Below are 115343 nucleotides of genomic sequence, written 5' to 3' on the forward strand. Positions count from 1 at the left end.
TCTATAAATTGTTTGGGATGCGATGACCGGCTTATGGGCCAGAAACGGCTCCCGATGCCGCCTGCCATGATGATCGCATAGTTGTTTTTATTCATCGGTAGTAAGAGGGGTTAATAACATGTAATATATGTTGAATACAAATATCAGGGCTAAAAATACAGAATAAAAAAGCAGTTACGAATTTCGTAACTGCTGGTAAACTTAAACTTCTTCAGGTGCAATAGATCACTTTTCTAAAACATTAGTACCTATTGATCGTACCTGGAATCCTATAGCCCTTAATTTATCAGCGTCAAGTAAATTCCTTCCGTCAAATATTTTAGCGGGCTTTAACATATTGTCATAGATCCTTTGCCAGTCGTAACCTTTAAATTCATCCCATTCTGTTAAAACAGCAATGGCATGCGAACCTTTGCAGGCCTCATAGGGATCTTTGAAAACACTAACTCCTTTTTTATTCTCCTCCTGCTCCCGGGTACGCAAATAATCCAGATCGGCATACACCTGGCTTTCAGGAACTTTTGGATCATAAACAGCAATATCGGCCTGTTCATATAATAAATGATCGGCCACATAAATAGCTGCGGATTCGCGGGTATCGTTTGTATCTTTTTTAAACGCCCAACCTAAAAATGTTATTTTTTTGCCGTTAACTGTATTATACAGGTTTTTGATGATCTGGTTTGCAAACCGCCTTTTCTGATGATCATTCATAATAATTACCTGCTCCCAATAATCAGCTACTTCCTGTAAACCATAGCTTCGAGCTATATAAACAAGGTTTAGAATATCTTTTTGAAAACAAGAACCGCCAAAACCTACCGAAGCTTTTAAAAACTTAGGCCCAATTCTGCTATCAGTTCCAATTGCTCTTGCAACTTCATTAATATCCGCTTCTGTTTGTTCGCAAATTTCGGTAAGTGAATTAATGGATGATACGCGTTGCGCCAAAAATGCGTTAGCAGTTAGTTTTGACAGTTCTGACGACCAAACGTTGGTGGTTAATATACGCTCTCTTGGTATCCAGTTGGCATACACATCAACCAATGCCTGTACAGCCATTTTGCCTTCGGGGGTGCTGTCGCCGCCTATTAATACACGATCAGGAGCATCCAGATCTTCTATAGCTGTTCCCTCGGCAAGAAATTCCGGGTTTGACAATATTTGAAACTGAACATTATTGCCTGTATGAGTCAGAATATCTTTTATGGCGCTTGCGGTTCTTACAGGCAGGGTAGATTTTTCAACAATGATCTTGTTATCCTTTGCTACACTGGCAATTTGCCTGGCACAAAGTTCAATCCATTTCAGATCCGCGGCTTGTCCTTTGCCCGCTCCGTAAGTTTTAGTTGGCGTATTAACTGATATAAATATCATCTGCGCCTCATGAATGGCTTTATCTACCTCGGTAGAAAAAAACAAATTGCGACCTCTCGCTTCAGCTACAACATCACTTAAACCTGGTTCATAAATAGGGATATTATTTGTATCCTTATCATTCCAGGCAGCTATCCGGGCCTCATTAAGATCTACTACTGTAACTTGAATATGAGGGCATTTTTTTGCAATTACGGCCATTGTAGGACCGCCAACATACCCGGCGCCAATGCAACAAATCTTGGTTACCTCAGTCATATATTTACGAAATTATAAGTATTGATTTTTATTTGATTGTAATAGCAATACTAACTCAAATAAATAACAAAATACATTAATTATTTTTTGTCAAATAGTCTTTATAAGCTAAAGCTATTCCTTCTTCTAATTCAATTTTATGTTTCCAGCCTTTGCTGTGTAATTTTGTTACATCCATCAGCTTACGGGGGGTTCCATCCGGTTTTGAGGTGTCAAAAGTTATATTTCCTTCATAACCTACAATTTTTTTGATAAGCAATGCTAAATCTTTTATGGAAAGATCCTCACCTGTACCAATATTCACCAGGCCCTGCTCATCGTAATTCTGCATCAGGTAAAAGCAAGCTTCTGCCAAGTCGTCTGCAAATAAGAACTCACGCTTAGGTGAACCGGTTCCCCAGATAACAACCTCGGGTAACTGTTGCTTTTTGGCCTCATCAAACCTACGTATAAGAGCCGGCAATACATGTGAATTTTGCGGATGGTAATTATCATTATATCCGTAAAGATTTGTAGGCATTACTGATATAAAATTGCATCCATACTGATCTCTGTACGCATCGCACATTTTTATACCTGCAATTTTGGCTATAGCATAAGGCTCATTAGTTGGCTCAAGTAAACCGGTAAGCAAATATTCTTCCTTTAACGGCTGGGGAGCGAGTTTAGGATAAATACAGCTTGACCCAAGAAACATGAGTTTTTTTACTTTATTCAAGTACGCGCTATGAATAACGTTATTCTGGATTTGCAGGTTTTCATACAGAAAATCGGCCCGGTAGGTATTATTAGCTACAATGCCACCAACTTTGGCGGCAGCTAAAAACACATAATCAGGTTGTTCATTTGCAAAAAAATCAGAAACCGCCTGTTGACTCCGCAGATCAAGATCAGCAGAGTTGCGGGTGATAATATTGGTAAAACCTTCTTTGACTAATTTACGATGTATGGCTGATCCTACCATCCCCTTATGGCCGGCAATATATATTTTGGAGGATTTATCCATTACAATTATTCAAATTGGTTTTTAATAACATAACCTGAATCTTTGAGTAATTTTTCTCTTTGGAAAAGCTCCACATCTGAAGCAACCATCTCTTTTACTAAGCCTTGCAGATCATATTTAGGTTTCCATCCCAATTTTGTTTTTGATTTAGTTGGATCGCCTATAAGCAGATCTACCTCGGTAGGTCTGAAATATTTCGCATCAACGGCAACTACTTCTTTACCAATTTCAATTTGAAAATCGGGATTGGCACAACTTACTACATATCCTTTTTCGTCTGCTCCTTCTCCCTTAAATTCAACAACAATGCCCACTTCGGCAAATGCCAATCTAACAAATTCACGTACACGGGTAGTTACGCCGGTAGCTATAACATAATCTTCGGGGGTATCCTGTTGCAGGATCAGATACATAGCTTCGACGTAATCTTTAGCGTGTCCCCAATCCCTTTGCGCATCAAGGTTACCCAGGAATAATTTATCCTGCAATCCCATGGCTATTTTAGCTGTTGCACGTGTAATTTTACGCGTTACAAAAGTTTCGCCACGCAGCGGGCTTTCATGGTTAAACAAGATACCATTACATGCATAAATACCGTAGGCTTCACGATAGTTTACAGTGATCCAGTAAGCATACATTTTAGCAACAGCGTATGGCGAACGCGGGTAAAACGGAGTGGTTTCTGATTGCGGAACCGCTTGTACCAAACCATACAGTTCTGATGTAGATGCCTGGTATATTTTAGTTTTCTTTTCCAGACCTAAAATACGGATAGCCTCCAATAAACGTAAGGTACCTATACCATCAGCATTGGCTGTATATTCAGGTGTATCAAAGCTCACCTTAACATGCGACATGGCACCTAAATTGTAAATTTCATCAGGTTGTACCTGCTGAATAATACGTATCAGATTGGTTGAATCACTTAAATCACCATAATGCAGAATCAATTTAAGTTCAGAATCGTGCGGATCCTGGTATAAATGGTCAATTCTGTCAGTATTAAACAATGAGCTGCGTCGTTTAATACCATGAACCTCATATCCTTTTGATAGAAGCAATTCTGTTAAATAGGCACCGTCCTGTCCGGTTATACCTGTAATAAGTGCAATTTTCTTCATAGTTAATATAGCAGTGGCTTAATTTGTAAGCGTTAACAGCATTTATATTGAAAAGTTTTTAAATTTTACAATTAATATATTTACCAACAAAAACACTGCAATATAACAACAAATTTACTATTTTATTGAAATATTTACAATTCCAGGCAATTTAGTTGTTTTGTAAGGCTATTCATTACATTGTTAATATTCAAATATTTTAAAGCGTAATCTCTGGCATTGTTCCTTTTTATCTCTATATCACTTTCCTCATTTATTTTCTGAATGGCTTCTGCCAAAAGCTCGTCATTTCCCGGCTCAACAACATATCCTACCTCATAATTATTAACAAGGTTGTACAATGATGTACCGCGGGCAGAGGTGATTAAACTCACCCCTCCAACGGCTAATATGGTTGTAAGTTTTGACGGCATTACAAGATCGCTTGCTTCGCTCTTTTGTAATATCAGATGCACATCTGCCATATTCAGGAATTCATTAAATACTTCTTTCTCCTGTACTGGTAAAAACTGAATATTTGTTAGATTATTATGCTTAGCCATCTGAACAAGTTTTTCTTTGTATGGCCCTGATCCGCAAATAATGAATTTGATATCCGGAGAGTTTTGCAATAGCCCGGCAACGTTTAGTATAATTTCAAGCCCTTGTTTTTCACCTATGGCTCCAGAGTACAGGCAAACTGTATCGTTTTCCTGGTATCCCCATTTCTTTTTAAGTAAATGTCTTGATGGTAAAGGGTAAAATAACGAGGTATCTACCCAATTCGGAAAAAACAAAACATCTTTATCTATTTTGGCCCTAATTTTATTGAGCATACCTTCAGAAATACTGCTTACATAGTCGGCTTTTAGCAAAATCTTTTTTTCGATCTTAAATATCCAGTTAAATAACCTTTTACTTGAAATCATATTAAGATCCTGGGCGGCTTCTATCTGGAGGTCCTGAATGTGGTACAATAGTTTACCCCCGTTAAATTTCCTAAGCCATAAACCCAAATAGGCTAAATGGAAAGGAGGAGCTATGGTGATAATAAGATCGTATTTTTTTCTGGTTAAAATGAGTTGAAAAACCTTCCATAGCATCGAACTCCAGAAAGAGAAATCCTGAATGATCCTTTTTTTACCTGTTGGATCAGCAGGCACATAAGAGGGACAACGATAAATAGTTAAAGTAGAATTACTTTCCGGATAAGTAACAACTTCTTTTTTATACCAGACATTTTTATAAGGTGGTTGAACCTTCCAATATGGATAATATGGGAAGGTGGTTACGACAGTACAATTATAACCTTCCCGGGCTAACCAATCCATCATTTCACCATTGTATCTTCCAATACCAGTAGGTTCAGGGGAAAAATTATGACTAATGAGAAGAATGTTTTTTTTATCCATATGTTATTTTGAAACAGTATATAAAATTAACAAAGCCGATGTAGTAAGGGGGCTGTTATTTATAGTGAGTAATTAATTTTTATGGTTAGAATAATGATTGTAAGTTGTTTTTAAACAATTAAAAAACATAAGCATTTATTATGATTTTAGCTAATTTAATCTGTGTAAAACCTGCATGTTAATTATTAAATAATATGGCTAAAAGCATTATTTTTTTCAATTCATAACCACTTTTGATAAAAATTTTAAAAAAAAAATGATTTTTATTTTACAAAATAAACATTTTAGATGCATTTTTACACCATAAAAAAAAGAAATTTAATTGACTTAATTTTTGTAAATGTTTAAAACTTTAACGCCTATTAATTCAGCACTAAACTTCTTTCTTCAAGAAAAAAATCCTTATGGATAATCCGTTCTTATGAAAAATTATAATTTGTTGAGGTTACAGCTTAACGCTATTATCAACTCAAATAAATAACACAAATAATTTAACTCTAAGCCCCTGTAGATAAATTTAATTATGCTATTCAACTCCTTACATTTTGTATACTTTTTCATAGTTGTAACAACATTATACTTCATAATCCCCCATAAATTAAGATGGTTTTTGCTTCTGATAGCCAGCTGCTATTTTTACATGGCATTTTTACCTATTTACATCTTAATATTAGGGTTCACGATTGTTATAGACTACTTTGCCGGTATCTACATTGAATTATCATCCGGAAGGAAAAGAAAATTATTCCTGATATGTAGTTTGATAGCCAATATAGGCGTGTTATGTATTTTTAAGTACTATAACTTTTTAAATGACAACCTATCGTTACTGCTAAATGATCTGGGCTATGCAAATCGCATCCCAAATCTTTCAATTTTATTACCAATAGGCCTTTCATTTCATACATTCCAGGCAATGAGTTACACGATTGAAGTTTATCGTGGTAACCAGAAAGCTGAAAGAAACTTTGGTATTTACGCATTGTATGTAATGTTTTACCCGCAGTTAGTAGCCGGGCCTATAGAAAGACCCCAAAACATATTACACCAGTTTTATGAAAAGCACAAATTCAGTTATGATAATGTAACTAATGGCTTAAAACTCATGACCTGGGGATTTTTTAAAAAAATTGTTATTAGTGATCGTCTGGCCGACCTGGTTAACCAGGCATACAGCGACCCTCATCGTTACCAGGGCTTTCCGCTTATTTTATCAACTATCTTTTTTGCTTTTCAAATATATTGCGACTTTTCAGGGTATTCAGATATAGCGATAGGCGCGGCAAGGGTGATGGGATTTGATTTAATGAGAAACTTCAATAAACCTTATTCGGCAAAGTCAATAGTTGAATTCTGGCAAAGATGGCATATCTCGCTTTCTACCTGGTTCAGAGATTACCTTTATATTCCATTGGGCGGCAGCAGAGTAAAAATGAGCCGACGCTACCTTAATTTGTTAATTACTTTTTTAATTAGCGGTTTATGGCATGGGGCCAACTGGACGTATATTGTTTGGGGGGGGTTAAATGGTGTTTATCAGATCATTGATATTTCAACAAAAAAAGCAAGAGGTAAAATAGAAAGTATCATATCATCAGGGTTTAAACCAGCTTATTCGATCCTGTGCCAACTGGTTACTTTTCTTCTCATTTGTACAACCTGGGTGTTTTTCAGAGCAAGAAGCGTTCAGGATGGCTGGTATATAGTAAGTCATTTTATTACCTCTGTTCATGGAACCACCGCTTTATATCTATCAGCAAAAAACATGATGGATATTCTTTTTGCACTGATTGCTTTATTCATCCTGTTTGGAGTTGAACATTTACAGAAAAATCAATCTTTTGTTGATTTTGTAAATAAGAAATCTCCGGCTATCCGATGGGGATTTTACTATGGCCTTGTACTGATCATATTTTTACTCGGAAAATTTGAGGGTAACCAGCAATTTATTTATTTCCAGTTTTAGATTATGAAAAAATTTCTCATTAGAGCTATTCTTTTTAGCTTGTTGATCATAGTATCTCTTGTTGCAATTGTAGTATTAGTTAGCCCCTTAGTACGGGGTAAGAATGATTACGTAGCAGCAACAATTGACAAAGAAAGCAGGCTTCATTCCCTCCCTTCCCCAAAGATTATTTTTGTAGGAGGATCAAACTTAGCATTTGGTATAAACAGTAGTGCCATTAGCAAAGAATTCAATTATCCGGTGGTTAATATGAGCCTACATGGGGGCTTAGGCCTATCGTTTATGCTTAACGAAGCGTTAGATGGGGTCAAGAAATCAGACATTGTACTTTTATCAACAGAGTATTACCTTGATAAACCAGAATTAAAATTGCTTACTCAATTAATGGATGCCAATCCAAATGCCAAAAAATATATCACGCTTAAGCCCGAAGAACTGATACCTTTTTATATTAGCGATTTACAAAGATGTGTAACAAGCTCTGTAAAAGTGATAGGGAAACAATTTTCCGATAATATTTACATAAGAAACGGCTTTACAGTTGAAGGAGATCTTGTTTCTCATTTAAATAAAAAAAATGTGCCCCTTGTTTCTCCAAGGTTAAAGGAAATAGACTACACAGATGATCTGCAATTAATAAACACTTTTATTGATGCAGTAAAGAAAAAAGGTGCAACTGTATACTACCTATTCCCTACTTATCAACAATCTACTTTTACATTAAATAAAAAAGTCGTTACTGATTTTGCCACCCTATTTCATAAAAACTTAAAATGCCCTATTATAAATACGCCTGATACTTTTGTTTATAACGATAGTCTTTATTTCAATTCAGAATATCACCTGAATAAACAAGGAAGAGAAATAAGGACACAAAAATTAATAGAAATATTGGGCAAAACATTTTAACAAAATAATCGTTTAAAATATAATCTGTCACCTGCCGAGTAATAACAACATCAATTTATCTTGCCTGCTTCAAGACAAATGAAGAACATAATAAATAAATATTTGTTATGCTAAAAAACTAAACTATTTGTCGATCGTAATTTACATTGTGTACACTATGAAAAAGTTATTAAACTGCAGGGCTCTGTTTGTACTGGTTATATTAATTCAGTTTTGTTGGCTACCCGTAAGGGCTCTTGATATTTATGTAAGCAGTACCGGCAATGATGCCTGGGACGGAAAAACTGCCATTCATAATAACAATGCCGGTCCATTAGCAACTTTACAACGGGCTTTTTTTATTGCAATTAAAAGCGATCCCCAATTAGCTAATGGAGAGGCTATTAATATATTCATCATGGATAGCAAATATCTAATTGCAAGTCCTGTTAAGTTAAGCGCCGTAAATCAATCTTTTTTCATACATACATTAACTATTAAGCCATATAAAATTCCAACAGTAACGTTTACCGGCTCCATTGCATTTAATGATATAAGCTCATCAAAGCTTCCACTAAATAATATAAAATTTGATGAAGTTTTTACTGATAACTCCCTTAAAAATTATGTTCGCAGTCCCAAAACATCCTTTTTTACCTTAACAAACTTTGAGACTAAAAAAACCGGTACAGGCTTATATAACAACAAGCAGCTATTTTATTACGACCCAGAACAAGTAAACAAAGCAATAGGGCTTTCTGATTTAAAAAGCGGACATTTTGGAATAATTATTTATGCTAACTGGACATATTGCTACAGGAAAATAGATAGCATCAATTTCAAAACACATGTATTATATACCACCGGGCTCAATAATAGCGATTACTCTCCCTGGAAAAAAGGGGTAAGGTTTAAGCTAGTTAGTCTTTCATCCGCTTCTATAGCAAACGCTGATGCATCTGTACTTTCACAATACTTTAACGTATCGCCTAACAATGGCCCGATATATATTCCAGTTAACGATCGGATATTTGATATAGCAGGTTCTGCCCTGAATAAAATAAAAAATATCCGTTTTGAAAATATAACCTTTGAACATTTTGGTTACAGATATACAGACCAAAGCATAGATCCCAATCCTTCTGCTTTTACTGAAAATGGAGCTATAATGATAAACTTTACGGACAACGTTGTTTTTAATAAATGTACGTTTAAAGGAATAGCTAAAAGTGCGATCTGGTATTATAAGTCTAACAGTAATGTGTCGGTTACTAATTGCACTTTTAACAATATGGGGGCCGGATCTGTTAAAGTTGGCAGCCCGGGCTCTGAAAATGATACAAAAATATTGAATAATAAAGTCAATATTGATAATAACAAAATTACCAACAGCGGCCTCGTTGTCCCTGCTGCCAACCCAATTTTTGTTGTTAATGGTAATAACATCAGCATCAGCAACAATAGCATTAATAAAGCAGAATACTCTGCTATTGGAATAGGCTGGGGATATGGCACAATCCCAAATATCCTGAGCAATGTAACTATAAGTAAAAACAGGATTGAAAATATTGGAACCGGTTTATTAGATGACCTGGGCGGTATATATACTTTAGGAATGATGGAAAATGTTGTTATATCCAATAACATTGTAAGAAACCTTAAATTTAATAGCTATGGCTCCTGGGGTATATACATTGATCAGGGATCGAAAAACATTACCGTTACCAACAACATTGTTGACCATTGCCAATCGGCCGGTTATATGCAAAACAGATGTCAGAACATAACGGTGACCAATAATATATTTGCAAATAACACGGGGGGGCAGGTTCAATTTGGAAATTTTAAAGACAATATCTCTTTAAAATTTGCTAATAATGTTCTCTATCAGGAAAACAACAATCCAACAAATATAAACTGGAATTCCACTTTTATTCAGAGTGATTACAACGCCTATTTAACTCAAAACAAACCAGGCAATCAATTAAACAAGCTTAGCCGGACAGCTACGGCAGCTACTTCAGGTGCCATAAGTACTGATAAAGATTTGCATTCAAAACGTGAGCAGGTTTCATCCAAGGTCAATATGTCATCTTTAAACATTGACCGGGCTTCAAATAATTTCAAACAAATTGACACAACCAAAGTAGGTTATCAATAATCAAAAGCGCTGCAAAAGCGTTTCCTTACTTCTGTTTATGGGGGAATTTTGAAAATTTGATTTTCATTTTTCCTTCATTTTTTTCTTTGGCAGCTTTACCCTTCAAATATATTGAACAGCCAATTTTAAAACTTAAGAACCGTTACCAGGTTAAAAAACCAGAATCTGTTCCTGCTAATTGATTCTACGAGGTAAATATAAATAGTGTTAAATGCCGGGGTATCTTTGGTTTTAAATATTATATCATCAGTTTGAGGTAAATGCCATTACCCGTAATTAAGAATATCGCTTTATCAAACCAAAGAAATCATCCCACCCGGTTTCATAATTAGGCAGGTATGAATCAAAACTTGCGGCATGATTTATATTATCTAATAATGCTTTAACCCAGGCGTCTTCATCTGTAAGTGGTATCATCTGCAGACCATCATAATCTGGCAAAACTTCAGATACAAAAGAAAGGTCAGACGCCAGTATCTTTTTTCCAAAAAACGCGGCTTCAATCAAAGGTAAGCCAAAGGTTTCTATATAGCTTGGGAATAAAATCAATTTTGACTTTTGATAATATTTCATCGCCTCGTTGTAAGAGACATGCCCTGTGAACAGGAAATACTTTTCAAGCCCTCTTTGTTTAATTATTTGGTATATACTGCTTGTATTTACATCAAGGGTGAAAATAATTTTCCAGGTACTAAGTAATGGTTCCTCATTAGGGGCAGTCTGTAAAAGCCTACTTAAAATATTTACAATAAACAAATGATTTTTATAAGGATATTCAGTAGCCGGAAAATATATATAATTCGGATCGGACTGATGAGCACCGTTATCATTCAAAAAATGAATCCGATTTTGGAATGAGGAGATATCAGGCTTGATAATATGAATCTGATCACCATTGATATAAAAAGTATCTTTTAGCGCCTGTTCTACCCATTTAACCTGCGCTATGAATACCGAATTATCATTATATGACCATCTCATTATTTTTTTAAAAATGGTTTTATATATCCACAATTTTGTCTCGTTCTTTTTCCAGATATTCCATCGTTTGGGATAAACAGGAATTGGATTATGATAATATATTAATTGATTTTTATCGTTGAAGAAAAACCCAATGCTCTGCAGGGAAACAAAAAGCGAAACGTTTAGGTCCTTCTCTTTGATCCATTTTCGTAAACCAAATACCTCCCAATTTACTCGTTCAACAATGTTATTGACAGGTAAATGCACAATCTGTAATGATATTGGTATATCCCTGGCATCTAACTCAACCCCATCGCATATAAATAAATAAAAATCAAAGTCTCTAAAATCGTTCTGTTTAAGAATCAATTGATTAAAAAACTGTAAAAGTATAGTACGTGCACCTCCATTTTTAAGGGATACAGCATTTACAATAATATTTTTTTTAATTACACTCTCCATCTGTTCCCTTTTATTAAAGCCGGATTGCCTTTATAAATAACATTTGCTTCGGTTGTGCTTGTTACTACACCACCTGCGGCAATTACGGTATTTTTACCAACAGTGACACCAGGCCCAACAAATACGGATGCTCCTACCCAACATCCGTCATTTAAAATAATAGGCTGGTTGCGGTAATCCATGCTTGGTTTTCGATAATCGTGGTTCCCGGTGCACAAAAAAGCACGTTGAGATATGCATACGTCATTACCGATAGTAATTGGAACCAGGTTTAATAAATAAACTTCTTCTCCAATCCAAACATCATTGCCTATGGACAGATGCCATGGCATGTGAATATTGACTCGGGGTTTTATAACTATATTCTCCCCCATTTTTGCGCCAAATAACTTTAGCAAGAATCTTTTAAAACGATACGGATATGGAAGCGCGCTTAAAAAAAATATCATCTTGATGATATACCACGCTGATTCTTTTAAAACACCGGCTCCCCTAACATATCCGACACCCGAATTAAACTCCTTTAACTTAACCTGATGTTGAGCGTTTTCTTCGAAATCCATGATGTAACTATTTGATTGAAATCATCAACAGAATAATTGACGATCCTGTTAAAATAATATAGAAAAACAAAGAAGTACATTTCGGGTGAAAAGTAATTTCCTTCTCTAAACAATTTATATATAAAATAAATAAGCAGGGCCCTTGATATGATACTGCTATATAAATTTTTATTTGAATAATCCTTGATCAGGAAAAGCACCACGAAAAAGATTCCGGTTAGGCCAAGCTCTGACAAAATCCTTAAAAATAAAGAGTTAGCATCGTCAGCGTTAAGATTGGCTAAGTTACTTCCTTTATCAATAAAAGTTTCCTGACCGGGAAGCTTTGAAATGTACAATTTATGGCTCTCGGGGTGCGAGCCCAAACCAGCTCCCAAAACAGGATTATTTTGAAAAACCTGCTCAGTAACAAACATATTAGATATTAAGGCGTATGTGCTTAAATTGGCCCCCTCAACATCATTAGAAACATAGGATTGCGTAGTATCATCAACTCTTAATCTAAAATCATCAACAAATACATAGGCAAGCGTTACCGATAGGTATATGATCAGAAAAATAAATAAATTACGAAAGGCGAATTTATTTTCCTGGTATAAAAATAAGGAAATAAATATACCAAGGTAACCAACAGAAGAGAAGGTAAGGATCAACGAAAAGAGTATAACGTAAAATTTAATGGAATTAACCTTCTTATTCTTCATTAATATAAAGAATGCAGGGAGCACTATACCCGCAAAGTGGGCCGGTTCGGCCATAATGCTATGCAACCTGTATGTTCGCTCTCCTAATAATCCAAAAATTACAACAAACAATACTATCCCCAGTATACTAACCCAATAGGCATATTGCAAATAGGTTTTAATTACTAATAAAAACCAGCCGTTTTGTGAAAAGTACCTGATAAGATTGTAAAAATACAATGAAACAAAAGTTATACCTATAAGCTGAAAATATCCTTTTGTTGGACTGTTATATAGAAACACTATCGAGAACAAGCACGATAGAAAAAGAAAACCAAAAATATAGCCAAAGTATTGAGGGAACTTTAAATTACCTTGTTTAAAAATAAGCAGGGCAAAATTTATTGGCAAAATAAAATAGAATAGTTTAAGGTCGACACCATTACCCCTGCCGTATAATGCCAAAGCCTCGCTAAAAACACATAAAAGCGTACTATGCAATAAGTATTTATTCATAATTACGGATAGTTTTTCGATAAAAATACTTTAACCTGGCTATCAAATCGTCAATAAAACAATTTAAAAAGCTCACCCCTCCTGATGTATTTTTTGCTTTAAAAGTTTCTTTAAAGACCCTTGTACTTGCTGTACTAATACCACCATATCCCATTTTTGCGTTTACTTTATCAAAGAATTTAGCTTTCAAGTTATGCTTTGCTCGTAAAAGCAGCTCGTAATCACCCGCTATTTTATAACTGTCATTAAAAATGCCGTATTTTTCAAAATACAATTTATGATGCAGGGCACCAACATGTGCCAAATTCATATATTTTTTAAAAACATTCCAGGTCCACTCGCCACCTAAAGTTTTTAAATTTTCACCTTTATTATTCAGCAAAACATTTCTTGATGAAATAAAATCAATTGTTTCTAATTTATGCTGAATAATAAATTCATGATATGACTGTAAACAATCGGGGAATAACTGATCATCAGAACCCACAAACATAATCCAGTTTCCCGAAGCTAATTTTAATCCTTTATTCCACGCATCATATACTCCCTTATCAGGTTCAGAAACTATATGAGCAATATGTGAAGAAAATTTATCAGCCTCCCCTAGCGTCGAATCTTTAGAATTACCGTCTACTATGATTATTTCATAATTTTGGTATGTTTGATCCACAAGACTTTGTAAACAATGCCCGATTACATCTTTAGAGTTATACGTAGCTATTATAATTGAAAACTCTATCATAAACTATCAGATTTTATATTAGGGTTGCTGATACTTCTTATAAATTTTGCAGGATTACCACCCCAAATTTCAAACGAAGGTATATTTTTTGTAACTACGGAACCAGCTGCAATTATACTCTGCTCTCCAATTTTAACGCCTTTTAATACAATTGATCCGGTTCCAATAAAGACTCCCTTCCTAATAATTATTTTTGCCGAAACCACATTTTCCTGGTCCAGGTGTGTTCTTCTAATAGCATAATCAAGGCTATGAAAATCATTATCCAGTATCTGGCATCCCCCACCTATGATAACATCATCCTCAATGGTGATCTTTTCACGTGCATAAAGCAAAGCGTTAGAGATACCCACATTATTGCCTATCTCGATTACTGCATCCCGATTTACACATAGGTAAGTACTCGATGATAATCCAACAGGATTGCTCCATTTATTTGAATTAATTAAGACATTTTTACCAAAGTATATTTTGCCCTTAAAACCCTTTACACCAATAAACCCAACAATGGTTGGAAAACTTGTATATTCTGCTTTAATTAAATTAAGAATCAAATAATTCCAGATGTATGCTATATAATATAAAAGCTTATTCACTTATGTAATTAGTTATATAGTTTTAAAAAATCATCAGTATTAAAAATGTATTTTTCAACCAAAGGTAATTTATCTTCTTCCCAGTCCCACCACTTAATTTTCAATAATTCCTTTACCTTATCCTCATCAAACCGATACTTAACAATTTTTATAGGCGTTCCAACCGCAATTGCATAGGGTGGAATATTTTTGCTTACTACGGCACCAGCTCCAATCACAGCGCCATCTCCTATCGTAACTCCTCCTAATATGGTGACATTTGCTCCTATAAATACGTCATGACCTATGCTTACCGGTAAGTTTTCTGTAATCTTATCTTCTTTACATAGGGTTATCCCGTTCTGTTTATAATTTGAATAGAACATTGGCGCTGTTGAGATGCCATTTGTAGGGTGAATACCCAAACCACAAACTAAATTGGGGCCAATAGAGCAAAACTTGCCAATAGTAGTATCAGTTATATTGGAATTAGGGGCGATGTAGGTATAATCGCCTACCTTAACATTATATAATTTATAAATTGAATACAGTTTTACAGATTTACCAACACGGGTATTTACCTTACTATTTGCATAATAAGGGATATTTAAAAAAAATGAAAGCAGCTTCTTAATTCTGTTAACTATCATTTAACAAGTTTTTTTAAAGTTGAGTAAATATTGTATTTTTTTAAAAGCAGAATGAATTTAATTTTAAAGTGAGGAATTGTTTTAGCGTAAAAGCTATCTACTTGTTTTCTATAATATAAATCTTCTTTAAGGTCTGTTTTTGTTACTTCGATATAATCGGTTGGTGCTGAATAGAACCCTGATTCACTCTTTGAATTAGTACCGGTGTCATCAAATCCGTTATTCAGGGTTAATGACTTATACGGAAATAATGAATATCCCCCCGCAAATAACCATGATGCGTACCACTTCACCGCCCAGGTATATAATTTACCATCCCTATTCAAAATCAGTTGGTAATAATAATCGGCATGGCCCTGTATATTAAAATCGTTGATCTTCTTTTTTGAATTCAGATGTTCTAAATGCACATTGGTATCATGATCGTAATGTTTCCAGGCTCTGGCCCAGGTTCCCCAGCCCCAGCAAGATAAAATATTCAGAAAAAAGGTTTGATCACTCTGATCTTTCGTTTTCACGGGATATATATACCCACTAACATGCATTACTTTGCTCTCGGGTTCATAAAGTGTCAAAGCATCATTCATGTACTTCAGAAAGCCTACAGAAGTGATAAGATCATCCTCTAAAACGATAATTTTTCCGTGCTTATTAACAATGTCGGTAACTCCTTTAACTATTGAATTAGCCAAACCATTATTACTTGGAGATTCTATTATAATTACCTCTTTACACCACTCCTTTGTGCGGATTACATTTCTTGTTTCTTCAATTTTTTTTAGCTGAGCATCTGTGGCATCTGCTTTGGGACCGTCTGCATATATGTATAAGGTGCTTTCATCTGCCAATTCATTATTTGACAAAGCTTCAAGCGTTTTCTGTGTATGTAGCGGCCTGTTATAAACAAATAATACGATAGGAGCTAAATTCATAACTTACTTTTTATTAAAGATATAACTTTACCTATTTCCCTTCTTCCATCAAAGAGCATATAAACCGTAAAAACAATTAATAATAAATTTTTGGCAAGTAAGATATTAAAATATAAGGAAATCCATATTAATAAGGATATTACAATTTTTGGTATCCAAAAAACAAATACCTTATTTTTATTAAACTCAAGACTATTAATAAATGTGTAAAAAACTTGAAATATTAATACAAATACAATAAATGAAAACGAATAAAATTGCGCTATTGCCTTTAATGAAATAAATCCACCCATAACTATTGCTGTCACTAAAAAAAAAGCAGTTACCCACCCCGAAATCATAAATTCACGCTCCTTTTCTTTTAAAATAAGTATTGATCCCGCAGTTGATAATAATGTTTGTGTAAAAATTAGCAAACCAAAATAAGGCAGCAAAGTGGCTACCTGTAACCAACTACGCCCCCATAACAGCATTACTAAATGCTCGGGGAGAAGAATAAATAGGATAACTAAGGGATAACTTAAAAATCCTATTATACGTAAAACAAAATAGTACTCTAATTCAATATCACCGCCTTCGGCCTTTAATTTCTTCATACTCGGAAAAAGCACTGTACTAAACAGGCCGGTAATTAAACTAAGCGGTAATAACAATAATGAATAAGCTCTGTTATAAATACCAAGTTCAGAAGCACCATAAAGTTTACCAACAACCATGTTGTCTGCGTTTCGTGACCAATAATTAATGGCATTAAATCCTAACACACTAAAAACAAGTTTTTTAGTGTGTTTAAAACCTACTTTAATATAAGCCATTGGAAATATTTTAAAACCTAATCTCACCTCTTTTTCATACATTATGGCTGTGATTATGGCCGTAAAAATTTGAGGGATCACTAAAGACCAATATTTGGCTCCTAAATAGGCCATAACAATCGTAGTTAATACAGTAACAACCATACAAATGAGTGTCACCTTACCTAAAAAGCCGAACTTAAGTTGTTTAGCTAACAATGCACCTTGTGCTAAACTTAAACCACGGATCAAAAATGTAATTGATAATACAATTGTAGGATATAGTAATGAAGGATTCTTATAAAAAATTGTAATGGGATATGCCATCAGTAAAGTAATGAGGAATAAAGCCATCCCCAGCAACCAAGATAAATTGGTTAAAACGCGTTGATAAGTTCTTCCATAATCGCTACGAATTAAAGCAAATGAGAGCCCTCCATCGGAAAAGACAATTATGAATCCAGTAAATACAGTAATCAATCCAATTATTCCATAATCTTCAGGCGATAAAATCCGGGAAACAACAATAGATGAAAGAAAGCTGATCCCCTGGGCTAGATATGTATACCCACCGGAGATTAGAATATTTTTAAATAATGATCTTTTAAAACTTGGCACTTATAAAATTTAATAACGTTTATTTTATTAGTCAGTTAATTATAAAATGTGAATATTATTATAATTACCTTACTAAAAATAGCAAACAGGGAATTCGAATTATCCGGAATTTTTATGCTCATAACAAACTAATGCTTATCGAGCAATCTACATGCAAGATTTAATCTCTGTGTAAAAATCAAGATTAAATAATAACGACGGTGCTTTCAGGGCTTTTTTGATAATGTGTTTTCTTGTGGCTGATTTCTTTACCAACTTTTCTTTTAAAAGAAAATTATACAAAAAGGGATCATAAATTTTACAATTAACGATTGTACTTATCAAGAACCGATATTGATCTTCAGTTAACTCTTTTTTTAGGCAAGAAAATCCATCATAAACACTTTCTTTAACGAGTTTAAAATTTAATGCAACCGCGGTAGTAGCAAATCGACGATTAAAAAAAATCCTGTCGGACATTTCAAATTCAAAATTTTCAATAGCCATCTTTAACATGGTTGTCATATCAAACGGTGTAAGCCTTAAATTAGCACTGCAAAAGCCACCTAACTGCAAAAGTGATTTACGGCTATAGCAAACACCAGAAGGTGCCAATCCGCCTAATAAAAACGGAATCACAGCTTTTTGTCCTGCCAATACATTATTTAAACCAATGCCTCCTTCTTTCCAGTTTGAATAGAAATCACGAAACATGCTGCGCCCCCATAGTACATATTTTTCAGGAAAGTTTCTTTTTTGCAGAATATCGTAATATTTAGACAATGAATCTTCAAACAAGACATCATCTGCATGGCAATAAATCACATAATTTCCCTGAGCTTCTCGTAAACAAATGTTATGATTTTCATACATTGGCACTGTATCCGCCCTTGAAATTATTTTTACTCTCGATGAATAAGGTTCAATAATTGCGGCCGTCCCATCTTTTGATCCGTTATTACTGATTAAAACCTCGTAAGGAAATGGGAAATCCTGATTTAATGCGCATTCAATCGTTTTAAGAATTGATTTCTCTCCGTTGTAAACAGGAATAGCTATTGTAAATTTCATATGGTATTTTTTAACCCTTGTGAAACCCTTAATCCACGTAAAACGCAATCATCAGTCCAATAATACTTCCATTGGCCAAATCTACCAGCCAAAATCAGATCTCCGTATTTCGTATTATCTCCCTCCGCCCAGTTAGTCATAGGCATAAGGTCATCATTTTCGCGAGTCAAGCCATATTGTTCAAGCCACCCCAACACTATATCCTGATTTTTTACCTGTTGATGATCAAAAATTACATTTGCCCATTGCACCCATTTTGTATGATAGGTTTCAATATAATTACGGTCAAGTATCAGCCCCATTTCAAGTAACTCCTTTAAAACAGCTTCTGCAATTTCCTCGTCACTTATATTTTTCTGATTATAATTTGAAAAATAAACCTCAACCTGAATTCCTGTTTTTCCTTTCGGCGCATTATTCGGCGAAAGCAGCTCAGTACAGTTTATACGCGTGCTATACTTATCTTCATCGTAAACGTATATCCAATTTTCAGGACGCGCTGTTTCATGATTCGCTACAACATTTACCAAAAGTACTGATGAGCAATTTAAAGCCTCAGCTGCTTGTTTTACATAGTCCGGAGCATTACTTTTCTGTATCAGAACAGGCAAGGGAATCGTATTTATCAATTTATCATATTCAACATTTTCGCCATTTTGGAATGATAGCTGTTTTGTATCAAAATTTATATGAGAAAGTTCATAATTAAGCTTTATGTTGGAGCCCTGTAAAAGCTTATCCGCAAAGGACATATATCCACCAGTTGCAGGATACCTCACTTTTTTAACATAATGTGTTTCCTCTTTTAACGGGCCTAAGTAACCTTCTTTAACTTGATCAATCTCTGGAAAAAAAACACGCTTACCTACCCATTGGGTACTTAATTGCTGAGGTTCAGTAGTCCAATATTTTCTGGTATAGGCTGCAGGAAAGGTATCGGCAAATGTATTTCCAAAAGAATACTCAAGCCATTCCTGGTAATTTTTTGGAATAAAATCATCCGTATAAAAAGCGCGTGCACTTAAGAAAGCTTCCAAACATTTATCACGCAGGGGTTGCGGCACCGCATACAAATTGCTTTGTGCAGGATGTGGAATCCAGCTTCCCTTGTAATAGTTTATTGTTTTAACCGGGTACTCCAACACATTTCCTTTCACACTTTCCTTAAAAAGCGTTTTTACATATTCATTATCCGTAAAAGATACATGGGGGCCCTCATCCCAGGTAAAACCATTTATATATTCAGAATGAACATGTCCGGTAGCGTGATTGTTCTTTTCATAAATAACACATTGGTTGTGTCCAATATGATACGATGAACTTAAACCCGATAAGCCAGCCCCTAAAATTGTGATCATGTTATGAATTTATATATTTTCTAATCACATCAGCCATATAATCGTAGTGCTCCGCATCAAGTCCAGGCCAAACTCCTAACCAGAATGATTGGTTCATGATAATATCGGTATTGGTTAAATCGCCAACTACACGGTGCTGTACCCCGGTATAAGCAGGCTGTCTCAACAAGTTACCGGCAAATAATAATCGTGTGCCTATTTTATTTTCTTCCAAATGCTGAACAAGCATATGCCTATCAGCAGCATCTCCTTCCCTTAATGTCATCAAAAAACCGAACCATGATGGGTTACTGTTGGGGGTAGGTTCGGGGAGTATAAAAATCTCTTCAAATTCTTTCATCCTATCGTACAACAACTGATAGTTTTGCCTTCGTTTTTCAACAAAGCGCTCTATTTTAGCAAATTGAGAAACACCTAAGGCTGCCTGCATATCAGTTACTTTCAAGTTAAACCCTATGTGGGAATAGGTATATTTATGATCATACCCATATGGTAATGATCCTAATTGCTGAGAGAATCTACAACCGCATGTATTGTCTTTCCCTGGTTCGCAATAGCAATCACGCCCCCAATCCCTGAAGCTTTCCGCGATTTTACTTAACTCTGGGTTGTTGACGATAACGGCACCCCCTTCGCCCATGGTGATATGGTGGGCCGGATAAAATGAAAAAGTTGAAATATCACCGTATGTACCGGTTTTTTTATCCTTATAAGTTGCTCCTAATGAATCGCAATCATCCTCAACAACCCAAAGGCTATATTTTTTTGCAACACGCATTACCTCATCAAGATTAAAAGGATTACCCAAGGAATGGGCAATCATGATTGCTTTGGTTTTAGGTGACACCGCAGCCTCAATTAAATCGGCCTGTACGTTATGAGTAGCCACATCAACATCAACAAAAACAGGAATTGCGCCAAATTGTACTATAGGATTTACGGTTGTAGGGAAGCCCGCAGCTACCGTTATTACCTCATCTCCGGGTTTAATGGCCCTATCACCCAATTTGGGGGATGTAAGTGTATAGAATGCAACCAGGTTAGCAGATGAACCTGAATTGACCAAAAGTGCTTTGCTTGCACCAAAATATTGGGCAAAATCATATTCGAATTTGTTAGCAAAGCGTCCAGCTGTAAGCCATCCATCAGCAACAGATTCCATACATAACAGCAAATCATCTTCCTCGATTATTTTACCTGTTACCGGTATATAATTTGTTCCAGGAATGCTTTTCTTGAAGGTTTTAAGTTCGAATTCTTTATTATTTATTGTAATCATAATGCAATGATTTTTCTCTATTTATTGTTTCTATTAATCCTTCTTTTAAGTTATACTGTGGCCTCCACCCAAGACTGTGTAACAGGCTAATATCAGCGACTGAGTACATAATTTCACCGGCTCTTAAAGGCATAGCATCAAAATTCAATGCGGTATCATTATCGCCTATAAGCTCTCTTATTTGTTGCGTCAAACTCCTTAATGAAAATCCTTCTCCTGAACCTAAAGGAACTCGAATATAATTGGGTAGATCATTAATTTTATTTATCAACGTAAGATAAGCTGATATAACATCTTCGATATATATAAAATCCCTGATCTGAGTACCTGGTGATAGGTCAATTGATTCATCTCCATTCAAAATTTTAGATATTACAAAAGATACAAATTTGGATGTATCATCACCTGGTCCATAAAAATATTGAAGTTCAAGATCTATAACTTTAAATAGACCATGGTTTAATTTCAAAACATCAGAAAATTGCTTTTTTGATAATGCATATACATTTAAATCGGCTGGTAAAGCTGTACTGGCGTTAAAAAAATATTTAACTCCATATTTAATACAATTTTCAAGCAACTTAACAGGAAAGAAAAGATTTGCGTCATATATGCTGCTCAAAGTTTCTCCTTTACGGCCATAAGAGGTCGCTGTATGAATTACGCAACTAATATCATTACCCTCGAAAACACTTTTGTAGTCAATATTTTCAATATCAAAAACCAATACTTCGTTTAACAGATGTTTGATGCGTTTTAAGTCTGATGATTCCCTTTTTAGTATAATAATTTTATAACCCTTACTAATAAGAGCATTAACTAGGCTACTGCCAAGGTAACCAGTTGCCCCTGTTATCAAGATATTGTTTATACCGACCATGCTATTTGTTTTTCTACAGCTTTCTTTGAATATTGGATTATTTGATTAGTTCTTTTCTCTAACATATTTAATCCTTCAAGATCGTCCTTATAACCTAAAACCGTAAAAGCTACAGTTTCTGCAAAAGAAAGCACTGGTTTCCATTGAAGACGATTCACAGCCTTAGATATATCCAATTTTAACAACGTTGCCTCGTGTGGTTTAACATCCAAATCAGGTATTATATACCCTCCAATGCTATCAATAAGCAACATTTGATCAATCAACTCTTTTACCGCGTAATTGGCTGTATCTTCAGGTCCAAAATTCCAGCCACCAACATACGTGGCACCCTTTAAGTATAAAGCGGCACCTAAATTTAGATATCCGCTCAACGGTTCTAGCACATGTTGCCATGGTCTTGTTGCATAAGGATTACGTACAAGTAGTTTCTCGCCTTTTTTTACTGCCCTGAAATAATCCGGCACTATTCTGTTCTCTGCCCAATCGCCGCCGCCTATAACGTTTCCGGCCCGAGCCGATGCTATTAAACAAGAGCCTTCTGTTTTAAAAAATGAATTTAAATAAGACGATGTTATTAATTCTGAGCAACCTTTTGATGCACTATAGGGATCCTTACCACCCATCGGGTCATTCTCCCGGTATCCCCAAATCCACTCTCTGTTATCGTAACATTTATCACTGGTAACATTAACCGCAACTTTAACAGAAGGCGTTTTTCTTACTGCTTCAAAAAAATTCACTGTACCCATTAAATTAGTTTCAAACGTACCTGCAGGGTCATCATAAGAAAGTAGAACCAGGGGTTGGGCAGCTAAATGAAATGCTATATCGGGCTGAATTTCTGCAAAATAAGACAACAGTTTTTCGCCATCTCTTACATCTCCAACTTTGTGATTAATTTCATTTTCCAAACCACAGGTTACAAAATTATCCATGGAAGAATATGGATCAAGTGCATACCCATAAACATCTGCACCTAATTCCTTAAGCCATATGGCTAACCATGACCCTTTAAATCCGGTATGGCCCGTTAATAATACTTTTTTTCCTTTATAGCAATTCCAAAAACTCATTATGGATTATATTAAATCTTAAAATTATTCCTGATTAAACCTGCTTACCAGGTTTTCCACCTTGCTTTACCAAGCTGCCAATCTTCTTCTAATTCATGTTTATCTCTCAATGTATCCATTGGCTTCCAAAAGCCCTGATGTTTATAGGCCAACATTTGGCCATCAGAAGCTATTTTTTCCATCGGATCACGTTCCCATATTGTACTGTCGTTATCTATATAATTAAATACATCGGGCTCGCAAACAAAAAAGCCACCGTTTATCCAGGAACCATCACCTTTAGGTTTTTCCATAAAAGAGGTCACAGAATTATCTTCAGAGATATTTAATGCTCCAAATCTACCTGATGGTTGCACTGAGGTAACTGTACAAAACTTATTTGCTTTTTTATGGGCTTCAAGCAATTGAGTTATATTAACATCTCCTACTCCATCACCATAAGTTAACATGAATGTCTCGTTACCAACGTGCTTTTGTACCCTTTTGATCCGGCCGCCTGTCATTGATTCATTACCGGTATCAACCAGGGTAATTTTCCATGGTTCTGCCTGTGAATCATGTATTTTAATTGAATTATCAGATAAATCAATAGTAACATCAGATTTGTGCAGGAAATAATTTGCGAAGTATTCCTTAATAACATATCCTTTGTAACCAAGACATACTATAAATTCATTAAAGCCATAACTCGAATAGATTTTCATAATATGCCATAAAATTGGCATTCCTCCTATTTCCACCATGGGTTTAGGTTTTAATACTGTTTCTTCGGATAATCTGGTGCCTAAGCCACCGGCTAATAATACAACTTTCATGTATCGATTTTTATTTGTTTAATTTGTTACCAAAACTTTTACGTTATTACTTATTGGATAGCTGCAACAAAGCAAATATTCGTCTTCCGATAATTCATCTTTTTTCGATACACCGATCATCTTTGCCGCTCCGGATAGTAATTTAGCTTTACATACCAGGCAATTCCCGGTTTGGCAGGAATAAGTAAGATCTAATAAAGAATCAAGGCCTGCTTCAAGAATACTTTTGCCTTTTACAACTTCGACGTTATAAGTAGTATTATCAAAAACAACTTCTACATTTTGTGTTGTTATTGATTCAAATTCCTTAGGATCCTTTACAGTTTCAAAATCTTCAGTGTAAATATTCTCTTCCGGTATTTCCAAAACAGACAACTGGTTCTTTACAGATTCTTTAAGCCCAACAGGGCCACATATGTAATGTATTGTTTTATCCTTTGGTTTCTCCTGTTTCATGATTGATAAAACCTTTTTTGGATTTATCCTTCCTTCAATAACCCCGGGATTATTAGCGCTTATAAAAAGTTGCGAATGAAAGTGAAATACTGAGAAATTTTTAAATTTTGACTGGAGTAGTTCGATCTGGTCAGAAAAAATAACGCTTTCAGAATTTTTGTTTCCGTATACCAATGTAATATGATCACAAACTTCATTGTGCAATGCAAATTTAGCTATTGATAAAAGTGGCGTTATACCACTTCCGGCACCCCATAGTACTAAATGCGCTTCGGGCAAAGCTGGTATTTTACTTAAAGTAAAATCACCTAATGGTTCCATTACCTCTACAATGTCACCAACAGCTACCCGGTCATTAATATGGTTTGAAATTATCCCTCCGGGTACCCGCTTTATTGTAACTTCAATGTTAGGGTCAATGCCGGGAGCCGAAGAAAAAGAATAGGGGCGTATATACCTACGGCTATTTATTCTAAAAATTAATGTTAAATATTGCCCGGAAAGATATTTAATTTTCTTTAGGCCAGGTTGTTTAAAACAAATAGTAACAGTATCAATTGTTTCTTTTCTGACTTCTACAACTTTTAATGTATAAGTAATCATAATTAAACCTAAAATATTGTTAAAATTCTATTCACTACAGTCACAGTATTCACAATTATAATTAAAATAATCCTAATAATTATACAAATTCACTGAAAATTTGTTCGCAAAAAAATGATTTTAATGAAATAATTTTAATTTATTTCACTTTTCATTTTTTGAATAACTTAGAAAACCAGCTGGTTTCCACTTCCTCACTATAGCTGCCGTAACCATAACCGTAGCCATAACCATACCCATAACCCTGATAACCACCATCATTAGCCTTAATATCATTTACAACTAAATATGGTTTTCTAATTTTACCGGTGCTCTTTAACTCGTTTACAATACCCAGTTGCGATTTAAATGTGTAATTCTGTCTAACGATATACATTACAGAGTCTGCATACTTCTCAACGATCAGGGCATCTGAAACTAATCCGATAGGTGCCGTATCCATGATTATATAATCAAATTGCTGCTTCAATTCAGCCATCATTACATCTACCTTTTCATTAAGAAGTAACTCAGAAGGGTTTGGCGGAATAGGACCTGAAGATATTAGATAACAATTTTCATGCATCCAAAGAGGTTTAATTATACTGCTAATATCCGATTGCTCTCCTATAATGTAATTGGTAAAACCTAATTGATTATCCATACCAACACTACTTGATAGTTTTGGCTTTCTCAGATCCAACTCCATAAATAAGATCTTTTTCCCCATTAATGCCAATGATAAACCAAGATTCAAACTAATGAATGATTTGCCTTCGCCACTCATGCTGGAGGTTATAATAATTACGTTAGATTTATTTGGAGTTAATAAAAACTGCAGGTTTGTACGCAAACTCCGGAATTGTTCTGAAATTATCGATCTGGAGCTAGTAGCTACAACAATGGAATCGCCTGAGGTATTATGGCTAATTTCGGCTAAAATTGAAATATCACTTTCCTTTAAAATATCGGCCTTCGAAATTATTTTAACATTTAACAGTTCTTGAATACTGATGATTAAGAATGGTATAAGTATACCAATCACAATTCCTATAATATATATATTATTTCTATTAGGCTCAGACGGGGCAAACTCACTTTTAGCATTATCAATTATCCTTGTTGTTGAAATTGTTGATGTTTTAGAGATAGCGGTTTCTTCTCTTTTTTGTAACAAGTACAAGTATAATTGTTGCTTAACTGTTTGTTGTCTTGAATAATCCAGAAAAATCCGTTCTTTTCCCGGAACAGTTTTGATCTGTCCTTTGAAATTATTATTCTGAGCTACCAATTGCTGTTTATTGAGCTCCAGGCCTCTTTTATAAGTATAGAAGCTTTTTAAAAGATTCGCTCTGGCATTATCAATCTGCAGGTCTAAGTTCTTTATATATGGGTTATCATTAGTATATGATAAACTCTGTTTATCCCGCTCAACAAGAAGAGTGTTATAAGCTTGGAGTGAGTAAGCAAAAACCGGATCTTGAATACTCAATGAGCTTGGTAAGCTTTTCTTTAAATCCGAGCTTTTAATATACGTTTCAACCTGGTCTAAAACCCCTAATTGAGCATTTACAGTATTCAGTTTGTCGAAATAATCTACAGAGCTTGATATCAGAGCTTGTGATTGTCCATCAATATCGGCAATGTTATTGTTTATTTTAAACTTCTCCAATTGACCTTCAACTCCGCCTAATTCTTTTCCAACAATATTAAGCCTGTCATTTATAAAAACTAATGTACTATCCGCAATGCTTATCTTATTTTCCAAGTTTTCTTTTAAATACAGATTCATTAATGTTTGAAGTATAACCTCTCCTTTCTTAGGATTAGGGTACTTTAACGATAAATCTATTGTTGTAACTTTTTTATCTGATAATTCAGCTTTGAAATTTTTAGATAAATTTTCAATTTTTGAGTCTTTAGAAACTATGTTTACTTTATACTTAGCTCCGGGTATAAGTTTATTTTTATTTTGATTAAACACTAAGTCATATTGACTGAGTTTTATAACGGTACCAAATGATACGTCATTCATATCAATATCCTCTGCACTGTTTGTTATTCTAAACTTGCTATTGTTAAGAATAACAAGCTCAAATTCCCTGCTTATGATAGTATCTTTTTTGTCAACAACGGTTAGATCAAATGGGGCCTCATCAAACAGTTCTTTCTTGCTTAATGTTCCCTGTTTGTAAATAATTTGATCCAGCTTTAGTTGATCGACAACTTGCTTCATCAAGCTTCGGGATTGTAAAATCTGTATCTCATTATCGGCATTACTCTTTGTGTCAAGCAATGAGGACAGATCAACCATTCCATTTGAACCGCTCGAAGAAGAAAGTGAATTGGTTTTGTTGTCTTCAACAAGAACTTTACTAAATATTTTATAGGATGGGGCTGTGTACTTTAGATAAAAAAAAGCAGCAAATAAACAGAGCACTATACTTATTAAAAACAAATACCACCTACGTCTAACTTTGGCTATTATTGATTTTAGATCAACGCCTTCTTTTGAAGATAAATTTTGGTTACTAGAAGCTTGATTCATATTTATTACTTAATCCGGGTAATTATGATAGCAATGAAAGAAAGGAACGAACCTATAATTGTTATAGTTCTTAATGACGCGGCATCGGCGGCGGCTATCTTTGTTTTAGCTGGTTCAACATATAGGTAGTCATTTTGTTTAAGGTAGTAATAAGGGGATTTCAACACAGCGCTCTTTGATAAATCCAAGCGATGCGCTTCTTTGGACCCGTCCTGGTTCATTCTTATCAATAAAACATTTTCACGCTTTCCATATATCGTTAAGTCACCTGCCATACCCAAAGCGTCAAGTATGGTTACTTTTTCGTTAGGGACAATGTACGTTGATGGTTTGGTAACTTCTCCAGCTATTGTTATCTTAAAATTTGTGATTCTCAACGATACCGAAGGATCTTTAAAAAATGTTTTTGATTTCTCTTCGATCAATTCCCTCGCCTGGGAGGTAGTTAACCCCACCACTTTTATTTTACCAAGTATCGGTAAATCTATAATACCTTCTTTATTTACCAAATACCCGTTTGAGGTCTGAGTAGCTGCGTTATTACCCCCACCAACCGGAGTACTACCGGCAAGCGCAAGATTACCTGCATTAATTATTTGAGTAGCATTGGGGTCTAATGTCAGGATAGTTACATTAAGAATATCATCAATCTGAATCAATGGTTCTACATAGTTAACTTTAGCTATATTAACCGTTTTGGCAGTATCTGAAAGATCATCGAAATACTTAATTTGCTTTTTAGATGAGCATGAAAACATTGTCAAGAGACCTAAAATTAAAAATGGCCCTAAAAATATTTTATACATGTTGAACATTTATTTGAAATTGGGTTATAGAGATCATGATTAAAGTTTTGAAAAAATTAAACGTATGCAATTTGAAAGCGATAATTAATGTTATAATTTTACAATTATTTCAACAAACATAGATTATTTTTATAAAATAAGAAAGTTTTGTTTGCATATATTAAATAATCATTAGTTAAAAACTACTAACAGCGCTGTGGCAGCCTTTGTTTTGATTTTAATAAAACTACTTGGTGCACTAAGATTAGTTACGTAACCATCTGATTTAAATACGCCATTATCATCTACAAATGCTCCATTAATATTGGTACCCGAAGTACTTGACAACGAGGGGCCATTTAGCTGATAGATTGTTGTAGAATTTATAACGTCCTTATTATTTATGGTAAGCGAAACATCATTTTTATCATCTTTATTAACTATCAATATTCCATTTTTTCCATCTTTTCTTGTAAAGGAAAAAGCATCAATATTTGCATTTGTACTTTGCAAATCTGTCTTTAAAAATTGCTTAACTGCGGCTTGATGAAACAATAGCATCGCATAATACAGAGGTCTGGCAACGTTCTTTTTATCAACTGTATTTATGGGCGAATAGACATATACTGCTTTTTCTGCTCCGGTATGGAAATTAACCCCTGCAATTCCCTGCTGCGCTAAATAAAACAAAAATTCAGACCCCCACAATGAAGATCCAAAAGCATTGCTAATTCCGGGTTGCCCCCCATGATAAACTGAGTTGCATTCAGAAAAGCGAAATAACACTTTATTATGGACATTTACAGCTGGTTTAAGATATGCGATTATATCATGTAAAAACTGGTCAAAGGTCATCAATTTATTCATGGTAACACTTGTGCTACCTGCCGGCCCCATTCTATAATAATGGAATGAAAATAGATTTATGTTATTATTTGTATTATTTAAAAATTGCTTGCACCAGTTTCCGTCATTAGCTTCTGGACCTGAAATTACTATGCCAGGCACTGAGTTTCTTAAACTATTTGAAAAGTCTGTGAACTCACCTTGAAAAACATTGTAACTATAACTGGCCTTTCTTAAGTTATTTAAACTAAAATATTCAGGTTCATTTCCTATTGCAAAACTATGTATCAGATTACCTGATTTACTTAATACATAGTTTGCTTCTTGTACATCACTCGTTGGATCCAATTTACCTAAATTAAGTCCCCAAATAGTTTTCCAGCCAACCATTTTATTGAATGCAAGAACCCGATCAACATCATTGGAGTAAACAGTGTCTCGATTAGATGAATTTCTTCTATTTTTTGACCAAAAAATTTTGTCAACCGTAGCCCCTCCAATTCTGATTAATCCACCTCCCAGGTTTTTATAAAGATTAATAAAAGAAGTGTTTGACGTGTTAAAGTAAGTTGTATCTGTTAATATCAATTTTTCAAAACTAAAGCCTAAAAAGTCATCGGGTACTACCGGACTAATAATATCTCCATATAATTTAAGATTAACCGCAATAACAGGATTGGTACCGGTTGAATCAGGCAAATTAACATGGTTAGGCACAGTGACTTCATAAACGTTATCAGGTATTTTTTCTTCCTTTTTGCAAGAAAAAATGATTAATGACAAAACCAAAAGAGTAAAGTTTAGGGGTATTAATTTTTTCATAAAATTTTTGACCCAAAATACTACTTTTTTGTTAAGTATTTGTTTTGTACATTTTATGCTTGCCCCATAGTTCCGCCAAAATTCATTGGAAATCCAGAAGGTTCTTGCTGAACCTTAATACGTCCATTAATCGATTCAAATTTTTCCAGATTGTCTTCCAACGCGGTTAACAAACGTTTAGCATGTTCCGGGGTTAAAATAACCCGTGATTTTACCTTTGCTTTAGGTATTCCGGGCATTACTCTGATAAAATCAAGTACAAACTCTGAGCTTGAGTGCGTAATTATCGCCAGATTTGAATAAATTCCTTCCGCTATTTCTTCGGAAAGTTCAATATTCAGTTGATTTTCATTTTGTTCTTCCATTTCACTAAAATAATAAAGCCATTCATTTGTCAAAAGGCTTTCCAATAATAACAAATATTGTTCAACCTTATGTATAAATGCTTCATCGTAAGCAACGAAACTCTAAAACCATCCTGTTTATGTTTTGTTTTACCTTTTTTAAAAAAAATTTCTATCATCCGGTTATTTTTTTGGTCATAAAACAAAAAAGCCCCCCGGTTTACGGAGGGCTTTGATAAATATCGCAGATAAATTACGCTTCTATTTCTTCGGCTTTTGAAGCCATTAAGCGATCAAATTCTTCCTGTGAACCTACACGGATATTTTCGTATTCGCGTAAGCCTGTACCAGAAGGAATCAAGTGACCAACAATAACGTTTTCTTTCAAGCCAAGCATTAAGTCTTTTTTACCTGCTATAGCAGCTTCATTCAGAACCTTGGTAGTTTCTTGGAATGATGCAGCTGAGATAAACGACTTGGTGCCTAATGATGCCCTGGTAATACCTTGCAGTATCGGACTTGAAGTTGCAGGGATAGCATCACGAACTTCAACCAACCTCAGATCCCTACGTTTTAGAACAGAGTTCTCATCACGCAGCTTTCTTAATGAAACTATCTGACCAGCTTTTAATGTAGTTGAATCACCTGGCTCAACAACAACCTTTTTGTCAAATATCTCATCGTTCTCGGTCATGAAATCCCAGCTATCAACAGCTTCGCGTTCCAGGAAGCGGGTGTCACCGGCATCTTCAATCTGTACTTTCTGCATCATCTGGTGAACAATAACCTCAAAGTGCTTATCGTTGATCTTCACACCCTGCAAACGGTAAACCTCTTGTATACCATTTACCAGGTATTCCTGTACCGCAGCCGGGCCTTTAATAGCCAGGATATCAGCAGGAGATATAGAACCATCAGATAATGGCATACCGGCTTTCACAAAGTCGTTATCCTGTACAAGGATGTGTTTTGACAATGGAACAAGGTATTTTTTAACCTGGCCGTCTTTTGATTCGATAGTGATCTCACGATTACCGCGTTTAACGCCACCTAAGGTTACCACACCGTCAATCTCTGTTACTACAGCAGGATTTGATGGGTTACGTGCTTCAAATAACTCAGTTACACGTGGTAAACCACCGGTGATGTCGCGGGTTTTACCAGTTGAACGAGGAATTTTAGCAATAACCTGTCCTGTTTGTAGTTTTTCGCCTTCTTCAACAGCAATGTGTGCACCTACAGGAATGTTATATCCTTTTATTACGTTACCTTTTGTATCAGTAATCTGAATAACAGGGTTTTTTGTCTTATCCCTGGTATCGATAATTACCTTTTCACGGTGACCTGTTTGCTCATCAGATTCTTCACGGAAAGTGATACCATCCAATACAGCTTCAAATTGAGTTAAACCTGCAAATTCAGATATAATCACCGCGTTATACGGATCCCATGAACAGATACGGTCGCCACGGGTAATTTTGCTGCCATCTTTTACATACAGGTATGAACCGTATGGAATGTTATTGGTAACAATTACCTTGTTGCTTCCTTCTTCAACAATGCGGAACTCACCAGAACGGCCTAATACCACATCTACATCGCCCTCTTCGGTTTTGTATTGAACGGTACGTACGTTTTCAAATTCAATGATACCATCAAACCTTGCGTTGATCTGTGATTCAGCAGCAATGTTTGAGGCGGTACCACCCACGTGGAATGTACGTAATGTTAACTGTGTACCCGGCTCACCGATTGACTGTGCTGCAATTACACCAACAGCCTCACCTTTTTGCACGCGTTTACCGCTGGCAAGGTTACGACCATAGCATAATGCACAAACACCACGCTTGCTTTCGCAGGTTAACACCGAGCGTATTTCGATACCCTCTAATGGAGAGTTTTCAATCTTTTTACCTACTTCTTCAGTAATGTCCTGACCAGCTAATGCCAACAGTTCGTTGGTGATAGGGTCATGTACATCATGTAAAGTAGTACGGCCTAAGATACGGTCATACAATGGCTCAACAATATCCTCGTTATCTTTCAGCGCGGTTGTGTAGATACCTCTTAAAGTACCGCAATCAACTTCACCAACGATCATATCCTGGGCAACGTCATGCAACCTACGGGTTAAGTAACCCGCATCGGCTGTTTTCAACGCCGTATCCGCCAAACCTTTACGGGCACCGTGAGTGGAGATAAAGTACTCCAATACTGATAAACCTTCTTTAAAGTTCGAAAGGATCGGGTTTTCAATGATCTCACCACCTGAACCTGATTTTTGAGGCTTAGCCATCAAACCACGCATACCTGCAAGCTGACGGATCTGCTCTTTTGAACCACGGGCACCTGAATCAAGCATCATGTACACCGAGTTAAAGCCTTGATTATCGTTGCTCAGGATGTCCATTACATTCGCTGTTAAGCGGTTGTTGATACGTGTCCAGATATCGATGATCTGATTGTAACGCTCGTTGTTGGTAATGAAACCCATGTTGTAGTTACCCATAACCTCTTCAACTTGTTTAGAAGCTGTTTCGATCAGTGTAACTTTTTCAGCAGGAATATTAATATCCTTCAGGTTAAATGATAAGCCACCTTGGAATGCCATTTTGAAACCTAACTCCTTAATATCATCAAGGAACTGAGCTGCACGGGCCATACCGGTAATTTTTACCACCTCGCCAATAATATCACGCAGTGATTTTTTGGTAAGCAGTTCATTAATATAACCTACTTCAACCGGTACGTGCTCATTAAATAACACACGGCCTACAGTAGTATCAATAATCTTGCTTACAATGCTGCCATCTTTTTCTTTGATCAAACCTTTAACCTTGATAAAGGCATGCAGATCGATCATTCGCTCGTTGTAAGCAATAATTACTTCTTCAGAAGAATAGAAAGTTAAGCCTTCGCCTTTTACAACACGGCCTGCATCAGTTTTACGGCCTTTGGTTATGTAGTACAAACCAAGCACCATGTCCTGTGATGGTACAGTAATAGGTGTACCGTTAGCAGGGTTAAGAATGTTGTGTGATGCAAGCATCAAAATTTGGGCTTCCAAAATTGCCGCGTTACCTAGTGGTACGTGAACGGCCATCTGGTCACCGTCAAAATCCGCGTTGAAGGCCGTACAGGTTAATGGGTGCAATTGGATCGCTTTACCTTCAACCAGTTTTGGTTGGAACGACTGGATACCTAATCTGTGCAGCGTAGGCGCACGGTTTAGTAATACAGGGTGTCCTTTCAATACGTTTTCCAGAATATCCCAAACTAATGGGTCTTTACGGTCAACTATCTTTTTGGCAGATTTTACTGTTTTAACCACACCACGCTCAATCATTTTGCGGATGATAAATGGTTTAAACAGCTCGGCAGCCATATCTTTTGGTAAACCGCATTCGTGTAATTTAAGGTTTGGACCTACAACAATTACCGAACGGGCGGAATAATCCACACGTTTACCTAATAAGTTTTGACGGAAACGGCCTTGTTTACCTTTCAGGATGTCTGAAAGTGATTTCAGGGCACGGTTACCTTCGGTTTTTACCGCATTTACTTTACGTGAGTTATCGAATAACGAGTCAACAGCTTCCTGTAACATACGTTTTTCGTTACGTAATATAACTTCCGGTGCTTTGATCTCGATCAAACGTTTTAAACGGTTGTTACGGATAATTACACGACGGTAAAGGTCATTCAAATCCGAAGTAGCGAAACGGCCACCTTCCAGTGGTACCAACGGACGCAATTCAGGCGGGATAACCGGAACGATCTTAACGATCATCCACTCAGGATTATTCTCGATACGAGTTTTAGCATCACGGAAAGCCTCAACAACCTGTAAACGTTTTAAAGCTTCGTTTTTACGTTGTTGTGAAGTTTCGTTTGCTGCCTGATGACGCAGGCTGAATGATAATTCATCCAGGTCAAGGCGTTTTAATAACTCTTCAAGAGCCTCTGCACCCATTTTAGCCACAAATTTTTGTGGATCCTTGTCATCAAGGTACTGGTTTTCTTTTGGAAGCGTATCTAACACGTCAAGATATTCCTCTTCAGTAAGAAAATCCATTTTATTGATACCATCAGCTTCTTTGATACCCGGTTGGATAACTACATAACGCTCGTAGTATATGATCAGGTCGAGCCTTTTTGTTGGTAAGCCTAAAAGGTAACCAATTTTGTTTGGTAATGAACGGAAGTACCAGATATGAGCAACAGGAACTACAAGGTTAATGTGGCCCATGCGCTCACGGCGTACTTTCTTTTCGGTTACTTCAACACCGCAACGGTCGCACACGATACCTTTGTAACGGATACGTTTGTATTTACCGCAATGGCACTCATAATCTTTAACCGGACCAAAAATACGTTCGCAGAATAAACCATCGCGCTCAGGTTTATAGGTCCTGTAGTTGATGGTTTCTGGTTTTAAAACCTCACCGCTTGAACGTTCCAGGATGGACTCAGGAGAGGCCAGGCTGATCGTAATTGTGGTGAAATTACTTTTGATTTTATTATCCTTTTTGTAAGACATAGTCTCCTTGTTTTTTTAAGTTGAGGTAAAAGGGAAAAGGTGAAAGGCAAAAGGTATTTGACTTGCGTCCTTAAACCTTTCACCTTTAGCCTTTAAGCTTTAACCTTATTCTAATGTGATATCTAAACCTAAACCTCTTAACTCATGAACCAATACGTTGAATGATTCAGGAACTGATGGAGTTGGCAGGTTTTCACCTTTAACAATAGCCTCGTAAGTTTTGGCACGGCCGATAACATCATCCGATTTAACGGTTAATATTTCCTGCAGTATGTTTGATGCACCGAATGCTTCGAGTGCCCAAACTTCCATCTCACCAAAACGCTGACCACCAAACTGAGCTTTACCACCCAATGGTTGTTGTGTAATTAATGAGTATGGCCCGATAGAACGTGCGTGCATCTTATCATCAACCATGTGACCTAATTTCAGCATGTATATAATACCTACTGTAGTTTGCTGGTCAAAACGGTCGCCTGTTAAGCCATTGTATAAATAGGTACGGCCTGATTCTGGTAAGTTTGCCTTTTTAACCCACTCTTCCACTTCTTCATGGCTTGCACCATCAAAAATCGGGGTAGCGAATTTAATACCAAGCTCTTTACCGGCCCAGCCTAATACGGTTTCATAGATCTGACCTAAGTTCATACGTGAAGGTACACCCAGTGGGTTCAACACAATATCAACCGGTGTTCCATCCTCAAGGAAAGGCATATCCTCGTCACGTACAATACGTGCAACGATACCTTTGTTACCGTGACGACCGGCCATTTTATCACCTACTTTAAGCTTACGCTTTTTAGCGATGTAAACTTTAGCCATTTGTACGATACCTGATGGCAGCTCATCACCTACACTGATAGCGAATTTATCACGACGATAAGCACCTAATTCCTCATTAACTTTGATGTTGTAGTTATGAAGCAAAAGCTTGATCTGATCGTTTTTATCATCATCAGTTGTCCATTTAGTTGGGTTAATGTTTTCGTAACTAAGCTCAACTAAAATTTTCTGGGTGAATTTTACACCTTTTGGTACTAAAAGCTCTTTGTAAATGTTGTAAACACCTTGTGATGTTTTACCATTCACGATCTCAAATAACTTTTCGATCAAAGTATTTTTAAGTTCTTTTACAGCTCTTTCGTGTTTAATATCCAGTTTCTCCAACTGTGCTTTTTCTTCGGCCTTAGAGGTCTTTTTAGCACGGCTGAACAATTTGGTATCAATAACAACACCTGCAATAGATGGTGGAGTTTTCAATGACGCATCTTTAACGTCACCTGCTTTATCACCAAATATGGCACGTAACAGTTTTTCTTCCGGTGATGGGTCTGATTCACCTTTTGGAGTGATCTTACCGATCAGGATGTCGCCTTCTTTAACCTCGGCGCCTACACGGATAATACCGTCTTCGTCAAGATCTTTGGTAGCTTCTTCTGATACGTTAGGGATATCTGGTGTCAATTCCTCTTCACCACGTTTGGTATCACGTACTTCCAATTCAAACTCTTCAACGTGAAGTGAAGTGAAAATATCCTGTGAAACCACACGCTCAGATATTACGATCGCATCCTCAAAGTTATATCCCTGCCAAGGCATGAACGCCACTTTTAAGTTACGGCCTAATGCAAGCTCGCCATTCTGAGTAGCATAACCTTCGCAAAGAACTTCACCTTTTGATACTCTTTGGCCTTTTTTAACAATCGGCTTCAGGTTCATGGTGGTGCTTTGGTTGGTTTTCTTGAATTTGGTTAAACGATAGCTTTTTGAATCACCATCAAATGAAACCAAACGGTCAAGCTCATCACGGTCATATTTAATACGGATCTCGTTGGCATCAACATACTCCACTACACCATCGCCTTCGGCGTTGATCAGTGTACGTGAATCTTTTGCCACACGTCCTTCCAGTCCGGTTCCAACAATTGGCGCTTCAGGGCGTAACAATGGTACAGCCTGGCGTTGCATGTTTGATCCCATCAATGCACGGTTAGCATCATCATGTTCCAGGAACGGAATCAACGAAGCCGCGATAGAAGTGATCTGGTTTGGAGCGATGTCCATTAAATCAAGTTTCTCCGGATCAATGATCGGGAAGTCACCTTCAAAACGTGCTTTTACTTTTGGCAATGCAAACACACCTTTATCATCATAATGGGCATTAGCCTGACCAATTGTTTTACCGTCTTCATCTTCTGCAGATAAATAGATAACCGGCTCATCAACCTGTACTTTACCTTCAACCACACGTTTGTACGGTGTTTCGATAAAGCCTAAGTTGTTGATCTTGGCGTGTACGCAAAGTGATGATATCAAACCAATGTTCGGTCCTTCCGGAGTTTCAATGGTACATAACCTACCGTAGTGGGTGTAGTGTACGTCACGAACCTCGAAACCAGCACGCTCACGTGACAGACCACCGGGCCCAAGGGCTGACAGACGACGCTTGTGCGTGATCTCTGCCAGTGGATTGGTTTGGTCCATAAACTGTGATAACTGGTTTGTTCCGAAGAACGAGTTGATCACTGATGATAATGTACGTGCGTTGATCAGGTCGGTTGGAGTAAACACCTCGTTATCACGGATGTTCATACGCTCACGTATCGTACGTGCCATACGTGCCAAACCAACACCAAACTGAGCATATAACTGCTCACCCACTGTACGAACACGACGGTTTGACAAGTGGTCAATATCATCCACCTCAGCTTTAGAGTTGATCAGTTTGATCAGGTACTTCACAATGGCAATAATATCCTGCTTGGTTAATACCTTTGTTTCATCAGAGGTATTCAATTTCAACTTACGGTTGATGCGGTAGCGGCCCACATCACCCAAATCATATCTTTTATCAGAGAAGAATAAACGATCGATGATACCACGGGCTGTTTCTTCATCAGGTGGTTCAGCGTTACGTAATTGACGGTAGATGTGCTCAACCGCTTCTTTCTCCGAGTTCGAAGTATCTTTTTGTAAGGTATTATATATAATAGTATAATCACCGCTGGTGGCAGCATCTTCCTTGTTCAGGATGATGGTTTTAACACCGGCATCAATGATCATATCAATATGATCGTCTTCCAATACGGTTTCACGCTCAAGGATGATCTCATTACGGTCGATAGAAACCACTTCACCGGTATCTTCATCCACGAAATCTTCAACCCATTTTTTAAGCACCCTTGCAGCAAGCTTACGGCCAATGAATTTCTTCAGACCAGATTTGCTTACTTTTACTTCGTCAGCCAGTTCAAACAGCTCTAATATATCTTTATCAGAGTCATAACCAATGGCACGAAGCAGTGTAGTAACCGGGAATTTCTTTTTACGGTCAATGTAAGCATACATCACGTTGTTAACGTCAGTAGCAAACTCAATCCATGAACCTTTAAAAGGGATAACACGGGCAGAGTATAATTTTGTACCGTTGGTGTGGCGGCTTTGGCCAAAGAACACACCAGGTGAACGGTGTAACTGCGAAACAATTACGCGCTCGGCACCATTTATAACAAATGTACCTTTAGGGGTCATGTATGGGATAGTTCCCAGGTACACATCCTGTACAATAGTTTCAAAATCTTCGTGCTCCTCATCATTACATGAAAGGCGAAGCTTGGCTTTTAAAGGCACACTGTAAGTTAATCCGCGCTCTATACACTCTTGTATATCGTAACGTGGCGGATCAATAAAGTAATCAAGAAACTCTAAAACAAAGATGTTTCTTGAATCCGATATCGGAAAATTTTCAGCAAACACTTTAAACAAACCTTCTTTATAACGGTTGTCTGAGGTGGTTTCCAATTGAAAAAATTCCTGGAAAGATTGTAACTGAACATCCAGGAAATCAGGGTAATCAAGTACCTTTCTGCTGGTTGCAAAGTTTACTCTTTGATTATTGTTGTTTGCCAAGGTATTATAATTTTAGTTTATTAATAAACCTGTATTGAGAAGTGAGATATGAGATGTAAGTATTGAGATTAAAAAATTTCTCAGGCTATATCCTGCAAAAGATCTCAAATCCCAAATCTAATATCTCAAGTCTATTGTATATAAACAGCAATAGACCCCGACCAAAATAGGTCGGAGTCTGATGCTATATTTTTATTGGGTTAACTTATTTAACCTCAACTACTGCTCCAGCTTCTTCTAATTGAGTTTTCAAAGATTGAGCTTCTTCTTTAGTTACACCAGTTTTTAATTCTTTTGGTGCGCCGTCAACAAGATCTTTAGCTTCTTTTAAACCTAAGCCAGTTAAGTCTTTTACTAATTTAACAACTGCTAATTTTGAACCACCTGCTTCTTTCAGGATAACGTCAAATGCAGTTTGTTCTGCAGCAGCAGCAGGGGCATCATCGCCACCAGCAGGAGCAGCAGCAACAGCTACAGCTGCAGCAGCAGGCTCAATACCATACTCATCTTTTAAGATCTGAGCTAATTCGTTTACTTCTTTTACTGTTAAGTTTACCAACTGTTCAGCAAACGCTTTTAAATCCGCCATTTTATTTAAATTTTACTTTTAATGCTTTTTGTTTCTTAATATCGAACTTTAATAAGGTGTTCGTTAACCTCTTTCCTGTAATGTTTTTACAAGGCCTGCAATTGTATTTCCGCCTGATTGTAATGCAGAAATAACGTTTTTGGCAGGTGATTGTAGTAATCCGATTATCTCGCCGATCAGTTGTTCCTTTGATTTTAGTTTGATCAAAGTATCGATCTGGTCATCACCGATAAATATCGCCGAATCAATATAAGCTGCTTTTAAAACTGGTTTAGCACCTGCTTTTCTCAATTGTTTGATCAGCTTTGCCGGAGCAGTTGCTGATTTTGAGAAAAGTATTGATGATGAACCTTTTAACACATCAAATATTGGAGTGTAATCACCACCCGCAGCTTCCATAGCTTTTCTAATTAAGCTATTTTTTGCTACCTTCATCGTAATGTCGCTTTCGAAACATTTACGACGGATGTCATTGATCTTTGCAACCGTCAAATCTGAGGTATCAGTAATATAAAAATTACCAAACTCATTCATCTGCTCAGTAAGGGCAAGAACAAGATCGTGTTTTTCTTCTTTATTCATGATTAAATCCCCGCTACTGTTTTAGTTTCAATTGCAATTCCTGGCGACATAGTTGAAGAGATATGAATACTCTTGAAATATGTTCCTTTAGCTGCAGATGGTTTTAATTTTGAGATAGTTTGCAATACTTCTAATGCATTCTCATAAATTTTATCTGCAGAGAAAGATGCTTTTCCTATTGAGGCATGGATAATACCTGTTTTATCAACTTTGAAGTCGATCTTACCACCTTTTACATCAGTTACAGCTTTTCCAACTTCTGGAGTTACTGTTCCTGATTTAGGGTTAGGCATAAGGTTACGTGGGCCTAATATACGACCCAAACGACCTACTTTAGCCATAACACTTGGCATAGTGATGATAATATCAACATCAGTCCATCCACCTTCAATCTTGGCAATATAATCATCCAAACCTACGTAATCAGCACCTGCGTCTTTTGCTTCTTGTTCCTTATCAGGAGTACAAAGCACCAGTACACGTACAGTTTTACCGGTTCCATGAGGCAATGTTGCAATACCACGTACCATTTGATTGGCTTTACGCGGGTCAACACCTAAACGAACATCTATATCAACTGATGAATCAAATTTAGTAAGGGTTAATTCCTTTACCAAAGCTGATGCAGCTTCTAATGAATACGATTTGTTTGCCTCAATTTTGGAGAGTGCCACTTTTTGATTTTTTGTTAATCTAGCCACTGTCTTAAACTGATTTTAATATAAATTAATTAATTCCAGGGAGCCGTACCTGATACGGTTATTCCCATACTACGGGCAGTACCTGCCACCATTTTCATGGCTGATTCAACTGTGAATGCGTTTAGATCCACCATTTTATCTTTAGCAATAGTTTCAACCTGTTCCCAATTTACATTGGCAACTTTTTTACGGTTGGGCTCTGCTGAACCACTTTTTAATCCTGTTACTTCCAATAATTGGATTGCAACCGGAGGGGTTTTAATGATAAAATCGAAAGATTTATCAACGTAAACAGTAATCAAAACAGGCAACACTTTACCAGGCTTATCCTGGGTACGTGCATTAAACTGCTTGCAAAACTCCATGATATTCACACCCTTTGCACCTAAAGCAGGTCCAATTGGAGGTGATGGGTTTGCAGCGCCGCCTTTTACCTGCAGCTTTACCATCGCACCGATTTCTTTTGCCATTTTAATTTACTTTAATTATAACTCAATGTTAGTAAGTGGAAGCTAAGTAACATTTAAGATTTTTATAGTTGTAAGTTTTCGGTGGTGAGTTTGGAATTTTTAACCCTAACTTAATACCTAAACTTCTTTCTTTTAATATTCATTGAGTAAGTTTATCACGTAAAGTTCTGCCTTTCCAACTCAGAACCCGTGACTAAAAACTTACTACTCTTTCTCTACCTGCATGTAATTCAATTCAAGCGGCGTACGGCGCCCGAATATCTTTACCATTACCTTTAGTTTCTTTTTCTCTTCGTTAACCTCTTCTATCACGCCGCTAAAGCCATTGAACGGTCCGTCCATAACTTTCACGTTTTCGCCTATATAATAAGGCACATTCATTGTTTCGCCTTGCGCGCTCATTTCGTCAACCTTACCTAAAATACGGTTAACTTCGGCCTGGCGCAGTGGGATGGCGTTTCCGGCTTTATCGCCTAAAAAACCTATCACACTGTTTATATTTTTGATGATGTGTTCGGTTTCACCGTCAAGCACAGCTTCCATCAGCACATAACCCGGAAAATAATTACGCTCTTTAGCGATCTTCTTTCCGTCGCGCATCTGGTAATACTTTTCAGTTGGTATTAATACCTGAGGTACCAAATGCGTAATGCCCAAACGACTAATTTCGGCATCTATATATTGCTTTACCTTCTTTTCCTTACCACTGATGGCTCTAACTACATACCACTTCAATTGATCACTCATCGTTGTCTTCTGATATTATGTTAGTGAATGATAAAATATACCAAGCAAATAATTAATAATCTGGTCCATACCTACAATAACCAAAGCGATAATAATTGCAGCAACCAGTACCAAAATAGCACTACTTTGCAATTCGCGCCAGGTTGGCCAAGTTACTTTTTGAGTTAACTCGATGTATGATTCTTTAATATATTCAGCTACGCCTGCCATTTTTTATTGTTTGCTTATGCACGGGAACAAGGATTCGAACCCTGATCAAAGGTTTTGGAGACCTCTATTCTACCGTTGAACTATTCCCGTGTATATTTTATAATAAGAAAACATAAGTTTGCTTTTTACAGTCAAACTTATGTTTCCAATTAACCTTTTTTGAAATTCTTATTTTAAAATTTCAGTTACCTGGCCAGCACCTACTGTTCTGCCACCTTCACGGATAGCGAAACGTAAGCCTTTTTCCATAGCGATAGCGTTGATCAATTTTACAGTGATGGTAACGTTATCACCTGGCATAACCATTTCTACACCTTCAGCCAGTGAAATCTCACCAGTTACGTCAGTTGTACGGAAATAGAATTGCGGGCGGTATTTGTTGAAGAATGGAGTGTGACGGCCACCTTCTGCTTTTGATAATACGTAAACTTCTGCTTTGAAGTCGGTGTGTGGAGTTACTGAACCTGGTTTGCAAATAACCATACCACGACGGATATCAGTTTTTTCAATACCACGTAACAATAAACCTACGTTGTCACCAGCTTCACCACGGTCAAGGATCTTACGGAACATCTCAACACCAGTTACGGTTGATTTCAAGTTCTCAGCACCCATACCTAGGATATCAACTGCTTCACCTGAGTTGATTACACCACGCTCAATACGACCGGTAGCAACAGTACCACGACCAGTGATTGAGAATACGTCTTCAACCGGCATCAGGAAAGGAAGCTCAGTTAAACGTGGAGGGATAGGGATGTAGTTATCTACAGCATCCATCAACTCCATGATTTTGCCAACCCAGGTAGGATCGCCGTTAAGACCACCTAATGCAGAACCCTGGATAACTGGGATATCATCACCTGGATATTCGTAGAATGATAATAATTCACGAATTTCCATTTCTACTAATTCTAATAATTCCGGATCATCAACCATGTCAACCTTGTTCATAAATACAACAAGTGCAGGTACACCTACCTGACGTGCTAACAGGATGTGTTCGCGGGTTTGTGGCATCGGACCGTCAGTAGCAGCAACAACAATGATTGCACCATCCATCTGAGCAGCACCAGTAACCATGTTTTTCACATAATCCGCGTGACCTGGACAGTCAACGTGTGCATAGTGACGGTTAGCTGTTGAATACTCAACGTGTGCTGTATTGATGGTGATACCACGCTCTTTTTCTTCAGGAGCTGAGTCAATTGAATCAAATGAACGAGCTTCTGATAAACCTGCATCAGCTAATACTTTAGTGATAGCTGCAGTAAGGGTTGTTTTGCCGTGGTCAACGTGACCGATTGTACCGATGTTTAAGTGCGGTTTACTGCGGTCAAACTTTTCTTTTGCCATGATTTATAATTATTTTGTAGGTTAATTTATACTTAAAAATGTATTCTTATTTTACTCTTTATTTTATTGAGCCAACAATGGGATTTGAACCCATGACCTCTTCCTTACCAAGGAAGTGCTCTACCCCTGAGCTACGTCGGCTTATTATTCTTTAGTTTGCAGTTATTAGTTCTCAGTTTGCAGTGCTCGTTTTCATTTACAGTTACCTGCCTCAATCAAACTGCTTACTGCCCACGGCTAACTGCCTACTGTAACCGAGCGGAAGACGAGGTTCGAACTCGCGACCTATAGCTTGGAAGGCTATCGCTCTACCAACTGAGCTACTTCCGCTTTTTTTAAATTCCAAAAACTAAACTCTAAACTCTAATGTGAATTAGAATTTAGAATTTAGCTTGTTCTGGAATTTCCAGTGGGGGGAGAAGGATTCGAACCTTCGTAGCCGAAGCAACGGATTTACAGTCCGTCCCATTTGACCGCTCTGGTATCCCCCCATTAGTTAGTTTCGGATTTAAAATGTCCAAAGTTGAAGCTAAACACTTCAATCCGAAAAAAACTGAGCCTCCTATCGGGATCGAACCAATGACCTACTGATTACAAGTCAGTCGCTCTACCAGCTGAGCTAAGGAGGCTTATATTTATTTAGCTTTTCTTATTTTATAACCCTAAAGAGGTTTCAAAATTGAGAGCGGCAAAACTAATAAGCTTTTTTATATTTTAAAGAACAATCCCAACTTTTTTTTCAGTGCTTAGCACCTCTCTGAAAGGGATTGCAAATCTACAAAAAATTAAACCTGTACAAAATTTTTTATCAAAAAAAATCGACGAGTGGAAAACTCGTCGATTTTTGCCTAAAAAAGGGCTTTTTTATACTATAAATCGTCCTCGGCCGCCATCAATATAGCCTTTTTGGCTGCGGTGTCGGCAATGGTTTTCTTCTGTTTATGCTTTTCTATCTGCTTGCGGAGACTTTCAATGGCCAGATCGGTAGCTTCTTCAAAGCTTTTGCATTTCTCTTTTGCAAAAATCTGGTTACCCGGAAGCAACAATTTTATCTCCGTTATTTTATTTGCCTCATCTTCTACATTTTCCAGTTTTAAATAAACTTCCCCGCTAATTATCTGATCATAAAACGTATCCAGCTTATCAGCCTTTTTCTGAATAAAATCTAATAATTTCCTGTCTGCGGTAAAATGAATTGATTGCACTGTAATTTTCATGTTTCCTCCTTGAATTACGCCTTTGGATGGGCTTGTTTGTAAATAGACTTTAATCTTTCAACTGAATTGTGTGTATAAATTTGGGTTGCGCTTAAATTAGCATGGCCCAAAAGTTCTTTTATTGAATTTAAATCGGCTCCGTTGTTGAGCAAACTTGTTGCAAACGTGTGCCGGAGTACGTGGGGGCTCTTTTTATCCTGGGTTGATATGTTGGAGAGGTATTTATGCACTATTAAATATATTAGTTTGGGGTAAGCATCTGCGCCCTTATTTGTAACGATTAATGTTAGTGAATTGTTATCAAAATTTTGATTTTTCTTTAACTCCAGGTATTTACCCAGCAAGGTATGCAGTTCGGTGTTCACCGGTATAATGCGTTCTTTGTTTCGTTTACCCAACACCTTTAGGGTACCCTCATAATTGTTAATATCCTGATCCTTAAGACCCAGGAGCTCGGCAAGGCGCATACCGGTACCAAACAACATTTCAACCACCAGCTTGTCGCGCTGACCTATAAAATCATTTGTAAATATTTCGTTATCATCCAGCATCTGGGTCAACCGGGCGTCCTCAACAACTGCCGGAAGATTCTTGGGTATTTTTTGCGACCGTATTTTGGATGTTGGATTATCGGTAATAACACCTTCCTGCAATAAAAATTTAAAGTACTTACGCAGCGTGGCCATTTTGCGGTTTACGGAACGGGCTATAATTTTTTGCCCCATAAGCTCCACCATCCAGTTACGAATGTCCTGATAGCTTATCTGGCCGGGATGGGTAATACTTGATTCAGAGGCGTCATTTACCCCTCCTGTATTGTTCAAAAAGCGCATGAACTGATCCAAGTCTGATCTATAAGCCGACACCGTGTGGGGAGAGTATCGCTTTTCGAACTTAATGTATTGGATAAAACGCTCTAAAAACATAAAAACTATTTGAACATCCAGAGATTGAATGTACAAATAGTTTTAATATAGTGTTAAGAAATTTGAAAAATTCTTTTACAAGAATTAAACAGTTTCCTGATTCATATTTTGCTTGTAGATTGCATGTTTAACAACATGACGACGAGTTACAGATTTTTTCTCGAATGCCTGACGGCTGCGAAGTTCTCTCAACACACCTGTTTTCTCAAATTTTTTCTTGAAGCGTTTCAATGCTTTATCTAATGATTCGCCTTCTTTTACGTTGATAATGATCATAATTCCTAAAATACCTCCTTTCAAGGAGGGTCAAAGGTAAGCACAAATATTTGAAAATCAAATAGGATGTGTAATTTTTTATACCTACATCAATTATATAATGCTTACATAAACAACAAAGGCCGCCAATGGCAGCCTTTGTTGTTTATTGTTCGGTATGTTATTGTCTATCCCAGTATACCCTGGTATTAAGCGCATCCGGGCCTTGACGGGCAACTACAGCGTTATAGTTAGTCTTGTTCAGGTCAATCTCTGTTTGAGGATATTGTTGCCTGCGCGGAATATTTCCGCCTGGGCTCAACGCTCCCGGCACAGGATCAAGTAATTTTGGAAAACCTGTTCTGCGATACTCAGCCCATGATTCCCAGCCATCACCTAAAAATCCGGCTATCCATTTTTGTGTTATGATCTGGTTTACTGCCGTTGCAGCGGAGAACTTAACCGAGCTTTGTGCCAGATAAGCTGATGCCGTAGTAATTCCATATTGCGCTAATGATGCAGTAACGCCCTGGTTATAATAATTTTCAGCTGTCGCGTCGCCTCCTGATATCCAACCCAAATGAGCTGCCTCTGCTTCCGTAAATAATACTTGTGCATAAGATGTCCATACCGATGGGGATCCCTGATCGGAAACGGCTATGCCGATCTGTGAAATATTACCGGGCAATTTTCTTGTTCCGATCTTGAAAGCGCTCAATGCTGCACCATTGGTACCGTACTGCAGGCCCACATAATCGCCACTGGATGTTGGTGCTACTAAAACAGACAAACGTGGGTCATTGAATCCTTTCAAAGTATTTACAAAAATGCTGCTTACCGCATAATCATAGCGGCTGCGATAATTAGTAAAATATGGATTTTCGTTAGTTTGTGCTGCCAGATAAGTGTAAACAGCGTTTTCTTCATTTGAACTCATTAATCCGGCGGCAAAAGCTTTTGCGAATTCTGTTCTACCCGTTGCCGGATCAATTTTTGATAATCGTAAAGCCATTATAGCGTGCAGGGAGTTAGCCCAGTGTTTCCATTTATTGTTATCGCCCTGAAACAAGATATCCTGAGTTAATGCACCATTATTATCAAATTGTGCCTGCGCCTCATCAAGCTCTTTCATCAGATCGGTATAAATATCCTTTTGAGCATCAAAGGCCGGTGTAAAACCCGACGCACCTTTTAATGCCTGGCTATATGGAATATCGCCCCACCTGTCTGTTATTGTTAAATAAATAAAGGCTTTAAGTATACGCGCAGCCGCTAACTGGTTATTATTTGAACCATATTTAACAACGTCCTGTAATTTTCCTTTAACGGGATCCTGATTAAGATCAATAATAGTTTGCAGATCTTTTAAAGGTCCGGTATAATAAGTCTGGTAGTCATACTGACGTAGTGAAAACAACGACTCATTAGTATACTGTGTTTCGGAAAGATATTGCGAATACAGCTCGCCTGCGTAAGAGTTCAGGTTTGTTGTTGCTCCCGCTCCGTTTATGCCACCCAAAGCCTGCACGGCACTATTAAACATAAAACCGGTTTGTACCGTAGTTGCCTGGTTGGGATTAACATTAACATCGCCGCCAACCTTACATGAAGCCAGTATAATTACGCCGGCCCCAATAATGTATGTAAATTTATTTATAAAGAATATTCTTTTCATGATTTAAGATGCTTTAGAAGGTTAGTTTAAGATTAAACCCGATGTTCTTTGTTGCCGGAAGCTGACCGCCTTCAAAAAACGATGATTCCAGTTGTGATGGGTCAATCCCCCTGTCTTTGGTTTTGGCATATATTAACCATGGGTTTTGCGTAGTAATTGCAAAATAAGCAGTTTGGAATGGCGTTTTCTTTAGTAAGTTCTTAGGGAAATTATAGCCCAAGCTCACCTCTCTCAGTTTAATATATGTAGCATCAAATGTCCATTTTTCCCATAGCTGACTATACACAGATTCATAAAGATAACGGGTATCTGTATAAGTGGTATTTACTGAGCCATCTTCATGCACGCCTTTTACTAAGGTTCCGCCACCATCTGCTACAGGATCACGTTTTGGTTTACCCTTGTCATTCAAGCCTGCAGTTTCTGCACCAAGACCAGACCCATTCATATTAGCCTGGGTAATAGAAACAAATTTGCCGCCTTTCTGAAAATCAATAGATATACCCAGGGTTACGCCTTTATAATTAAAGGTATTGGTAAAACCTCCCGTATAACTTGGCAACATACTACCTAAATGAACATTATCCTGGATTTCTGGAACACCATCAGCATCAACTATGATATTACCGCTTTTATCGCGCACATATCCAGCTCCTATTAATTCGCCGTATGAACTGCCCACTAACCCATTCACATTAAAACCAGATGTACCTACGTAGGCAAATCCTGTTACACCACCAGGTGCGGTTGCAGTACCTGCCGGAAAGGTATACCCTGAAATACCCGCGCCTCCTGTGCCATCAGGTGCTACTTTTAAGTTGGTAACACCAGGGTATAAGGAAATAATCTTGTTACGGTTAAATGATATGTTAAAATCTGTGTTCCAGGTAAACTCTTTTGATTTGACCGGAGTACCACCCAGAGATATTTCAATACCGTGATTTTTGATAGAACCGGCGTTCACTACAGCCGTTGAATAACCAGATGCACCATTAACTGGCAATGACAAGATCTGATCCTTTGCATTACGTGTATAATAGTTGAAATCAAAACGTATACGATCACGTAAGAAATGCAATTCTGTACCAGCTTCATATGCAGTTGACAATGTTGGTCTTAAATTGGCATTTGGCAGGGTATTAGGTACAAACTGTATCGGATCAGTACCGTGGGGAGTAGTACTTAAATTATAGGTTTGATATATCTGATAAGGATTTGTATCAGATCCTAATCTCGCGGCTGATAATCTTATTTTACCAAAGTTTAAAATATCGTTTTTAGGTAAAAGCTCGGTAAATACGAATGAACCCGAAAGCCCCCCATACCAGTATGAATTATTATTCACAGGCAGCGTTGAGGAAATGTCATTACGCACGTTAAAATCCAGGTACAAGAAATCTTTGTATCCAAATGAAGTATAGCCATAATAACTATTTACACGGTTCAAAAATTTAAGGCTGGTAGCTGTTGGTGCGTCAAGCGAATTTTGGATAGTATACAGATCTGGGATAGCTAAACCACCATTAGTATTTCCGGCGGTATAAAGCTGGCGATCTTCCCGAACTTCAGCATATACAGCCGCCTTTACAGAAAGATCTCCGAAAATATGATTGTATCCCAAAGTGGCTAATGCATTGGTTTCGCGGTATTGATAGGTACTTTGTGTATAAGAATCAGGATTTATAGTTCCTGTACCTACACGATTGTTATCATCCCGGTTCAAAAGGTCTTCACGGGCAATAACTGATAAGGTCAAATCATTCGTGAATTTATAGGCAGCCGTGATATTGCCATATACACGCTTATTATGTGATTCTGATGTATTTACATAAGCTTCTGTAAATGGGTTATCCCAATATTTAGGTGTTAGGTCATTAGGCCCGGTAATGTTCCAGGTTGTGTAAGTACCATCTGGTCTTTGATAATTCCTTAGCGCATCGATCTCATTATCGCGATGAAACCACTGGCTAAATGAGCCTATGGTTTGCTGGCCATAACCTTCCTGCGGAATATTATTCAGGTTCTCCTGGAAAAAGTTAATGTTGGCACTAACCGAGAATTTCTTGGTTAATTTAATCTCGCCGTCTAACCCAACGTTATTACGTTGCTGGCTCGTGTTTGGAGATATACCAGAGCGACTAACATTGGTATAAGAAACCCTAAAGTTGTAATCATCCGAAGCCTTAGAGAAAGCTACATTGGTGTTGGCTGTAGCTCCTGTGCGGTAAAAATCACGTACGTTGTTGGGTTGGGCAACAAATGGCTTTAATTTGCCATAGCCTGGGTTTGAGGGATCCCAGAAATACCAGGGAGCATATAATGTACCATCCAGTTTAGGTCCCCAGCTTTCGTCAACACTATAGTTGTAGTATTTTACTCCGGTAAAATTAGCGTTGGAGGCAGGAGCACCTTCAGCCGGGTTGTAGGTATAAGTTAACCAATTCTGATCGTCGCCACCACCGTATTCATTTTGGTATTTAGGCAGCGTAGTTACTGTTTCAAAAGAAGTTGACTGATTAAAGGAAACACCAATACCTTTGTTTGATCCTTTTTTAAGGGTTACAACAATAGCTCCCTCAGATGCTCTTTGCCCGTACAATGCAGTAGCCGCAGGGCCTTTCAACACAGTTGCCGACTCGATATCATCATTGTTGATAGCATTAGGATCCGTAACCACCCCATTTACAACGTAAATTGGACTCCCGCCGGATAATGAATTGATACCGCGGATACGAATAGTTGAAGTTCCGAATTTAGCACCCGATCCACCTAATACCTGTACACCCGAAACCTTACCAGCTAATGCTGTATTAAGATCGGTTTGCTTGGTAAGTGTAAGATCATCGCCTTTAACTGCCTGGGCGGCATAGCCCAGTGATTTTTGTTGGCGCGAAATGCCCAGAGCTGTTACAATTACTTCATTTAGGCCCTTGCTTGATGATATCAGAACAACATTTAGTTGACTATTTCCACCTACAGGAACATCCTGGGTGGTATAACCAATAAAACTAAATGATAAAATTGCATTAGCGGGAACATTTAAGGAAAACTTACCGTTGATACCAGTTTGGGTACCGGTAGTTGTTCCTTTTACTTTTACGGTTACACCAGGCAAGGGTAACCCATCTTCTTTAGCCGTTACTGTACCGGTAATGGTTTGGCTTTGCGCAAAGAGCTGTGTAACAGCCAATAATAAAAAGCACAAAACAAGGAGTATTCTTTTTTCCATAGAAAAGAAATTAGTTAATAGTTAAGCGGGTAAAGCTACTCAGCCCCCACAAAAAAAACCAAATAAAGTTTGTAACATTTCTTTTACAAACAATTATTTAACTATACAGTTTGATTTTTTTCTAATCAACTAAAACAAATCGCTTTTAGCCTCGTTATATTTCAATTACTGATCCATTCAGTTAATAATAAGACAGTTAATTTAGTTAATTAAAAACAGGGAAAATACGCGAGGTATTTTCCCTGTTTGCTTTTCTGTAACTATCAGTTACATAGGTTAATAATAACAAAATACCCCGTTACCAAATCGCATTTATTTTAGAACAAAAAAAGGATGGGCAAATGCCCATCCTTTTTTTGTTCTATCGGGATAATACCGTTAATTATTTGGCAACTTTTTTAGCTGGGATCAAGGGTAATATAATAACAGCTAAAAACGCAACAACTTCTAATACAACTAACATAACTTTAATTTTTTTGATTAATATTTAATTCTTTTCCGCATGGGTTGCCGCTAAAAACATGCCATCACTGAAAAGTTATTTTTATCAGAAAATTGGGTAATTTTTGATTTTGTTGAAATTTAAAAATCAATGGAAAAACAAATAGATTATTAAATTTTAAGGCTGATTTTCGATAAGTGATGATAAAAAACCGATTTTCAAGAGTAATAAATCCTGATTTATTAAAAAACACAGGTGTTTATGCCAGATAAATCTGACAGAATACCTAAAACCCCTTAAAAATAAAAAGCAAAAAAATGGTTTTGCAGTTTAACTCCATCGGCCATTAAGCAATGGTCAGTTTTTCAATTTTTCGTCAAACTAAATCAGGGAATCATATAGATTCTTTTTCAGTTAGTCATCAGCGTGTAAATATTGTCAATTTGTCAGCAAGCATGACAAAGCACAACTTACTGACAAACAGACATTTAAAAATAGCAAATGAAAGGGGTTAAACCCCAGGTAAATTGGGTCTTAACAGCAAGTAAGTTATTAGCAATATGTTGATATGATCTCTATCCTCTCAATACTTCCCTGCTAATCACGATCTTTTGTATTTCTGATGTCCCCTCGCCTATGGTACACAACTTAGCGTCGCGGTAGTATTTTTCAACCGGGAAATCCTTGGTATAACCATATCCGCCAAATATCTGTACAGCTTCGTTAGCGGTACGTACCGCTACCTCAGATGCATAATACTTAGCCATGGCCGATTGCTTGGTTACCGGCAGATGCCTGGTTTTCAGGTCGGCAGCCTGCATCACCAAAAGTTCAGCGGCCTCGATCTCTGTAGCCATATCAGCCAGCTTAAAAGATATCCCCTGGAAATTGCTGATCGATTGTCCAAATTGCTTACGCTCTTTGGAGTAAGCCACCGCGGCTTCAAACGCGCCCTTTGCAATGCCTAATGATAAAGCAGCTATAGAAATACGACCACCATCCAATACAGTCATAGCCTGTTTAAAGCCTTCGCCCTGCATACCCAGTAGGTTTTCTTTCGGTACCCGGCAATTATCAAATATAAGCTCGGTAGTTTCTGAGGCCCGCATACCCATCTTATTTTCCTTTTTGCCATGGGTAAAACCAGGTGTACCTTTTTCAATAACTAAGGCCGATATCCCTTTCGAATCGCCTTTTTCCCCTGTCCGCACCATCACTACCGCCACATTACCCGATTTACCATGGGTAATAAAGTTTTTTGAACCATTTACTATATAATGATCGCCATCCAATACAGCTGTAGTAGCCATACCCATCGCGTCAGATCCGGTGTTCGACTCGGTAAGTCCCCAGGCTCCCAACCATTCCGCTGTAGCTAGTTTAGGCAGCCATTTGAGTTTTTGTTCTTCGTTACCAAAAGCCAGTATATGGCCGGTGCATAAAGAATTATGTGCTGCCAGCGACAAACCTATCGAACCGCATACCCGGGCAATTTCTGATATGACGGTTACATATTCGGCATACCCAAAACCCGAGCCGCCGTACTGTTCAGGTACAACTACACCCATCATACCCAGTTCGCCCATTTGTTTAAATAATTCAAGCGGAAAATGCTGCGCCTCATCCCATTCCATTACGTGTGGTCTGATATTTTTTTCGGCAAAATCCTTGGCCATCTGGCCCACCATGCGTTGGTTATCGTTAATAGAAAAATCAAACCCTACAGGGCTGTCTGTTAATAAAGAATCCATGTTTTGTAATTGGTTATTAGCAAAGTAACGGATTAATTATCAAGATAGTTTTACCTTAATGGCATGTAAAAAGAAGTACCAATTGGTATCTGGTATAATTATCCGGTTTAGTTAATTTAAAGCTGCTAATTAGTGACAAATGAATTTAAAATTTATTTTTTATAATTCTGCTTACTAGTGTTTTATTAGTGATCAAGGGTGGAAAATTCTTGCTCTTACTCTTTTCTATCGTTAATAGTAAGCTATCAATTTTATAAGTGAGCTTCTTTGCTCCCAGGTCATCTAAATGGTCGGCGTCATAAAAATCACCTGCCTTAAATGAACCGTTGTTAAGTAAATTAATGTAAAAAACATTATCATATTTTTTACTTATTGTGTAAAGCATATTTATAGTACTATTAAGTTGTTCAGGATTTAAATTTTGCACGTAGGTTTTATAAGCGGGCGAGGTATACAACAAAACTTTAACATTATTTTTATTTGCGTACTCAATAATGGATCTTAAAACCTTCACATTTTCATTAAAATAGCCTTCCTTTATAACAAAATGTCTTTTTGCAGCTAATTTCCCGGTTTTAAGCAGATCCTTCTTTTTACGCGACAAATAATCAGTTCCCCAACCCAACCTTGAACAAAGTACGGCATGCTCATGATTTAAATAGGCAGACTTGATCCTTACCATATCCAGAAGCAATTTATTGTTCAACACTTCACTATTATCTGTATAGTTATGGCTGCTTATGCCGTAGTAAATATTATAATCCTTAACACGCCAGCTTTCTATACCATTTTCAAGTTTTCCGTATAAAGAAAAGTAATCAACAGGCAGTATGATAAATTTCAAATTCTGCCAGTTTTTATCGTATTTCTTTATTATTTGCCAATCGTAAAATAAGGATTGGGCCACATAGGCTGCGTTAAAGCTTTTATGGCTCATAAGCTGTGGATCAATACCGTAGTAAGCATGCGAAGACCCTAAGACGAGTACATTGATGTTATTTGAATTTTTATCAAGGTAATTGCATTTATACTGATAATCATTCGGTATTTTTCTCAAGAGCACTTCCATTAAAACAGCCGATATAACTATGGGAGATAAAAACATCAGCACATAGGTGATAAACTTTTTCATAGTTAAAATTGAAAATAAATGAACTGCTGCTCTGAACCCGCAAAATACCATATGCCAAATACAAGGGCGTAATAAAATGACCACCTCACAAATTTTGGAAAAGCAATTTTAGGACTCCCTAAAGCATATTGATGTTCGCGGCCTATCCATTCAACCATTAAAAAGAGACAAATAAGTAGTATAAACGGGTTGTTTAACTGGCTTGGATAGGTAAAAAAGGGGCTTGAAAACATTTCGGTAATGTATTTAATAGCATCCCCTACGCTTACAGCCCTGAAAAATATCCAGGCAAAAACCGTAAGACTAAAGGTGATTAATATCCCTGCAAAATCCCTGGCGCTGGATAACAGTTTTCCCTTCGCTACAATTTCAAGGTTAGTCCTATTTTTATTTAAGATAAGCAGGGGCAAAAAATAAATCGCATTTAAACCGCCCCATATAATATAGGTCCAATTTGCGCCATGCCAGAAACCACTCACCAGGAATATGATAAATGTGTTCCTGACCTTCATCCATATCCCTCCTTTACTGCCGCCCAAGGGGATATACAAATAATCTTTAAACCATGATGAAAGTGAAATATGCCAGCGTCGCCAAAACTCTGCTATATCACGCGAAAAATAAGGGAAGGCAAAGTTTCTTAAAAGCTCAATGCCAAACAGCCGGGCTACCCCCAGGGCAATGTCTGAATAGCCAGAAAAATCGCAATAGATTTGAAAGGCGAAGAAAACAGCCCCTATAATATGATCACTACCCGAAAAATGCGAAGAATTGTTAAATATCAAATTTACATAATGCGAACACTGATCGGCAATAACTATCTTTTTAAATAATCCCCATAAAATTTGCCTTAACCCATCAATTGCTTTGGTGTAGTCAAAAAAACGTTTCTTTTTAATCTGGGGTAAAAGATGGGTAGCACGTTCGATTGGGCCCGCTACCAGCAGCGGAAAAAAACTAACAAACACAGAGTAGTCAATAAAACTTTTTTCGGGTTTAATGCGCCCTTTATAAATATCTATCACGTATGATAAACCATGGAAGGTGTAAAAGGAAATGCCTATCGGCAGGATCACTTTAATTATCCAGGGATCTACCTTAAAACCAAACTGGGCGGCAGCTTCGGCAAAAGAGACCGAGAAAAAATTGTAATACTTAAAGAAAGCCAGAAAACCAAGATTTAGGGATATACTGATCCAGAGCCACATTATTTTATATTTAATATTGAGGGCTTCGGCTATTTTTATCCCGGTAAAGTAATCAAGTAATGTTGAAAAGATCAGCAGGAATAAAAACCTGTAGTCCCAGCTGGCATAAAAAAAATAGCTTGCAACAAGCAAGAGTATATTTTGGGCCTTTAAACTCCTATTAGTAACAAACCAGTACAGTATAAAAACCACCGGCAAAAAAAGCGCAAAGCTTATTGAATTAAACAACATACTAATAAAGTAAAGGTAATTTATATAGCTTTTTATATCTCCTTCAACCTATCTCGTTTCACATAAACCGGTTAAAAGTAAAGTAATGATCGCGACTATAAAATGACGCACATCACGAATATTGATAATTGGGGGATTTAGCATAGTAACTAAAGCCGCCCAATATCCTTAGCGAATGATTTTAAAACAACAAAAAATGTAAACAGGATTGTTACAGCTCCATTTCATTATGATTTAAGTAATAATTTTATTCTTTATAGTTTAATATAATCAACGCGACCAAAATGAACAATTTATAAATGAAGGGATTCAAAAGAACGGTTACAATCCTAAAACGAGGCGAAGCTTTCAATTTAGAACTCTTTTTTGACTTGTCTCCCAACCTGTTTTGCGTAACCAGAGTATGACGGGTATTTTAAAAAGATCAACCAAATAGTTTCTAACATTGGGGTACACCAATGCAAAATTGTACTCCAGGTCGATTAGTTCATTTATTCATCCGGCAGATACGGATATTACCGCGAAAATATTTAAAAAAACATCTCTCTTTTAAATTTCGAAAACGGGTATGTATCCAAAGAAGGTGAAATAGTTTGGCTTTCCTGAATCTCGATGCCCGTTGATAGCAGGCAAATAGTGTTTGCTATCGTGAAAAACGTTATCCATAAGAAGAAACTTGAGGAGGACAGAAATACCTTGCTTGCCAATTTAACAAAGATCAACAGGGATCTTAAACAATTAACGGATACCACCTCAGATGGCCGGTCAGTAACTTAATATCGGTTTTTCATTTGTTGGATGTATATAAAATTGAGGATGAGGAAACACTTGAATTTATAGGCTTGCTGAAATCGGCCACAGAAAATCTGAAGGATACTTTAAACAGGTATGTGGACGATTTGACTCAAAAAGACATATTAAGTGTCCACATAGAAGAACTTGATTTAAATGATTGCTTCCAGATAGTAAAACGATCGTTAAGCACATTAATATCTAACTCCAAAACAATTATTAATGCTGATCTTTCTGAAATAAAAAAGGTCAAATTTAACAGAGCCTACTTAGAAAACATATTACTCAACCTGATCACCAAATACGTAAAAACGGGTTGTATTCCTGTTATCACCATATATTCGAAACAAGTAAACGGCGTTAATCAGTTAATATCCAAGGACGAGGGTTTGGGTTTTGATATAGATAAAGTAAAAGACAAAATATTTAGACTTACTCAAAAATTTCACGAGCATTCAGATAGTAAAGGCATTGGCTTGTACCTGGTTCATAACCATGTTATCAGTTTAGGCGGTTATATAAAGTAAATGAAGGAACAATGTTTGTTATTTCATTTAAAGATTAATAACCGTCTTCCAATTCCTAATACTCGGCTAATACTACTAACGTGTCGCTAATCGGTATTATACGCTCGCGACCTTTTAAAAAGCCAAGCTCTACTACAAAAGAGAAACCGGCTATTTCGCAGCCCATTTCTTTGATCAGTTCGCTCGCGGCTGTAACAGTACCACCGGTTGCCAGCAAGTCATCATGGATCAATACGTGCTGTCCGGCTTCAAAAGCATCTATATGACATTCGATTATAGCAGTGCCATACTCCAGCTTATAGGCCTTCTGTTTAATGGTAAATGGCAGCTTGCCTGCCTTGCGTATCGGCACAAAAGGTACCCCCAGTTTAGTGGCCAGCGTGAGTCCGAATAAGAATCCCCGACTTTCAATTCCAGCTACCACATCTATCCGTTTCCCTTTTAATTGTTCAACAAAGGCGGTAACAATGTTATCGCACAAAACAGGATCTTTTAGTATAGGGGTTATATCTTTAAAAATGATTCCCGGCTTGGGAAAATCAGGAATATCACGAATGGCAGATTTTATTTGCTGGGTTATCATTTGAAAGTTAAATATGGCTCAATTTTACGTAAAATTCCGTCATCAAGTATGGCAATATTTTTCATATCCTCAATTGAGGTATAATCGCCATGCTGGTTGTGGTATTCCAATATGGCGTTGGCCTGTTTAAAGCTCAAATATGGAAATCGCCTGAGTTCATTCAAAGAGGCCGCGTTCACGTTCATTTTGGTAATATGTTTATTATCTACTGTGACGCCGCTTTTTATTTCGGTGTATTTAGCTTCATCAATACCGAACACTTCTTTTAATTGCTCTTTATTATAAAAACCACCCACACGTTCCCGGTACCTGATAATGCGTATGGCAAACGCAGGCCCTATACCCCTGATACGGGTTAACTTGGCTGAATCAGCGCTATTTACTTCAATTACTTCGCCTGGTGCAGCTTTTTCGGTATGATGATAGATCTCCGGGATATTGATATAAGGTTCCAGACGCTGATAGTCGGCATCGGTAATAGAATATATCTTTTTCACATCGGCCTTGGTATAAAACCGACCGCCTTTGGCCTCATAATTTTTAATCACTTTGATCTGACGCTCGCTTAAGCCTAGTTTTTGCCAGCCGGCATCTGATAATTCATTCGGGTTGAAGGTAAATAATTTGGCATTAGCTACTTTCGACTCATTGGCCCAGGAGTTACCCGCCAGGCTTACCTTTTTACCTTTACTAAGCAGGGCAACGGCCTTATCAAACTCATTAAAATTTATTATATTATCTTTGCGGAACATTTGATAAGCATAAGGCGCTGCTAAAACCAATGCTATTAAAATAATAAGCACTACCATTCCGTTCCATTCTTTTTTGGTTACAGACAGGTAGTTTTTAAAATATGCCTTCATTTACAGCGTTTATCGATTGTTAAAATAAATAAATTTTCAGGATATTTATAAGTTAATTAAAACACCCCTTTTTATAAAAAATGAAAGTAATAACCACCGAAGAGTTTGCCAAAGCCACCAAACTGGATAAGTTGAAAATGCCGGGCCTGGCCGCTTTATTGATGGAGCTCATGAAAATTAACCAGGTCAATGAACTTTTTGCGCAGGCCCAACCAAAAGAAGGTCCCGAATTTGTTGACGCCATTTTAGAGGGTTGCGGAATTGATATTGAATTTGACGAACGCGAGTTACGAAACATACCTAAAACCGGTGCCTTTGTTGCCATTGCCAATCACCCCTACGGTGGCATTGAAGGTATGGTACTTTTAAAAATATTATGCATGGTAAGGCCCGATGCTAAATTGATGGCCAACTTCCTGCTCAAAAAGATCCCCAACCTAAGTGATTATTTTATAGCGGTTAACCCGTTTGAAAATGTAGAACATTCATCCAGCATCAGCGGCTTAAAAAACACACTTGAACTCTTAAATAATGGTACCCCTATCGGTATTTTTCCGGCAGGCGAAGTGTCTACCTTTAAAGTTGAACAAAAGCAGGTAACCGATCGTCTGTGGCACCCGGTTGTAGGTAAAATCATAGCCAAAGCGAAAGTGCCTGTAGTACCCATTTATTTTCATGGCAATAACGGCCTGCTGTTTAATTTGCTTAGCCTGATACATCCTGCGCTTCGTACAGCCAAATTGCCGTCTGAATTATTTAACAAACATGGTCATACGATTAAACTGCGTATAGGTAAGCCTATTAATGTAGAGGATATTCCCGATCATAACAACAGCGCCAAATTGCTTAACTTTTTACGTGCCCGTACCTACGCCCTCGGCACCGGACTGGAGGAAGAGAAAAAGTTATTCAGCCCGCGTAACCTGTTTAAAATAAAGCGCTTGCCCGAAGCTGTGGCCCCCGAAATAGATTCGGCTATACTGGATAAAGAAATAGAGCCCCTGCGCGAAAATTACAAGGTATGGACAGAGAAGAACTACGAGGTATTTATAGCCCCTACTTCTGTTATCCCAAATGTTATACGCGAGGTTGGCCGCCTGCGCGAGATCACTTTCCGAGAGGTGGGTGAAGGCACCAACAAGGCCATTGACCTTGATGAATATGATATTTACTATCACCACCTCTTTATCTGGGACTTTGAAGCCAAAATGATCGTAGGCGCTTACCGGATAGGTTTAGGCGACGAGATCTTTTACAGCGTTGGTAAAAATGGTTTTTATATTACCGAGCTGTTTAAACTTAAAACCCAGTTTACCCCAGTGCTTCGCAAGAGCCTGGAACTGGGCCGCTCCTGGATCCGTAAGGAGTATCAGACCAAACCTCTTCCCCTATTTTTACTGTGGAAAGGCATTCTCAAATTCCTCATCGATAACCCAAGATACCGTTACCTTATCGGACCGGTAAGTATCAGTAATTCATTCTCCAAATTCTCCAAATCGCTTATTGTTGATTACATTAACCGCAACCATTTTGATCATGAAATGGCGCAGTATGTAAAACCACGCAAGAAATTCAAAGTCGACTTTGCCAAAATAGATACCGACCTGCTGATGGCCGGCGAAGATACCTTCAAAGGGCTTGACAACCTGATATCGGAGGTGGAAACCCGCAATATGAAAGTTCCGGTGTTGCTGCGTCAATACATCGCGCTTAATGCCAAAATCATCAGTTTTAATATCGACCCGAAATTTGCCGATTGCCTGGATGGTTTCCTGGTGCTCGACCTGGAGAAAGTACCCCAGGATATTTTGGAAAAACTGGGTAAAAATCTGTAGTCAACCAATGGCTTAATGACAGCTCAAACCTTTTTAAACCTTAAATTTTAACACTTTTTTAGTCAAAAACAGGGTAAAAACGCTTGCTTTTTAGCCATTTTAACAAAGTTTTAACGCCGTTTTAACACTTTTTAACAAATTTTTGATGGGTTTTGAAAGGTTTAAAAAGTATTAAATATTTGATTATCAAATAACTAAACACAAAATAGTCGTTTTTTGGCTTCTTTTGTTCTTTAACCAAACAGCCCGGCTCTCCTTTATTTAGGGGCCGGGCTGTTTGCTGATATAAAGATACGAAATATTTGGCTGAATTGGAATTTACCGGGTTCGCTTCTCCGCAGGGGCTTTTTGTTTGAAATTGAATATATTGCAAGTAACAACCTCAATCCTGCACCATGAATGAAAACCAGGCCGGCAAGCACACCGAAACTCCCCAGCTAAAACAGGTACTGAGTCTGCCTACCGGAATTTTATTGGTAGCCGGTATCATGATCGGTTCGGGCGTATTCAAGAAGATCGTGCCGATGTCGCAGGCACTGCATAGCGAAACTTATATTTTACTGGCCTGGATCATTGGGGGCGTTATCACCATGTTTGGCGCTTTTACCTATGCGGGACTGGCCACCATGACCACGCAAACAGGCGGCGTATATGAATACCTGCGGTTGATCTATGGTGATTTTATCGCCTTCCTTTTCGGCTGGACCATCTTTACCATTGTTGGCAGCGGTGCTGTGGCGGCACTCTCCTTTGTATTTGCGCAATCTGTCAATACCCTGCTGCCCTTGCCCGAGTTTTTATCATCCTTTAAAAATATAAGTATCGGCGATTCTATTTTTCCCTTTGCCGACTCGGGCATCAAACTACTGGCGGTACTTACTATTATCGTGTTAACCTGGGTAAATTATAAAGGTGTAAGTAAGGCCGGGGCTTTAAATAACATAGTCACCTCGGCCAAAATACTGGGAATCCTGCTACTTATTATTGCGGGCTTCCTGTACAGTGGTCACCCGGTTGTTGTTAAAGGCGCCGAAGCGGTTCAACCTCCTACCGGGGCCGCTTTATTCAGCGGTTTGTTTGGCGCCATGCTCAGCGCGTTGTGGGCCTACGATGGATGGGCGAATATCACCTTTGTAACCGGCGAGATCAAAAATCCCAAACGAAACATTCCACTGGCCATTGTTGGCGGTGTAGGCATCGCCATGACTTTATATGTATTGCTCAATTATGCCTACATGAAAGTTTTGCCTGTATCGCAGCTGGCCCTACTGGGCAGTAATAAAATAGCGGCGGCCGAAATAGCGGGTATCATCATGGGTAAGCCGGGTGTTATCATTATCGCTGTATTGATCATGACCTGCACCTTTGGCGCATTAAATGGCTGCATTATCTCCTACCCCCGGGTTTATTTTCGGATGGCGCAGGAAAAGGTCTTCTTTAAAAAAGCGGCTCTTATACATCCTGATTACCGCACCCCGCACATCTCCCTGCTTTACTCCGCCATCTGGAGCATCATACTGGTATGTAGCGGCACCTTCGACCAGATCACCAACCTGGTTATTTTTGCTTCCTACGCTTTTTTCGCCCTGGCAACCTGGGGTTTGATCCGGATGAAAATAAAAGGCGTCATCAAATCAAAAGTTATCGGTTACCCGGTGATCCCCGTTATTATTATATTATTTTGTATCGCGCTTACCATCAATACCATTATCACACAACCACTGGCATCCATGATGGGCCTGCTGCTCATTTTAAGCGGCGCACCGTTTTATTTGTATTTTAAGAAGAAGTTAGTCTGAATCAGAATTTACAGAATTAAAGGATTTTCAGAATTAAGTTGAACTTTTATTTTGCGAATTCTTTAATTCTGTAAATTCTGATTCAGACAGCCATAAAAACAAAACACCCTGCCATTTTACCGGCAGGGTGTTTATTTATTGTTTTAGTTGAGTTTTGTTCGGTATTACCAGCTATAACGGATACCAAACTGCATTTGCCAGCGTGATGCAAACAAATCAACAGAATACGGTACTCCTGGATTGCTAAAATTGTAAGTTGGGTATGAGGCAACATTACCATCTTTAACAAAAGTAGGGCCACCAGCTGCTCCCGGTAATTTGCTCACCGGCGTTAAACCCACACTTGCTGAAGAGTTGAATGTATTGGCTGAGAAATAATACTGGCCCCATTTTTTATTCAGTAAGTTGGTCAGGTTGATGATGTCATAAGTAAATGTGATCATCTGTTTGTGTTTACCGTTACCAAATTTAAAGTCCTGCGTAAAACGGAAGTCTAATTGATTATTCCATGGAGTAAATGCAGCATTACGCTCAGTAAACTGACCACGGCGTGAACTTAAGTATTTATCAGCATCAATAAACGCATCAAATTCGGCTACTTGTTGTGCGGCGGTTTTTACCACTACACCATTTTTTACCTGATCAACAATAAACTTAGACGTTTCGCCTTTGTTAGGGATGTAAGCTAAACTTAATTGCTGACCTGTTCCGTCGATAGCACTCGGGTAGGTATCATAAGTATATGGGTTACCGCTTTGCGCGCTAAAGAAGAAGGTAAAGTTGGCTGTATAGTTGTGACCTGCATCCCAATCGTGCTTGAAGTTTAGGTTTGATACGATACGGTTACGGATATCAAAGTTTGAGTTTGCCAGGCCGGGGTTGTTAGGATTTAAAGCCTGATTTAACTGCCAGTTTGACTCCATGGAGTTACGGATACCGTTGGTAACATCTTTTGAATGACCGTAGGTATAAGCAACCGAAACATTTAAAGCATTCTTTGGATCAAATTGAGTGAATTTAGATGCCTGTGCAGTTAAGCTGTAACGGTAGCCCTGGCTGGTGTTTGATAGTAAGTAAGCATTAGTATATAAAGGGTTAATACCTTTATTTATAAATATTGGCTGTAGGTGTTGGGTATCATACGGATAATAAGTAACCTGATCGGTAGTATTTACCTGTTGGAACTTTAAATCATGAATAACTTTGGTATAAATACCTTCGCCGGTAAATTTCCACTGATCATCAGTAGTATAGTCAACAGCCAGGCTGCTTCTCCAAACCTGTGGCATTTTAAAGTTATTATCAATCAAATCCACTTGTGTAGAAGCACTCGGAGTAAAGCTTGGCACTTTAGGTACACCTACAGCAGGAGATTTGTTATCATAAGCACCATAAGTGTTACCATTATTGTAAAATGAGTAACCAAACCATGCAAACGGAACACGACCGGTAAAGAAGCCGCTACCACCACGTACAATAACGCTTTGATCGCCAAGTGCATCATAATTAAATGCTACGCGTGGGTTCCACTCTATATTACCCAGGTAGTTTTGTTTGATATCCTTAGGTTTGGTATAAGTAAAGGTAGTACCATAGTTCGGGTCAACCGGAGCGTTTGTTGTTTTATCGCTCAATGGTTGTTTGTTTGGTACATCTGCATAGTCAGCACGTAAGGCTATGGTCAATTTGAAATTATCAGTTAACTGAATTTCGTCCTGGCCATATAAACTCAACAGGTTAACTTTAAACTGAGCTGATGGATTAGCTAAAATATAATCACGACTGTTATTGGTATAATTACCGTTATAACGTACACGGCTTGGCTGCTGAGCAAGGAAATTATCAATACTGCTATAAGCTGTACGACCATTCCATGAGTTTACGAAGTTATAAGTGATATTATAAAACTCATTGTGGGTACCAAAAGTGAAAGTGTGTTTACCTTTAGTCCAAGTTAAGTTATCCGTAAACTCAGCAGTTTTCTGGTGCATATCAAAAATAGCGGCCTCACGGTCGGTACCCATGAAAATGGTGGTACCCGGAGTACGGCCAGTAATTTCAATCTGTGGTAATGACGGATCTGAATTAGGATCACGGTAATCATGTACGTTTGAATAACCTAATACCAAGCTATTGCTCAAACTGTTAGAGAACCTTGATTTTAACTCGGCAACTGTTGAGGTGGAGTTATTATGTGAGGTATAATCGATACCGCTAAAACGGAAGTTTTGCTGATCGCGCTCTAAGTTGGTTGCTTTTGAAATAATGGTATTGTTACGGATGGTTAACTGGTTATGATCATCGATATTCCAGTCCAAACGGTTAAAGAACTTATTTGAGTTGGAGAAGATAGTAGTATTATCAGCTGTTCCTGGACCTACACCATAATACTTTCTGAAGGCACTATCGAGTTTTTGTGCGTCAGTCCTACTCAGAATTTTAGATGACCCAGCGGTACCTGCAGCTGCGATCACAGGATCCTGTCTGCGGGCAATCTCTTCGTTGGTAAAGAAGAACAATTTGTTTTTGATGATCGGGAAACCTAAACGGATACCTGCTTGATAATCATGAAAATCAGATAGTTTTGAACCATCACCACCAGAAGCGGCTTTAGCATTGTTTGGGCCAACCATAAATGAGCCACGACCAAATCCATATACCGAACCAGTAAAATCATTGGTACCGCTGCGGGTTACGGCGTTGATACTACCACCCAGTACGTTACCAATTTTAATATCATAAGGAGCAACCAATACCTGAATATCCTGTATCGCATCTAATGATACCGGGCTGGTACGGGTACTGCTACCTACTTGTCCTGATGCGTTGTTCTGACCACCTAATGATGGGCTAAAACCAATCGCGTCGTTGTTGATAGCACCATCCAGCGTTACGTTATTGTAACGGTAGTTGGTACCCTGGAATGAGTTATTATTACTTTGAGGTGTGTTCCTGGTCAAATCCTGCAAGCTGCGGTTGATAGAAGGCGCAGTACGGATTTGATTTTGGTTGATGCGGGTACTTGCACCGGTTTTGGTACCACCTGCAGTAGCTCTAACTTTTACTTCTTTTAGAGTTGTTGTTTCGTCGGCAAGGGCAAAATTAAAGTTAGTACTACCCAAACTCAGGGTAATATCTGTTCTTTCATCTTTTTTAAACCCGACAAAAGAGGCCGATATAGTATAGGGGCCACCCGGGTTTACGTTAGTGATAGTGAAACGACCATCAGAGTTAGTCTGGGCGCCGTAACGTGTTCCTGTACCGGTGTTTAGTACAGTTACAGTTACGCCAGGCAGGGTAACGCCCTTTTGGTCGGTAACTTTTCCGCTTATTACAGAGGTTGTAATTTGCGCCTTGGCAACATTAGCAACCCCTATAATCAGCACTGATAAAAGGATAAAGTAAAGCTTTTTCATTTGTGTGTTTTTAAAACACAAAGGTTCAGCTACAATATTAACAACATGTTAACAGAGGATTATATTTAATCCTTTTTGTTAACATTAAGTAAAAGTTGTTTATCAATACTTAACAGATAACTTTTTAAGCACCAGATGAAGCAGGTAGATAGGACCGATGAGCAAAAATTTAATATCATCTAAAAATGATGGCTTTTTACCTTCAATTTTATGCCCGATAAATTGCCCAATCCAGGATATAAAGAAGATGATTAGTGAAACCAGCCATAAAGCAGGTCCACCGGCCTGGTGCCAATGCTCCAGCTGAATAATGCCATAACTAAAGCCAAATAATATCAGCAGCATAATGTATGACAACACCGGCGAAAGTTTAAGATAATAGTAAATACTAAAGGCAATTAAAAAAGAAGCCCAGTTAAACACACCATTATAAGTACCCAGGAATTTTAAGTATGGAAAAGGGATAGACCAAACCAATCCCAGCAAGCTGAACACAATAAGCGGGATACAGATAAAATGGATAGCCTCGTTGGTTTTATTATGATGACTTTCGGCGTATTTGGCAAAATAAACATCAACCGGGCGGATAGGATTAGCATCGCCGGCACTATGTTGTGGTGTATTTGATATATTATTGGAGGCCATAATTTAATCTAATATATGGAGAAAAGAATCAAGAGTCAAGAATCAAGAGCCAAGACCAGGAATAAAAAAGAAGCAAGAGTCAAGAAACAAGAATCAAGACTGGAGAAAAAAAAGAGTCAGAACCCTTTGGATCCTGACTCTTAATTCTTGACTCTCTCTTTGCCTACTTAGCAAACGCTACCGAGCGGGTTTCCCTGATCACGGTAACTTTGATCTGACCCGGATAGGTCATTTCGGTTTGGATACGGTTGGAGATATCTGCTGCCAGTACTTCAGACTGCGCATCGCTTATCTTTTCGCTTTCCACCACTACACGCAGCTCGCGACCGGCCTGAATAGCGAATGTTTTTTCGACACCAGGGTATGAAAGGGCTAATTCTTCCAGCTCTTTTAAACGTTTGATGTAGCTTTCAACCACCTCTCGGCGTGCTCCCGGACGTGCGCCGGATATAGCATCACAAGCCTGGATGATAGGCGATAACATCGAGGTCATCTCAATTTCATCGTGGTGAGCACCTATGGCGTTACAAACTTCAGGATGTTCTTTATATTTTTCGGCCAGTTGCATACCCAAAATAGCGTGTGGCAGTTCCGGGTTATCATCAGGTACTTTACCAATATCATGTAACAGACCAGCTCGTTTAGCCATTTTAACATTCAGGCCCAATTCTGCAGCCATCGTAGCGCAGAAGTTAGCTACCTCACGTGAGTGCTGTAACAGGTTTTGCCCGTATGATGAACGGTAACGCATACGGCCAACCATACGGATCAGCTCCGGATGCAAACCATGAATACCCAGGTCGATCACCGTGCGTTCGCCTATTTCTACTATTTCTTCTTCAATTTGTTTTTTGGTTTTGGCAACCACCTCTTCAATACGGGCCGGGTGTATACGACCATCCGTTACCAGGCGATGCATGGCCAAACGGGCAATCTCGCGCCTTACCGGGTCAAAGCCCGAAAGTATGATGGCCTCCGGAGTATCATCAACAATGATCTCGATACCGGTTGCTGCTTCCAGCGCACGGATATTCCTACCCTCACGACCGATGATACGACCTTTGATCTCGTCATTTTCGATGTTAAATATCGAAACCGTATTTTCAATAGCGCTTTCGGTAGCGGTACGCTGTATAGTTTGGATAACTATCTTTTTAGCTTCTTTGGTAGCGGTCAGTTTAGCCTCGTCAACAATGTCCTTAATCTGGATCATGGCTTTGGTACGGGCCTCTTCACGCAGAGTATCCACTAACTGGTTACGGGCATCATCGGCAGATAAGCCAGCTATGGTTTCCAGTTGTTGTACGTGCGAGTTTTTCAGCACTTCCACTTCTTCCTGTTTTTTAACAACAATTTCTGTTTGTTTCTCCAGGTTTTTACGGGTGTTATCCAGTTCGCTTTCCTTGCGGTTCATGTTTTCCAGGCGCTGGTTTAACGACTGTTCTTTTTGTTTAACACCGTTTTCGCGCTGGTTGATATTGTTATTTTTAGTATTTACTTCCTGCTCATGCTCAGCCTTCATTTGTAAAAACTTCTCTTTGGCTTCCAGCAGTTTATTTTTCTTCAGGATCTCGGCATTGTTTTCTGCATCCTTCAGTATCTTTTTCACTTTGTTCTGCGCCGATGTTTCCTGGTCTTTAAAAAGCTTCCGTAACAGGAAGCGGCCAATGACGATGCCGACAATGGCACCAACAAGCAGCCCGATAATAATGTATAATAATACGTCCATCTTCTTTTAGGGTGTAAGGTTATATAAATAAAAAAACCGCAACTAACTCTTAAGTATCATGTATTTAAAAACTTCATTTCGGATATTGGGACCATGGTTACGTTAGTATAAATAGCAACGCATGCCTCTTTGATCCGCTTAATATTGAAGCGTTAAGTTTTTAATAGTGAAACCTAAAATTTAACTGCGGTTAAATCTTAATTGTGCTCTGTATGTATGTAAGAACGTTAATTACTTCGAGAAAAATTCAGACAGCAAATGATCTAATTGATAAACCTTTTCGGCAATATCGGTATCTTCAACGGTAACCTTCTTCTCGGCTTTTAATGATGATGTAGCATAATGCAACACCGCCATCGAAAGCAGATCCTGCTTATCTCTTACCGCGTAGTTTTCCTGATATTCCTTTATCCGGTCATTGATCAGTTTAGCCGCCCTGCGTATTATTTCTTCCTCCTCCATGTTTACCTTTAATGGGTAAACTCTGTCAGCAATATTTATTTTTATTGAGATTTCTCCCATTGAGCTTTTCACTTTTTGTATTATTTCTTCAATAATACAATACACTTATCTATTTCCTGCACAAAGTCGTTAATTTTTTGCTTTATGTCAAGACTTTTCTCATTTGTTTCTGAAAATGATTTTGCCAGCTTCAATACACGAAGCTTTTCTTCCAGCTCTTTTGTCTTGTTTTTGCTGGCATCCAAAGCTACGGTTAAAGCCTCACTTTCCAGTTTTAACAGATCATTTTCCTCCTGTAAGGCAGCGCAAAGCTCAATTAACCGTTCGGTTTTATCTACAATTTTATTTAACTGTTCTGCTACTGAGGCCATGTATCTGTTAAACTCTAAATCCTAATTTCTAAATCCTAAATAAAATTTCTAAATCCTAATTTCTAAACTCTAAATAAAAATACGTCACTCATTTCTTTAAATCCTTTATACAAACCTTGTTTTTAGGATCTAGAGTTTAGAATTTAGGGCTTAGGATTCCCTATTTACGAATCTCCGCTCCGGCTTCTTTACCTAAGTTATAAATTAATTTTTGCATAATGGCATCAATCGCTTTATCGGTAAGTGTTTTATCGATATCCTGGATGATAAAACTTAAGGCGTACGATTTTTTACCGACCGGCAGTTTATCTCCTTCGTAAACATCAAATACACTAACTTCTTTCAGCAGCTTGCGTTCGGTTCTCTGGGCAATTTGTTTTAACTGACCAAAAGTAACCGCTTTATCTATCAGCATCGACAGGTCGCGCCTTACCGCAGGGAATTTAGAAACCTCCTGGTAAACGATCTTGTTTTTGCGCACCGCAGATAAAATCAAATCGAAATTAAAGTCGGCATAAAATACTTCTTTGTCTACATCTACCTTTTTCAAAGCCTCGCCGGCAACCGCGCCAAACTTAACCAGTTGTTTACCGTTCAGCATATATTGCAGCCCGTAAGCCATTTTCTTGCAAGTAGCGTCCTCCACTGCGTAACCTGTGATATTCAAGCGTTCTAAAATGCTGTCAACAATAGCTTTCAGATTGTAGAACGATACCGGTTTTGGCTTTTGGTTCCATTGCTCGGCTGTAGTTGCCCCGGTTAAAAACACCGAGAAGCGTTGTACCTCAGTATACTTATCATCCTTTACGCTGTAAACCTTACCAAACTCATAAAACTTCAAGTCGGCAGCACGGCGGTTCTGGTTGTAAGTAATAGCTTCCAGTCCGGAGTACAGCATGGTTTGGCGCATTACATCCAGATCGCTGCTTAGCGGGTTCAATATTTTTACCGCGGCATCCAGGTTATCTGAATAAGCCGATTTGGTTAATGAGTTTGATAGTATCTCGTTAAAACCATTGGCAGTAAGCAAGTCCGACAGTTGGTTTTGCACCGTGTCTTTTTCGGCCCGTTGTGAGTTATTTAATGATGCCCTGATCTGGGTAGGGATCTCGATATTGTTGTATCCGTAAATACGCAGTATCTCCTCTACCACATCCACCTCGCGGGTAACATCAACACGGTACGGCGGTACCTGTAACGAAAGTGTATCTTCCGTTTCATTAACCACCTTAATATCCAATGCTTCAATGATAGCCTTGATCTCGGCATGCGGAATGGCTTTACCTATCAGCCTGTGGATATTTTTATAACTTACATCAAAAGCAAATGGTGCAACGGGTGCTGGATAATGATCAAAAATTTCTGACGACACCTCGCCGCCGGCTACTTGCTGTATCAGCAAGGCGGCGCGTTTCAAGGCGAAAACGGTCATATCCGGATCGGTGCCACGCTCAAACCTGAAAGATGCATCGGTTTTTAGGCCATGTCTTTTAGCCGTTTTACGTACCGATACCGAATTGAAATAAGCGCTCTCCAAAAAGATGCTTGTGGTTGATGCCTTAACGCCCGAAGTGATACCGCCAAACACGCCGGCAATACACATAGGTTCTTCGGCATTGCCTATCATCAAGTCGTTTTCCGATAACTTACGATCTACATCATCCAGGGTTTTAAAAAGCGTTCCTTCCGGATAGTTTTTCACTAGCACTTTGTTGCCCTTTATTTCGTCGGCATCAAAAGCATGCAGCGGTTGTCCCAATTCGTGCAATACATAGTTGGTTACATCCACAATATTATTGATAGAGCGGATGCCGATAACAGCCAACCGTTCTTTTAACCATTTCGGTGATTCTTTTACCTCCAAACCGGTCATGGTTAAACCAGAATAACGCGGACTTGCCTGCTCGTTCTCTACCACAACCTCAACCGTTCTGTTGGTATTGGCAATTTTGAACGCGCTTACATCCGGCCGGGTAACAGCGATCTTTAAAAAAGCGGCAATATCACGGGCGGTACCCAGGTGCGAGGCGGCATCGGCACGATTCGGTGTTAAACCTATTTCGTACATATAATCGTCGTTCACCTTAAAATAGTCTTTAGCTAAAGTGCCAACCGGGGCATCAGCATCCAATACCATAATACCATCGTGACTGGTGCCTAATCCTATTTCATCCTCGGCGCAGATCATCCCTTCGGACGCTTCACCGCGTATTTTTGATTTCTTGATGGCGAATGGCTCACCGGTAACCGGGTATACGGTAGTACCAACCACAGCTACTACTACTTTTTGCCCGGCAGCCACGTTAGCAGCGCCGCAAACAATCTGCAGATCTTCCGGGCCGCCTACATCAACTTTAGTTACGTGCAGGTGGTCGGAGTTGGCATGATCGGTACATTCCTTTACATAACCAATTACCAGGCCTTCCAGTCCGCCGGGAATAGCTTGCACTTTTTCCAGGCTCTCTACTTCCAAACCGGTACCGGTAAGGATAATGGAGATTTCCTGTGGGGTTTTATCTGTATCTATAAATTCTTTAAGCCAATTATATGATATTTTCATTATTCAGAAATGATAATCGGCAAAGATACGATTTAGGCTGAAAGGTGAAAGCTGTGCAGATTACAAATGTGCAGATATGCAGATGTGCAAATAATAAATGTGTAGGTGATAGATAAGATCGATAAACGGATCAATCAGCAAATTCAAAAAATCATCTGCACATCTAAAATTCGCACATCTGCACATCTAAATTATTCCCTCATCGCCAAAGCTGTAATAGCCATTATCGGTTATAATGAGGTGATCAAGTACATTGATATCCAACAGTCGACCGGCAGCGCTTATTTTTTTGGTGAGATCGATATCCTGGTGACTGGGCTTTAGATTCCCTGAGGGGTGGTTATGAACCAGTATAATACCACTGGCCTGTTGTTGCAGGGCCATATAAAAAATGATCTTGGGATCGGCTACGGTGGCCGATAATCCTCCTTTGCTCACCAGCTCTTTAGCCAGCACTTTTTGTGAGCGACCAACCAATAGTATCCAGAATTCTTCATGGTTCAGGTCCATCAGGTGACGGCGCATAATATTATAGGCATCACGACTGCTGTTGATGTATTCAATAGCTTTGGTTTCGGTATCGTTGCGGCGGCGACCGATCTCTAACGCGGCAATAATGGATATGGCTTTGGCCTCTCCTATCCCTTTAAATTTGGAAAGTTCACTGATGGAAGCTTTACCCAGCTTGTTCAAGTCGTTTTCATAATGATGCAGGATGCGCTTGCTTAACTCAACAGCGGTTTCGGTACGACTGCCCGATCCAATAAGGATGGCGATCAGTTCAGCATCGGTCAGCGCGCGGCGACCCTGGGTGCTCAGCTTTTCCCGCGGACGGTCTTCTTCCGCCCATGATTTAATGCTGATCTTTTCGTTGTAGTTTTCCACGGTATTAATGTATGGAAAAAAACTACCAAACAAAAAAGGTACAGCTCAAATTGTCGCCGGCCCCCTCTTTGCCTGTAGCGAAGAAACAGCAAACTATGTCATTGCGAGGAGGAACGACGAAGCAATCTCGTAGCTATTCCTACTGATGAGAACGCGAGGAGATTGCCACGCTACGCTCGCAATGACATAATTTTTGTTTTTTTTATATTCTTCCGAAGCAACAGAGAGGGTCGTCCAACGAAGCGCAGACGGGGTGAGTCGATTTACACCAAACAAAAAAGGGTTGTACTGTTCAGTACAACCCTTTTTATATATTTTTAGTTAAGCGATTAACTTAAGCCATTAACAAATTTAGTAAGCTTTGATTTATTGTTCGAAGCTTTGTTTTTGTGAATAACATTCTTTTTAGCTAAACGGTCTAACATAGAGATCACTTTACCTAACAGTGCGCTTGCATCAGCTTTAGTAGTTGTGTTTCTTAATTTCTTAATAGCGTTCCTGGTTGTTTTAGCCTGGTACCTGTTGCGCAGACGCTTCGCAGCGTTTGATCTGATTCTTTTTAAAGACGATTTATGATTTGCCATTGTATAGCTTTGTTATTCTTTTTTCTATTATTTTAAGGACTGCAAATATATGCCGATAAATTTAAATATGCAAGTGCTTTTTTATTAAAGTTTTAAAGCTTTATTTAGCCCATTGTACTCACTGAATTTATTTAAGCTCCCGTGATTGAACATTATGCTTCATAAAACAACTAATCTACAGCGCAAGCCTTAATTTAGCAGAAGTTTACTTCAAACCATGGACAGTACTAAAAGATTCAGCAACCGCGTGGCCGATTATGTAAAATACCGCCCCCACTACCCTACCGCCATTGTTACCTTTTTACAGGATAGTTATCAACTGAGCACCGATAAGCTGATAGCCGATATTGGCGCAGGTACGGGGATATCAACCCAATTGTTTCTGGATGCCGGTTACCGGGCCATCGCCGTGGAGCCCAATGCCGAAATGCGGGATAAAGCCACGGAGCTGTTGAGCACATACCCGGGTTTTACCGTCGCCGATGGAACCGCGGAAAACACGGGCTTGGCCGACAAAAGCGTTGATGCCGTTATTGCCGGGCAAGCTTTCCATTGGTTTAACGCGCAAAATGCCCGTGCAGAATTTAAACGCATCCTGAAACCCGGTGGCATCGTGGCGTTGATCTGGAATGAACGGAAAACAAGCTCTGCATTTGAAAAGGACTACGACCAGCTGATCATCACACACGGACAGGATTATGTAAAAGTTGGGCACCGTAATATCAACTATGACCACATCGGCGCTTTTTATGATCCTGAACCTTTTGAGTTACGGGTGTTTGAAAACAAACAGGTTTTTGACTTTGACGGATTAAAAGGTCGCCTGCTTTCCTCATCCTACATGCCTACGAAAGATGACGCTGGATATGAGCCTATGATCAATGATCTAAAGGTGCTTTTTAATCGTTATCAACAAGATGGCATGATAGCTATTCATTACGATACCAAGGTTTATGTAGGGAGATTGCAATAGCTGACAAAACTCAAAACTTACTACTCAAAACTTAAAAACTAAACGCCATATTTACCTTCATGAAGCGGCGTATTATTTTAAGCTTATCGGGCATTGGTTTAATGCTGCTGTGTTCATCATGGGGTTTCTTTGCACATTACCGCATCAACAGACTGGCAGTTTTTACGCTACCTAAGAGCATGGCAGGTTTTTACAAGGCCAACATCGGTTATATTACAGAACATGCCGTGAGCGCCGACAAGCGCCGCTATGTAGACTCTACCGAGATCCCTCATCATTTTTTTGATGCCGACCATTATGGCAAGAAGCCTTTTGCCGCTATCCCCCGGCGATGGGCCGACGCTGCTGCCAAATACTCTGCCGATACACTGGACAAATACGGTACCGTTCCCTGGACCATCCAGTATCAATATTATAAACTGGTACGAGCGTTTAAGGCGCATGATACCACGGCTATACTCAACACCTCCGCTAATTTGGGTCACTATGTTGCCGACGCTCATGTCCCCCTTCACCTTACGCTAAACTATGATGGACAACTTACCGATCAGATGGGCATACATGGCCTGTGGGAAACTCGCCTGCCGGAGCTGTTTATTAAACAATATCATCTTTTTGCTGGTCGTGCCCGTTATATTGATAACCCACTGACTGAGGCATTTAAAATTTGCCAGGTATCCTTCAAAAGCGTCGACTCGGTATTACGATTTGAGCGAATAGTCAATAAAAACTTTCCGTCAGATAAAAAATACAGCCTGGTTATGCGGGGTAAAAGAAAGCTTAATGATTATTCCGTGGCCTACAGCCATGCTTATCAAAAAATGCTGAAAGGTATGGTGGAACGGCAAATGCGGGCATCCATACTTTCGGTTGGAAGTTTCTGGTACTCGGCCTGGGTTGATGCCGGGCAGCCCGATCTGAACAAACTGATAGCACAGCCGTTAAGCGCCCAGGAGCGTATTAATTTACAGCACGAAGAAGCCATGTACAAAGCCGGCAAATGTATTTATCAAACAACTAAATAAGCTCAGGAACTTATTATACAGAAGCTTTTTTGCTACCCCTGCTTTTTATAGCCGCGTAAATTGGCGGAATTACGGATATCAATATAATAGCCATCACCACCAGTGTAAAGTTTTGCTTGATCACCGGGATATTACCAAAAAAGAAACCGATAAATAGAAAGCTCAGTACCCATGAAGCACCACCTACAATATTATACAGACTATAGCGTAAAAAAGGCATACGCCCTACGCCGGCCACAAAAGGGGCAATGGTCCTGATGATAGGTAAAAAACGGCTGAATATAACTGCCTTGCCACCGTGTTTATCAAAAAAAGCTTTGGTAGTGAGGTAATACTCCAGCTTTAATATTTTGTTATTTTCTTTAAAAACCTTGGGGCCTAAATAATTACCCAGTAAGTAATTAACCGTATTACCTGCAAAAGCGGCTATCACCAATATAATAGCAAGCAAGGCTATATCTAAGCCCGTTTTACCATTAGCAATAAGTGCACCTGCGGCAAACAGCAGCGAGTCGCCGGGTAAAAAGGGAGTAACCACAAAACCGGTTTCGGCAAAAATGATCGCGAACAGTATGAGATAGGTCCAGCCTTTGTAATCACTGGTGATCTGGCTCAGATGCACATCAATATGCAGTATAAAGTCGATAATGCTTTTTATTACTTCCACGGTATTTTAAATTTTGGCCAAAAATAGGAATATAAATGAGAAGACATTAGAATCAAGAGCCAAGAATCAAGAATAAAAAATAAGTTGCGATTGTATTTCGAGGCTCTTCGCTTTAATATCCAGGCTCTTGATTCTTGGCTCTTGACTCTAATATCTCTACCTTATCGAGTGGTTTTAAGCAGTAAATTATTGGTAAGTATAGCAGCACCAAATGCAACTGTATCTGTGCGCCCTACTATTCCTTGTGTATAAATAGTATAGGCACGACCGTCCTGTATGGTAACGTTGGATAATTGGAACTGAACATTATCTGGCGAAGTGCTTAAGTTAATGGTAAAGTTATAATTCCCCACAGGCAACTGAACATATTTTGATACTTTATTGAAAGCTATAGCCATCCACTGTGTTGATCCGGTGCCATTTGCTTTCAGATCAAGCGGAGGAGAGGTTGGTGAGCAGTGTATAAACCGCACCAGACCCCGGCCTAATGGCGGAACAGTGGCTGTATCCAATAACAAGAGTGAGTTTTTTATAGAACTATCGCTCCTGAAACCGGTAATAAACAAGGTGTATTTGGAGTTAGCTTTCAGCGTGCTGTCAATAGTAACCAGGTTTATCGGGGCCAATGTTGCCGTACGTAACTGCATTGGCGGTTGTAGCGTGGATATATAAAAATAACCCGAATTAGTAGGATATGTATAATTGGTTGAATTTTCCTTAATAAAATTAAGGTATAAATTTACCGGCAGTATATCCGGACTTAAATTAACAATTTGCAGTTGCGTATTCAATCCCGTAGGATTAGCATTGGCGCCTTTACCGCATGATGATATAAAGGGCAGCAGCAAAGTACCAACGGTAACTAAAAGTAAAGAAACCAGGAAGCTGCTTTTATTTGGTTTGGCCATTAATTTTTAATTTACTGATTAATTATTAATCGGGTACTAAGCCCCTGGTTACCATTTGAACCTACTGTACCATAACTAACCAGGGTATAAATTTGTCCTGCGTTAAGAACTATCGTAGTATCTCGTTTAGGACTTGAAGGTGATGATGCCTGGTAAACAGCAACATTATGAACAAATCCCCCTTTAACTTTTATAAAGGCTACATCTGTTGCCTTATAGGCCACATTACTAAATTTAACTGTATCTAAAACATGGTCTGGCAAGCTTCCCCCTTCAAATGCCAGCATCAAAGGACCAGCATCAGGCGACGCATTGACAAATCTTACCAACGCATTACCATCCGCATCGGCTTTGAGCACATCCTCAGCAAAAAAAACGCTCTCTAGCGTTTGCCCGCTTATATATAAAGAATACACTTTGCCTGTATCCAGTGTGATCGGCTTACTAAATAAAATATTGGGGGTTGAGGGACTGGCCAGTTTAACCTGGAAGTTTTGCAAGCCTGCTTTCACCGTAACGTACCCTAACGAACCACCTGGATAATAACTTGACGTATTATTGATCCTGGTACCATTCTGGTAAAAATTAATAACATTATTTGACGCGTTGACCACATTAAGGCTTGTAGTAAGCTGAACCGTAGGCGCATCATTATTTTTTTTACAGGATGCCCAGCATGCCGCGGCTACAATACAAGTAAAAGCTTTGATCCTGATATTCATTCGGAATAATTATTGAATTATTGAGTTAGCGAATTAGTGAATGATATTTAAAATCGTTAATTCACTAAATCACTAATTCAAAATTAATCTATATAACTGCTTCCCGCGATTTTTGTTATCTGCGGCGAACAAAAAAGTCCGGTTTTTAAAGCCGGACTTAGTTTTGGATTTATAATTTAAGTTTACACTTAAGCATAACTATTGAGCATCACCGGCATAACCAGCATCAGCACATCTTCATTTTCATCGCCACCCTGAGGTAACAATAACCCGGCACGGTTTGGTGTCGACATCTCCAAAGATACTTCTTCGCAACTTAAATTCTTCAACATTTCTATTAAAAAACGTGCATTGAAGCCAATTTCTATGTCTTCGCCCTCGTACTGGCAGCTTAAACGCTCATGCGCTTCGTTGGCAAAGTCAATATCTTCTGATGATATATTGAGTTCGCTGCCGCTTATTTTAAGCCTTACCTGGTGGGTGGTTTTGTTAGCGTAAATAGCTACGCGGCTCAACGAACCCAGGAAGGTAAGCCTGTCGATACTTAATTTATTTGGATTTACCTGAGGTATAACCGCCTCATAATCCGGATAGCGCTCGTCAATTAAACGGCATACCAGGTTAATATTACCAAATTTAAAGAACGCGCTGGTAGAGTTATACTCTACTGATACATTCACATCATCAGTTGGTAATGATGATTTTAAAAGCGTTAACGCTTTTTTTGGCAATATGAATGAGGTAGTGCTTGCGGCTTTGGCATCCTTACGGCGGTAACGTACCAGCTTGTGCGCATCGGTAGCTACAAAGGTAAGGTGCTGGGTGCTTAACTGGCAGTATACACCGGTCATGGCAGGGCGCAACTCGTCGTTACTTACCGCGAAAATGGTTTTGTTAATAGCTTCGGCTAAAACCGAGGCCGGTAAATTTACCGACGACGCGTTCTCCACTACCGGTATTTTCGGGAAATCCTCGCCATTCTCGCCGCTCAGTTTGTACTTTCCGTCGCCCGCGTTTATTTCAATAGCAAACGTGTTATCATCTACAGAAAAAGCTACCGGTTGCTCCGGTAACGACTTTAAGGTCTCTAACAATATACGCGATGGTATGGCAATGCGGCCATTCTCTTTAGCCTCAACAGCTAAGGATGTGGTCATGCTGGTTTGCAGGTCGGTTGCAGAAATGGTTAAGTTTCCATCCTTTATCTCGAACAAAAAGTTTTCCAGTATAGGCAAAACAGTGCTATTGCTTAAAGCCCCGCTTACAGCCTGCAGTTGTTTGAGTAATGTTGATGTAGAAACAATAAATCTCATATGGGTGTATTTAATCAATCAAAAATATAAAATTTAATGCGCATACTTTCGTTTACGGATGTAATGTTGAAAAATAGCACATATTAACACTAAAAGCAATGGCCCAACCGTATTTACCAGCTGCCAGTACATTTTTTCGTTGCGGATACGGGCGCGGTTAAGCAGGCGTATCTTGATCTCCTTGGTACGCAGCGCTATCAGGCCCGAATCGTCGGTCATATAATCGGCTATGTTCAGCAACAGGTTTTTATTGCCGTAGGTTTGCTGGGTATAATGATCATAGCCCAGCGGGTACGGCGAACCATCGCTGCCTACCTGGTTTTTCAAAATATCCCCGTCACTGATCACGATCATTTTTGTGGACTCGCTTTCGGCCTTTATAGCTACTTGTCCGGTAATGCCTTCGGGCAGCGGGCGATTGCGCCAGTCGGATACAAATTTACCTTCCAGTAATACGCCTACCGTTTTGGGCGTGCTCTGAAAATCTTTAGGATTGGGTTCCTGCTCCAATGCCTGTAACGACAGCATATGCGGCGCGCTCATCTTTTTGTTATAGGGCGACGAGGTAAGCAGGATAGTTTTTTTTACATCTTTGGTATCCAGCAGATCAATAGTGCTGGCAAATTCGCTGCTGATGCCATCCAGGTTTTTCACTACCGGGTGTTTGGATAGCGGGATAAATATGGGATAAAACAACCAGGGCAGCATTTGTATCTGCGCCTGCCCACCCACGCTGCCGGTACTAACCGGTATCTGCGAGCAGTTCATATCAGCAATCAGGTCGTAATTGATCCTGACGCCGTACCTGAAAAGCTGATCGTCCAGGTTCAGTTGTTTGGCAAAAGCCAACTGCTCGCCACCGTGGCCGCGCAGGCTGTCCAACTCGGCGCTCACCTGGTCTATCGTCCACAATACCCGACCGCCATGCATAATATATTGGTCGAGCTTAAATTTTTCCAATTCGGTAAATTTTTTATCGGGTTTGGGTATCACCAGCAGTTTTATTTTCTTAAGACTGTCAAACGGTATAAGATTCAAATCTACTCTACCAATCAAATACCCATCAGATAAAGTGTTGATGGCGCCATTTAATTGCAAGTCAGTAAGTTCGTTATGACCTGTTGTAAACCCAATCCGAGGCTTGCCTCCACTGCCAGCTTTTTTTATAGCTGATACAAAAGCGTATTCAAGATTTTGGATAGAATTATTTAATTGTTCCGCATCCGAAAGTCCAATCCTTGTTTGCAAAAGATTAACCACAATCTCTTTTCCGTTAGCCGCAACAAGAGCTTCAGGAAATATCATTTTCTGAGATACACCGTCATCGGTTTTAACACTGAGATTTTGCGCTTTTATACCTTTCGTATCCCATTCTTCAAATTGCTGCTTTTGTTGATCCTGCGAAAGACCTTTTAAAAAATTAAGAGGGTCAATAAATTCAAAATCGATCTTTTTATGGCTATATGCTTTCAAATCATTAAGCATATCTTTTGTTGCAACCTGCAAACGCTTCATTCCACCCGGAAATCCGCTCCCATCCAAATACACGGTAACTTTTACCGGTTGCTGCAAACCATCCATGATCTGCCTGCTGATGGGCGAAAGCGTATATCGTTTTTCGGTAGTAAAATCGAAACGGGTAAAAGTGATATTGCCGATAACAGCCACAAGCAGCAGCGTCGCTACGTATCCTATCATGGTAGCCGAAAGCAGTTTCTTTTTACGCTGACGGATGATCACAAACAGCGTAAGCCAGATAAATATACCTGTTACTATAATAAAATAAGCCAGGTCGCGCGTGTCCAGCACACCGCGGCTTACGGATTGGTAATGCTCCGTAATACCCAGGTTTTGCAGACCAAGATCTTGCAAGGACAGCAACTGGCTCAGTGAATCGAAGCCGCTGTAAAAAAAGAAACACAGGAAAACCGCTACCGTAAAAGCGATGATCTGGTTTTTGGTGATGGACGAGGCAAAAAGACCGATAGCCGCAAATACTGCCCCCAATAAAAACAAACCGATGTAAGAGCCGATAACCGCCCCGGTATCAATATTGCCCTGCGGCGTGCCCAGTGTACTGACCGAAAAATAATAAACCAGCGTAGGCAGCAAAGCAAAAAGCACAAGCAATACGCTGGCCAGGTATTTTCCTAATACAATTTGCCAGTCGGTAAGCGGGCGGGTGAATAACAGCTCAAAAGTACCCTCCTTGCGCTCCTCGGCCAATGATCGCATGGTGATGGCCGGTATCAGGAACATGAACAGGTATGGCGCGGTGCTAAACAAGCTTTCGAGCCCGGCATAGCCATATTCTAAAATGCTCGAATCGGGGAACACCCATAAAAACAGCCCCAGCACCAATAAAAATACACCAATGGTTACATAAGCCACCAATGAGCTGAGGTACGAAACGATTTCTTTTTTAAGGATACTAAGCACTTTTGATCGGGGGTTAAGCGCCGAAATTACAATATTATTAGGCTAAAGCAAAGGAGTAGTTAAGCAATATATCTGAATCAGAATTTACAGAATTAAAGGATTAGCAAAATAAAATTCATTAATCCCGGCTCAGGACAAACAATGTCCATTCTGTAAATTCTTTAATTCTGTAAATTCTGATTCAGACAACTTTAACTTAATCCTTTTTATCAACTATGTATGATGTAACTATTTTCACCTCATCATTTTCCAGTTCATAAAAATCGGCGTAATGCATGTTTATTTCCTCTCCGCTTTTGCCTTTGCATTGTATAAAGCCGTCGACGGCTGCTTTATTACCATCAACAATGATATGGTCGTGAGTTGATGAAACAATTTTTATCTCTTCCATTCCGCCCAAAAACTTTTCTACTTCATCTTTCCCGTTGATGATCGTCAGGCTTGAGCCTTTCATCGTCCATATTACGTCGTCGGCAAAAAGCTTTAATATTTTATCTACGTCGTTGTTATCAAAAGCGTCGATAACCTGTAGCACAATTTCTTTAGTTGTCATGATAGTTTGATTTTGTTATACCAAAGTTATCCCTTATATAACAAGAGCAACGGGGGCCAAAATGACATTATCAGGGTGTTTTACGACAATTAATATCTGCTTCCCCTTTGCTGGCACACCTGCGCAAGCAAAGGGCCTATGGGTCATTTTCTTTAAAATTGGGTTTACATGGTTTACACTTTTTTCGGTTAACATTAATTTATTTTATTGATAATCAATTGATTAAATTTATCAATGTCTTAATATCATGCTATATGTGTAAACCATCATTGTTACACGCGTGGGCCGGCAGAAGAGACAGTAAGAGAAAAAACAGCGTTTGTCATGCTGAGGAACGAAGCATATATTGTAGGATATGCTCGCTGAAGAAGATCCTTCGTTCCTCAGGATGACAAAAAAATCTTGAAAAACAAAAGCCCGCGGCAATGCTCGCGGGATTTTTAATTTAATTGTTAATTTTTGGATTAGAAACTCTCTAAATTTGACTTAGATAATTCTAGGTATCATATAAAAATCATTGCCGTTGACTTTAGTCAACGGGGTAATGAATGAAAACAAGAGGCTTTAGCCAAAAACCGCTTGAATAATTGGGCTGAAGCCCGCAATGATATTTTCTTTTACCGTTGACTAAAGTCAACGGCAATGAATAATTATCATTTTTAGACAGATTCTTAGAAACGGTAAGCCAAACGCAAACCGGCCTGACCAAGCGTGCCATCTTTTGACCAGCCTTCATAACGGATGCCCAACTCAAAACCCTCACTAAAGGTATAACCAATGCCCGGTGAATAGGCAAATGCTGTACCATCGGCTGCTCCGGTAAAAAACGCGGCACCTATTTGGCCTTCAGCAAAAAAGCTCCTGTCAAAGTAGTATTTAATACCCACTTTTAGCGGGATGGCATTGATGGCAGGTCCGCCGATATCGTTATATACCCCTTTTGGCTGGAAAGAATTATAACCTGCCGATATGGTAAACCAGGTACTTTGCTCAAGCGGAAGCTCGTATTTAAGTGAACCTCCTAATACCGAACCAAAAAGATGATGGGCGTCGCCGGTTGGCAAACCGGCTTCAAAGCCGATGCTGAATTTTCCGTCGCTCCGGCCCCTGGATTGCGCAAAGCTTTGCATTGCGATAACTCCAATAATGAATAAGGTTAATAGAATTTTTTTCATGATTGTAGGATTGTATGGTTTCTATCAATACAGTCATGTAAACATATTGTTTGCCCTATGTTAAATAGTCGTATTACTACCTGCCATAATGTTCCAAACAAAGCTCATATTCTTTAGCGCTGCCGCATTAAAAAAGCCCGGGCTAATACCCGGGCTTTCGTAAATTTTAATTATTATTTTTTTGTTAGAAACGATAGGCTAAACGCAATGCTGCCTGACCGATAGTACCATTGTTTGACCAGGCCTCATAACGAACGCCAGCTTCAAACCCACCAGCGAAGGTATAACCTATACCTGGCGAATAAACAAATAAGGTACTGCTGCCACTGTTGGTACCAAATGCAGCGCCCAATTGTGCTTCACCAAAAAAGTGCCCATCAAAGTAATATTTGGCGCCCACTTTTACAGGTATTATACCTGCAGTACCACCATCACTATGAAATTGATAACTAAAATTCGGGTCATTATAAGAAATATCAAAACTTTTAACGTGCAAGCTGCTGTATCCAGCCGATGCGGTAATAAATAAATTATCGGCTACAGGATACTCATATTTGAGCGAACCGCCGATAATATAATCAGAGTAGTTGTGGGCATCGCCCACAGGCAGTCCGCCTTCTAAACCAATACTGAATTTACCGCCACCGCCAGAATGGGTTTGCGCGAAGGTTGTACATGCCGTGCCGGCAATAAATGCTAAGGCTAATAGGATTTTTTTCATAAAATAATTTTGTAATAAGATTAATGCGGACTTGTTTTTTTACCGCTGTCGGTTTGTTTGACGCAGGCAACCGTTCAACGTTTAATACCCTAAAAAATATTTTTAATAATAAAGCCCGGAGATAATATCCCCGGGCTTTCCTTAAATTTTGATTGTTGATTTTTCGGTTAGAAACGGTAAGCCAAACGCAAACCAACCTGGCTGATAGTACCATTTTTTGAAAAGGCCTCATAACGAACGCCGGCTTCAAAACCACCGTCAAAGGTGTAACCAATACCTGGAGCGTAATCAAATGCAGTACCTCTTCCGCTTCTGGTACCAAATGCGGCACCTAATTGTCCTTCAGCAAAAAAGCCTTGCTCAATATAATACTTAACACCCACTTTTACAGGAACAAAACCTTCTACAGACCTATCCTGACCAAGTGCTTTAAATGCATCTTTAACTTCGCTTTTGTACAAGAACGCGTTATATCCTGCAGAAACGGTAAAATAAGTACTTGGTGCTATAGGCAATTCATATTTAATAGAGGCGCCAAATACTGAATTAAATACCTGATGGGCATCGCCTACAGGTAAACCTGCTTCAACGCCAATATTGAATTTGCCGCTGTCGCCAGACTTGGTTTGAGCGAAGGTTGTGAATGCTGTGCCAGCAATAATAGCTAAGGCTAATAAAACTTTTTTCATAATTTTTAGATTGATGTGAATTTTTAATACAGCTCCGCAAGCACATGCTTGTTTTGCTGCGGTTTAAGTCATATAGACGCATGTTATTACAAAATGTTTCAAAATATTTTAAAATAGTTACAGATAATACGTCCTGGGCCACCATTTTTCATGATCTGTATCATCAAAAACTACCATTTATGAGTCGTAGCGAATATGATAAGCGTATTTTAAACACTTATTAAAAATACATCGTAAAGCATTTTTATATCTCCCCTTATTTGGGTATCTTTGTATAGATAACAGCCCGGCTTTCTTTTTTCCGAAGAAAACCGGGCTGTTTTATTAAGGACAAAACAGGTCAAAAACAAACCATTTTTAACATACATATCTAACAATCAACCATTTAAAACTTTTTAAAGTTTTAAAAACACATCAAAATCGTGTTAAAATTTGTTAAAAAGTGTTAAAATCGATGGTTTTGGATCAAATTTCAAGCGTTTTTTGCCCGTTTTTGAGCAGAAAAGTGTTAAAATAAAAGCTTTAAAAAGTTTTTGCGGATGCAAGTGTTAAAAAATTACGGTGAGGGCAGTAAATTTATAAACACCTTATTTTTTCTTTGGCTTTCAACAAATAATAACTAATTGTTATTAGCGGTAAGTGATATAAAGATCTGCTCCAGTGTGCTATCATTATTTTTACTACGGAGGCCCTGCAAGGTGTCATTAGCCACAATTTTACCCTGGTTAATAATGATCACCTGGTTGCATACCGCCTCTACTTCCTGCATAATATGGGTGGAGAGGATGATGGTTTTGGTTTTCCCCAGCTCGAGTATCAATTGGCGGATCCCGATCAGTTGGTTAGGGTCGAGCCCGGAGGTAGGCTCGTCCAGTATCAGTACATCGGGGTTATGCAGTATAGCTTGCGCCAGCCCCACCCTTTGACGGTACCCTTTTGACAGCTGACCTATTTTCTTATGCTGCTCAGGTCCCAGGCCTGTTTGTTCGATAATAGTGGCTATGCGTTTTTCGGGCTCATGCAGTTGGTGGATACCGGCAATAAAACCCAGTGATTCTTTGACATACATATCCAGGTACAGCGGGTTACTTTCGGGCAGGTAGCCGATATGCTTGCGCACCTCCAGGGGTTGAGCTATTACATCAAACCCGCATACCGATGCCGTACCTGAAGTTTGCGGAATAAAGCAAGTGAGGATTTTCATGGTGGTGGATTTGCCAGCTCCATTCGGGCCCAAAAAACCCAGTACACCCGGCTCCGCAGTAAAGCTGATACTATCAACCGCTTTTTGCGTTCCGTAAACTTTTGACAACGACTCAACCCGGATACTCATGCGGTAAAAATAGATTTTAGATGTGAGATTTGAGACAGGAGATTCGAGATTTTGGTTTCTTGTCCTGATTCTTGTTTCTTGACTCTTGCTTCTGACCTATCTACTTCTCAAACACTACAGCATCGGCGTTAGCACCCAGTTTAGTTAGTATGCCGGTTATTTCCTGCACCATAGGGTCAGGGCCGCAAACATAAAAGTGTTTGGTAAAATCCTGCACTTCGGCTTTTAAAAAGGCCTCATCAATACGGCGTTGATCATGTGCGCTATCTTTTTGATTAGTTATTGTGAACAGGGCATTTTCGCCCAGTATGCTTTTTAGTTCATCGGCCAGGATAATATCCTGATCTGTTTTATTAGAGAAAAAAAGTTTATTATCACCTATGGCACCTTGTTGATGAAGCTGCCTCAATATGGCTATAAATGGCGTAATACCAGCGCCGCCGGCAATAAAATACCCCGGGCCTTTATATTCAATAGCACCCCAGGCCTCGCGCAATATCAGTTCATCACCCACTTCCAGCTCACCGAGGTGATTGGTAACGCCGGGATGATCGCTGTATATTTTGATGGTGAACTCCAGATAATGCTCATCGGTAAGACAGGTAAATGTGAACGGGTTTTTCTGATCCTCCCAGGCCGGTTGATTGATGGATAGTTCGGTTGCCTGCCCGGGTGTAAACGTAAAACCTTCGGGCTTTTCTACAATAAACTGTTTAACGTTGTGGGTAACGTTATGGATATCCAATATTCTCACAATTTGTTCCATAGCTGCGGTAAATTAACTGGTTTTAGTATAATGAAATTAAAGGTGCTTTGGTTTTAGTTGAAGCAATTTAAACCTTGATTTTTATATGCTTAAGCATTTTACCTTTCGCTTTTAAATAGGTGGCTCCTACGGAGCCAACACTCTTTCTATATTTTATCTACAAACATGTTACTCCTCCGGAGTTTAAGGAATAGCACAAACACAACTCCGGAGGAGTAACATGTTTATAGGCAGAAAAAATTATTTCAAAGGCTCCGGCAGGTGCCTCCTATCCACCACTTGATTTATAAGCGATTTCCCCGAAGCTTTTTACCTTTCGCTTTCAGCTTTCTGCCTAAATTGTATCTTTGCAGCTATTATGAGCAAATCAACCGACGAACTTTTTAAAAATGTTATATCGCACGCCAAAGAATATGGCTTTGTTTTTCCTTCAAGTGAGATTTATGATGGCCTGAGCGCTGTTTACGATTACGGGCAGTTTGGCGCCGAATTGAAGAACAACATCAAAACCTACTGGTGGAAAGCTATGGTGCAGATGCATGATAACATTGTGGGTATTGATTCGGCCATATTTATGCACCCTAAAATATGGAAAGCCAGCGGGCACGTTGATGGTTTCAGCGACCCGATGATCGACAATAAAGATTCAAAAAAACGCTACCGTGCAGATCAGCTGCTGGAAGATAAAATAGACCGTTACGATAAGGATGGCAAAACCGACAAAGCTGAACAATTACAGCATGATATGGATGAGGCTCTTAAAAATGAAGACCTGCCACGCCTGAAAGAGCTGATCATTGAGCACGAAATTGCCTGCCCTGTAAGTGGTACCCGCAACTGGACCGATGTTCGTCAGTTTAACCTGATGTTCAGTACCCAGATGGGTGCCGTTGCTGATGATGCCGATGTGGTTTATCTGCGTCCGGAAACCGCTCAGGGTATATTTGTAAACTACCTGAACGTACAAAAATCAGGCAGAATGAAGATCCCTTTTGGTATAGCTCAAATTGGTAAAGCTTTCCGTAACGAGGTGATCGCCCGTCAGTTCATTATCCGTATGCGCGAGTTTGAGCAAATGGAAATGCAATACTTTGTACGTCCTGGTACTCAAAAAGAATGGTTTAACCAGTGGAAAGAAGCCCGTCTGAAATGGCACCTTGCCCTGGGTACCGATGCCGCTAAATACCGTTACCATGAACATACCAAATTAGCGCACTACGCCGATGCGGCTTATGATATTGAGTTTGAATTCCCATTTGGCTTTAAAGAAGTGGAAGGAATCCATAGCCGTACCAACTTTGACCTGAGCCAACATGAAAAGTTCTCCGGTAAAAAGATGCAGTATTTTGATCCTGAGCTTGATCCGGAGACCGGTAAACCGTATGGTAACTATGTGCCTTATGTAATTGAAACCTCTATTGGTTTAGACAGGATGTTCTTGCTTACAATGATCAACGCTTACGAAGAAGAAGATCTGAGCACCGAAGAAAAACAGGATAGCCGTACCGTACTGCACCTGCACCCTTGCCTTGCCCCGGTTAAAGCCGCCATTTTCCCACTGACCAAGAAAGATGGTCTGCCGGAAAAAGCCCGCGAGATCATGGATAAACTAAAGATCGACTTCAACATACAATACGAGGAAAAAGACGCCATTGGCAAACGTTATCGTCGCCAGGACGCTATTGGTACTCCTTTCTGTATTACGGTTGACCATCAAACCCTGGAAGACAACACCGTTACCATCCGCCACCGCGACAGTATGGAACAAGAACGCGTACCTGCTGACCAGCTCGATAAGATCATCGGCGATCGGGTTAGCTGGAGAAACTTATTAAAATAAGATAATTTATTTTATCAAAATACGCAACAAAGGCCGCCCTCTAAGCGGCCTTTGTTGGTTTTAATAAAGCGCTGTTATGTATTACAAACCAGCCCCGATCCTTCATTCTTCCATAGAGTTAGTTACGATAATCATACTCCTTGTTTATTTAATAATTCTATACCTATTAATATACATCCCGATGCTTATTAATATACATATTAAATTAAAGACATTTCAGTATTAAAGACCTAAGATCACCGTATAACCGCTTTATTATCAATATATTTCAATTTTACATAGGGTATTTTCACGTTTCAATATTTCCAATGGCACAGCTATTGTTAATAATTTCTTATTAAAATAAACCTGAAGTTAAAAATTTAAAAAAACACACTATGAAAAAGTTTACATTTTTAGCCATATTGGCATTTATCGGATTCGCCTTCACAGCAAGCGCGCAAATACAGAAAGGCAACGTTTTAATGGGTGGCGATATTGGCAACCTATCATTAGGTTTAAACAGTCCCAGCACTTTCACAGCAGACATTACCCCCAAAGCTGCCTGGTTTATTAAGGACAATGTGGCATTGGGTGCTTACGGTCGTTTTGGCATCTCAACAGAAAAAGGAACGGGTAGCGATGTCCGTTATGGCATAGGTGCACTGGGCCGTTATTATACCGGTTCGGATGTTGAGGTGTTAAAACATGGTCGTATTTTCGGTGAGGCCAATGTTGGTCTCGGTGGTCAGAACCTGCGCGGTCCCGGTGGATCAACAAATGGTTTAGAATTGGGCTTTGGCCCGGGTTTCGCCTACTTTATTACACCAAGCATTGGCTTAGAAACTTTATTAAAATATAATGGTGTTGTTGGTTTCGGAAGTTCTGCTTATCAACATAGCTTAACCTTAAATTTTGGTTTCCAGATCTATTTGCCAGGTCAAAGTACCCTGAACAAAGTAAAAAGAGACGTGAAATAAGCTTCAAACATCTTTAGAAGCTGTTTAAAACCGAAGATTATTCATTACCGTTGACTAAAGTCAACGGTAAAAGAAAGTATTAAGGCGGTCTTCAGCCCAATTATCTAAGCGGTATTTTGGCTAAAGCCCCTTGTTTTTCAGCCATTATTCCGTTGACTAAAGTCAACGGCAATGATTTTTACATCATACATAAATAACCTAAATCAAATTTAGACAGCTTCTTATAAAAAAAGCCAGGCGGATATGCCTGGCTTTTTTTATTTTGTGTATATCGGTTAGTGACTTACCGGATTATCACCTTTATTTAAGGTACCATTGATATATAATACCTGGTTCACTTTTTTAGGATCGCCCTGGTAAACCCAAACAATGTTATTGATGTATTTGCGGAAAGCATCGCTTACCTCTTCTGGGGTTAATTTTTTAACATCATCAACCAGGGTTAACGAGCGTTTCCAGTTGTTGAACAGTACTTCGTTAGAAGCCATAGAAAACGCCTGCGCGCTGTTGGTTTCGTTTTTATAATAAAAACCGGTTAAATAGGTTACTTTCATGTTAGCAACTTCTTCTGGTTTAAAACCTTCTGTTTTTATTTTATCAACCAGTTTATCAAACACGGCTATGTATTTATCAGGCTGAGTTGTTGATACGGAGAACCTGGCGGTAGATGTTTGCCCAACGCTAAACCAGGCCTGTGGCGCGTATGATAAACCATTGTTGGTACGCACATCTAAAAAATGACGATTAGCAAATATCCTCATGGCCACATTAAACGCATCAAAATCAGGAGTACCGGGCTGCGGACCGCTGGTAATACCTTCTACATAGTTGGTTGCCAGATCGCGTGATTCAGCGTTAAATGAGTTTTTGTAAACACGGAAGAATGATTTTTTGAATTCAAACGGAGTGCCTTGTTTTATACCGTTAAGCATGGCCTTCACTTTTGATTCAATAACGGCCTTATCCAGGTCGGCTACAACCACAATAACCAGGCGCGACCGGGTCAGTATCGACTGATAATAAGTCTTGGTTTCTTCGGGAGTTAATTTAGATACGATATCTACTGTACCATTAGGATCTTTGGCATAATCACGATTAGCAAATGCCGTTTTATTGGCTAATTTATCGATCGCGTTATCAGGCTGCGAGTCGGCCTGTTTAATGTTGTTGATCGCATCCTGTTTGATGCGCGCAAACTCTTTGGCATCAAAACGAGGTTGTGTTAACGCTTCAACATACAAAGGCCAAACTATATCAAAATCAGTCTTGATGCAGTTCATCCGCATGATTGAGTAGTTTTTGTTACTACTACCATCAACCGTAGCGCTCACTTTATCCAACTGATCTTTAAAAGCATTTTTATCGTGCTTTACGGTTCCGCATTCTGTAAGCGCAGACATGGCCATGGCTTCAATACCCATCTTATCGGCTTTGTAATTCTGTACGCCACCTTTTATAATCGTTTGTATCTCTACAATATCGTTACCGCTTGGCTGCACAATCACCTTTACACCATCAACCGTGGTTTCGTAAGCTTTATTTTGTGCCTGTACTGTTTTTATATTTCCTATCGCCGCTGCAATCAGCAGGGTGAACACATATTTCTTCATCATGATAAGATTTAATTTTACTTAGCTACAAAAAATGAAGCTACATTTTGTTGTTTACTTAACTCTGGTGCTATGATAATACCGGCTGCGTATGGCTTACCCGATATATAGGTGCTCACATATTTTTGTATATCGGCACGGCTCACTTTCTGGTAATTGTTGTCCAGATCGGTATAATAAGCAAGCGAGGTGCTACACCACTGGTAACTTAGCTGACTCGGCAGCGTAGATGGTTTTTCCTTCCGGTGAACGCTGTTTCTCAATAAAATGGCTTTGGCATCATTTAACTGCTCGTCGGTAAAATAATCTGATTTTACCCACTGGTTAACCTGGTTAAGCAGTTCATCATAGCACTCTTTTAATTTACCAGGATTGGGCACCACAAAAATATCAATAGGGCCCACAAAGCGGCTGGTAGTATAACCCAAAGAAGCTGAACTGGCCAGCCCTTTATCGATCAGCGATTGTTGAAATTTGGATGAGTTTAAACCAACAATTGTCGAAAACACATCGGCAGCAACTGTTGAAGCAGAATCGGTTAAGTAAGCCGGCCCCTGCCATGAAAGTTGCATATAAGGTGTTTGCGCGATAGTACTTTCTTTAATAAAATACTCGCTTTTGGTTAATGGTTTAAATGGAGGGATAGGATATTTTTCATGCGGATTAAAGCCACTGCTGGCCCAATCGCCAAATATACTTTCGGCCAGGGCAAACGCGGCGTCATGTTTTACATCGCCACAAATGGTCACCAGGCTGTTATTGGGGAAGTAATATTTGTCTTTGATCACCATCATCTTCTCTGGCGTGGCAGTATTGATCACTTCGTGGATACCGATAGGATTTTTACGGGTGATCAGATCGCCCCAAAGCTTTTGCTGAATACCAAACCAAAGCTGGAAACCCGGATCGCTCTCGGCCCGCTGAAATTCGCCGTCAACAACAGGACGTTCTTTTTTCATATCCTCTTCGCGGTATATCGGGAAACGAATAGCTGCATTCATGAATTTCAAACCGGCTTTAAGGCTATCGCGGTCAAATGTAAAGAAGTAATTAACCCGTTCCACATCCGTAGTACCATTCCAGATGGCGCCCAGTTCCTGCGTACGTTTTAAGAAAGCTTCCTGATTTGGATAATCCTTGTTGGCCTTAAAAAACATGTGCTCAAAAAGGTGCGATAAACCGCTAAATTCGGGCCCTTCGGTGTAAGCTCCGTTTTTTACAGCAATTTCAATGGTGGCCAGTGGCACCTTGCTGTTTTCAATAACTACTACTTCCAATCCGTTTGGAAGCTTTTTCCAGAAATAACCTTCCGGTAATCGGGGTTGCGCAATCGCGCAGCAAACGCTAAAAACCCCAGCAACAATTAGTGCTAAAATTTTGGTAAAGTTTCGGGTCATATACTATAAATATTTTATGCTCTATAAATATATTAGTATATTCTATAAAAAGTAAGGGTTTCTAATATTTAACCCATCATTTTAACTAAGCCCTTAATCTTAAGGTGATTTTCGCACATCTATTTCGCAGTTCATCTGCTTTCCGGGAGAATATTAAATACCCGACTTGATACTATTGTATGGCAAACCCAGATCGTCTATGGAATATTGGGTGAGTACGCTGTCTTTTAAAGTACAATAATCGCCACGGTGGGTTACGATGAGCTTTTCGACACCATCCTTATTTTCGCGCATAGGTACCGTTGCTGATACCACCTTCCCGGTATGATCAAATTCAATAATGTACACTTCTTTTTTGGGATCATTCACCTCGGTAAAAGGGACTATGAGTGTTTGATTATTATCGTCGATAAACTTTCCCAGGATATTTTTACCCTGGATCTCTTTGGGGTCAAGCTCCAGTAAATGTTTGGCTTCCTGGGCGGATAAACCTTTGATATTTAAGCGAATCACGGTACCATCCGGATCTTTCAGGGTATCCTGCATGGTGGTTACAGAAGCGCCGGGGTATTTGGCGATAGCATAAAAATTATCGGGGCCAGTATTTTTATCATTATGCCCGGGCAGTATATAGCAAAGCTGCAAATTGTTTAATGCCGAACTATCCGCTTTAATTTTAGCAGCAATATTGAGCAGATCGGCCTGGCTTAAACGCCCTCCAATATTAACAGTAAGTTTACTGGCCGTATCGCTTTTAACTACTCTGAATATAGTAAAATGTGGTACATCTCTTTTTTTACAGCCAAAAGCAGCCAAAACGATTATTAAGCAAAGCAGGGTATTTTTCATATGGGGCAAAGTTAACCGTTGATTTTTGGGATTTCGTTGATCGCGTTGATTTTTTTCTGAACCATGATTTGAGGGATTAAAGAATTTCATGATTATCAACTGCTGATTTTTTTTCTTTAGTACTTGCTCTTTGCTCCAAAAATCCTTGCTCCAAAAATCCTAAATAATACCATAAAGCGCTCCGCCTTTTTCGCCCATTTTATCGACGAGCTTTTCAATTTCGGGGTCTTTCTCGAGCACAGGGGCATGATGCGGCTTGATACGGGCATCTATGATCAGCGGACCTGTACAGCCCCAGTGTTTATGTTCGGTGAAACTACCAACGCCATAAATATCATGCGAAGGGTTACTGCGGGTAAAAGTTACCCATACAAAATTGTTTATATTTTCGGCAGCAAAAGCGGCATCATCACAAAGCACGATCAGCGGTAGGCCATCCAGCTCTTCTTCTTCCTCTTTTAACCTGTATTCGATGATACTTACTATGTTATCAATATCTTGATGATTTACATGTTTGGGTACTTCGACCATCAATACACCAGGCATGGCCATTTTATATTTGTTGATGGGCCTTGGCAGATCAAACCATGAGGGCAGCTCAGTCCACAGATTACGTTTGATATCCCCAGCTACGGTGATAGCTACTTTACTGCCCGAGTTTAGTCCGCTTCCACTATAATCCAGGGTATCGATGGTGGTATGGGTATAAAAATGCAGATCGCGGCTCAGATCGATCCGTTGCAGTATATGATTTAAAAACGCCTCGATATTATTTACATCCAATGCGGGATCATCTTCTTTAGCGGCTATCAGCAGGTATTTGGCTAAACTCAGTTGGCTTTTGCCCAGTATATGATTGGCTATGGTTAATATCTCCTGTGGTTTACGCTCTTTGATATACGGCGTATAACGCTCACTACCAATAGCAAACAACAGCGGGTGCACACCGGCAGCATCAACGGCATTAACGGCGTGCAGACCGGGTATTTCTTTTGGTATAGCTGCACCGCTGATCTCGTGTATCAGCGCCCCAAAACTGGTATCTTCCTGTGGAGGGCGACCTACCACCGTAAACGACCATACCGCGTCCTTACGATGGTATACGTTGTGAACTTTAAGTAATGGAAATGGATGTACCAGGCTGTAATAGCCCAGGTGATCCCCAAAAGGCCCCTCAGGCTTATTATCATGAGGCATTACTGTTCCAGTGACCACAAAATCAGCATCCGACGAAATACAGAAGCCTTCATCGTCATAAAAATAACGGAACCGGCGATTGCCCAAAGCTCCGGCGAAGGTCATTTCTGATAATCCCTCTGGCAGCGGCATCACCGCGGCTACCGGGTGCGACGGCGGGCCACCTATAAATATACTTACCTTTAAAGGCTGTCCTTTGGCGTTTGCTTTGGTTTGATGCACACCTATGCCCCGATGGATCTGGTAATGCAAACCGATCTCCTTGTTCAGGATATAATCGTTACCGGCCAACTGTATGCGATACATACCCAAGTTGGCATTCATGATCCCTGGTTTGTCCGGGTCTTCGGTATATACCTGCGGCATGGTTACAAAGGGGCCGCCGTCCATAGGCCAGTTCACTATCTGCGGTATGTCGCTTATTTTACAGCGACCGAAATTAACAGGTGCCCCGGCGCGTTTTTTCATGGGCAGGGCCGATAAAGCGGTGAGGGCTACATTAGTATATTGAAAAGGATGTTTAATAGCTTTTAAAGGGTCGTTCTTGAGCTCAACCAGGGTTTTGATCTTATCAAGCGTATCCTTGAATATAAATTTAGAGCGCTCCAGGGTACCAAATAAGTTTGACACTGCCGGGAACTTACTGCCTTTTACCTTTTCAAACAAGATAGCCGGCCCCTGATTTTCGAATACGCGTAAATGAATAGCCGCCATCTGCAAATACGGATCAACCTCCTCTTTAATGCGCACCAGGTGACCATTTTTCTCCAGATCGGCAATACAGGCCTGTAAACTTTTGTAACCCATGCCACGAAAGTAGTAAATTTAGTGATTGTGACATTTGCACTTCAGTCATTTTTACTTTCAGGACATGTATTTAATGGTCAGGACATTAAGTGGTTAGTTATTTTATCTGTAGATCATATAGACATTTTTAATACCTGATGTCTTTATGATTCAATGACTTAAATGACCAAATTTTACTACTTTCGCAGTTCAATTTTGGCTGCAAATGATGTCGGTAATTGTATTAACGCTTATCCTTTTTATCGGCTCGTACTTTGCGGGTTTATTGGGCTCACTAACCGGTTTAGGTGGCGGGTTTGTTATTATTCCGCTGCTTACCCTGGTGCTGCATGTTGATATCCATTACGCTATCGGGGCTTCGCTGGTATCGGTGATCGCCACTTCATCAGGTTCGGCCGCGGCTTATGTAAAAGAGGGTATCACCAACATCAGGCTGGGCATGTTCCTGGAAATAGCCACTACAGCCGGCGCTATGGTTGGCGCGTTAATAGCGGTTTATATCCCTACAAATTTCATCGCTATCCTGTTCGGTATTATCCTCATCACATCGGCTATCATGTCCTTACGCAAAAAAGCCGAATTGATAAACCAGGAAAAAAGCCCATTGGCAGAAAAATTAAAGCTGAACAGCAGCTTCCCAACACCTAACGGCCCGGTGAACTACAGTGTAAAAAATGTGGGCGGCGGCTTTTTTATGATGGGTTTTGCCGGGATAATATCTGGTTTACTGGGTATAGGTTCCGGTGCATTAAAAGTATTGGCTATGGATACTATTATGCGGATACCCTTTAAAGTATCAACCACTACCAGTAATTTTATGATAGGCGTTACAGCCGCCGCAAGTGCCGTTGTTTACCTGCAACGAGGATACATTGATCCGGGTTTGTCCATGCCTGTGGCGATTGGTGTGTTGCTGGGTGCTTTAAGCGGATCAAAAATATTGGTACATGCCAACTCATCGGGCTGGTTACGCTGGGTGTTCGCGGTGGTAGTAAGCTTTTTGGCAGTACAAATGATCTATAACGGGTTCATCGGGAAAATATAAAACTAAATGAACAAGCAACCAATGAGTCAAAAAACATTTAGAGATACCGACATGCAGGCCGTTATCGGCTGGATATTACGACTTGGCGTGCTGCTCTCGATGAGTATTATTTTCATTGGCGGCATCATATATCTTTACAGACACGGCCAGGTTATTGCTGATTACCATACGTTTAAAGGCGTTCCTGATTTTGTGCATAACACCAGGGGCATACTCAATGGCATCATTACTTTCAGGGGCAGGGCCATTATACAAGCAGGTATTATTTTGCTCATTGCTACCCCCATTATAAGGGTAATATTTTCGGCCATCGGTTTTATACTCGAAAAGGATTACCTGTACATTGCTATTACCTTGCTGGTTTTACTCATTATTACGGCTAGTATGCTTAGTGGTCATGCCGGTTAAATCCCTAAGCAATAATTAATTATAAATTAATTATTTAAAACTTTTTCCCGTCAACATATATTACAACATATATGCAGCGGCATGTAGTTGAATCATCAGCATTAAATAGCCTTGGCTACGATCCCTCAGCCAAAATTTTAGAAGTTGAGTTCAGGGATAGCGGCGATGTATGGCAGTATTTTGGATTTTCGGTGACCGCTTATCAAAAATTCATCAATTCTGACTCCCTGGGCAATTACTTTGCCACTAAAATCAAAGGTAAATATCCCGAACTTCGCCTCAGATAATAAATTATTTAGTTACCTGTGCGCCGTTGTTCATCATCGCTACCGGTATTATGCTTACTGGCAGATTTAACAGAGGTTTTACCAAAACGGTAGGTAAAGTTGACCATAACCCTGCGGGTTTCCCTTTTATTTAAACCTGTAAGATCTACATTTTGATACAGTATATGATAACGGTCACGGTCGCTATTAAAAATATCAATAACGCTCAGTTTTAAATTACCGCGTTTGTTAAACATCTGCTTGCCTATGCCCGCATTTACGGTGTAGCTTTGTTTAAGCTCATTTACACCATACAATGTTGGCGATTCATATTTCCCGGATAATTCGGCGCTTACCGTGTTGCTTAACGTAAAATTCTGCGTGGTATTAAAAATAATATCCTGCATGCCCCGGTTAAAATTACCATATATGGCATAAGCGGTATAACGCTGATAGGAAGCATCCAGGTTAAAGCTGGCATTCCACCAGTTATTAAATTGAACCGGGGCATAAAATGTGGCTCCGTAAACGAATATCCGCCCAAAATTCCTCCGTATTGTTATATTAACCTTTGATGAGTCATTTTGCTCATATACTGGAAAATCATACGCATCATTGGTCACATTATAATACAAAGTGGTTATAAATTTGTCGTTATAGGTATGTGATAGTTGTATGGAATTAGTATATTCCGGTTTTAAGTTAGGGTTCCCTGCAACATAATCGTATAGATCGGTATAAGATAAAAACGGATTGATAGCCTGATAATCGGGCCGTTGAATACCGCGATTATAGCTCAGGTTCAGCACATTTTTCTTATCCACCTCATAATTGAATTGTACCTGCGGAAAGAGGTTGAAATAATTATTCTCATTACTTACCCGGTTAGCTTGGTCAATCCCTAATGAATTACCCTTAGTGTTTGTTTTTTCGGCCCGCAGCCCGGCGGTGATGTTCAATTGGCCTATCTTGTTTACATAATTTAAATAAGCCGCGCTTACAATTTCGGTATATATAAAACGATTGGTATACTTAGGATCGGGCTGATAGGTGTTATTTACCAAAGGGCCAAATACCAGATTATTATCACTTTGAACATGATTATATTTCACACCGGCTTCCAGTCTGGAGGTTTTTGAAAAGGGGTTCACATAATCTATCTTCGATGTCCATATGCGGATATCTGATGGAGAGAGATTTTCCAACTGTAGTGAATCACGGTATTTTGCGCCTGCCGGTGTATAAAAATTATTGGTTATATACTCATTCGAGTGGCGGTGATACGTTGAATAATTCACATCAGCCGATAGATTTTTGCCGCTTTTATCCAGCGTACCGTTATAGTTGATATTGTAATTAAAGAAACTGCTCCCCCTGTCAAGCTTTGATTTGGCAATGATCACCGAATCGAGCTGCTTTTGATTGGATATTTTTAAATCATTATTCTTCAAAAAATTATCCTCCCGCACAATACCACTCACCAGCACACCAATGGTTTGTTTGGGCGATATCGAATAATCAGCCCCGAGTTTAAAATTGTGATTATAGGTTTTTTGAATATTATTATAATCAACGTTATAATTACTTAAAACATCTTTATAAATAATATTCCTGTTAGTGTTGATGTACCTATTGGTCTTATTATCATCAAATGTATAATTACCAAAAATATTAAGCTTAGCCGTACGGTTGTTAAAGGTGATGCCCGCCCTGCTTTTGTAATATTTACCATAGCCGCCACCCAAAGTAATAGTACCATTGGTACCAATATTAGTTCCTTTTTTTGAAATAATATTGATGATCCCCCCTCCCGATGCGTCATATTTTGCCGATGCGCTGGTGATCATTTCTATCTGGTCAATAGTACTGCTTTGCATGCTGCGTAACAGGTTCACCAGGTCATCGCCGGTTAAGTTGGTCGGTTTGCCATCAATGGTGATCAGGGCAGGTTGCCTCCCACTGATCATCAGGGTTTCATTGGCGCTGTTTACATGTACACCAGGTGATTGTCGGAGGATATCATAAGCGGAGTTCCCTTCGGCGGTTAAGCTATTCTGTATATTAAGTACTATCTTCCCGGGCTTTACCTCAATATATGGCCGCTTAGCAACCACCTTAACCTCCTGCAGCTGGTTGCTCATGCGCTTCAGCACTATATTTTCGGCTAGTATAGTTTGCCCTTCTAAAACTTTGTATGGATTTGAATAAACTTTGTTACAGCCTATGCTGGTGGCTAAAAGGAGGTATGCACCCGGAGCGATATTGGCGAACTCAAAGTTCCCAGCCGCACTTGCCAGACCCGACCGTACTACCGATGAGTCGGCAGCTTTCAATAAAACAACCGTAGCAGCCTCGGCAGCCTCCTTGTTTTCCATCAGAACTTTACCCTGTATTGCGGAAGGTTTTGTTTGCGCGAAAGAAAAAAAACACATCCCGACCAAAAACGCCGAGAATAAGCCCCCAAATAAAACCTTCATTAATAAGTAGTGTAGAAATTTCCTATAATCCCGATCTGCTATTGTACCGCAATATAGTAACAATATATTAAACCGTATAAATCAGATATTGGTAATTCTACGATACTTAAATAATAAATGTTGCCGGTATTTTAATTTTTATAATTTAGTGACAACCTGCAAACGTTATCTTTTTTTAAGTGAACATCTGTACCCAATAAGCTAAAAACAATCAATTTTTATTTAATTTCGGCCCAACAGACCACCATACTGTTTTGATTACCATAAACATGAAGAAAGTAAGCTTTTTTATCCTGACCATTTGTTGTTTTACAACCAGCATTATAGCAGCGGCACAACCGGCACCGGCTAATTATGCAGTTGCCTTAAGCAAGTTTAAACGACTATACAATGCCGGTCAGCCTGATAGCATATTTAATATGTTTAGCTCCGAAATGAAAGCTGCCTTACCTGCCGACCAGTTCAAGACTACTACTGTACAGTTAAGATCACAGCTCGGCGACCTTACCGATGCTGATTTTGTAAAGTATGAAGCGCCGTTGGCCTACTATAAAGCTACATTCCAAAAAGGCACCTTTTTGTTGAACCTGTCGGTTAACTCACAAACCCAGTTTACTGGTTTGCTTTTAAAACCTTATCAGGCCCCTGCAACTGAGGCTACTAAGGTTACGAGTGCTTCAACTTTACCTACCGACCCTTCTGTTACCGAATCGCCGATTACCTTAAAAACCTTTTCGGGATCAATTTCGGGCACTTTAGCTATGCCTAAAAACGCTACCGATAAAATACCGGTTGTGCTTATTATAGCCGGCTCGGGCCCAACAGACCGCGACGGCAATAGTCCTAAACTTGGTTTAAACGGCAATACCTATAAAATGATTGCCAACGAATTGGGCAAAAACGGTTTTGCCTCCCTGCGTTATGATAAGCGCCTGGTTGGCCAAAGCGTAAGTTCGACCAAAGAGAACGAACTGCGCTTTGAGGATTATGTTGACGATGCCGTAGGACTCATTAACATGTTGAATGATGACCAGCGTTTTTCAAAGATCCTTATCCTGGGTCACAGCGAAGGATCATTGGTGGGCATGATGGCCGCTAATGGTCAGCCTATCAAGGCGTTCATTTCCGTAGCCGGAGCAGGCGACTCGGCCGATAAAATCATGACCGAACAGATGAAATCAAAGGGCGCCTTGATATCCGATGGTTTTAACCGCATGCTGGATAGTTTGAAGAAAGGCAAAACCACCGATAATATCGACCCTTCCCTTTACCCGTACGCCAGGCCAAGCATACAAAAATACCTGATGTCGTGGTTCAGGTATAACCCTATCCGCGAGATCAAAAGGATAAAAATACCTATCCTGATCGTTCAGGGCACAACTGATTTGCAGGTAACTGTAGCCGATGCCGAAAAACTAAAGAAAGCCAAATCAGACGCGGTACTGGACATTATCCCGGGGATGAACCACATCCTGAAAGATGCCCCTGCCGATAAGGATAAAAATATAGCCACCTACAACGAACCCGAACTACCGCTAAAACCCGAATTTGTAAAAGCCCTGATCAGCTTTTTAAATAAGCAGAAGTAAAATGCTAAATGAGGCCTCACGAAAACTTTTTAAACCTTAAATTTTAACACTTTTCTGCTCAAAAACGGGCCAAAAACGCTTGAAATTTGATCCAAAACCATCGATTTTAACACTTTTTAACAAATTTTAATACGGTTTTGATGTGTTTTAAAAACTTTAAAAACTATTAAATAACTGGTATTCAAATAACTACATACAAAACAGTCGTTTTTTGCCCCTGTTTTGTCCTTAATCAAACAGCCCGGTCCTCTGATAAAAGAGAACCGGGCTGTCGATTTATATAAATATACGAAAAATATTTCAGACCCGGAATCTGGTTATTTTTCTAACCGTAAAATCCTACCGTTATAGTTTAGCTCCGTTTCGGATACAATTTTTAACTTGTATTTTTCCAGCGTGCTATTATCAGTGATTTTTAACGTTGAACCGCTAATATCATATGTTGCCGGATAAATGGCATCTCCGCCCAGGGAAATTCCACCGGTTCCGTTGGGTGTTAATGTTACCACCATAGTGTTACTAAACCTGGGGTCTGTAGGTGGTGGCACATTGATCTCCCTAAACGTTTTATTTTCCTTCACAATGATGGCATCTTTTTTACACCCGGTCAGCACAGCACAGGTTAGTAAAAAGAAAAGCAAAAGTGTCTGTTTTGATAAATTTAAGTTCATAAGGCATGGTTAATGATTAAGATTATACTAGCCAATACGATGCTTTGATCTGATACGCTACAAAAACTTTAATGTTCGATATTAAATCAACTTCAGTCTCCTTTCAGAATAATACCCCTCGGGTAGAATTTCCAAAAAGGGGGTGTCCTGCTGAGCTCCGTCGAAGCATGGTGGGCAGGCCTCTGCGCTCGCCCCTTCGACGGAGCTCAGGGTGACACCCCTCAACCCCGTTAGCTTACTTAAAGCTATTCGGCAGATGAACTTCCCTCCCGACGGGAGGGGCGCAAGGACTGTGTGAAGGGAGGGGTTTATCCGGTGAGCCTCATGAATAAACCCCTTCCTCCCCCTCCCGTTGGGAGGGAATCGCACATTCCCTCACTTTAAAAGTTTTCCCCTTCATCATTCGATATTCAACATTCCATGTTCAATATTAAAATTCCCCCTTCAGGGGGCAAGGGGGCTCACCACGCGCCCATCAGCCTTCTGATCACAATAATTTCGGCCACATGATAAGCGTTATGATCAGCAACCTGCAAAGCCTCGCGCAGGATGGTTTGCCCATCGCCATGCGGTATTTTACTATACAGATTGCTGGTTTTTATTAAGCCGGCCAGTTCATCACGGTCAAGTTCTATTTGGTTTACCGATTTGTTCCAGGCCTCATCACTTTCAGGAGCGGTTTCTTTGGGCCAGTAATCATCGGGCCAATTCGGCGACTCGTGACTGCCATCCTTACTAAACTCCAGCATATCCCACTGGGCAATACGGATATGCTCAACCAATTGCCAAATACTGTAAGGCAACTTATCGGGCTTCGCTCCGCGCAAATCGGTAGGTAAGCCTTTCAGCGCACGTTTCAAATCAGCATGAGCATTGCCCCCATTCAGCAGATGCAGCAGTTCATCAATCAATATCTGGTGTTCTTTCATCCTAATTAGTTTTTTTAGAGCAAAGATTTTTGGAACAAGGAGCAAGGATTTCTTAATCCTGTAGTCTTTGTTCTTTGCTCCTTCAGTCCTTGTTCCAAAAGTCTTTGCTCCAAATATCTTTGTTCCAAGAAAAGTAACAAATTAATCTATGGTTTGATTTATATGCCTTAAATGTTTTAAGTTTATCGTGCATTATTAAATCTTTTTGTCCCGTGATCATAAAAAATATATTCGTAAGGTTGGCTTTGGCTGTTATTATTTTCCTAATTGCTTTTACCGGCTGTAAAAAAGACATGGGCGGTGGCGGCAGCGGCGCGCTATTGGGTAAGGACGACGCGGCTTTTGTCACTTATGAAAACTCCTTCCTGGAGCATTTATGGAAACTGAATCCCGACTGGGCTACTTCGGTAGGCTATCATAAATATGATAGCCTATTGTACATCCCCAGCGAACAAAGCCGGAGCAAAATGCTGGAGTTTGTCAAATTCCAGATCGACTCCTTAAGTCGTTTTGAGGTGAATACGCTTAACGAAAGCAACCGGGTTGATTATAAAATAATGCAAAACCAGCTGGATTATACCCAATGGCAAATTGAACGCCTCAAATCATACGAGTGGGATCCATCGTCATATAACGTTATCAGTACCTTCGCCTATATGCTCAATGAGCATTATGCCCCCCTCACTAAGCGCATGCGCAACTTTTATCAGCGCCTGGCTGGTGTACCCGCTTATTACAAAGAGGCGCAGAAACAAATTAAAAACCCGGTTACCGAACTTACTTCGCTAGCCATTGAACAAAACCTGGGCGGACTGGATGTGATCGATAAGGATTTTGCCGACTCGCTCAAAAAAACCGATATACCCAAGGCCGAAAAGAAACTGATGACCGATCGTGCCGCGCTTGCGGTGCAGGCCATCAAAGGCTATACCGATTGGCTCAAGGCTTTAAAAAACGATCATCCACGTAGCTTTCGCCTGGGGAAAGATCTGTATGAAGATAAATTTAAGTACGAAAACGTGGCTGCCAGCAACGGGCAGCAAACCTATAATGCGGCCATGCAGCGTAAAAAATATCTGCACGGCCAGATGGCCAAAATAAGCCGCGATCTGTGGCCAAAATATTTTGGCAGCAAAGCTATGCCCGGTGATACGTTAACGCTCATCAGGGCCATGATTGATACGCTTTCGTCTAAACACGTGAAGCCTGATGATTTTCAGTCGGCCATTGTGCAGTTGATCCCCAAGCTAAAAGATTTTGTAAAAACCAAAGATCTGGTTACGCTTGATCCTACCAAACCGCTCATCATCCGTAAAGAACCCGGTTATATGGCCGGGGTGGCTGGTGCGTCCATGAGCGGCCCCGGTCCGTATGATAAAAACGGTAACTCCTATTACAACGTAGGCAGTTTGGCTGGCTGGAGCCCGGAGAAAGCAGAAAGCTACCTGCGCGAGTACAACCAGTACATCATCCAGATACTGAGCATCCACGAGGCTGTACCGGGGCATTATGTACAGGGTGTTTATGCCAACAAGGCACCAAGCATCATCAAATCGGTATTTGGTAATGGCGCCATGAACGAGGGTTGGGCGGTATACTCCGAAGAAATGATGCTGGACAACGGCTATGGCAACAACGAGCCCGAAATGAGACTGATGTGGTATAAATGGCACCTGCGCTCGGTTTGTAACACCATACTGGATTACAGCGTGCACAGCGGCGACATGACCAAAGAACAGGCGATCAAATTACTGACTGCCGAAGCTTTTCAGCAACAGGCCGAAGCCGAAGGTAAATGGAAAAGAGTTAGCGTGAGCAGTGTGCAGCTCACCAGCTACTATACTGGTTACAAAGAGATCATTGACCTGCGCGATGCCTACAAGACAAAAATGGGCGACAAATATAAACTGAAGGATTTTAACGAAAAATTCCTGAGCTATGGCAGCGCCCCGGTTAAATTTATCAAAGAGGCCATGCTGGCCAAACCAGCGGCGAGTAAGAATTGATGCTTATTACCTCCCCCGTCATTGCGAGGAGGAACGACGTGGCAATCCCCGATATGCAGAGTCGCCCTGTAAATAGGGGATTATTAATATTATGTCTTGTTTTTATTTGATATTAATGAACTCCCTCTGGTCGTTGTCCACGCTATCGCTCGCAATGACGCGTGGTGTATTTCGGGTGGTGTGTTTATAATAGGCTCCTAAAAAAAGAGATAGCCCATGAATAATAAAAACTCATGGACTATGAACCATAAGCCATCACCCATGAACTATCAAATTCTTGTATGCCTTACTATGCGTAATGATTTTCGTAATGATGTATTATCTGATGCTTCAGCTGGGCTAATACGTTATCTTCCAGCTTGCCCTGGCAGCAAACCACGCTATGTTTGCTATTATCCAGATCAACTTCTGCAATAACTTTACCCTGATCAACCACGCGGAATCGTCCTGCTTCATTTGGTAAAACGGCTACAATGCGTTCATCATCCTTAAAATTGATCAACACATGAAACTGGTGCTGCGGTATAAATGCTATTTGCTGTAACATAAAAACCCCCTTTCCGTTGTTAAAAATATACTAATGAAATATAAAGAGCATTGATTACTATAAAGTTAACGAAATTACTTTTAAATAATTGTTATGTTTTACTGCATTTTTTGATGCAGATTTTTGTAATAACTTTAACCCGCAACAAATACACTATGAAATATCTTTTTAGCCTGCTTTTAATATCCGGCATCAGCCTGTCGGCTCAAGCGCAAAAAATAAAATTGGCCCTGCACCTCACCAAGGGCAACACCTACAACATGGTTACCAATACTACATCGGCCATTAAGCAAACTGTTAACGGGGTGGATAACCATATCGAGATCACCATTAGCGGTACCACCTCATTCAAGGTATTGAATGCCGACGATTCGTTGTATTACATGGAAGTTAATTATAAAAGCCTGTCCTTAAAAATGCAACTCCCCAACGGCCCTGTGAACTATGATTCGCAAAAGAAGGACCCGAACGATTTTATGTCGAGCATCCTGGGTGGCCTGGTGAACAAACCTTTTACGGCAACCTTTACCAAAAGCGGCAAAGTGAAGTCGGTTGAGAATGTAGAGAACATGATCTCCGCGGTATTGGACAGCTTCCCGCAGGTACAGGGGCCACAGAAAGAGCAGATCAAAAATCAGTTCCTGCAATCATTCGGTGCCAAGGCCATCAAAGGAAGTATAGAACTGGCTACAGCAGTTTTCCCCGAAACACCAGTATCCAAAAACGACAAGTGGACAATTAACACCCGCCTGGAAAGCGCCATGTCGGCAAAGGTAAGCACCGTTTACCAGTTAACCGATATCAGCCCGACCAGTTATGTGATCCATGGTGAAGGCACGCTGGCTACTAACGCTGCCGATGATTTTAAAAAGGTAGGCGAAATGCCTATGAAATATAATATGACCGGCACCATGACCGCCGAGATCAAGGCCGATAAAGTGACCGGCTGGATCAGCGAATCCAAAAGCAAACAGGTGATCAGCGGTACGGTTGATATCAAAGACAACCCCAAAGTACCCGGCGGCGTTAGCTTCCCGATGAGCGTGGTGAATGAATCGGTAACTACGGATAAGTAATAGGCATATCTGTATAACACAACACGGCGGGCAGTAAAAAAAACGCGTCATTGCGAGGTACGAAGCAATCTCTATGCTATACAGAGCGAACCTTTATGGTTTACCTGCCTGTGTAGAGATTGCTTCGTACCTCGCAATGACGCGTTTGTTATATTTGGTTATATATAATCTCAATAATCGGGCGATGGCGAAGTAGAGACGCATATTTGCGTCTCCAGATTGCAAAGTATCACTGTTATTTCCGATCTGTTTTCTCTGTATAATGAGAGACGCAAATATGCGTCTCTACAGAAAAAAGATCGATAAGCGGCCTTATTTAACAACCCACACCCCTTCCAGGTACAGCTTATACCGTGTTGGCTGAAATTCGCCGTAGGCAAAAACGACAACCGTTTTACCTCTTTTTAAATAATACAGCTTCAGGTTATCGTTGCCGCGATATTGATGCAAAAAGCCGCCATCGGGGGTAAACTCACCGGTTTTGATGATGGATTCAAAATCATCATCGCCAATAACTCCGCGCAGATCCTCAAAATCATGTTTGACAGCATCATCAAATTCAATAGCGCCTCCAAGGTCTGTTTGGGTATCCGGTTGAAAGGAGCGGGATACAACATCCTGTTCGTTCCCGTCAAAGATCAGTGATCCTATCTTCTCATATTTTGTGATCATGGCTTTTGTTATTTAGTTTTTTTCTCTTCTGCTATATAACCTTCTTTTTTAAGGTCGTTAATAATATACGGCGTTTCGTACTGGATACCTAAACCCGGTTTACCAAACCAGGGAATAATGGTGCCCTGCCTTACATTGGGTATAGGTTTCAGGATTTTATAAACACGGTAAGGCGAATTTAGTGTTTTATCGGGTAAAGCACGCTGCGGAAAAGGCACGCCGGTTTTGGATACAAAGGTACCACGGTCCTGGAACACGCTGTCGGCATCAAAATAACCGCCGTAACGATCAATTTCTGTCCCAGCCGGCAAGGTTACTATTTTCAGATCTACCGCGCCGCGGTTTGGCGGCCAGCCGCCGTTCAGGTTGTTAGCGGTAAAGAACTGCTCCAGTTGGGCCCATTTTTCTTGTTTCCAGAGTCTCCAGGCAGTGTCGGCCAAAGGTTTCTTGGTGCTATCAGCAAAGTCCGATACCGATTTTACAAAGTCGGCATAGGCAATGCCTCTTACCAGGCCATTGTTTTGGTGACCTTTAGCATGATGCGGGTGATGTTTTTTGGATACCTGTGCCTGTGCAAAGAAAGGCATCAGCAAAACTGCCAATAGCAGTAGTCTAATTTGTTTCATTTTTGTTTTGGTTTAAGTTGACTAATAATTAAATATGCCATAAATATTACACATAACGAAATTAAGTATTTAATATTAAGCAATAATTAAACTTTTCATTCATTTTATATTCGACTCACCCCGTCTGCGCTTCGCTGGGCGACCCTCTCAACCGCTTTGCGGCAAAGAGGGTTACTTACCCACACGTCATTGCGAGGTACGAAGCAATCCCCGATTGGCAGAGCCACTCTGTATAGCATAGAGATTGATTCGTACCTCGCAATGACGTTACTTTTTGATATTTTGTTGCCTCCTCTTTCCGCCGCAGGCAAAGAGAGGGGCGCCCAGCGAAGCGCAGACGGGGTGAGTCTACCGCGTGAATTGCACCAGTTTTATACTTTGTAAAGTATGAAATAAAGTAATTTCTTACCTTCGCATCTATGTCACCAGCGGAAGCCAAAAACCAGATCAAGGCCTTAACAACCGAGTTAAAACAGCACAACTACAACTACTATGTGTTGGCCATGCCTACCATTGCCGATTTTGATTTCGATAAGAAATTAGAGCAGCTGAACAAGCTGGAAAAAGAATTTCCGGAGTTTGCTGATCCGGATTCGCCGACGCAAAAAGTTGGCGGCGATATTACCAAGGAGTTTGTGACCTACAGGCACCGCTGGCCTATGCTGTCATTAGGCAATACCTACAATGAGCAGGAACTGCTTGATTTTGACCAGCGCATCCGCAAGGCCATCGGCGATAATTTTGAATATGTGTGCGAGCTGAAGTTTGATGGCCTGTCTATGAGTTTAACTTATGAGGATGGCAAGCTGGTACGCGCAGTAACCCGTGGCGACGGTGTTCAGGGCGATGAAGTAACCACCAACGTACGCACCATTAATACTATACCTAAACGCCTGCACGAAGACAGCGATTACCCCGCCTACTTTGACATACGCGGTGAAGTTTTCATGCATCGCAAAGCCTTTGAGCGCCTCAATAACGAACGTTTGGAGAGCGGTGAGGTTGCGTATGCCAACCCGCGCAACTTTGCCTCTGGCACCATTAAAATGCAGGATTCGGCCGAGGTAGCTAAACGCCCGCTGGATTGCTTCCTGTATTTTCTGTACACCGAAAAACCTGTATATAAAACCCATTGGGAAAGCCTGCAGGCTGTTAAAAGCTGGGGCTTCCATACCAACGAGCATAGCCGCCTTTGTGGTAACATTGATGAGGTATTTGAATTTATAGCCAAATGGGATAAGGACCGGTTTGGCCTGAGCTATGATATTGACGGCATCGTGATCAAGGTAAATAACTATTCGCAGCAGCAGGAGCTTGGCTTCACCGCCAAATCACCGCGCTGGGCCATAGCCTATAAATTTAAAGCCGAACGGGTACAGACCGAACTTTTGAGTGTAAGCTACCAGGTTGGTCGTACAGGGGCTGTTACCCCGGTAGCTAATTTAAAGCCGGTACTACTGGCCGGCACCACCGTTAAACGGGCCACCCTGCATAATGCCAACGAGATCATCCGCCTGGACCTGCACGAAGGTGATACCGTTTTTGTGGAGAAAGGCGGCGAGATCATCCCGAAGATCATCAGCGTAAATCCCGAAAAAAGGGCGCAGAACGCCGTACCCGTAGTATACCGTACCACCTGCCCTGCCTGCGATACCCCGCTGGAACGGAAAGAAGGCGAAGCCGCTTTTTATTGCCCTAACGACGAAGGCTGCCCGCCACAAATTGTGGGTAAAATGCAGCATTTTATCGGTCGCAAGGCTATGGATATTGACGGCCTGGGCGACGAGACCATCGAAACCCTGTATTCAAAGGGATTCATCAGCCATATCAGCGATATTTATAAGCTGCATGAACACGCCGATGAATTAAAGCAAATGGACCGCTTTGGCGACAAATCCATCACCAACATGCTGGATGGTATCGAAAAGTCGAAACAAATGCCGTTTGAAAAGGTGCTGTTTGGCCTGGGCATCCGCTACATTGGCGAAACAGTTGCCAAAAAACTCGCTATCCATTTTAAATCGATCGACGGACTGATGGCCGCTACCCAGGAAGAGCTGGTAACTGCCGATGAGATTGGCGAGCGCATTGCCCAAAGCCTTATTGATTATTTCGCGGATGAAAAACACCGGGAAGAAATTGAAAAATTAAAAGAGCTCGGTTTACAATTTATTGCCGACATAAAAGAAGTAAAACTGGCCAGTGAAAAACTAAGCGGACAGAGTTTCATCATATCGGGCGTATTTGAGAAATTTTCACGCGATGAATTGAAGGACCTGATAGAGCAAAACGGTGGTAAAATATTGAGCAGCATATCGGCCAAGCTTAACTACCTGGTTGCCGGCGACAACATGGGTCCGGCTAAACTGGAAAAAGCGCAAAAGCTAAATATCCCTATCATCAGCGATGAGGAATTATTGGCGATGCTTGGCTAATTTTATTAAAACTTTACCCATAATTATTGGTTTCAAAGAGAAGACACCTATTGTAATCATCTTTTATTCAACAGAGTAAGATCTGATTATATATATTTTTCGTACTTTCACTAACCAATTACCAATTTAAACCAGTCATTATGGCAACTATCATTCCTATACAGGAAAATATTTTTTGCGAACCCTGCAAAGACTGTGGCGCCAGACCGGTTATTGAGCAAATAAAAGGCAATTTTTCGGTGCGTTGCCCCAATGACAAAACTCACTATAAAACAAAACCAGGCTTAATTAATATTGACGACTGGAACCTGAAAAATAAAACATACCCGCCACTGGGGAATGTAAAAAATCCGCAGAAAGCTTCCTGATTTATAATTGTTCCTCCCCGCCCTGATATTATTTAATATCAGATTTCACATTATTTAACAAAACTGTGTTGTAACATTTAGTAATTAAGCTACATCTTAGCATAAACTACCTGCTAAATGAGATCAATCTTATTATTTGCTTTATTTTTAATATCGGGCGCCAGTGTTTTTTCGCAACAGCTTAACATCAGCGGCAAAATAACCGACGAGCATAACCAACCCGTTCCCTTTGCATCCATCTACGTTAAAAATACATCCAAAGGAACCTCGGCCAATAGCGAAGGAGTGTATCAGCTGCAATTAAGCGTCGGTAACTATGAGTTGCAATACAAAGCGGTAGGTTATGGGCAGCGAAGCCGCCAGATAAATCTTACCGGTAACCAGGTGATCAACATCTCGCTCTCAACAGAAATCTACCAGCTTAAATCGGTAGCCATTCACGCCGGCGGCGAAGACCCCGCCTATGCCATCATCCGCAAAGCCATTAAAAAGCGCAAAACTTACCTGAACGAGGTTAAAGCCTACACCTGCGATATTTATATCAAAGGTTTGCAAAAGTTATTGGCTGCACCCAAAAGGTTCCTGGGTTTTGATGTACAAAAAGCTACCAGCGAGGCTGGTCTCGACTCCAACCGTACGGGGATCGTTTATTTATCAGAATCCGAATCAAAATATAGCTTTATACGACCCAACAAGGTACATGAGGTGCAGGTATCCTCTAAGGTATCGGGGCAAAACCGGGCCTTCAGCTTTAACCGCGCATCGGATATGGCAGTTAATTTTTATGAGAACTTTGAAACCTGGGATGGCCTGAGCAATCGTCCGCTGGTATCGCCCATTGCCGATAATGCCCTGTTCTATTACAATTATAAATGGATGGGTCTCACTGTAGAGAACGGCGAAACCATCAACAAGATACAGGTAACGCCTAAACGCGCGCATGACCCTTGCTTTGAGGGCTATATTTATATACTGGATGATAGCTGGCGGTTATCGGCTCTGCAACTGTTCATCACCAAAAAGGCCAATATCAATTTGGTTGATACCCTTAAAGTAAACCAGCAGTTTTACCCGGTAAATAATAATACAGCCTGGATGCCGGCCAGTATTAAATTTGAATTTACCGGGGGCTTACTGGGTTTTAAAGTTGGGGGTTATTATATTTCGATATATAAAAATTACGACCTGGAGCCTAGCTTTGCCAAAACTAATTTTGCCGAAGTTTTACGGATAGATAAAGGAACCCATAAAGATTCGACCTATTGGAATGAGCAGCGCCCCATCCCCTTAACCGGCGAAGAAAAAACCGACTATATCAATAAGGACAAGCTGGCTCGCAAACGCGAGTCGAAACAGTACCTCGATTCGTTGGATAAGGCTAATAACGAGGTAAAACCGATGGGTATATTACTTACCGGGGTGGATGTCCGCAACCGTTATAAAAAGGAAAATTTTCATTATGATGGCTTGTTGGGTTCAGCGCTTTACAACACGGTAGAGGGTTTCGCGATCAACTATGGCGTGTCATACAGTAAGGTGATCGATACGCTTAATAACCGTTCGCTGATGCTGGATGGCCATGTGCGTTACGGCTTTTCCAATCATTTACTGAATGGCACCCTTGGTTCGAGTATACCTGTAGGCCAGCGGTTTACACTTGGCGTTCGTGGCGGATCCGACATTACCGACCTGAACAACCAGCAGCCGGTATCCACGCTGGTTAACTCCCTCTACAGTTTGTTTGAGCGGCAAAACTACCAGAAGCTGTATCAAAAGCAATTTGTATCAGCATCCTTATCTGGTCGCGTTGTGGGTGGATGGCTGGCCAGTGCCACAGTCGAGTGGGCCAACCGTAAATCACTGGCCAATAGCACCACCTATAGCTTTTTTAGTCCGCAAAATCATGAGTTCACCTCCAACAATCCTTTGAATCCGGCACTGGATGTCCCTTTGTTCCCGGAAAATCAATCGTTCAAAATAGCTTTACGCACCAGTTATAATTTTAGCGATCAGTATGAAACCTATCCATCGGGTCGCAGGTATCTGCCATCAAAATACCCTACCATCGGGATAAACTATACCAAGGGGATAAAAAATATACTGGGATCTGATGTGGATTACGACCTGCTAAGCGCCGACATATCCAAATCAAATATTGATATGGGTTTTTATGGCAAAACCTCCTTTTTTATAGGTGCTGGCAAATTTCTAAATGCTAATAAATTATACTTCCCGGATTATAAACATTTTTACGGTAACCAGCTATTGGCCTATACGCCCGGCATCAACCGGTTCCTGTTGTTAGATTATTACAACTTCAGCACGCCCGATAAATATGCCGAAGGTCATCTGGAACACAATTTCATGGGTTTTATCACCAACAAGATCCCCCTCATCCGCAAACTGAAGCTGCAGGAAATTGTAGATGTAAACTACCTGTATACCCCTACCCTTAAAAATTATACCGAGCTGGGTTTCGGCCTGCAATATTTAAATATCAGGCTGATGTATGGCAAATCATTCAACAGCGGCAGCAACACCAATTCGGCTATCAGGCTGGGGGTTTCTTTTTAATGAGTTACCTTCCTCACTTGCTGTCATTTCGACCGGAGGGAGAAATCTTATACGCTCTGCATATCGCATGTATAAGATCTCTCCTCGTACCTCGTTCGAGATGACAATCAGGATGGGCACAATGCCAAAAACTGTGTTTAAACCTCGTATGCTTATTATTCATTACTCAAAACTCATCACTTAATACCCTAAACTCCCGGCACAATTGCTATATTAGCGTCCTTTAATTTTACTCATGAATATATTTTACGGAACAGGGGTAGCCATGGTGACCCCTTTTCAGGCGGATGGTCAAGTTGACTACAAGGGTTTAAGAAACCTTATTGAACATTTGATTGATGGCGGGGTGCAATACCTGGTATCATTAGGTACAACCGGCGAAAGCGCCACATTGAATGCCGCCGAGCGAAAGCAGGTTTGGGCATTTACCGCGGAAGTTGTCAAGAAGCGCGTAAATCTGGTTGCCGGTATAGGCGGTAATAATACTCATGAAGTAGTTGAGCAAGTCAAAGAGTTTGATGTTACCGGTTACGATGCCATACTATCATCAAGCCCACATTATAACAAACCTACCCAGGAGGGTATATACCAGCACTATAAAGCTATAGCGCAGGCAACACCGCTTCCGGTAATTTTATATAACGTACCCAGCCGTACCGGCAGCACTATTGCAGCGGAAACAACCGTACGCCTGGCCCGCGATTTTAAAAACATCATCGGTATTAAAGAGGCTTCGGGCAATTTCGACCTGTTTAACCACTTGATGCGCGATAAACCGGAGGAGTTTTTAGTGATATCTGGCGATGATCCGGTTACCCTGCCTATGATGGCTATGGGAGCCGTTGGTGTGATATCTGTTATTGGCAATGCTGTGCCAAAACCATTATCGGCTATGATTAACCAGTTGCTTAACAACGATTATAAAGCCGCGCAAAAAATAAACGCCAGCCTGGTAGAGTTTACCCGGCTAATGTTTGTGGAAGGCAACCCGGCCGGTGCCAAAAACGCCCTGAAACATTTGGGTGTTTGCGATGAGTATCTGCGCCTCCCACTGGTACCTGTAAGCAGCAAAGTAGCCGAGGCTATTAAACTTGAAACAGATAAGCTTTCTTAAAAACAAAATATCTTCAACAAAAAAACCCGGTTATCATATAACCGGGTTTTTTATTGGAATAAGAAAAATCTTACTAAGCTTCTTTATTTTTAGCTTCCTGTACTTCCAGACGGATAGCCTGTGCCAGGTTTTTAAGATCTTGCATGCCTTTACGAACACGTGTTCCGGCAGCGCTGTTTCCTTTGTTGTAGAATTTGTCGGCGTCGGCCTCCAATGAAGCTACAAGCTCTTTTACTTCAGTAAATTTTTTCATTTAATTACTCCTTTTAAAATTATTGAGGTTTATTGTTTTAACTAAAGCTAATCTATAATGTTTTTTTTTAATTAAAAATTTTTAAGACGAAAAAATACTGCCTTAAAAGTGGTTTTTTTCCACATTTTAAGCGATTAATGAATATTTAAGCGGATATATATTATATTAAAAACAAACAACAATAAAATATTTTTGATAATAATTTACTTATAGATATTAAATACAAAACATAAATTTAAATAATAGTATTTTATATAATTTTAGTTAGAAAAAACCATATTTTAATACGATTCATATATTAAAATCAGTATTAAATGATTTTCTGCAATATATCCGGATAATGTTGGTGTGTTTTGATAATCAATTCGCCAAATAAAGTGTTGGCCCAGGCAAACCATTTACGGGTAAAATCATCGGCATTATCCTTATTGAACGACTCATGCATAAAGCCTGTACCGGCATGTGTGGTTTTTAATAACCGCAAACATTCGGTGATCTCGTCTTTATGGGTAGAGGTTAAACCACGCATAATAATAGCCATTGGCCATATATAACCGATACCCACGTGCGGGCCGCCAATACCTTCGGCTACTTTGCCTTTAAAGAAGTAGGGATTGTTTTCGCTCAGCACAAATTTACGGGTGTTTTGGTACAGCAGATCGGTAACCGGCAGCGAATCCAGGTAAGGCAATGCCAGTAAACTGGGCACGTTTGAATCATCCATGAATAATTGATTTCCGTAACCATCAACCTCAAAAGCTAATATTTTGCCATATTCCGGGTGTTGCGCTACCGCGTATTTTTTTAATGCGGCTTCAACCTCGGCAGCAAGGGCACGGCAGCCAGCTGATGTTCCGCTGTCGTTACCGATAGTGGCATACATTTCGGCCATTTGGTTTAAGCTGGTAACCGCGAAATAGTTTGACGGAATCAGGAATGGATAAATGGTAGCATCATCTGAAGGACGGAAGATAGAGCAGATCAAACCTACGGGCTTAACCGGGTTACCGTAGCCCCTGTTAGGTGCGGTATCACTGGCTACTTCGGTTTTTCGTTGGAAATGGTAAGGACCTTTATCGTCTTTACGCTGCTGCTCCTTGAAAGTTTTCAGGATGATCTTACCTGATTTTTGCCAGCTTTCATCAAAAAAGCTGCTGTCACCGCTGATCTTCCAGTAGTTGTACGCCAGTCTTACAGGGTAACAAAGGGAATCGATCTCCCATTTGCGCTCGTGCAGCTCGGGCTTCATATCGGTGCGGTCGGTATCCCACTCGCTGCCGGTTGGGCCCTGGTTAAAGGCATTGGCATATGGGTCTATCTGTATACACTTAGCCTGGCGGCTCAACACACCTTGTATCAACTTTTTAAGCGCCGGATCAGTTTTGATCAACGGCAGGTATGGCCAAACTTGTGCGGATGAATCGCGCATCCACATGGCGTTAATATCACCGGTTATAACAAATGTATCAGGCTTACCGCCAGCTTCGGAATAATTTACGGTAGTATCCAACGTATTGGGATAGCAGTTTTCAAACAGCCAGGCCAGCTCCGGATCTTTAATATCTTTTTTCACCTTTTGAATAATGGCCTCAACCGCCTTACTGGTAAATTTACGA

At 39.7% G+C, this 115343-nt stretch carries 95 protein-coding genes and 5 tRNA genes (1 of these 100 running past the window's edge); 21 read left to right on the forward strand and 79 right to left on the reverse strand.

Annotated elements, in window-relative coordinates:
- The 5 genes from BLR84_RS25550 to BLR84_RS25570 all read right to left on the reverse strand — a co-directional run.
- The coding region (locus tag BLR84_RS25550; RefSeq protein WP_143014000.1) for a sugar phosphate nucleotidyltransferase at positions 1-95 on the reverse strand (95 nt) is incomplete at its 3' end.
- Between the two features lie 130 nt (positions 96-225).
- Positions 226-1635, reverse strand: a complete 1410-nt coding sequence (locus BLR84_RS25555; protein ID WP_090473110.1) for a UDP-glucose 6-dehydrogenase — start codon at positions 1633-1635, stop codon at positions 226-228.
- Positions 1636-1711: 76 nt separating this feature from the next.
- Positions 1712-2641, reverse strand: coding sequence for a GDP-L-fucose synthase (locus tag BLR84_RS25560; RefSeq protein ID WP_090473111.1), 930 nt, complete (start codon positions 2639-2641; stop codon positions 1712-1714).
- Between the two features lie 5 nt (positions 2642-2646).
- Positions 2647-3762 (reverse strand): GDP-mannose 4,6-dehydratase, encoded by a 1116-nt coding sequence (gene gmd, locus BLR84_RS25565; protein WP_090473112.1) that lies wholly within the window; start codon positions 3760-3762, stop codon positions 2647-2649.
- Between the two features lie 134 nt (positions 3763-3896).
- The gene (locus BLR84_RS25570) at positions 3897-5153 is read right to left on the reverse strand and encodes a WcaI family glycosyltransferase (RefSeq protein WP_090473113.1); all 1257 of its coding nucleotides are present in this window, start codon (positions 5151-5153) and stop codon (positions 3897-3899) included.
- A gap of 916 nt (positions 5154-6069) precedes the next feature.
- On the opposite strand from BLR84_RS25570, the gene BLR84_RS25575 reads away from it, so the two are divergent.
- The 3 genes from BLR84_RS25575 (at position 6070) to BLR84_RS25585 (ending at position 10168) form a co-directional block, all read left to right on the forward strand.
- A complete protein-coding gene (locus tag BLR84_RS25575) occupies positions 6070-7119 on the forward strand; it encodes an MBOAT family O-acyltransferase (RefSeq protein ID WP_255367046.1) in 1050 nt (349 codons plus the stop codon).
- Positions 7120-7122: 3 nt separating this feature from the next.
- The gene (locus BLR84_RS25580) at positions 7123-8028 is read left to right on the forward strand and encodes a hypothetical protein (RefSeq protein WP_090473115.1); all 906 of its coding nucleotides are present in this window, start codon (positions 7123-7125) and stop codon (positions 8026-8028) included.
- A 157-nt stretch (positions 8029-8185) separates the two neighbouring features.
- Positions 8186-10168: a right-handed parallel beta-helix repeat-containing protein gene (locus BLR84_RS25585; protein WP_090473116.1), complete on the forward strand. Its 1983-nt coding sequence runs from the start codon at positions 8186-8188 to the stop codon at positions 10166-10168.
- Between the two features lie 276 nt (positions 10169-10444).
- On the opposite strand, the gene BLR84_RS25590 is transcribed toward BLR84_RS25585, so the two are convergent.
- The 41 genes from BLR84_RS25590 to BLR84_RS25790 form a co-directional block, all read right to left on the reverse strand.
- On the reverse strand, positions 10445-11593 hold the full coding sequence (locus BLR84_RS25590; RefSeq protein WP_090473117.1) for a glycosyltransferase: 1149 nt from the start codon (positions 11591-11593) through the stop codon (positions 10445-10447).
- A complete protein-coding gene (locus BLR84_RS25595; RefSeq protein WP_090473118.1) occupies positions 11581-12156 on the reverse strand; it encodes a WcaF family extracellular polysaccharide biosynthesis acetyltransferase in 576 nt (191 codons plus the stop codon). The genes BLR84_RS25590 and BLR84_RS25595 overlap by 13 nt, the downstream gene beginning before the upstream one ends.
- A complete protein-coding gene (locus tag BLR84_RS25600) occupies positions 12117-13355 on the reverse strand; it encodes a hypothetical protein (protein WP_090473119.1) in 1239 nt (412 codons plus the stop codon). The genes BLR84_RS25595 and BLR84_RS25600 overlap by 40 nt, the downstream gene beginning before the upstream one ends.
- A complete protein-coding gene (locus BLR84_RS25605; protein ID WP_090473120.1) occupies positions 13348-14097 on the reverse strand; it encodes a glycosyltransferase family 2 protein in 750 nt (249 codons plus the stop codon). The genes BLR84_RS25600 and BLR84_RS25605 overlap by 8 nt, the downstream gene beginning before the upstream one ends.
- A complete protein-coding gene (locus BLR84_RS25610; protein WP_090473121.1) occupies positions 14094-14693 on the reverse strand; it encodes an acyltransferase in 600 nt (199 codons plus the stop codon). The genes BLR84_RS25605 and BLR84_RS25610 overlap by 4 nt, the downstream gene beginning before the upstream one ends.
- 8 nt (positions 14694-14701) lie before the next feature.
- Complete coding sequence (locus tag BLR84_RS30500) at positions 14702-15322, reverse strand: CatB-related O-acetyltransferase (RefSeq protein ID WP_090473122.1); 621 nt, start codon at positions 15320-15322, stop codon at positions 14702-14704.
- Positions 15319-16185 (reverse strand): sugar transferase, encoded by an 867-nt coding sequence (locus BLR84_RS25620; protein WP_369829204.1) that lies wholly within the window; start codon positions 16183-16185, stop codon positions 15319-15321. Before BLR84_RS25620 ends, BLR84_RS30500 begins: the two co-directional genes overlap by 4 nt.
- A gap of 65 nt (positions 16186-16250) precedes the next feature.
- Positions 16251-17666, reverse strand: a complete 1416-nt coding sequence (locus BLR84_RS25625; protein WP_090473124.1) for an oligosaccharide flippase family protein — start codon at positions 17664-17666, stop codon at positions 16251-16253.
- A gap of 147 nt (positions 17667-17813) precedes the next feature.
- On the reverse strand, positions 17814-18716 hold the full coding sequence (locus BLR84_RS25630; RefSeq protein ID WP_090473125.1) for a glycosyltransferase family 2 protein: 903 nt from the start codon (positions 18714-18716) through the stop codon (positions 17814-17816).
- Positions 18713-20074, reverse strand: coding sequence for a protoporphyrinogen/coproporphyrinogen oxidase (locus BLR84_RS25635; protein ID WP_090473126.1), 1362 nt, complete (start codon positions 20072-20074; stop codon positions 18713-18715). The genes BLR84_RS25630 and BLR84_RS25635 overlap by 4 nt, the downstream gene beginning before the upstream one ends.
- Position 20075: 1 nt before the next feature.
- Positions 20076-21353 (reverse strand): lipopolysaccharide biosynthesis protein RfbH, encoded by a 1278-nt coding sequence (gene rfbH, locus BLR84_RS25640; RefSeq protein ID WP_090473127.1) that lies wholly within the window; start codon positions 21351-21353, stop codon positions 20076-20078.
- On the reverse strand, positions 21337-22233 hold the full coding sequence (locus BLR84_RS25645; RefSeq protein ID WP_090473128.1) for an NAD-dependent epimerase/dehydratase family protein: 897 nt from the start codon (positions 22231-22233) through the stop codon (positions 21337-21339). The genes rfbH and BLR84_RS25645 overlap by 17 nt, the downstream gene beginning before the upstream one ends.
- A complete protein-coding gene (gene rfbG / locus BLR84_RS25650) occupies positions 22221-23309 on the reverse strand; it encodes a CDP-glucose 4,6-dehydratase (protein WP_090473129.1) in 1089 nt (362 codons plus the stop codon). The genes BLR84_RS25645 and rfbG overlap by 13 nt, the downstream gene beginning before the upstream one ends.
- 44 nt (positions 23310-23353) lie before the next feature.
- Positions 23354-24124 (reverse strand): glucose-1-phosphate cytidylyltransferase, encoded by a 771-nt coding sequence (gene rfbF, locus BLR84_RS25655; RefSeq protein ID WP_090473130.1) that lies wholly within the window; start codon positions 24122-24124, stop codon positions 23354-23356.
- 18 nt (positions 24125-24142) lie between these two features.
- Positions 24143-25183, reverse strand: coding sequence for a ferredoxin--NADP reductase (locus BLR84_RS25660; protein WP_090473131.1), 1041 nt, complete (start codon positions 25181-25183; stop codon positions 24143-24145).
- Positions 25184-25334: 151 nt separating this feature from the next.
- A complete protein-coding gene (locus BLR84_RS25665; RefSeq protein ID WP_090473132.1) occupies positions 25335-27710 on the reverse strand; it encodes a GumC family protein in 2376 nt (791 codons plus the stop codon).
- 5 nt (positions 27711-27715) lie between these two features.
- The gene (locus BLR84_RS25670) at positions 27716-28516 is read right to left on the reverse strand and encodes a polysaccharide biosynthesis/export family protein (RefSeq protein WP_255367047.1); all 801 of its coding nucleotides are present in this window, start codon (positions 28514-28516) and stop codon (positions 27716-27718) included.
- A 171-nt stretch (positions 28517-28687) separates the two neighbouring features.
- Positions 28688-30163: a hypothetical protein gene (locus BLR84_RS25675; RefSeq protein WP_090473134.1), complete on the reverse strand. Its 1476-nt coding sequence runs from the start codon at positions 30161-30163 to the stop codon at positions 28688-28690.
- A 53-nt stretch (positions 30164-30216) separates the two neighbouring features.
- A complete protein-coding gene (locus BLR84_RS25680; protein ID WP_076374980.1) occupies positions 30217-30528 on the reverse strand; it encodes a DUF3467 domain-containing protein in 312 nt (103 codons plus the stop codon).
- A 232-nt stretch (positions 30529-30760) separates the two neighbouring features.
- Positions 30761-35047: a DNA-directed RNA polymerase subunit beta' gene (rpoC, locus tag BLR84_RS25685; RefSeq protein WP_090473135.1), complete on the reverse strand. Its 4287-nt coding sequence runs from the start codon at positions 35045-35047 to the stop codon at positions 30761-30763.
- A gap of 105 nt (positions 35048-35152) precedes the next feature.
- Positions 35153-38956 (reverse strand): DNA-directed RNA polymerase subunit beta, encoded by a 3804-nt coding sequence (gene rpoB, locus BLR84_RS25690; RefSeq protein WP_090473136.1) that lies wholly within the window; start codon positions 38954-38956, stop codon positions 35153-35155.
- 205 nt (positions 38957-39161) lie between these two features.
- A complete protein-coding gene (rplL, locus tag BLR84_RS25695; RefSeq protein ID WP_090473137.1) occupies positions 39162-39545 on the reverse strand; it encodes a 50S ribosomal protein L7/L12 in 384 nt (127 codons plus the stop codon).
- Between the two features lie 63 nt (positions 39546-39608).
- Positions 39609-40127: a 50S ribosomal protein L10 gene (gene rplJ / locus BLR84_RS25700; RefSeq protein ID WP_090473138.1), complete on the reverse strand. Its 519-nt coding sequence runs from the start codon at positions 40125-40127 to the stop codon at positions 39609-39611.
- A gap of 2 nt (positions 40128-40129) precedes the next feature.
- Complete coding sequence (rplA, locus tag BLR84_RS25705; RefSeq protein ID WP_090473139.1) at positions 40130-40828, reverse strand: 50S ribosomal protein L1; 699 nt, start codon at positions 40826-40828, stop codon at positions 40130-40132.
- Between the two features lie 29 nt (positions 40829-40857).
- Positions 40858-41298 (reverse strand): 50S ribosomal protein L11, encoded by a 441-nt coding sequence (gene rplK / locus BLR84_RS25710; RefSeq protein ID WP_090473140.1) that lies wholly within the window; start codon positions 41296-41298, stop codon positions 40858-40860.
- 204 nt (positions 41299-41502) lie between these two features.
- Entirely contained in the window at positions 41503-42045 is a 543-nt protein-coding gene (gene nusG / locus BLR84_RS25715) for a transcription termination/antitermination protein NusG (RefSeq protein ID WP_076374894.1), read from the reverse strand.
- A 15-nt stretch (positions 42046-42060) separates the two neighbouring features.
- Positions 42061-42255 carry a preprotein translocase subunit SecE gene (gene secE, locus BLR84_RS25720; protein WP_076374892.1) on the reverse strand — a complete coding sequence of 65 codons (195 nt, stop codon included), beginning with the start codon at positions 42253-42255 and terminating at the stop codon, positions 42061-42063.
- A 19-nt stretch (positions 42256-42274) separates the two neighbouring features.
- Positions 42275-42345 (reverse strand) — tRNA-Trp (locus BLR84_RS25725).
- A 78-nt stretch (positions 42346-42423) separates the two neighbouring features.
- A complete protein-coding gene (gene tuf / locus BLR84_RS25730) occupies positions 42424-43611 on the reverse strand; it encodes an elongation factor Tu (protein WP_090473141.1) in 1188 nt (395 codons plus the stop codon).
- 69 nt (positions 43612-43680) lie between these two features.
- A tRNA-Thr gene (locus BLR84_RS25735) sits at positions 43681-43752 on the reverse strand.
- A 116-nt stretch (positions 43753-43868) separates the two neighbouring features.
- Positions 43869-43941: transfer RNA gene (locus BLR84_RS25740), tRNA-Gly, on the reverse strand.
- 80 nt (positions 43942-44021) lie between these two features.
- Positions 44022-44102: transfer RNA gene (locus BLR84_RS25745), tRNA-Tyr, on the reverse strand.
- 65 nt (positions 44103-44167) lie between these two features.
- Positions 44168-44240: transfer RNA gene (locus BLR84_RS25750), tRNA-Thr, on the reverse strand.
- Between the two features lie 240 nt (positions 44241-44480).
- On the reverse strand, positions 44481-44828 hold the full coding sequence (hpf, locus tag BLR84_RS25755) for a ribosome hibernation-promoting factor, HPF/YfiA family (protein ID WP_090473142.1): 348 nt from the start codon (positions 44826-44828) through the stop codon (positions 44481-44483).
- A 14-nt stretch (positions 44829-44842) separates the two neighbouring features.
- On the reverse strand, positions 44843-45790 hold the full coding sequence (locus BLR84_RS25760) for a tyrosine-type recombinase/integrase (protein WP_369829205.1): 948 nt from the start codon (positions 45788-45790) through the stop codon (positions 44843-44845).
- Positions 45791-45838: 48 nt separating this feature from the next.
- Positions 45839-46030 carry a 30S ribosomal protein S21 gene (rpsU, locus tag BLR84_RS25765; protein WP_076374884.1) on the reverse strand — a complete coding sequence of 64 codons (192 nt, stop codon included), beginning with the start codon at positions 46028-46030 and terminating at the stop codon, positions 45839-45841.
- A 160-nt stretch (positions 46031-46190) separates the two neighbouring features.
- Positions 46191-47684, reverse strand: a complete 1494-nt coding sequence (locus BLR84_RS25770) for a SusD/RagB family nutrient-binding outer membrane lipoprotein (protein WP_090473144.1) — start codon at positions 47682-47684, stop codon at positions 46191-46193.
- A gap of 13 nt (positions 47685-47697) precedes the next feature.
- Positions 47698-50913, reverse strand: a complete 3216-nt coding sequence (locus BLR84_RS25775) for a SusC/RagA family TonB-linked outer membrane protein (protein ID WP_090473145.1) — start codon at positions 50911-50913, stop codon at positions 47698-47700.
- Positions 50914-51930: 1017 nt separating this feature from the next.
- Entirely contained in the window at positions 51931-53106 is a 1176-nt protein-coding gene (locus tag BLR84_RS25780) for an acyl-CoA dehydrogenase (protein WP_090473146.1), read from the reverse strand.
- Between the two features lie 145 nt (positions 53107-53251).
- A complete protein-coding gene (locus BLR84_RS25785) occupies positions 53252-54238 on the reverse strand; it encodes a hypothetical protein (RefSeq protein WP_090473147.1) in 987 nt (328 codons plus the stop codon).
- Between the two features lie 2 nt (positions 54239-54240).
- The gene (locus BLR84_RS25790) at positions 54241-55677 is read right to left on the reverse strand and encodes an MBOAT family O-acyltransferase (protein WP_090473148.1); all 1437 of its coding nucleotides are present in this window, start codon (positions 55675-55677) and stop codon (positions 54241-54243) included.
- 612 nt (positions 55678-56289) lie between these two features.
- Between BLR84_RS25790 and BLR84_RS30300 the strand changes: the two genes are divergently transcribed.
- Both BLR84_RS30300 and BLR84_RS30305 read left to right on the forward strand, forming a co-directional pair.
- Positions 56290-56454, forward strand: a complete 165-nt coding sequence (locus tag BLR84_RS30300) for a hypothetical protein (protein WP_218128488.1) — start codon at positions 56290-56292, stop codon at positions 56452-56454.
- Positions 56455-56471: 17 nt separating this feature from the next.
- Positions 56472-56996: a phytochrome family protein gene (locus BLR84_RS30305; RefSeq protein WP_218128490.1), complete on the forward strand. Its 525-nt coding sequence runs from the start codon at positions 56472-56474 to the stop codon at positions 56994-56996.
- 55 nt (positions 56997-57051) lie between these two features.
- Here the strand turns inward: BLR84_RS30305 and BLR84_RS25800 are convergent, their stop codons facing one another.
- Positions 57052-57579 carry an adenine phosphoribosyltransferase gene (locus BLR84_RS25800; protein WP_090473149.1) on the reverse strand — a complete coding sequence of 176 codons (528 nt, stop codon included), beginning with the start codon at positions 57577-57579 and terminating at the stop codon, positions 57052-57054.
- Positions 57576-58442, reverse strand: coding sequence for a ComEA family DNA-binding protein (locus BLR84_RS25805; protein ID WP_090473150.1), 867 nt, complete (start codon positions 58440-58442; stop codon positions 57576-57578). Before BLR84_RS25805 ends, BLR84_RS25800 begins: the two co-directional genes overlap by 4 nt.
- A gap of 80 nt (positions 58443-58522) precedes the next feature.
- On the opposite strand from BLR84_RS25805, the gene BLR84_RS25810 reads away from it, so the two are divergent.
- Both BLR84_RS25810 and BLR84_RS25820 read left to right on the forward strand, forming a co-directional pair.
- Positions 58523-60277: a lysophospholipid acyltransferase family protein gene (locus BLR84_RS25810; RefSeq protein WP_090473151.1), complete on the forward strand. Its 1755-nt coding sequence runs from the start codon at positions 58523-58525 to the stop codon at positions 60275-60277.
- A 395-nt stretch (positions 60278-60672) separates the two neighbouring features.
- Positions 60673-62076, forward strand: coding sequence for an APC family permease (locus BLR84_RS25820; protein ID WP_090473153.1), 1404 nt, complete (start codon positions 60673-60675; stop codon positions 62074-62076).
- Positions 62077-62240: 164 nt separating this feature from the next.
- On the opposite strand, the gene BLR84_RS25825 is transcribed toward BLR84_RS25820, so the two are convergent.
- The 8 genes from BLR84_RS25825 to rpsT form a co-directional block, all read right to left on the reverse strand.
- The gene (locus tag BLR84_RS25825) at positions 62241-65492 is read right to left on the reverse strand and encodes a TonB-dependent receptor (RefSeq protein WP_090473154.1); all 3252 of its coding nucleotides are present in this window, start codon (positions 65490-65492) and stop codon (positions 62241-62243) included.
- A gap of 102 nt (positions 65493-65594) precedes the next feature.
- Positions 65595-66137, reverse strand: coding sequence for an Mpo1 family 2-hydroxy fatty acid dioxygenase (locus BLR84_RS25830; RefSeq protein ID WP_090473155.1), 543 nt, complete (start codon positions 66135-66137; stop codon positions 65595-65597).
- A 163-nt stretch (positions 66138-66300) separates the two neighbouring features.
- Positions 66301-67866: a ribonuclease Y gene (gene rny, locus BLR84_RS25835; RefSeq protein WP_090473156.1), complete on the reverse strand. Its 1566-nt coding sequence runs from the start codon at positions 67864-67866 to the stop codon at positions 66301-66303.
- Between the two features lie 231 nt (positions 67867-68097).
- Positions 68098-68388: a cell division protein ZapA gene (locus BLR84_RS25840; RefSeq protein WP_090473157.1), complete on the reverse strand. Its 291-nt coding sequence runs from the start codon at positions 68386-68388 to the stop codon at positions 68098-68100.
- Between the two features lie 20 nt (positions 68389-68408).
- Positions 68409-68699, reverse strand: coding sequence for a hypothetical protein (locus tag BLR84_RS25845; protein ID WP_090473158.1), 291 nt, complete (start codon positions 68697-68699; stop codon positions 68409-68411).
- 160 nt (positions 68700-68859) lie between these two features.
- Positions 68860-71259 (reverse strand): phenylalanine--tRNA ligase subunit beta, encoded by a 2400-nt coding sequence (gene pheT, locus BLR84_RS25850; protein ID WP_090473159.1) that lies wholly within the window; start codon positions 71257-71259, stop codon positions 68860-68862.
- A 186-nt stretch (positions 71260-71445) separates the two neighbouring features.
- Positions 71446-72144, reverse strand: coding sequence for a RadC family protein (radC, locus tag BLR84_RS25855; protein WP_090473291.1), 699 nt, complete (start codon positions 72142-72144; stop codon positions 71446-71448).
- Between the two features lie 329 nt (positions 72145-72473).
- Complete coding sequence (rpsT, locus tag BLR84_RS25860) at positions 72474-72728, reverse strand: 30S ribosomal protein S20 (protein ID WP_076374856.1); 255 nt, start codon at positions 72726-72728, stop codon at positions 72474-72476.
- Positions 72729-72945: 217 nt separating this feature from the next.
- Between rpsT and BLR84_RS25865 the strand changes: the two genes are divergently transcribed.
- A complete protein-coding gene (locus BLR84_RS25865; protein ID WP_090473160.1) occupies positions 72946-73701 on the forward strand; it encodes a class I SAM-dependent methyltransferase in 756 nt (251 codons plus the stop codon).
- A gap of 59 nt (positions 73702-73760) precedes the next feature.
- Positions 73761-74726: a zinc dependent phospholipase C family protein gene (locus BLR84_RS25870; protein ID WP_090473161.1), complete on the forward strand. Its 966-nt coding sequence runs from the start codon at positions 73761-73763 to the stop codon at positions 74724-74726.
- A gap of 13 nt (positions 74727-74739) precedes the next feature.
- Here BLR84_RS25870 and BLR84_RS25875 read toward each other — a convergent pair whose 3' ends face one another.
- The 11 genes from BLR84_RS25875 to BLR84_RS25925 all read right to left on the reverse strand — a co-directional run bounded on the left by BLR84_RS25875 (position 74740) and on the right by BLR84_RS25925 (position 86012).
- Complete coding sequence (locus BLR84_RS25875; protein WP_090473162.1) at positions 74740-75393, reverse strand: DedA family protein; 654 nt, start codon at positions 75391-75393, stop codon at positions 74740-74742.
- A gap of 161 nt (positions 75394-75554) precedes the next feature.
- Entirely contained in the window at positions 75555-76301 is a 747-nt protein-coding gene (locus BLR84_RS25880; protein WP_090473163.1) for a DUF4397 domain-containing protein, read from the reverse strand.
- A gap of 11 nt (positions 76302-76312) precedes the next feature.
- A complete protein-coding gene (locus BLR84_RS25885; RefSeq protein ID WP_090473164.1) occupies positions 76313-77023 on the reverse strand; it encodes a DUF4397 domain-containing protein in 711 nt (236 codons plus the stop codon).
- A 188-nt stretch (positions 77024-77211) separates the two neighbouring features.
- Entirely contained in the window at positions 77212-78336 is a 1125-nt protein-coding gene (gene dnaN / locus BLR84_RS25890; protein WP_090473165.1) for a DNA polymerase III subunit beta, read from the reverse strand.
- A 33-nt stretch (positions 78337-78369) separates the two neighbouring features.
- Positions 78370-80775, reverse strand: a complete 2406-nt coding sequence (gldG, locus tag BLR84_RS25895; RefSeq protein WP_090473166.1) for a gliding motility-associated ABC transporter substrate-binding protein GldG — start codon at positions 80773-80775, stop codon at positions 78370-78372.
- Between the two features lie 196 nt (positions 80776-80971).
- Entirely contained in the window at positions 80972-81328 is a 357-nt protein-coding gene (locus tag BLR84_RS25900) for a nuclear transport factor 2 family protein (RefSeq protein WP_090473167.1), read from the reverse strand.
- Between the two features lie 671 nt (positions 81329-81999).
- Complete coding sequence (locus tag BLR84_RS25905) at positions 82000-82503, reverse strand: outer membrane beta-barrel protein (RefSeq protein ID WP_090473168.1); 504 nt, start codon at positions 82501-82503, stop codon at positions 82000-82002.
- A gap of 184 nt (positions 82504-82687) precedes the next feature.
- Positions 82688-83224, reverse strand: a complete 537-nt coding sequence (locus tag BLR84_RS25910) for a hypothetical protein (RefSeq protein ID WP_090473169.1) — start codon at positions 83222-83224, stop codon at positions 82688-82690.
- A 167-nt stretch (positions 83225-83391) separates the two neighbouring features.
- A complete protein-coding gene (locus BLR84_RS25915) occupies positions 83392-83913 on the reverse strand; it encodes a hypothetical protein (protein ID WP_090473170.1) in 522 nt (173 codons plus the stop codon).
- Positions 83914-84532: 619 nt separating this feature from the next.
- Positions 84533-85246 carry an ATP-binding cassette domain-containing protein gene (locus BLR84_RS25920; protein WP_090473171.1) on the reverse strand — a complete coding sequence of 238 codons (714 nt, stop codon included), beginning with the start codon at positions 85244-85246 and terminating at the stop codon, positions 84533-84535.
- Between the two features lie 100 nt (positions 85247-85346).
- A complete protein-coding gene (locus tag BLR84_RS25925) occupies positions 85347-86012 on the reverse strand; it encodes a ferredoxin reductase domain-containing protein (protein WP_090473172.1) in 666 nt (221 codons plus the stop codon).
- A gap of 358 nt (positions 86013-86370) precedes the next feature.
- On the opposite strand from BLR84_RS25925, the gene BLR84_RS25930 reads away from it, so the two are divergent.
- Both BLR84_RS25930 and BLR84_RS25935 read left to right on the forward strand, forming a co-directional pair.
- Positions 86371-87852 carry a glycine--tRNA ligase gene (locus tag BLR84_RS25930; RefSeq protein WP_090473173.1) on the forward strand — a complete coding sequence of 494 codons (1482 nt, stop codon included), beginning with the start codon at positions 86371-86373 and terminating at the stop codon, positions 87850-87852.
- 377 nt (positions 87853-88229) lie between these two features.
- Positions 88230-88811, forward strand: a complete 582-nt coding sequence (locus tag BLR84_RS25935) for a hypothetical protein (RefSeq protein ID WP_090473174.1) — start codon at positions 88230-88232, stop codon at positions 88809-88811.
- Between the two features lie 275 nt (positions 88812-89086).
- On the opposite strand, the gene BLR84_RS25940 is transcribed toward BLR84_RS25935, so the two are convergent.
- From BLR84_RS25940 to BLR84_RS25955, 4 genes are all read right to left on the reverse strand, one after another.
- Positions 89087-90424 (reverse strand): M16 family metallopeptidase, encoded by a 1338-nt coding sequence (locus BLR84_RS25940; protein ID WP_090473175.1) that lies wholly within the window; start codon positions 90422-90424, stop codon positions 89087-89089.
- A 14-nt stretch (positions 90425-90438) separates the two neighbouring features.
- Positions 90439-91818 carry a M16 family metallopeptidase gene (locus BLR84_RS25945; RefSeq protein WP_090473176.1) on the reverse strand — a complete coding sequence of 460 codons (1380 nt, stop codon included), beginning with the start codon at positions 91816-91818 and terminating at the stop codon, positions 90439-90441.
- Positions 91819-91971: 153 nt separating this feature from the next.
- On the reverse strand, positions 91972-92667 hold the full coding sequence (locus tag BLR84_RS25950; RefSeq protein ID WP_090473177.1) for a PAS domain-containing protein: 696 nt from the start codon (positions 92665-92667) through the stop codon (positions 91972-91974).
- A gap of 159 nt (positions 92668-92826) precedes the next feature.
- Positions 92827-94671: a UbiD family decarboxylase gene (locus tag BLR84_RS25955; protein WP_090473178.1), complete on the reverse strand. Its 1845-nt coding sequence runs from the start codon at positions 94669-94671 to the stop codon at positions 92827-92829.
- 208 nt (positions 94672-94879) lie between these two features.
- Between BLR84_RS25955 and BLR84_RS25960 the strand changes: the two genes are divergently transcribed.
- The 3 genes from BLR84_RS25960 to BLR84_RS25970 all read left to right on the forward strand — a co-directional run bounded on the left by BLR84_RS25960 (position 94880) and on the right by BLR84_RS25970 (position 96411).
- The gene (locus BLR84_RS25960; RefSeq protein WP_090473179.1) at positions 94880-95716 is read left to right on the forward strand and encodes a sulfite exporter TauE/SafE family protein; all 837 of its coding nucleotides are present in this window, start codon (positions 94880-94882) and stop codon (positions 95714-95716) included.
- 6 nt (positions 95717-95722) lie between these two features.
- The gene (locus tag BLR84_RS25965; protein WP_255367048.1) at positions 95723-96124 is read left to right on the forward strand and encodes a DUF1634 domain-containing protein; all 402 of its coding nucleotides are present in this window, start codon (positions 95723-95725) and stop codon (positions 96122-96124) included.
- Positions 96125-96195: 71 nt separating this feature from the next.
- Positions 96196-96411, forward strand: a complete 216-nt coding sequence (locus BLR84_RS25970; RefSeq protein WP_090473180.1) for a KTSC domain-containing protein — start codon at positions 96196-96198, stop codon at positions 96409-96411.
- An 8-nt stretch (positions 96412-96419) separates the two neighbouring features.
- Here the strand turns inward: BLR84_RS25970 and BLR84_RS25975 are convergent, their stop codons facing one another.
- Positions 96420-98867 carry an outer membrane beta-barrel family protein gene (locus BLR84_RS25975; RefSeq protein ID WP_090473181.1) on the reverse strand — a complete coding sequence of 816 codons (2448 nt, stop codon included), beginning with the start codon at positions 98865-98867 and terminating at the stop codon, positions 96420-96422.
- 269 nt (positions 98868-99136) lie between these two features.
- Between BLR84_RS25975 and BLR84_RS25980 the strand changes: the two genes are divergently transcribed.
- Positions 99137-100456 carry a serine aminopeptidase domain-containing protein gene (locus BLR84_RS25980; RefSeq protein ID WP_090473182.1) on the forward strand — a complete coding sequence of 440 codons (1320 nt, stop codon included), beginning with the start codon at positions 99137-99139 and terminating at the stop codon, positions 100454-100456.
- A gap of 317 nt (positions 100457-100773) precedes the next feature.
- On the opposite strand, the gene BLR84_RS25985 is transcribed toward BLR84_RS25980, so the two are convergent.
- Both BLR84_RS25985 and BLR84_RS25990 read right to left on the reverse strand, forming a co-directional pair.
- Complete coding sequence (locus BLR84_RS25985) at positions 100774-101127, reverse strand: hypothetical protein (RefSeq protein ID WP_090473183.1); 354 nt, start codon at positions 101125-101127, stop codon at positions 100774-100776.
- Positions 101128-101588: 461 nt separating this feature from the next.
- Entirely contained in the window at positions 101589-102056 is a 468-nt protein-coding gene (locus BLR84_RS25990; RefSeq protein WP_090473184.1) for a DinB family protein, read from the reverse strand.
- Positions 102057-102268: 212 nt separating this feature from the next.
- Between BLR84_RS25990 and BLR84_RS26000 the strand changes: the two genes are divergently transcribed.
- Entirely contained in the window at positions 102269-104062 is a 1794-nt protein-coding gene (locus BLR84_RS26000; protein WP_255367049.1) for a DUF885 domain-containing protein, read from the forward strand.
- Between the two features lie 289 nt (positions 104063-104351).
- Here BLR84_RS26000 and BLR84_RS26005 read toward each other — a convergent pair whose 3' ends face one another.
- Positions 104352-104609 carry a hypothetical protein gene (locus BLR84_RS26005; protein WP_090473187.1) on the reverse strand — a complete coding sequence of 86 codons (258 nt, stop codon included), beginning with the start codon at positions 104607-104609 and terminating at the stop codon, positions 104352-104354.
- Positions 104610-104764: 155 nt separating this feature from the next.
- Here BLR84_RS26005 and BLR84_RS26010 point away from each other — a divergent pair, with 155 nt between their 5' ends.
- Complete coding sequence (locus BLR84_RS26010) at positions 104765-105685, forward strand: DUF6263 family protein (protein ID WP_143014001.1); 921 nt, start codon at positions 104765-104767, stop codon at positions 105683-105685.
- Positions 105686-105997: 312 nt separating this feature from the next.
- Here BLR84_RS26010 and BLR84_RS26015 read toward each other — a convergent pair whose 3' ends face one another.
- Together BLR84_RS26015 and BLR84_RS26020 are read right to left on the reverse strand one after the other, a co-directional pair.
- Complete coding sequence (locus BLR84_RS26015) at positions 105998-106357, reverse strand: hypothetical protein (protein WP_090473189.1); 360 nt, start codon at positions 106355-106357, stop codon at positions 105998-106000.
- 8 nt (positions 106358-106365) lie between these two features.
- Entirely contained in the window at positions 106366-106983 is a 618-nt protein-coding gene (locus BLR84_RS26020) for a TNT domain-containing protein (protein ID WP_090473190.1), read from the reverse strand.
- Positions 106984-107402: 419 nt separating this feature from the next.
- On the opposite strand from BLR84_RS26020, the gene ligA reads away from it, so the two are divergent.
- The 4 genes from ligA (at position 107403) to dapA (ending at position 113474) form a co-directional block, all read left to right on the forward strand.
- The gene (gene ligA, locus BLR84_RS26025; protein ID WP_090473191.1) at positions 107403-109418 is read left to right on the forward strand and encodes an NAD-dependent DNA ligase LigA; all 2016 of its coding nucleotides are present in this window, start codon (positions 107403-107405) and stop codon (positions 109416-109418) included.
- Between the two features lie 140 nt (positions 109419-109558).
- Positions 109559-109786, forward strand: a complete 228-nt coding sequence (locus BLR84_RS26030) for a hypothetical protein (protein WP_090473192.1) — start codon at positions 109559-109561, stop codon at positions 109784-109786.
- A 117-nt stretch (positions 109787-109903) separates the two neighbouring features.
- Positions 109904-112360, forward strand: a complete 2457-nt coding sequence (locus BLR84_RS26035) for a DUF5686 and carboxypeptidase regulatory-like domain-containing protein (protein WP_090473193.1) — start codon at positions 109904-109906, stop codon at positions 112358-112360.
- Between the two features lie 235 nt (positions 112361-112595).
- A complete protein-coding gene (gene dapA, locus BLR84_RS26040) occupies positions 112596-113474 on the forward strand; it encodes a 4-hydroxy-tetrahydrodipicolinate synthase (protein ID WP_090473194.1) in 879 nt (292 codons plus the stop codon).
- A gap of 73 nt (positions 113475-113547) precedes the next feature.
- Here the strand turns inward: dapA and BLR84_RS26045 are convergent, their stop codons facing one another.
- Together BLR84_RS26045 and BLR84_RS26050 are read right to left on the reverse strand one after the other, a co-directional pair.
- Positions 113548-113727, reverse strand: a complete 180-nt coding sequence (locus BLR84_RS26045) for a histone H1-like protein (protein ID WP_022830046.1) — start codon at positions 113725-113727, stop codon at positions 113548-113550.
- 310 nt (positions 113728-114037) lie between these two features.
- On the reverse strand, positions 114038-115343 hold the 3' portion of the coding sequence (locus BLR84_RS26050) for a glycoside hydrolase family 125 protein (protein WP_090473195.1). Its footprint extends 128 nt past the window's final position; only the last 1306 of its 1434 coding nucleotides appear in the window; its start codon lies off the right edge, out of view; the stop codon is at positions 114038-114040.

This window comes from Mucilaginibacter sp. OK268 (assembly GCF_900103125.1).
Taxonomy (GTDB): Bacteria; Bacteroidota; Bacteroidia; order Sphingobacteriales; family Sphingobacteriaceae; genus Mucilaginibacter.

Excerpts from the sequence above, each read along its gene's own strand:
- BLR84_RS25555 (WP_090473110.1), bottom strand. The coding sequence starts at position 1,635 with ATGACTGAGGTAACCAAGATTTGTTGCATTGGCGCCGGGTATGTTGGC.
- BLR84_RS25560 (WP_090473111.1), bottom strand. The coding sequence starts at position 2,641 with ATGGATAAATCCTCCAAAATATATATTGCCGGCCATAAGGGGATGGTA.
- gmd (WP_090473112.1), bottom strand. The coding sequence starts at position 3,762 with ATGAAGAAAATTGCACTTATTACAGGTATAACCGGACAGGACGGTGCC.
- BLR84_RS25570 (WP_090473113.1), bottom strand. The coding sequence starts at position 5,153 with ATGGATAAAAAAAACATTCTTCTCATTAGTCATAATTTTTCCCCTGAA.
- BLR84_RS25575 (WP_255367046.1), top strand. The coding sequence starts at position 6,070 with ATGAGTTACACGATTGAAGTTTATCGTGGTAACCAGAAAGCTGAAAGA.
- BLR84_RS25580 (WP_090473115.1), top strand. The coding sequence starts at position 7,123 with ATGAAAAAATTTCTCATTAGAGCTATTCTTTTTAGCTTGTTGATCATA.
- BLR84_RS25585 (WP_090473116.1), top strand. The coding sequence starts at position 8,186 with ATGAAAAAGTTATTAAACTGCAGGGCTCTGTTTGTACTGGTTATATTA.
- BLR84_RS25590 (WP_090473117.1), bottom strand. The coding sequence starts at position 11,593 with ATGGAGAGTGTAATTAAAAAAAATATTATTGTAAATGCTGTATCCCTT.
- BLR84_RS25595 (WP_090473118.1), bottom strand. The coding sequence starts at position 12,156 with ATGGATTTCGAAGAAAACGCTCAACATCAGGTTAAGTTAAAGGAGTTT.
- BLR84_RS25600 (WP_090473119.1), bottom strand. The coding sequence starts at position 13,355 with ATGAATAAATACTTATTGCATAGTACGCTTTTATGTGTTTTTAGCGAG.
- BLR84_RS25605 (WP_090473120.1), bottom strand. The coding sequence starts at position 14,097 with ATGATAGAGTTTTCAATTATAATAGCTACGTATAACTCTAAAGATGTA.
- BLR84_RS30500 (WP_090473122.1), bottom strand. The coding sequence starts at position 15,322 with ATGATAGTTAACAGAATTAAGAAGCTGCTTTCATTTTTTTTAAATATC.
- BLR84_RS25630 (WP_090473125.1), bottom strand. The coding sequence starts at position 18,716 with ATGAAATTTACAATAGCTATTCCTGTTTACAACGGAGAGAAATCAATT.
- BLR84_RS25635 (WP_090473126.1), bottom strand. The coding sequence starts at position 20,074 with ATGATCACAATTTTAGGGGCTGGCTTATCGGGTTTAAGTTCATCGTAT.
- rfbH (WP_090473127.1), bottom strand. The coding sequence starts at position 21,353 with ATGATTACAATAAATAATAAAGAATTCGAACTTAAAACCTTCAAGAAA.
- BLR84_RS25645 (WP_090473128.1), bottom strand. The coding sequence starts at position 22,233 with ATGGTCGGTATAAACAATATCTTGATAACAGGGGCAACTGGTTACCTT.
- rfbG (WP_090473129.1), bottom strand. The coding sequence starts at position 23,309 with ATGAGTTTTTGGAATTGCTATAAAGGAAAAAAAGTATTATTAACGGGC.
- rfbF (WP_090473130.1), bottom strand. The coding sequence starts at position 24,124 with ATGAAAGTTGTATTATTAGCCGGTGGCTTAGGCACCAGATTATCCGAA.
- BLR84_RS25660 (WP_090473131.1), bottom strand. The coding sequence starts at position 25,183 with ATGATTACTTATACATTAAAAGTTGTAGAAGTCAGAAAAGAAACAATT.
- BLR84_RS25665 (WP_090473132.1), bottom strand. The coding sequence starts at position 27,710 with ATGAATCAAGCTTCTAGTAACCAAAATTTATCTTCAAAAGAAGGCGTT.
- BLR84_RS25670 (WP_255367047.1), bottom strand. The coding sequence starts at position 28,516 with ATGTATAAAATATTTTTAGGGCCATTTTTAATTTTAGGTCTCTTGACA.
- BLR84_RS25675 (WP_090473134.1), bottom strand. The coding sequence starts at position 30,163 with ATGAAAAAATTAATACCCCTAAACTTTACTCTTTTGGTTTTGTCATTA.
- BLR84_RS25680 (WP_076374980.1), bottom strand. The coding sequence starts at position 30,528 with ATGGAAGAACAAAATGAAAATCAACTGAATATTGAACTTTCCGAAGAA.
- rpoC (WP_090473135.1), bottom strand. The coding sequence starts at position 35,047 with ATGTCTTACAAAAAGGATAATAAAATCAAAAGTAATTTCACCACAATT.
- rplL (WP_090473137.1), bottom strand. The coding sequence starts at position 39,545 with ATGGCGGATTTAAAAGCGTTTGCTGAACAGTTGGTAAACTTAACAGTA.
- rplJ (WP_090473138.1), bottom strand. The coding sequence starts at position 40,127 with ATGAATAAAGAAGAAAAACACGATCTTGTTCTTGCCCTTACTGAGCAG.
- rplK (WP_090473140.1), bottom strand. The coding sequence starts at position 41,298 with ATGGCAAAAGAAATCGGTGCGATGGTAAAGCTGCAGGTAAAAGGCGGC.
- nusG (WP_076374894.1), bottom strand. The coding sequence starts at position 42,045 with ATGAGTGATCAATTGAAGTGGTATGTAGTTAGAGCCATCAGTGGTAAG.
- secE (WP_076374892.1), bottom strand. The coding sequence starts at position 42,255 with ATGGCAGGCGTAGCTGAATATATTAAAGAATCATACATCGAGTTAACT.
- tuf (WP_090473141.1), bottom strand. The coding sequence starts at position 43,611 with ATGGCAAAAGAAAAGTTTGACCGCAGTAAACCGCACTTAAACATCGGT.
- hpf (WP_090473142.1), bottom strand. The coding sequence starts at position 44,828 with ATGAAAATTACAGTGCAATCAATTCATTTTACCGCAGACAGGAAATTA.
- rpsU (WP_076374884.1), bottom strand. The coding sequence starts at position 46,030 with ATGATCATTATCAACGTAAAAGAAGGCGAATCATTAGATAAAGCATTG.
- BLR84_RS25770 (WP_090473144.1), bottom strand. The coding sequence starts at position 47,684 with ATGAAAAGAATATTCTTTATAAATAAATTTACATACATTATTGGGGCC.
- BLR84_RS25775 (WP_090473145.1), bottom strand. The coding sequence starts at position 50,913 with ATGGAAAAAAGAATACTCCTTGTTTTGTGCTTTTTATTATTGGCTGTT.
- BLR84_RS25780 (WP_090473146.1), bottom strand. The coding sequence starts at position 53,106 with ATGGATTCTTTATTAACAGACAGCCCTGTAGGGTTTGATTTTTCTATT.
- BLR84_RS25785 (WP_090473147.1), bottom strand. The coding sequence starts at position 54,238 with ATGAAAAAGTTTATCACCTATGTGCTGATGTTTTTATCTCCCATAGTT.
- BLR84_RS25790 (WP_090473148.1), bottom strand. The coding sequence starts at position 55,677 with ATGTTGTTTAATTCAATAAGCTTTGCGCTTTTTTTGCCGGTGGTTTTT.
- BLR84_RS30300 (WP_218128488.1), top strand. The coding sequence starts at position 56,290 with ATGCCCGTTGATAGCAGGCAAATAGTGTTTGCTATCGTGAAAAACGTT.
- BLR84_RS25800 (WP_090473149.1), bottom strand. The coding sequence starts at position 57,579 with ATGATAACCCAGCAAATAAAATCTGCCATTCGTGATATTCCTGATTTT.
- BLR84_RS25805 (WP_090473150.1), bottom strand. The coding sequence starts at position 58,442 with ATGAAGGCATATTTTAAAAACTACCTGTCTGTAACCAAAAAAGAATGG.
- BLR84_RS25810 (WP_090473151.1), top strand. The coding sequence starts at position 58,523 with ATGAAAGTAATAACCACCGAAGAGTTTGCCAAAGCCACCAAACTGGAT.
- BLR84_RS25820 (WP_090473153.1), top strand. The coding sequence starts at position 60,673 with ATGAATGAAAACCAGGCCGGCAAGCACACCGAAACTCCCCAGCTAAAA.
- BLR84_RS25825 (WP_090473154.1), bottom strand. The coding sequence starts at position 65,492 with ATGAAAAAGCTTTACTTTATCCTTTTATCAGTGCTGATTATAGGGGTT.
- BLR84_RS25830 (WP_090473155.1), bottom strand. The coding sequence starts at position 66,137 with ATGGCCTCCAATAATATATCAAATACACCACAACATAGTGCCGGCGAT.
- rny (WP_090473156.1), bottom strand. The coding sequence starts at position 67,866 with ATGGACGTATTATTATACATTATTATCGGGCTGCTTGTTGGTGCCATT.
- BLR84_RS25840 (WP_090473157.1), bottom strand. The coding sequence starts at position 68,388 with ATGGGAGAAATCTCAATAAAAATAAATATTGCTGACAGAGTTTACCCA.
- BLR84_RS25845 (WP_090473158.1), bottom strand. The coding sequence starts at position 68,699 with ATGGCCTCAGTAGCAGAACAGTTAAATAAAATTGTAGATAAAACCGAA.
- pheT (WP_090473159.1), bottom strand. The coding sequence starts at position 71,259 with ATGAAAATATCATATAATTGGCTTAAAGAATTTATAGATACAGATAAA.
- rpsT (WP_076374856.1), bottom strand. The coding sequence starts at position 72,728 with ATGGCAAATCATAAATCGTCTTTAAAAAGAATCAGATCAAACGCTGCG.
- BLR84_RS25865 (WP_090473160.1), top strand. The coding sequence starts at position 72,946 with ATGGACAGTACTAAAAGATTCAGCAACCGCGTGGCCGATTATGTAAAA.
- BLR84_RS25870 (WP_090473161.1), top strand. The coding sequence starts at position 73,761 with ATGAAGCGGCGTATTATTTTAAGCTTATCGGGCATTGGTTTAATGCTG.
- BLR84_RS25880 (WP_090473163.1), bottom strand. The coding sequence starts at position 76,301 with ATGGCCAAACCAAATAAAAGCAGCTTCCTGGTTTCTTTACTTTTAGTT.
- BLR84_RS25885 (WP_090473164.1), bottom strand. The coding sequence starts at position 77,023 with ATGAATATCAGGATCAAAGCTTTTACTTGTATTGTAGCCGCGGCATGC.
- dnaN (WP_090473165.1), bottom strand. The coding sequence starts at position 78,336 with ATGAGATTTATTGTTTCTACATCAACATTACTCAAACAACTGCAGGCT.
- BLR84_RS25900 (WP_090473167.1), bottom strand. The coding sequence starts at position 81,328 with ATGACAACTAAAGAAATTGTGCTACAGGTTATCGACGCTTTTGATAAC.
- BLR84_RS25905 (WP_090473168.1), bottom strand. The coding sequence starts at position 82,503 with ATGAAAAAAATTCTATTAACCTTATTCATTATTGGAGTTATCGCAATG.
- BLR84_RS25910 (WP_090473169.1), bottom strand. The coding sequence starts at position 83,224 with ATGAAAAAAATCCTATTAGCCTTAGCATTTATTGCCGGCACGGCATGT.
- BLR84_RS25915 (WP_090473170.1), bottom strand. The coding sequence starts at position 83,913 with ATGAAAAAAGTTTTATTAGCCTTAGCTATTATTGCTGGCACAGCATTC.
- BLR84_RS25920 (WP_090473171.1), bottom strand. The coding sequence starts at position 85,246 with ATGAGTATCCGGGTTGAGTCGTTGTCAAAAGTTTACGGAACGCAAAAA.
- BLR84_RS25925 (WP_090473172.1), bottom strand. The coding sequence starts at position 86,012 with ATGGAACAAATTGTGAGAATATTGGATATCCATAACGTTACCCACAAC.
- BLR84_RS25930 (WP_090473173.1), top strand. The coding sequence starts at position 86,371 with ATGAGCAAATCAACCGACGAACTTTTTAAAAATGTTATATCGCACGCC.
- BLR84_RS25935 (WP_090473174.1), top strand. The coding sequence starts at position 88,230 with ATGAAAAAGTTTACATTTTTAGCCATATTGGCATTTATCGGATTCGCC.
- BLR84_RS25940 (WP_090473175.1), bottom strand. The coding sequence starts at position 90,424 with ATGATGAAGAAATATGTGTTCACCCTGCTGATTGCAGCGGCGATAGGA.
- BLR84_RS25945 (WP_090473176.1), bottom strand. The coding sequence starts at position 91,818 with ATGACCCGAAACTTTACCAAAATTTTAGCACTAATTGTTGCTGGGGTT.
- BLR84_RS25950 (WP_090473177.1), bottom strand. The coding sequence starts at position 92,667 with ATGAAAAATACCCTGCTTTGCTTAATAATCGTTTTGGCTGCTTTTGGC.
- BLR84_RS25955 (WP_090473178.1), bottom strand. The coding sequence starts at position 94,671 with ATGGGTTACAAAAGTTTACAGGCCTGTATTGCCGATCTGGAGAAAAAT.
- BLR84_RS25960 (WP_090473179.1), top strand. The coding sequence starts at position 94,880 with ATGTCGGTAATTGTATTAACGCTTATCCTTTTTATCGGCTCGTACTTT.
- BLR84_RS25965 (WP_255367048.1), top strand. The coding sequence starts at position 95,723 with ATGAACAAGCAACCAATGAGTCAAAAAACATTTAGAGATACCGACATG.
- BLR84_RS25970 (WP_090473180.1), top strand. The coding sequence starts at position 96,196 with ATGCAGCGGCATGTAGTTGAATCATCAGCATTAAATAGCCTTGGCTAC.
- BLR84_RS25975 (WP_090473181.1), bottom strand. The coding sequence starts at position 98,867 with ATGAAGGTTTTATTTGGGGGCTTATTCTCGGCGTTTTTGGTCGGGATG.
- BLR84_RS25980 (WP_090473182.1), top strand. The coding sequence starts at position 99,137 with ATGAAGAAAGTAAGCTTTTTTATCCTGACCATTTGTTGTTTTACAACC.
- BLR84_RS25985 (WP_090473183.1), bottom strand. The coding sequence starts at position 101,127 with ATGAACTTAAATTTATCAAAACAGACACTTTTGCTTTTCTTTTTACTA.
- BLR84_RS25990 (WP_090473184.1), bottom strand. The coding sequence starts at position 102,056 with ATGAAAGAACACCAGATATTGATTGATGAACTGCTGCATCTGCTGAAT.
- BLR84_RS26005 (WP_090473187.1), bottom strand. The coding sequence starts at position 104,609 with ATGTTACAGCAAATAGCATTTATACCGCAGCACCAGTTTCATGTGTTG.
- BLR84_RS26010 (WP_143014001.1), top strand. The coding sequence starts at position 104,765 with ATGAAATATCTTTTTAGCCTGCTTTTAATATCCGGCATCAGCCTGTCG.
- BLR84_RS26015 (WP_090473189.1), bottom strand. The coding sequence starts at position 106,357 with ATGATCACAAAATATGAGAAGATAGGATCACTGATCTTTGACGGGAAC.
- BLR84_RS26020 (WP_090473190.1), bottom strand. The coding sequence starts at position 106,983 with ATGAAACAAATTAGACTACTGCTATTGGCAGTTTTGCTGATGCCTTTC.
- ligA (WP_090473191.1), top strand. The coding sequence starts at position 107,403 with ATGTCACCAGCGGAAGCCAAAAACCAGATCAAGGCCTTAACAACCGAG.
- BLR84_RS26030 (WP_090473192.1), top strand. The coding sequence starts at position 109,559 with ATGGCAACTATCATTCCTATACAGGAAAATATTTTTTGCGAACCCTGC.
- BLR84_RS26035 (WP_090473193.1), top strand. The coding sequence starts at position 109,904 with ATGAGATCAATCTTATTATTTGCTTTATTTTTAATATCGGGCGCCAGT.
- dapA (WP_090473194.1), top strand. The coding sequence starts at position 112,596 with ATGAATATATTTTACGGAACAGGGGTAGCCATGGTGACCCCTTTTCAG.
- BLR84_RS26045 (WP_022830046.1), bottom strand. The coding sequence starts at position 113,727 with ATGAAAAAATTTACTGAAGTAAAAGAGCTTGTAGCTTCATTGGAGGCC.